Genomic DNA, 115,343 nt, shown 5'->3' with positions numbered 1-115,343 from the left:
GACACCGACGGCTCCGGCGGCTTCGACCACGAGCTTCGCACGCTCGAGCAGCACGAGCAGGGCGCGGGCGGTGTCGTCGTCGGAGACCGTGACGATGTCGTCGACAAGGTCGCGGATGATCGGGAAGTTCAGGTCGCCGGGGCGGGCGACCGCGATGCCGTCGGCGATCGTCGGTGTCGTCGTGATGGTGACGGGCTCGCCGGCGCGGATCGACGACGGGTACGCAGCAGCGTTCTCGGCCTGCACCCCGATGACCTTGATCGGTCGTCCGAGCCGCTCGGCCATGCCCTTGACCGCGAGGGCGATGCCGGAGATGACCCCGCCGCCGCCGATCGGCACGACGACGGTGTCCACGTCGGGCACCTGGTCGATGATCTCGAGGCCGAGGGTTCCCTGGCCGGCGATGACGGCGGGGTGGTCGAACGGCGGGATGAAGACCGCGCCGGTGTGTGCGGCGAAGTCCTTGGCGGCGCTCAGGGCTTCCTCCACCGAGTGGCCGCGCAGCACGACCTCGGCGCCGTAGTGGCGGGTGGCCTGCAGCTTCGGCAGCGCGACGCCGACCGGGGTGAAGATCGTCGCCGGGATGCCGAGCTCGCGGGCGGCGAGGGCGACTCCCTGGGCGTGGTTGCCGGCGCTGGCCGCGACGACGCCCTTGGCGCGCTGTTCCTCGGACAGGGTGGACAGGCGGTTGTAGGCGCCGCGGACCTTGTACGCGCCGGTGCGCTGCAGGTTCTCGCACTTCAGGTGCACCGGTGAACCGAGCACCTCGGCCAGGAACTGCGAGGTCTCCATCGGGGTGACGCGCGCGACGCCCGAGATGGTCTCCCGCGCCGTCTCGATGTCCGCGAGGGTGGGGATCGCGGCGAGCGTGTGCTGGGAGGCGCTGGTGTCGGTCACTCCCCCATCATCGTCGTTCCGGGCCCCCGCGGCGAACCCGTGACACGAGGGATCGTTCAGTGTCAGCCTGCCGTCCCCTTGACCGCGGTCGGCTGCTCGTCGGTGCCCGGCTTCGGCACGTCGCCACGGCGCTTCCGCAGCTTGAGGATCTTGCGCCGGCGCTTGGTCCGGACGTTCTCGTCGTGCGCGTCCTGCTTGGCCTCGAGCACGTGGTCGGAGTCCATCGTCTTCCACCGGCCGCTCGAGATGGTCGTGACCATGGAGTTGACGGTGGCGATGAGCGGGACGGCGAAGAACGCGCCCGCGATGCCCGCGAGACCCGACGCCGCGGTGACCCCGAGGACGACGGCGAGCGGGTGCACCTTGACGGCGCTGCCCATGACGAGCGGCTGCAGGATGTGTCCCTCGACCTGCTGCACGACCAGGATCACGCCGAGCATGATGACCGCCGCGACCGGGCCGTTGAAGACCAGGGCGACGAACACCGCCAGGAACCCGGTGACGATCGCGCCGACGACCGGGATGAACGACCCGAGGAACACGAAGACCGCGATCGGCACGACGAGGGGCAGCTGCAGGAAGAACGCACCGAGGCCGATGCCGACGGCGTCGACGAACGCGACGAAGATCTGCACCCGGATGAAGCTCGTCAACGTCGTCCAGCCGGCGACCCCGGCGCCGTCGATCGCGCTGCGGGCGTTCTTCGGGAAGAGCCGGACCGTCCAGCGCCAGACGTTCTTGCCGTCGATGAGCAGGAAGATCACCGTGAAGATGACGATGAACAGGCCCGTGAGGATGTGCGTCAGCGACGACCCCGCGCTGGCGACTCCGGACAGGATCGAGCCGGAGTTGCTCTGCAGCCAGTCGGTCGCCTGGTTGAGGTAGGAGTTCAGGTCCTTCTGGCTGATCCCGAGCCCGGAGCTGAGCACGAAGTCGCGGATGTTGTCGTACTGCGACAGGGTGCGGTCGCGGAGCGACGGGTAGGCGGCGGCGATCTGGTCGACGACGAGCCAGATGAGCGCCCCGACGGCGGCGAGCCCACCGACCAGGCTGACGATGACGGCGAGCCACTTCGGCACGTGGTGGCGCTGCATCCAGTTCGACAGCGGGACCAGGAGCGCGGCGACGACGATGCCGATGAGGAACGGGATGAGGATCTCGCTGAACAGCGTGACCAGGTAGATGACCACCGCGACGACGCCGACCACGACGAGGATCCGCCACGACCACGCACCGGCGATCCGCATGCCGGGCGGCACCGCGTCATCGACGACGACGGGATCCGTGTGCGGTGTCTTCTTTCCCCAGGCCATGGGCCGATCCTAGCGATCCAGACGTCCTCGCGTTCCAGATACGGCATACGTTCGGACGCCGCGCTGTCGGCGGGGTTCGGTAGCGTCGCCGCATGGTCAGGTCCTCGCTCTCCGCCGCCGAAGCCCGCCGCGTCGCCCTCGCCGCGCAGGGGTTCGGTCGGCCACCGGCGACGGACGTCTCGACGCGTGCGGTGAACGCTGCGTTCGCTCGGCTCGGGCTGCTGCAGATCGACTCGGTGAACGTGTTCGAGCGCAGCCACTACCTGCCGCTCTTCGCACGGCTGGGGGCGTACGACCGGTCCACGCTCGACCGACTGACCCTCGGTCGGTCCGGGCCCTACACCGAGTACTGGGCGCACGAGGCAGCCCTCATCCCGCGCGACGACCTGCGGCTGTTCCGCTGGCGGATGGACGCCCTGCGGGAGCGCGACGCCGGCCCGACCAGGATCGACGGCGTCACCCGCACCGCCGGGGTCCGACGCGAGCTGCACGCGCTCCTGCGTGCCGAGGGGCCGATGCGGGCCAGCGCGGTCGAGCACGAGTCGAACGTGCGCCGTGGGCCGTGGTGGGGCTGGAGCGACGTGAAACTCGGGCTCGAGCAGATGTTCCGCTGGGGCGAGGCCGTGAGCGCCGGACGGTCGGGCTTCGAGCGCGTCTACGCCCTGCCCGAGCAGGTCCTGCCGGCCGGGTTCCTCGAGACGGCCCCGCCGCGCGCTGCCGCAGTGCTCGAACTCGTCCGGCACGCCACCCGCGCCCTCGGCGTCGGCACCCGAGCGGACATCGCCGACTACTACCGACTGCGGTCGGACGACACCGCCGGCGCCATCGCGGAGCTCACCGCTGCCGGCGAGCTCCTGCCCGTGCGGGTCGAAGGCTGGGGTGAGCGGGCCTGGCTCCACCGCGATGCCCGGGTGCCCCGGCAGCTGACCGCCGACGCGGTGCTCAGCCCGTTCGACCCGGTCGTGTGGTTCCGCCGACGGGCCGAGCGGATGTACGGGTTCCACTACCGGATCGAGATCTACACACCGGCGCCGAAGCGGGTGTTCGGGTACTACGTGCTGCCCGTGCTGCAGGACGACCGCATCGTCGGCCGGGTCGACCTGAAGAGCGACCGGCAGCGTGGCGTGCTGCGGGTCCGGACCGCGTGGCAGGAGCCCGGCGAGCACCTCGATGCCGAGCGGCTGGCCGAGACCCTCCGACGCACCGCCGCCTGGCAGGGACTCGACGAGGTCGAGGTCACGGATCGGGGCACGGCTGCGGCCGCGGTCGCCGGGGCGCTCGGCCTCCCGCTGGTCCCGCACGAAGCCGTCGACGACGCCGATGCCCCCGAACCCACGGAGCATCTCGACGCCGTCGAGGCCTGACCGGGCTCAGAAGCGGTCGGCGTTCGCCCGCAGGCGTGCGATGCGGTCCGGCAGCGGCGGGTGCGTCGAGAACAGCCGGTCCATCACGCCGGGGCGCATCGGGTCGGCGATCCACAGGTGGGCCATCGACGAGTTCTGCGTCTGCATCGGTCGGCCGTACGCGCCGAGCTTCTCGAGCGCCCGGGCGAGGCCCTCGGGGTGACGGGTCGTCATCGCACCGGTGGCGTCGGCGAGGTACTCGCGCTGCCGGGACACCGCGGCCTGCACGCCCGCCGCGGCGATCGGCGCCACGACGACGGCCACGATGCCGGCGATGAGCAGCACCGGGTTCGCGCCACCGCCGTTGTCCGAGTTGCGGTTCCGGCCGCCGGACAGGCCGCTGAAGATCGAGATGCGCAGGAGCACGTCGGCGATCAGGCCGACGGCGACCACCAGCCCGAACACCATCGTCGAGACCCGGATGTCGTAGTTGCGGACGTGCCCGAGTTCGTGGGCCATCACACCCTGGAGCTCCTGGTCGTCCATGATCTGCAGCAGCCCGGTCGTCGCCGCGACCACGGCGTGCTCCGGGTCGCGCCCGGTGGCGAAGGCGTTCGGCGACGGGTCCTGGATGACGTAGACCCGGGGCATCGGCATGCCGGTCGAGATCGCGAGGTTCTCGACCGTCCGCCAGAGCCGCGGTTCGGAGGTGCGGTCGATCTCGATGCCGCCGGCGATGGCGGTCGCCTGCCGAGCAGCGAAGAAGTACTGCAGCACCGCGTAGCCCAGGGCGACGGCGAGCACGATGACGCCGATCGAGACGTTCCCCGCCAGGTAGCCGCCCAGGAACCCGAGCGCGCCGATGATCAGCAGGAAGACCAGGACGATGACGACGGTGTTGCGCTTGTTCCGCGCGATGGCGCTGTACACGGCAGCTGCGAGGCTGGGGTCAGAACTGGACGCGCGGCGGCTCGGCGATGGCTGCCGGCTCGGCGGTCTCGAAGAACGTCGCCTCGGCGAAGCCCCGTCGCTTGGCGAACGTGGAGTTCGGGAAGACCCGGATCTTCGTGTTCAGCTCGCGCACGCCGCCGTTGTAGAAGCGCCGGGCGGACTGGATCTTGTCCTCGGTGTCGACGAGCTCGGTCTGCAACTGCAGGAAGTTCTGGCTCGACTGCAGCTGCGGGTACCCCTCGGCGACCGCGAACACGCTCTTCAGCGCCTTCTGCATGTGTCCCTCGGCCGCGGAGGCCGTGCCGGCGTCACCGGCCGTCAGGGTCTCGGAGCGCGCCTTGGTGACGTCGTCGAAGACGGCCTTCTCGTGGGTGGCGTACCCCTTGACCGTGTCGACGATGGTCGGGATGAGGTCGGCGCGCCGCTTGAGCTGCACCGAGATGTCGCTCCAGGCCTCGTCCACACGGACCTTGAGCGTGACGAGCGAGTTGTACGTCACCCAGAGGTAGATCCCGATGATGACCAGGATCACCACCACCACTCCGACGACGATCAGCGTCGTGACGAGTCCGGTGTCCATGCGTGGGTGCTCCTTCTCGCGTTCGGATCCGCGGTGCTGCGTGGCCTGAACGGCCGTCGTGAAGTCTACCGACGCGTCCGCAGTGCTCGCGTCGACCGCCAGGGTTCACGGGCGATTCCCGAGTCACGCACACCGGGCGTTCGGGCTGCGGGGCGAACACGACCGGATGCGGGACATCATCCGCGAGGTGTATTGACCCAGCGGCCCGGATCACGTGGGATGGAGCCGGTGAGCACGCGAGGGGACAACGTGGACGACCGGGCCGTCGGGGGCGACGGCCCTCGTCGTCGTACCCGGTTCGTCGCGCTCGCCTCGGCCACGGCCGTCCTCGCCGCGGCGCTGTTGGCGGCGGCGGCCGCCCCCGCGTTCGCCGGCACGGCGGCCCACGAACAGGCGACCACCGAACGCGTCAGCGCCGCGAGCACCGCTACCCCCGCACCGGGCGAACTCGTGGGCCCGCCGAGCAGCGGTCGCCCCGGCACCCCCACGCCCCCGCCCGCGTCCACCGGACGACCGCCCGTCGCACCGACCATCGCCGACCCGGGGGACGTGACGAGCAGCACCGCACGGTTCCACGGCACCGGGACCCCGGCGCACGTCGTCCGCGTCGCGGGCCCCGCGTCGACCGGTTCGGCCGGTTGCTCGGCCCAGGTGCAGGCGAACGGTTCGTGGTCGTGCCTCGGCACGGTGCGGTCGGGTCCGCAACAGGTCTTCACGGTGCGGGACGTCACCGCGCCGAGCCAGCCGCCCGCGAGCGCCCCGGCCTCCGACGTCATCGTGCCGCCGACCATCGCGTCCGACCACCCGACCAGCGGCGCGCTCTCCGGCACGGGCTTCCCCGGTTCCACCGTGGTGCTGTCGGTCTCCGGATCGTCGACGCAGCAGACCGCCCCGGTCGGCCCGGACGGTCGGTGGGTGACCTCGCTCGCGCTGCGGTCCGACGCGACCGTCACCGTGACCGCCTCGCAGACCGCCAGCACGGCGCGCGGTTACCGCTCCGACCTGCGCAGTGCGTCTTCGGCCCCGGTGCGGATCACGGTCGACCGCACAGCACCGGCAGCCCCGCGGATCACCGCACCCGACGACGGCGACCGCGTCGGTTCGCGTGCCACGGTCGTCCGCGGCACCGGCGAGCCCGGCGCCGACGTGACCGTCTACGTCGACCGCGCGCCCGTCTGCCGCGCCGAGGTCGCTGCGAACGGTTCGTGGTCCTGCTCCACCGCTGGGTCGCAACTGCGGGCCGGCGGACACGACCTCACCGCGACGCAGCACGACGCCGCCGGCAACTACTCGCGGTCGTCCGCTGCCGTGCAGGTCACCGTGTGGTCGACCTCGGGCGCCCCGAACGGCACCCCCGGCACCTCCGGAACCGGCGGGGACGCACCGACCAACGGCACCGGCTCCGGCTCCGGCTCCGGCTCCGGCACCGACTCCACCGGCACCACGACCGCGCCGGGTGACGGCCAGACCCCCGGCGACACGGGGACCCCGGCCGGCACCGGAACCGGGAACGCAGGCGGCACCGGCGACGACGGCCCCGGATCAGCGGCAGCGCCCGGTGACGGCACCGACCCGACCGGCACGAGCACCCCCGGGGCCGCAGGCTCCGGCGGCCACACCGACTGGTCGGGCCCCGCGGGCGACTGGACCGCCGCCACCGCCTACGACCGCACCGTGCCGACGATCCAGGCCGCGTTCTCGTGGCGGACCGTCCTGATCGCCACAGCCGTCGCCGCGGGGTTCCTCCTGCTCATCGCCGCACCCCTCGCGCTCGTCGCCGCCGCTGCCCGCGGGCGCATCCGCTCGCCCTTCGCCGGACTGCTCGGGCGGAACCGCTCGCGCTCGGACCGCTCCGGGTCCGATGACGTGCTGCCGACCTGGGTGTCGATCACGGTCGCGGTGGCCGTCGCCGCGCTGTGCACGCTGCTCGGCGTGGGCGTCTCGCTCGAGGCCCGCTACGTCCGCCTCGCCATCGCCGTGCTGCTCGGCACCGCGGTGCTCACGGCAGCCGTGGTGCTCGTGACCCGGTGGGCGGCCGGGCCCGACCACCGTGCGGTGGGCTTCCGGGTGTCCCCGTGGCTGGTGCTCGCGGCGCTCGTGGCGTGCGGGATCACGCGGGCCGCGGACCTCTCCCCCGCCCTGATCGTCGGGATGGTGCTCGTGCCGTCGGGACGCCCCGACCTGGACACCGCCGCTCTGCGCCTGGGCTCCGGGATCGCCGCCGGTGCCCGGAGCGCGACCTGGCGGACGGTCGCGCTGCTCGGGCTCGCGACCGCGGGGTGGGTGCTCCACAGCCTGACCGCGGGCGGGGGCTTCTGGTCCGCGTTGACGTCGGAGTTCGCCATCACCCTGTGCGTCGGCGGGGTCGGTGCCGTCCTCGCGACGCTGCTGCCGTTCGCGGGTTCCGCCGGCAGTGCGGTCCTGATGGCCTCGCGTGCCCGGTACGTGGCACTCGCGGTCGTCGCGGTCGCGCTCACCGCCGCGGTCTACTCGGGTCCCGCGGGGACCCACGCGTCGCCGGTGCTGCTCGGCGCGGTCGGCGCGACCTGCGTGGCGGGCGCCATCGGGGCCTGGTTCTGGGCGCGCACCGCGCGACCGGACGCGGCCGCCTGACCCGCACCGGGCCTCCCGTCCGCCGTCCCCGCGCGGCGGATACAGTGACGATCGGTGCGTGACGCGCCGTTCGACCGCCCCAGGGAGCGATGATGACCGAGACCCGATCCGACTACGACCCGACGCGGTTCCGCGAGGTGTTCGAGGGCAGCTACACGTACGCGAACGGCTTCGCGCGGAACACCCACCGCTTCGCGGACCGGCCCGCGCTGCGCGACCCGGACACGGGTCGGTCGTGGACCTACGCGGAACTCGGGGACGTCGTCGACCACATCGGCGGGTGGCTCGTCCGGCACGGAGTCGGTCGCGGTTCGGTCGTGATGGTCGAGCTGTTCAACTCGCCCGAGGTCGCGATGCTCTACCTGGCGTGCCACCGCATCGGCGCAGTGTTCTCGCCGACGAACTTCCGGCTCGCGCCCGACGAGGTCGCCTTCATCATCGAGGACTCCGCGCCCGTGGTGCTGGTGCACGACGCGGTACGCGGCGACGACATCGCCCGAGCGCTCGAGACCGCGCCGCACCGTCCGGACCACATCGTCGTCGTCAGTGGCGACGACCACGCAGCGCACCACGACCACGCAGCGCACGACGACCACGCCGCACACGACGCGCGGGTCGCGTTCACCGCCCTCCTCGCCGCCGACCCCGTCACCCCCGCCGAGCTCGCCGCGACCGAGCCCCGCAGCACCTACGACGAGACCACCCGCCTCTACACCTCCGGCACCACCGGGCGACCGAAGCCGGTGCCCCTGCCGAGCCTGGTCGAGGTGCTCAGCGCCCACGACGTCGTGATGCACTTCCCGCTCAGCCCCTTCGACAAGACGCTCAACATGTCGCCGCTGTTCCACCGTGGCGGCCTGTACTCGGGCGGCCCGAACCCGGTGTTCTACGTCGGCGCCGAGCTCACCACCCTGCGGCACTTCGACGCCGAGCGGGTGCTCGACCTGGTCGAGTCCGAGCGGCTGACGTTCCTGATCGGTGCGCCGCCGAACCTGGTGCAGCTCGCGAACGCGCAAGAGGCCCGTCCCCGCGACCTGTCGTCCCTGCACGGCATCGTCACGATGGGTGCACCGCTCGACCGCGCCGCCGCACTCCGCTACCAGGAGCTGCTGTCCCCGCGGATCTTCAACGGCTACGGGACGACCGAGACCTTCTGGAACACGTTCCTGCGTCCTGAGGACTTCCCCGACGGCGCCGGCTCCACCGGACGAGCATCGACGGACGACGACGTCGCCGTGGTGCGCGTCTACGAGGACCGCCTGGCCGACCCGAGCGACACCGTGCCGAAGGACGGCTCCGAGATCGGCGAGTTCGCGGTCCGGACCGTGAAGTCCGGCTACTCGTACCGCAACCCGGGGCTCGAGGCGGAGAAGTTCGCGAACGGCTGGTTCTACCCCGGCGACCTCGCCACGTGGGACGAGCACGAGCGGGTGACGATCGTCGGCCGCAAGGACGACATGATCATCTCCGGCGGCGAGAACGTCCACCCCGTCCAGGTCGAGGCCGCACTGCAGGAGCACCCGGGCGTCGCCGACTCGATCGTCGTCGGGATCCCGGACGAGCGCTGGGGCGAGGTCGTCACGGCGTACGTGGTCCGTGCAGCGGGACGGCTACCGGACGACGACGTCGCGGCCGCCGCCGAGCTCGAGGAGTGGACGGGCTCGCACCCCGGGCTCGCCCGCTACAAGCGGCCGCGGCGGTACCGCTTCGTCGACGAGCTGCCCTACAACGCGACGGGCAAGAAGGTGCACTACCTCGCCAAGGCGACGGCAGCGGAGGACCAGGCGGCGGGCCGACTGCTCGAGCCGTAGCGGGTTCTGCACGTGCGCGGCGCCGGACGGGAGGCCCGTGGCGGCCCCGCCCCGCGCCTCCCGTCCGTCAGCCGGTCGCGTCCACGGCCATGCCTGCGTGCGTTCCTTCCCATGCCGCGTGCGGTGCTTTGCCGGATCGGGCGTACCTGGTCGAAACTTCCGACCAGGTACGCCCGATTCGGCCAGGTACGCCCACGTACCCCCGGGCCGGCGCTACGTGTGGCTCGGCGCGTTCCGGGCGAACAGACCCGGCAGCAACCCACCGATCTTCGTCCCGATGCACAGGCTGACGAAGGTCGCCAGGGGCGTCGCGAGGGACTCGGGGTCGAACGTGGCCACCGCCACCAGCCCGACGGTCCCGGGGACGAGCAGCAGGAACGCCGGGAAGAACGACACCGTCGCCGGGATCGCCGGCACGAGCCGCTCGAGCAACCGCGTCGCGACGAACAACAGGGCCGCCGTCGCCCCGGTCGCGACGACGCTCCCCCACACCGGCGTCGTCCCGCTCACCAGCGCGTAGGCGGTGACCATGACGGCCACCGACACGAGCGTCAGCCGCCAGCCCGAGCGGAACACCAGGCCGAGGCCGACCGCCAGGACCACCACTGCGACCCACGACACCCAGTAGGACGGCACGGACTCCCACCCGGCCAGGTCCGTGCCGACGCCGGCGACCTCGCCGACGAGTGCCGCCGAGGACGGGTCGACGTGCAACCCGGTCAGCGCACTGCCCGAGGCGATGCCGGCCGCCATGAAGCCGAGCATGATGAGCCCCTGGACCAGCCGCGAGGACCCGGTCACGATGTCCGCGGCGGTCAGTTCGAGCAGGGCGTTGGTGATGAGGGCACCGGGGACGAACACCGCCACCGGGGCGCACACGGCGAACAGCGGGACCTGCTCGAACCCGGCACCCGCGGCGACGAGTCCGACGATGGCCGTCGACACGAAGGCCGCCAGGAACGGGATGATCGCGACGGCCTCGCGGAAGCGCCGGAGCAGCAGTCCGATGACCCCGACGAGCGCACCGACCAGGAGCGCGAGCAGGATCGCCCACCACGGGCACCGGAACACGACGGCGAGCCCGGCGGAGGTCAGCGCGTTGCCGAGGATCCACGGCAGTGCGGGCGGCGGGACGGTGCCGGCACGGATGGCCCGGACCCGCGCGGGGATCTCGGCGAGGGCGATCGACCCGCTCTCCAACCCGAGCACGACCCGGTTCGCCCGTGCAGCCTGTCGCGATGACAGCTCGACGCCCTCGGCGTTCACGATCGTCGCCGCACCGGTCGAGACCTCGCTCACCATCACGAGCGCCGGCAGCACCCCGATCGCCAGGGTCGGACCGACCCCGGCGGCGTCGCGGGCCTTCTCGAGCGCCGAGCGGACGTCGGTGACGGAGCTGCCCGCGTCGAGCAGCAGTGCACCGAGCGTGCCGAGGAGCATGCCGACGGGGACGGTCTCGCCGTCGACGACCTCGACGTGGGCCTCGGGCCGACGGAGGGCGTTCTGCAGGTTCGCGAGTGCGCTTCCGAGTCCGACCACGCAGGCGATGTTAGCGATCGAGCGTGGCCTCGATGACCACGTTGTCGACCGACGGGGAGCCGTCCGGCCGCTGCAGGCACGTGATGAGCAGGAGCCGGCCGGGCTCGTCCGCCCAGACGTCGGCATCGGCGGCCACGGTCGCCTTCGTGATCCGCTCGGAACCGGTCACCGTCCACCGCGCGTCGCCGATCCGGACGCTGCTGCCGACCACGACCTCGGAGCGTTGCCCGTCGACGTCGATGAGCAGGTTGCCCGGGCCGATCGCACCGTTCCGCAGCGAGTGCATGACGACGAACACGGTGCCGTCCGCGCGGTCCGTCAGCGGGACCCCCAGGTTGCGGACCCGGTAGGCCTCACTGAACCCCGGCGGCGTGATCTGACCGTCGACGGCGTCCAGTTCGCCGAGCGGCACCTCGAGCCCGACCGACGGCACCACGAGCTGGACGCCGGTGTCGGCGACCGCGTTCGAGGCAGACGCCGCCGTCCCCGACTCGCCCGGGTCGAGCGTGACCTGCTTGCCGTCGAGCGACGTGCCGGTGATCGCCGTCGGCGAGGCCGCTCCGGTGGTCGCGGTGACCACACCGACCACGCCGACGACGAGGGTCGCCGCGGCGAGCACGGCGATCGTCCAGAGCAGCGCGGTGCGCGGTCGGGTGCGTGGGGCGGTCATCTTCCGTTTCCGGGGTGGTGACGGACGTGTCGGACGGGAGGCGCGCCTCCCCTCCGACACCTGGGTGCCGGGATCCGCGTGGCGGGGTCGACCGCCCCGCGGATCCCGGTGCGTCAGTCCTGCTGGGTGACGCGGCGGCGGTACGCGATGAACGCGACCGAGCCGAGAGCGACGACGCCGGCGGCCGACAGCCCGATCCACGGCAGGGCCGAGGTGCCCGAGACGGTGCCTCCGGTGTTCACGGCAGCGCCGGTGGTGACGGCCGTGGTGGTGTCGATCGGGTCGACGACGACGGTGCCGTCAGCGGTGACCGTGATGGCGAGCGAGACCACGGCGGTGCCGTCCGAGGACTCCACCGCGATGGTGTGCGCGCCGGCCGGGGTTCCCGTGGGGATCACGACCGAGGTCGCGAAGGCCCCGTCGGCGTCCGTGGTCACGGTGCCGAGGACGACGGGGTCGCTGTGCAGGACGATCGAGTACTCCGTCGCTGCCGGCAGGCCCTCGGCGCGCAGCGGCACCGAGTCGCCGACCGTGAAGGTGGTGGTGCCACCGGTGCTGATCGACGGGGCCGGGGTGGTCGGCCCGGTGGTGGGCTCCGTGGTCGGGCCGGTCGTCGGGCCGGTCGTCGGCTCCGGGGTGCCCGGCTCGCTCGGCTCGGTCGTCGGCTCCGGCGTGCCGGGCTCGCTCGGCTCGGTCGTGGGCTCCGGGGTGCCCGGCTCGCCCGGCCCGGTCGTCGGCTCCGGCGTGCCCGGCTCGCTCGGCTCGGTCGGCTCGGGCGTGGGTGCCTCGGCTGCCGTGTAGGCGATCGAGATCGGCTGCGGCTTCTTGGCCGCGGCGTCGTTCGCGCCGGACGTGTACCAGTACGAGCTCTGACCGGTCTCGTTCTGGAAGTCGACGAAGTCCGCCGGCCACGAACCCCAGTCGGCGTTCGTCTTGTTCAGGCTCGTCGCCGACGCGGGCTCGACACCCTGCCAGTCCGGGCTCACGGTGATGCCCGAGCTCGTGACGTCGACGTCGGTGAGGGTCGCGAGGTGCACGGTGCGCGGCGTCAGCGGCGCCCAGCTGCCCCCGTCGCGCGAGGCCGCGTAGCCCGAGACCGTCGCCGTGAGCTCACCCGTGCCGTCCGCTGCGACGTGCAGTTCCGGGTCCTCGGCGGACCAGTAGGTCAGGCCGCCGTAGAACGCGACCGTGAAGCCGCCGTCCCACGCGATGTCCGCGGTGCCGGCTGCGGCGTCCACGGTGCCCGTACCCGCGGCGAGCGTCAGGACGCCGGCGGTCGTGGTGCCCGGGCGGACCGTGGTCCCGTCGCCGGTCTGGCACTTCGTGGCGAAGGTCGGGGTCGAGGTGCCGCCCGCGGCCTTCGGGTAGGCGATCGAGACGTTGCCAGCCGACGCGGCGTAGCCGGGCGACGGGTTGGTCGCGGTCCACGGAGCCGAGGCTCCCGAGTTGCCGGCGACCCCGGCGGACAGGAAGTTGCAGCCGCCGAAGTAGGCGCCGGCGTTGGCCTCGTTGCTGAGGCTCCAGGACAGCGACGCATCGGTGACGTCGGCGGAGGCGGCGTTCGCGGGGGCGGCGCCGAGCGCGGCGGCAGCGGCGATCGTCGCGCCGAGGGCGACGGCGGTCGCGCCGGCGGCCAGACGCCGGGCGCGAGGAGAGGACAGGTGCATTCGGGTGGTCTCCAAGTTTGGGTAGCCTTACCTAACTCCCTGAGCATAGGGACAGGGTTTAGGTTAGGCAAGCCTAAGTTGGATTCGGCCGGACGAGTTCGTGCGCGGACCTGGTTCGCGCACGTCAAAGCGACAGTTGTCCGCACGGACGCGCCGTCCTGCCCGCGAAAGCGACAGTGTGCCGCGAACGGTTGGCGGCACGACGTCGCTTTCGCGGGACGCACGCGTGTGACGGACGGGAGGCGCGGTGCGGGCGCACCACGGGCCTCCCGGCCGGGCTGGGGCCGGTTCACACCCGCCGAAGCGACAGATGCACCCGCGGTCGCGCCGTCTTGCCCGCCAGGGCGACAGTGTGCCGCGAACGGTTGGCGGCACGACGTCGCTTTCGCGGGACGCGCACTGGTACCCCCGGTGGGACTCGAACCCACAACTCGGCGATTTTAAGTCGCATGCCTCTACCGATTGGGCCACGGGGGCGGGCCGCAACAGCCTACCGATGCGCGAGAGGCGGCCACCCCGAAGGGTGACCGCCTCTCGTGGACTGCTGCTGGGACTACTTGGCGTCGGCCGGGGCCTTCACGGGCTCGGCCTCGTTCGAGACGTCCTTGGCGGGCTCGCCGTACGCCGGGCCGGCGGCGCCAGCGGGCTTGCCCTCTTCGGGAGCCGGAGCGGCGGCCGGAGCTGCCGGGGCCTCGGCCGCGGGCTTCGGACGGGACGCGAAGGCCTCGAACGCAGCGCGCGGAGTCTCACGGTCGTCGAGCGACGCGATGTCGCGGCCCAGGAAGAAGCCACCGACCCAGTCGCCGATGACGCGCCACTTGCGCTCCCACGACGGCATCGCCATGCCGTGGTAGCCGCGGTGCGCGCCCCACGCCAGGAAGCCCTTCATGGCGAACTTGCCAGACTGGAACACGCCGATGCCGAGACCGAGGCCCGCGACGGCGCCGAGGTTCTCGTGCTTGTAGTCGGTCGTCGCCTCGCCACGGATGGTCGCGACCAGGTTCTTCGCGAGCTGCTTCGCCTGACGGACGGCGTGCTGGGCGTTCGGCACGCAGAAGCCGCCGACGCCACCACCGGTGAGGTCCGGCACGGCTGCGACGTCGCCACAGGCCCATGCGTCCGCGATCACGCCGTTGTCGTCGACGACGCGCAGGTCGGGCTGCACGCGGATGCGACCGCGCTGCTCGAGCGGGAAGTCGGTGCCCTTGACCATCGGGTTCGCCATGACACCGGCGGTCCAGATGATGAGGTCGGACTCGATCTTCTCGATCGCGCCGTCGCTCGTCTTGAGCTCGCAGACGCCACCGACGGCCGAGGCCAGCTGGGTCTCGAGGTGCACGTTCGCACCGCGCTGCGCGAGGTTCTTGAGCACCCAGTGCGAGGTCTCGAGCGAGACCTCGGGCATGATGCGGCCCATCGCCTCGACCAGGTGGAAGCGCGTCTCGTCGAAGGAGAGCTGCGGGTAGCTCTTCAGCAGGTCGGTGACGAAGGAGCGGAGCTCGGCGAAGACCTCGATGCCGGCGAAGCCACCACCGACGACGACGACGGTCAGCAGGCGGTCACGCTCGGGACCGGCCGGCAGGTTCGCCGCCTTGTGGAAGTTCGTGAGGATCTTGTCGCGGATCGCCGCGGCTTCCTCGATCGTCTTGAGGCCGATGGCCTCGTCCGCGACACCCGGGATCGGGAACGTGCGAGACACCGCGCCGGCGGTCATGACGATCTGGTCGTAGGACTCCTCCCACGCCTCGCCCTCGGTCGGCGTGATCGTGGCGGTCTTCGTCGCGTGGTCGACCTTGGTGACCTTCGCGGTGACGACGCGGGTGTTCTTGAGGTGGCGGCGGTGCGAGACGACCGCGTGACGCGGCTCGATCGAACCGGCAGCGACCTCGGGCAGGAACGGCTGGTACGTCATGTACGGCAGCGGGTCCACCATGACGACCTCGGCTTCGCCCTGGCGAAGGTGCTTCTCGAGCTTCCATGCGGTGTAGAAACCGGCGTAACCGCCGCCGACGACGAGGATCTTGGGCACGGGGGATGATCTCCTTGGATGGGGGTTTCGGAGTCGAGTCAGACTTCGCCGCCACCCGCCCCGACTCCAGCGTCTGCACCGTCATCATACGCCCGGCACTCACACCGGGAGGGCGACCAGTCCGCGCGCTCGAGCGCGAGGTCACCGATGGGGTTGACGCCGGGTCCGGCGGCGAGGGCGTGACCGACGAGGGCGTGCAGGCACTTCACACGGGTGGGCATGCCACCGGCGCTGATGCCGACGATCTCGTCGACGTGCTCGATCGACTCGCGATCGGCCAGGTAGGACTCGTGGGCCGCGAGGTACGCGGCCGCGGTGGTGTCGTCCTCGAGCAGTGCTGCCAGCTCCGGCATCACCTGGTTGGCCTCGAGGGTGCTGACCGCGGCGGTGGCCGCGGGGTGGCACAGGTAGTAGAACGTCGGGAACGGGGTGCCGTTCGACAGTCGGGGCTTCGTGGAGACGACCGTGGGGTTGCCACAGACGCACCGTGCCGCGATCCCGATGACGTCGCGTGCCGGTCGGCCGAGCTGCGCCGACACGACCTGGACGTCGCGGTCGGAGGGCGGGTCGAAGGGAGGGGTCGTCACGGGAACGTGAGCCTACCGGAGACCCGGTACCCCGCGCACCGTCGCGCCGGACGGGTCCGGTTCGGTGCTACTTGCTCTCGCCGGTGCCCGAGACGTCCGGGGCCACGAGGTCGGCAGCGGTCTCGTCGGTGAGCCCGGACTGCAGCACCGAGGACAGCATCGCCTGCACCCAGTCCACCTTCGGCGTCTGGACCTTCGTGCTGACGGGCGTGCCGGAGTCCGTCGTCGGCGTGGTCTCGGCCTTGCGGTCCTCGGCCCCCATCACGAGGTAGCTCTCCTCGCCCGGGTACACGTAGAGCAGGCGGTCGCGCGCCTGCGCCTCGATGTACGCGGGGTCGTCCCAGCGGGCGACGTCCTTCTTCTTCTGCGTGACGTCGGCCTTCTGGCTCGCGACCTCACGCTGCTGCTGGGCGATCTGCTCCTGCTGCTGGATGAGCGTGCGGAGCGACGGGGCGAGCACCACGACGAAGAGCACGATGATCGCGAGCATCAGCAGGCTGAACCCGGAGAAGTGGATCGAGCGGTACCAGGGCTGCGCCGACGTGCTGCCGTCGGGCATCGCCACGGGGACGCGGCGGACGCGGGGCTTCTGGCTGGGCACGTCCCGACGATAACCCGACCGACGCGGTGGGAGCGCCCGGCACGCGGCCGTTCGGTGGCCTCTCAGCGACTCGCGTCGTCCGATCGCTCCGCCGGGAGGCGCGGGTCCGGCCCGCCAACCCGTCCCGCGCAGGGAGCGGTCACGACCCATCGCCCGGCGCGCGTCCGGCGGTCACGTCCCGTCGGAGGAGTCCGAGCTGGCCGACGTCTCCCGACCGCTCGACGCAGCGCGCGCGGCAGGTACTGACCCCGGCACGGAGGGACGCGATCGAGGTCCGCACACGACGAGACGCCGCCCTCTCGGAAGAGGACGGCGTCTCGGTGGTGCCGGTGCTGCTGGCCGAGCTGCTTACAGTGACTTGGCGCGCGGGAAGGCCGAGCGACCGGCGTACACCGCGGCGTCGCCGAGCTCTTCCTCGATGCGGAGCAGCTGGTTGTACTTCGCGACGCGGTCCGAACGGGCCGGTGCACCGGTCTTGATCTGACCACCGTCGACCGCGACCGCGATGTCCGCGATCGTGGTGTCCTCGGTCTCGCCGGAGCGGTGCGACAGGATCGAGGTGAGGCCGTGACGGTGCGCGAGCGAGACCGCGTCGAGGGTCTCGGTGAGCGTGCCGATCTGGTTGACCTTCACCAGGATCGAGTTCGCGGCCTTCTCGTCGATGCCCCGCTGCAGACGCTTCGGGTTGGTGACGAACAGGTCGTCGCCGACGATCTGGACCTTGTCGCCGAGCTCGGCGGTCAGGTGCGACCAGCCTTCCCAGTCGTCCTCGGCCAGCGGGTCCTCGATCGTGACGAGCGGGTAGTTCGCGACGAGGTCGGCGAAGTACGCGGTGAACTCCTGGCTCGAGAGCTGCTTGCCCTCGAACGAGTACTTGCCGTCGTGGAAGAACTCGGTGGACGCGACGTCGAGGCCGACGGCGATGTCCTTGCCCGGGGTGAAGCCGGCCTTCTCGATCGCGGTCAGCAGGAAGTCGAGCGCCGCACGGTTCGACGCGAGCTCCGGCGCGAAGCCGCCCTCGTCGCCGAGGCCGGTCGCGAGGCCCTGCTTCTTCAGCTCGCCCTTGAGGGCGTGGTAGGTCTCGACGCCCCAACGGAGCGCCTCGGAGAACGACTCGGCGCCGTACGGCACGAGGAAGAACTCCTGGATGTCGACGTTGGTGTCCGCGTGGGCACCGCCGTTGACGACGTTCATCAGCGGAACGGGCAGCGTGTGCGCGTTCGGGCCGCCGAGGTAGCGGAACAGCGGCAGGTCAGCCGAGTCGGCAGCGGCACGGGCCACGGCGAGCGAGGCACCGAGGATCGAGTTCGCGCCGAGGCGGGACTTGTTCTCGGTTCCGTCGAGCTCGATGAGCGCGGCGTCGACGAGGCGCTGGTCGGTGGCGTCGAAGCCCTCGAGCGCCGGGCCGATCTCGTCGAGGACGGCGTCGACGGCCTTGAGCACGCCCTTGCCGCCGTAGCGCGAGGCATCGCCGTCGCGGAGTTCGTACGCCTCGAACGCGCCGGTGGAGGCACCGGAGGGGACGAGCGCGCGGGACACGACGCCGTCGTCGAGGAGGACCTCGACCTCGACCGTCGGGTTGCCTCGGGAATCGAGGACTTCGCGTGCGCCTACGGCATCGATCAGGGCCACGGGGTACTCCCTACACATTGGTTGTGGTGTTTGCGGGACCGATCCTAGCGAGCCGAGGTGAACACGACGTCGACCGTGACGCCCGGTGTGGACAACTCAGTCGAGCGGGCGGAACTCCACACCCTCGAGCGACGTCGTGTCGGCGCCGACGGTCGCGAAGGCGGAGAACCCCTGCGCGGCCAGACCGGCGAGCAGGTTCTTCGTGTTCTTGGTGCGCCGTTCGAGCCGCACGCGCCGGTGCGATGCGAGCGCCTCGGTCTTGAGGGCCGCGAGCCGGACCGGGTCGACGTCCTTGTCGTAGACGAGCACAACGGCGTCCGACTCGGCGGACTCCGGGAGTGTCACGAGGTCGACCAGGCGCTCGAAGCCCAGCGAGAAGCCGACCGCGGGGACGTCCTGCCCGAGGAACCGACCGATCATGCCGTCGTACCGACCGCCGCCGCCCAGGCTGTAGCCGAAGTCGGGGTGCGCGACCTCGAAGATCGTGCCGGTGTAGTAGCCCATGCCGCGCACGAGCGTCGGGTCGAAGCGCAGGTCGACGCCGGGCAGCGCTTCCCGCAGGCGCAGCAGGTCGGCGAACGCCTCGGCGTCGAGCCACGCAGCCCCCTCGACCGAGGTCCAGTCCGCGGCCTCGAGCGCACGGATGGTGTCCTCGAGCCCCGGCAGCTCCTGTCCGACGGTGCTGCGGAGCTCGGCGGCGACGCCGTCCGGGCCGATCTTGTCGAGCTTGTCGACCGTGATGAGTGCGCGGTCGGCGGCAGCGGGGTCCGCGATGCCCCACGACGCCAGCAGGGTCAGCAGGATCCGCCGGTCGTTGATGCGGATCGTGGTGCCGGTCACCCCGAGCGCATCGAGCGCGGCGGTCGTGGCGCGGATGAGCTCGATCTCGGCCAGCTGCCCGGGCTCCCCCAGGATGTCGATGTCGCACTGCACGAACTGGCGGTAGCGCCCCTTCTGTGGACGCTCGGCGCGCCAGACCGGCGCGATCTGCACCGATCGGAACACCGAGGGCAGCTCGGCGCGGTGCGAGGCGTAGAACCGGGCGAGCGGCACGGTCAGGTCGAACCGGAGCCCGAGGTCAGCGAGGTCGAGCGGCGCCTGGGCAGCCTGCAGGTCCTCGGTGCTGAGCCCGCGCTTCATGACCGCGAACGCCAGCTTCTCGTTGTCGCCGCCGAGCCCGGAGTGCAGCCGCGCGGCGTCCTCGACCACGGGGGTCTCGATCTCGTCGAACCCGTGCCGCGAGTAGACGTCACGGACGACACCGAGCACGTGCTCGCGTCGGGCCTTGTCCGCCGGGAGGAAGTCGCGCATGCCACGGGGTGCCGTCACGGTCGTCGCCATGGCGTCAAGTCTGGCAGATGCACCCTGCCGGCTTGCGCGGCATGCGTTGCACTGGCATACTGGATGCAGAACCTCGGTTCGGAGCGTGCCTGATCCACTCTCCGGACCGATCGCGTGGGCACCGTGCTGCAGTGTGCCCCGCGACCCGAGCGGGTTCTGCGTGCACACCTCTCCCTGGGGGTGTGCCCACCCGCTCACGGGCGCCCTCCTTTTTCGGGTTAGGAGGGCGCCCTTCTCTTTCCCCGCACACACAAGCTGCGGCTCCCCGCGCACACACGCTGCGGCTCCCCGCGCACTCACTCCGCGGCGCGGCCGGCTTCCTCGAGCGCAGCGACCGCCACGCGGAGACTCGCGACCGGGTCGATCCCGTCCCGCACCGCTCCGGCGACCTCTTCCAGCATCGCGATCCCCCACGCCGGGTCCACCGCCCCCGCACCGTCGGCCGCTGCCGGAGACCCGACCGATGCCCGAGCGGTCCCCGCTCCGGTTGCCGTAGCAGGCGTGGCGGACGTGCCACGGGCCTCCCGGTCAGCAGCCGAGCCGGACGCGACGGGCACGGCGGCCACGACCGACGCGACGGCCGTGTCGGCAGCACCGTGCTCCTCCAGGCGCTCCAGCAACTTGACGGCCCGCTCCAGTGGCGGCATCGCGCGCGGGACGCCGTCGAGGGCGCTCGTCCGGGCCGACTTCTCCGCCGCCTTCGCCGCGCGCCACACCCGGACCACGTCCTCGACGGTGTCCGCGGTCTCGTCGCCGAACACGTGCGGGTGTCGACGGACCATCTTGTTACTGACCCCGGCGGCGACGTCCTCCAGGGTGAACTCCCCCGCGCGTTCGGCGATCCCGGCGTGCAGGACGACTTGGTACAGGACGTCGCCGAGCTCCTCGCGGACGTCGTCCGGGTCGCCGTCGTCGATGGCGTCGACGAGTTCGTAGGACTCCTCGACCGCGTAGCGCGCGAGCGTGGCGTGGGTCTGCGCCCGGTTCCAGACGCAGCCCCCGTCCTTGGCGAGCAGGCGGTCGACGACGGTCACGAGGTCCGGTACGGCGGTCATCGCGCCATCGTCTCACCCACGTATGCTGGTCGTGGTGTGTCGGGAAGTCTGGTCGACGGACTACCACCCGACCCCTCGAGACGGAGATCCATGTCGTCCCTCGTCCGCTCCCCCCGCTTCAGCGCCATCGCGCTCCTGACCGCCGCCGTGCTCGGCCTGGTCGTCGCGAACTCTCCGGTCGGCCCTGGCCTCGAACGTCTGCTCGACGCGCACCTGCCGCTCGGTGCCGTCGGCCTCGACCTGTCGATCGCGCACTGGATCAGCGACGGCCTGCTGGCGGTGTTCTTCCTGCTCGTCGCGATCGAGCTGAAGCAGGAGCTCGTCGACGGTGAGCTGTCGAACCCCAAGACCGCGATCATCCCCGCCATCGCGGCGGTCGGCGGCGTGCTCGTGCCGGCGGGCATCTTCCTGCTCGTCACCGCGGGCACGCAGTACACGCACGGCTGGCCGATCCCGACGGCGACCGACATCGCGTTCGCCCTCGGTGTCCTGGCGATGTTCGGTCGCGGACTGCCGAGCGGCATCCGGGTGTTCCTGCTGGCACTCGCCGTGCTCGACGACCTCATCGCGATCATCATCATCGCCGTCGTGTTCGCGCACGACACCGACTTCCTGGCCCTCGCCGGTGCCGTCGTCACGCTCGCGGTGTTCTGGCTGCTCGGCCGGATGCTCCGTCCGGGGCGCAACGGGCAGACGCTGCTCATCGTGGCGATGGTCGTGGTCGGGCTCCTGACGTGGTGGCTCGTCTACCACTCCGGCGTGCACGCCACGATCGCCGGCGTCGCGCTCGGCCTCGTGCTCCCCCGGCGTCCGGGCCACACCCTGCACGAGAACGTCGAGCCGTGGTCCAACGCGATCGTGCTGCCGGTGTTCGCGTTCGCGTCGGCCGCGGTGGTCATCCCCGCCGTCGGCATCGGCGAGCTCTCCCCCACGTTCTGGGCGGTCGTCATTGCGCTGCCGGTCGGCAAGGTCATCGGGATCACGCTGTTCGGCGTCGTCGCCACACGCCTCTTCCGCTCACCGGGGCGGTCGTCGTTGTCGTTCTTCTCGATCATCACCGTCGGGGTGCTCGGCGGGATCGGCTTCACGGTCTCGCTGCTCATGAACGAGCTCGCGTTCGCCCGGAACGAGGAGATCCTCGACGAGGGCGTGCTCGCCGTGCTCGTCGGCTCGGGCATCGCCATCGTCGCGTCGGCGGTCGTGGTCACGCTGCGGGCCCGGGCGTACCGCGGGCGGCGCGAGCTGTCCGAGGCCGAGGCGACCGAGTAGCGGGGCGCGGTTCCGGGCGCGCACCAGCTTTGCGACCATCCACGCGTCGATCAACGCGTGGATCGTCGCGGACAGCGTGCGCGCGGTGGACGCGCCCACGAGCGGACGGGAGGCACGGTGCCAGCCCGCACCGTGCCTCCTGTCCGTCGCCGCTCGCGACCACTGCACCCCTTACGCGGCCGGCGCCTCCGCCGGCGTCGTCGCGCCGTACACGGCGGTGAGGATGCTCTCGACCCACTGGATCAGGGCGTCGTCCGGCAGCGCCTGGTCGTGCGGACGCGGCATCGGGATGCTCGCCGCGTTCTGCTGCGGGAACCACTTCGCGCCCGGGAACATCCGCTTGAGCCGCACCTGCGACGAGTCGGCGAGCTCCTTGCCCGCCACGCGCAGGTTCGAGCCCATGACCACGACGTCGGACAGGCCGACCTGCTGCGCCATCCGACGCAGGCGGGAGACCTCGACCAGCGTCTGCACGGCCTGCGGCGGCTGCCCGTAGCGGTCGGTGAGCTCGTCGAGCACCATGTCGATGGCGTCCTGCTGGGCCGTCGGGGCCGAGGCCGCTGACAGCTTCTGGTACGCCTCGAGCCGGAGCCGCTCGGACTCGACGTAGTCCTCGGGGATGTGCGCGTCCACCGGGATCTCGAGTCGGAGCTCGGTCTGCCCCTCGGCCACGTCACCGCGGAACTGCGAGACGGCCTCGCCGATCATCCGGAGGTACAGGTCGAACCCGACGCCCGCGATGTGCCCGGACTGCTCGCCGCCGAGCAGGTTGCCGGCGCCGCGGATCTCGAGGTCCTTCATGGCGACCTGCATGCCCGCGCCGAGCTCGTTGTTCGCCGCGATGGTCTCGAGGCGGTCCTGTGCGGTCTCGGACAGGGGCTTCTCGGAGTCGTACAGGAAGTACGCGTACCCGCGCTCGCGCCCTCGGCCGACACGACCACGCAGCTGGTGGAGCTGCGACAGCCCGTACTTGTCGGCCTTGTCGATGATCAGCGTGTTCGCGTTCGCGATGTCGAGGCCGGTCTCGATGATCGTCGTCGACACGAGGACGTCGAACCGGCGCTCCCAGAAGTCGACCATGACCTGCTCGAGGGTGCTCTCGGACATCTGCCCGTGTGCCACGGCGATGCGGGCGTCCGGCACGATCTCGGCGAGGTGCGCGGCGACGCCCTGGATGTCCCGCACGCGGTTGTGCACGTAGAACACCTGGCCCTCGCGCAGGAGCTCGCGGCGGATCGCGGCGGCCACCTGCAGGTCGGACTGCGGCCCGACGAAGGTCAGGATGGGGTGGCGGTCCTCGGGTGGGGTCGCGAGGGTCGACATCTCGCGGATCCCGGTGACCGCCATCTCGAGCGAGCGTGGGATCGGGGTCGCCGACATCGCCAGGACGTCGACGTTCGTCTTGAACTTCTTCAGCTGGTCCTTGTGCTCGACGCCGAACCGCTGCTCCTCGTCGATGATGACGAGCCCGACGTCCTTGAAGGTGATGCCCTGCGACAGGATTCGGTGGGTCGCGATGACGATGTCGACGGTGCCGTCGGCGAGCCCGGCGATGGTCTCCTTCGACTCCTTCTCGGACTGGAACCGGCTCAGGGCGCGCAGGTGCACGGGGAACCCGGCGAAGCGCTCCTGGAACGTCTCCATGTGCTGGCGGACGAGCAACGTCGTCGGCACGAGCATGACGACCTGCTTGCCGTCCTGCACCGCCTTGAACGCGGCGCGGATCGCGACCTCGGTCTTGCCGTAGCCGACGTCACCGGAGAGCAGGCGGTCCATCGGGATGGGCCGCTCCATGTCGCGCTTGATCTCGTCGATGGTGGTGAGCTGGTCGGCGGTCTCGGCGAACGGGAACGCCTCTTCCAGCTCGCGCTGCCACGGGGTGTCCGGGCCGAACGCGTGCCCCTTCGACGCCATCCGCGCCGAGTACAGCTTCACCAGGTCGACGGCGATGTCGCGGACGGCCTTGCGGGCCTTCGACTTGGCGGCGGACCAGTCCGAACCGCCCATCTTCGACAGGGTCGGGGACTCGCCACCGACGTACCGCGAGAGCTGGTCGAGCTGGTCGGTCGGGACGAAGAGCTTGTCGCCGGGGTAGTTCCGCTTCGACGGCGCGTACTCGAGCACGAGGTACTCGCGCTGCGTCTTCACCGCGTTGCGGCCGCCGGAGCTGACCTCGCGGCTCACCAGTTCCACGAACTTGCCGATGCCGTGCGTCGCGTGCACGACGACGTCGCCCGGCTTGAGCTGCAGCGGGTCGACCACGTTCTTGCGACGGCTCGCGAGCTTCTTGACGGTGCGCGCGCCCTGCTGGACGCTCCGGCCGTAGAACTCCGCTTCGCTGAGGACGACGATGCGCGGATCCGGGATGGCGAAGCCGTGCTCGACGGTGGCCGTCGTGACGATGGCGACACCCGGTTCGGGAGGCGTGGGCAGGGCTTCGGCACGGGCTGCGACCCCGGCGTCGGCGAGGACCTGCACCGCCCGCTCGACCAGACCCTGGCCCTGGGCGGTCACCACGACCGCCCACCCGTCATCGGTGAGCGCCTTGACGTGCGCGATCGCGCCGTCGGCACTGCCCGCGAAGCTCGGTACTGCCTCGGCTCGGACGCGGATGTACTCCCCCGCCTCGGCTGCTGCCTCGGCGTCGGTGAGCACGCGCGCGGTGTCGCCTTCGTCGAGACCGGAGTCGAACGGCGACACCGTCCACCAGGTGCGCTGGCCGCGGGTGTTCTTGAGCTGCTGCACCGTCAGGAAGTTGCCGGCGTCGAGGTCGATCGGCGCCTGGGCCCCGGCGACCGCGGCGCTCCACGCGGCCTGCAGGAACTCGGTGTTCGTCTCGGCCAGGCTGTTCGCGCGACCGTTCACCCGCTCGGGCGAGAACACCGCGATGGTGGCGTCCTCGGGCAGGTACGACGTCATCGGGACGAGGTCCTGCACGAGCGCGGGGGCGAGGGACTCCATGCCCTCGACCGGGATCCCCTCGGCGATCTTCGCGAGCATCTGGGACAGGTTCGGGAACTCGTGGAGCATCTCGCGCGCCCGCTGCCGGACGTCGTCACTGAGCAGGAGTTCGCGCGAGGCCGTGAGTTCGACCGAGCCGAGGTCGTCCTCGGTCGTGCGCTGGTCGGCGACCGAGAACGCCTTGACGGCCTCGATCTCGTCGCCGAAGAAGTCGACGCGGACGGGGTGGTCGGCGGTGGGCGGGAAGACGTCGAGGATGCCGCCGCGCACCGCGAACTCACCGCGCCGCGTGACGAGGTCGACGCGGGCGTAGGCCATGTCGACGAGCTTCGCGGCGATGGCGGCCAGGTCGTTGCCGCGCGAGTCGGTGCGCAGCACGACGGGCGCGAGCGAGGTCAGGTTGGCGGCGATCGGCTGCAGCGCTGCGCGGACGCTCGCCACGACGATGGTGGTGCGGCGATCGGTGGCGTCGGCGGCGGACCACGACGCGAGCCTGCGGAGCGTCGCGATGCGGGTGCCGACGGTCTGGGCACTCGGGCTGAGCCGTTCGTGCGGCAGGGTCTCCCACGCCGGGAACTCGAGGACGTCGGCGTCGGGGACGTAGCTGCCGAGGGCGTCGCGGACCGCTTCGGCTTCACGCCCCGTCGCCGTGATGACGAGCACGCACTGCGGCCCGTTCCGCTCGGCGAGCAGCGCCCCGAGCAGTGGGACCCGCAGGCCGTCGACGACCGAGAAGTCGGCGTCACGAGGCGCGGCGCGGAGCACGCGATCGAACGCGGAGGCGCGCGAGAGCGCAGGGATGATGCCCGAGATCGTCACTCAGGAGATGGTACCGGCCCCCACCGACACCGCCCGCGTGGTGCGCGACGGGCGAACACGGGCGGGATCGACCAGCGCGGTCAGGACGGTGCGTGCACCCGCTGCTGCGCGGCGACGAGTCCGACCTCGGCGATCGCCTCGACCGCGTCCGCGGCGTCGGCCAGCAGGATGGGCAGCGACTTCTTCTCGGCTGCCGAGAAGTCACGCAGCACGTAGTCGGCGGGGTCCTGACGACCGGGGGGACGACCGATGCCGACGCGCACGCGCATGAACTCGTTCGTGCCGGTGGCCTTGATGATGTCGCGCAGCCCGTTGTGCCCGCCGTGACCCCCGCTGCCCTTGAGGCGGACGGTGTCGAACGGCAGGTCCAGCTCGTCGTGCACGACGACGAGGTCAGCTGGGGTGGCGCTGTAGAACCCGAGGACCGACGAGACCGGTCCGCCCGAGGTGTTCATGAACGAGCCGGGCTTCGCGAGCACCAGGCGCGGTCCGCCGGGCACCAGGCGCCCTTCGGCGACCTGGTTCGGCGTCTTGTGCTTCTTGAACCGCGCACCCATGCGGGACGCGAGTTCGTCGAGGACCATCTGGCCGACGTTGTGACGGTTGCCGGCGTAGTCGGGCCCGGGGTTCCCGAGTCCGACCACGACCAGCGTTCGATCCGCCACAGCGTCGACCAGATGCCTTCGAAGGGGGTGTTACTCGGAGTCGACCGGCTCGGAGCCGCCCTCGGCACCGGCTTCGGCACCGGCCTCGGCCGAGGCCTCGTCCGCAGCGTCGTCGTCAGCGGTGCCACGCGGGGTGACGATCTGCACGACGAGCGCCTCGCCGTCGGTCTCGAGCTCGGCGCCCTCGGGGAGGGTGAGCTCGGCGGCCGTGATCTGCTTGCCGTCCTCGAGGCCCTCGACGTCGACGACGACGTGCTCCGGGATGTCGGTCGCGAGGACCAGCAGGGAGACGGTGTTCAGGTCCTGCACGTGGATCGTGCCGGAGAAGGACTCGCCCTCGATGACGACGGGCACGTCGACCGTGACCTTCTCGCCGCGGCGCAGGACCACGAGGTCGATGTGCTCGATGATCTGGCGCACCGGGTCACGCTGGACGTCCTTGACGAGGGCGAGCTGGGCAGCACCCTCGATGTCGAGGTCGACGACCGCGTTGGCGGTACGGACGAGCAGCATGGTCTCGTGACCGGGCAGCGAGATGTGCTTCGGCTCGGTGCCGTGGCCGTAGACCACTGCCGGGATCTTGTCGGCGGCGCGGAGCTTGCGCGCTGCACCCTTGCCGAACTTGGTGCGGACGTCCGCTGCGAGCTTCGTGTAGTCGGCCATGGTGCCTCCTGGTCTCGGGGGTCGACACCGGCGGTCCGGCATCGTGGGGGTCTGTGGTGTTGCAACTCGAACGCGTGCACGCGTGAGGAACGTTCCCTGGGCTGGGCCGGGTCTCCCACCGCGTCGATCACGGCCGCTGTCGCGGCCCTCGCCGAAGTCAATCACCGACTCTACCAGCACCCGCCGGGCGTGTCGTGCCTCAGTGCCCCGCGGCCACCGCTTCCTTCGGCACCTTGAGGAACGACAGCACCACGAAGGCGAGGACGTAGAGGCCGACGAACGTCCAGACAACGCCACCGGGGCCACCCCACGGCAGGACGGCGCTGACCACGGCGTTGCCGAGGAAGGTCGCACCACCGGCCGCCGTGGCGTACATCGCCATCGCGGCACCGCGACGCTCCTCGCCGGCGAAGGCGGGGACGATCGCGCCCATGGGTGTGAACCCGGCGAGCATGATGCCGAACACCGTCCCCGCGGCGGTGGCGAGCCAGAAGCCCCACTCGGAACCGGCCGGCACCAGGTGCGGGACGTACCACCAGGCCAGCAGCCCGATCGCCGAGGCGCCGATGCCGAACCACTTGACGGTGCGGATCCAGCCGATGCGGTCGCCGAGGGCGCCGAAGAAGGCGTTGAACAGGATGTTGCCGGCGTAGACGATCACCGTCATCGTGAGCCACTTCGACTGGCCCCACCCGAGCTCGGTACCGATGATCGCCGGCATGATCACGAACATGCCGAACTCGGGCGCCGTGTTGACGAGCCGGATCAGGACGGCGAGCAGGACCTTGGGGCGCGTGATGCAGACCTCGATGCCGCTGGCGATGACCCGTGCGGCGGAGTGCGAGCGCGGGGCGATGCGGCCGAGCCCGGTCCGCTCGTGCACGCCGAACCGGATGATCACCCAGCCGGCCACGACCAGGACGAGCGACAGGGCCATCGACCACGTCTCACCCGTGTGGCCGCCACCGAACGCGGGGATGCTGCCGATCGCGATGAGCGAGCCGAGCGTCGGCAGGCCACCGGTGAAGACGACGTAGAACCAGCCGACGGCCGTGGCGTTCCGGTCCCGCGCCACGGTGTGGTTCACCCAGCAGAGGAACGAGAAGGCGAACAGCGGGAAGCCGAGTCCGCGCAGGAAGTACGTCAGGGCGATCAGCCCGACCGACCCGGTGGGCAGTGCCGCGAGGAACGCGACCTGGAACACCACCCACAGGACGGCCCCGATCGTCATGACGCGGCGCGGGCCCCACAGCTCGGAGAGCACGCCGGCGAAGTAGGACGCCACGAGGACGGCGACGCCGTAGATGCCGATGACCATCGCGGCGCTGTCCGTACCGCCCGAGCCGAGGGCAGCGGCGATGTGCGGAGCGATGAAGTTCGACTCGATGCCGTCGCCCGTCATGAAGACGAGGACACCGAGGAAGCCCCAGCGCAGCGGGTGCGGGATGCCGAGGCGGGCGATGAGGCCCTCGCGCCCGGCAGACGGTGGTGCGGTGGCAGGTGGGGCGGTCGTCACGCCGTTCGGCGGGGTCATGGTCGTGGTGCGGTTGGTGCGGGGTTCCGACATGTGTCGTCTCTCCTGGAGGGGCCCCGGAGTGCTCGACCCGGCATCGCGGCATGTCTCCGGGGTGCGCCGCGCGCCACGCACCCGACCGCCCGCGCAGTGGCTGCGGGCGGTCGGGGCGTCGGCGATGATGCGAGTCCTGTACCCGGGGCGCCCCGTGCTGATGCGGAGACGGATCCCGGCGGACCATCGCCGGCCCGAAGCATGGTGTCCGACGTTAGACCGCTCCAACGCTGCTCGTCAAGAACGACAACTGTTGTGTAACGATCGGCGGTCGTGCCGCGCGGAGGCGGTCGTTCCGGGCGTAGTGGGTCGTTCCGGGCGTAGGTGGTCGTTCCTTTTGGCCGAGTACGCCCGATTCGACCTTCCATCGCGCGCGTGATGGGAAGGAACGCTCCGCGAGGCTCAGCGACCGAGGCTGCGCCGGTACTCCTGCGCGGCCGCCAGCAGCTCGCGGGCGTCGTTGCTCGCGGCCTCGGCGGCGTCGCGAGCACGTTCGAGGGCCTCGATCTCCGCGGTCGCCCGATCGAGCTCGCGCTGCAGGTCGGCCCGACGCTCCTCGGCCTGCTCGAGGTCCGCCTCCGCGGCGTCGAGTGCGGCATCGGCGTCGCGCGACTCGCTCCGGGCGGCGGTCTCCGCCTGGCGTGCGGCCTTCCGCTCAGCGGCCGGGTCACGCTTCGGCTCGGGCTGGGCGTCCGGCTCCGGTCCGTCCTGGGGTTCCGCCTCCGTCGACCGGGAGGCACGGCTCGCCTTCCGCGCGCCCCTCGCCTGGGTGATCGGGATGGGTGGGGCATCGCTGCCGGACCAGGCGTCGGGCACCGCGTCCGGATCCGCGAGCGCCCCGTCCAGGTCGACCGCGTCGAACCCCACGCTCTCCAGCGGCGTCACGAGCAGCCCCGACCGCACGGCGGCTCCGGCGTGCGGGTCGGCCATCGCCGCCGCGATCGTCGCGCGCACCTGGTCGAGCACGGCCGACGTCGCGGGGTGTCCGGCGTCCGAGGCGAGGTCGGCCCCGGCCTGCGCCAGCGCCTCGATCACCTCGGAGCGTTGCTGTCGGAGTGTCCGGATCTCGCCGGGGTCGGCGTCGGCCTGGGCCTTGCGGAGGGCTGGCCCGAGGTCGACCGCGTCGTCGAGGGCGCCGTCGTGCGCGAGCAGGTCCACGACCCACGCTGCCGGTGCCGGCTTCCGGAGCTTCCCGATCGCCGCCGCCAGGGACCGGTCGTCCTTCCGGACCGCGCGTTGGCGAGCCGTGCGCTCGGCGACGAAGTCCCCCGGCGCGACGAGCAGCAGCTCCCGGGCGACCTCTGCGAACTCCACACCCACAGCTTGCCGCTACCAGTCGTGCACCGTTCCGTCGGCCAGGCGGTTGAACGGCAGGTAGGCCTGTTCGTACGGGTACTTGCCGGCCTCGTCGACGTCGAGGCTGACCCCGAGGCCGGGCTCGTCACCGGGGTGCAGGTAGCCGTCGGTGAAAGTGAAGGTCTGCTGGAACACCTGGTTCGTCTGCGGGCCGTGCTGCATGTACTCCTGGATGCCGAAGTTGTGGATCGCCATCCCGAGGTGCATCTGGGCGGCCAGGCCGACGGGCGAGATGTCGGTCGGCCCGTGGAACCCGGACTTGATCTGGTACATCGCGGCGTAGTCCATCGTCTTCTTGAGCGGGGAGATGCCACCCATGTGCGTGACGGCTCCGCGGACGTAGTCGATGAGCTGGTCGCGGATGATGTCCTTGAAGTCCCAGATCGTGTTGAAGACCTCGCCGATCGCGAGCGGCGTGGTGGTGTGCTGCCGGACGAGCTTGAGTGCCTCTTGGTTCTCGGCGGGGGTGCAGTCCTCGAGCCAGAACAGGTCGTACGGCTCGAGGGACTTGCCGAGCTTCGCGGCCTGCAGCGGGGTCATCCGGTGGTGCCCGTCGTGCAGGAGCGGCAGTTCGGGTCCGAACTCGTTCCGGACGGCCTCGAACACGGTGGGCACGTGGCGCAGGTAGGCGCGGGTGTCCCAGTCCTCCATGGCGGGGAAGGCTCCGCGCTGGGCCGGCTCGAAGTCGTACCGGACGCCCTCGTTGCCCTCGGTGGTCTTGTTCGACGCGATGCCGTAGATGCTCTCGAGGCCGGGGACGCCGGTCTGCACGCGGATCGAGCGGTAGCCCTCCTCCTGGTGCTCGCGGATCGAGTCGAACAGCTCGGGGAGCTCCTTGCCCGAGGCGTGCCCGTACGCCATCAGCCCGGTGCGCGAGGCACCACCGAGCAGCTGGTACAGCGGCATGCCGGCGACCTTGGCCTTGATGTCCCAGAGCGCCATGTCGACGGACGCGATCGCCGCCATCGTGACCGGGCCGCGGCGCCAGTACGACGAGCGGTACAGGAACTGCCAGGCGTCCTCGATGCGGCTGGCGTCGCGGCCGATCAGCAGCGGCACGACATGCTCGGACAGGTACGCGGCGACACCGAGCTCGCGGCCGTTCAGCGTCGCGTCACCGAGGCCCGTGACACCGTCGGCGGTCGTGATCTTCAGCGTGACGAAGTTCCGGTTCGGGCTGGTGACGATGACCTCGGCACGCTCGACGAGCTGGCCGCGGTCGGCCGACGCCCACGTGTCCGGACGCCCGGAGGTGTGCCCGGTCGCCGCGCCGGTGTCGGCGGCGCCCGGCACCGGGGCCGCGGGGTTCGTGGTGGTGTCGGTCATGCGTGGACTCCTTCGTCGGTGCTCGTTCGGGCGGTGCTGGTCGTGGTGCGTGCGGCGGTGCCCGCCGCTCGGATGTCGTCGGCCGCTGCGGTGATCGCGTCGACCACGTCGGTGGTGTCGAGGTCGGGGGCGATGACGCGCAGCACGTCGCGCACGTCCGAGTCTGCCCCGGGGGCTCCGTGGTCGTCCACGAGGTCGGGCTGCGTCGTGACGTGGAGCCACCACGCGGCGATCGCGGTCGCGGCGCCGGGCCCGATGCCGGCGGACGGCTCACGCTCGAGGCGGTGCCGCACGACGTCGACGACCCGGACGGGCAGCTTCTGCGATCCACCGGAGGCGATCTGCCGCAGGGTGTGCCGGATGCGCGGGTTCGCGAACCGGTCCTCCAGGGCAGTGCGGGCGGCGGCGACCTCGTCGGACGGCAGCGGCAGTTCGCGGGCGGCCTCGTCCCACAGCTGCTCGACGGCGGCACGGCACACCGGGTCGTCCATGGCCGCGGCGACGGTCTCGTGCCCGCGCTGGAGCCCGAGGTACGCGAGCAGCGAGTGCGAGCCGTTCAGCAGCCAGAGCTTCCGCTGCTCGTACGGGGTGACGTCGTCGACGATGCGCACGCCGGCGGTCTCCCACGCGGGGCGGTCGATCCCGTCGAAGGCGTCCTCGAGCACCCACTCCGCGAACGGCTCGGTGACGACGGGCACCCGGTCGCCGGCGAGCGCTCCCGGCAGGACGGCGAGGCCCTCGACGTCGGCGTCGGTGGTCGCGGGGGTGATCCGGTCCACCATCGACGACGGGAACGAGACGTTCGCCTCGATCCACGCGCGCAGTCCGGGGTCGGTGGCGGCGCCCAGCACGGCCTCGCGCAGCACCGCGCCGTTGTGCGTCAGGTTGTCGAGGCTGACCAGCGCGATGCGCCCGCCGCCGGCCGTCCGCCGGGCGTCGAGCCCCGCGACCAACCGGGCCGGGACGTCTGAACCGGACCGGTAGCCCTGCTCGGTGACCGTCAGCGTGACGATGGTGGTCTCCGGGGACGCGACCACGTGCCTCCAGGCCGTGTCGTCGCTGCCCGGGTGGGCGGCCACGATCGTGTCGACCACCTCGGCGTCGTCGCCGGACGCAGCACGCGTGACCAGCGTGTACCGGCAGTCCTGCGCGGTGAGGGCGTCCGCCGCCGCGGGCGAGCGGCCGGTGAAGGCGGTGATGCCCCACGGCTCCCCAGTGGTGTGGGCGGTGTACCAGGCGAGGTGGGCGCGCGCGAACGCACCCACCCCCAGGTGGACGATGCCCGGTCGGCGATCGGTCATGCCGACACCGGGACGAGGGACCGCAGGTACGCCAGGTTGTCGGCGGTGCGGGCCTCGAGGGGCAGGTCGGTGGAGAAGTCCTCGATGGTGACCCAGCCGTCGTAACCGACCTGGCGGAGGGCGTCGAGGTACTCGGAGACGGACGCCTGCCCGGTGCGCAGCGGCGCCCACTCGTTCTGCCAGATCGTGCTGCCGTCAGCGCGGGTGTCGCCGGTGTCGACCCAGCGGGCGTTCTTCACGTGGGCGTGCGCGAGGTACGGGCCGAGGAGCTCGAACGCGGCGAGGTGGTCCTCCTGCCCCTCGATGACCAGGTTGCCGAGGTCGTGGATGACGCCGATGTGCTCCGGGTCGAGGCCGTCGACGAGCCGCAGCGCCGCCGAGGCCGAGGGCGTGATCGTCATGTGGTGCAGCTCGACGAGCGCCTTGACGCCGAGCTCGGTCGCCCGGGTCACGACCCACTCGAGGTCGGCGCGGGTGCGGTCGAAGATCTGCCCGTACGTCTCGCCGGTGCGTTCCTTCTCCTGCCGGTACATCGGCATCGAGACGCGGACCTGGCGGGCGCCGAGCTCGCTCGTGACGCGGAGCATCGTCTCGACGCCCTCGTGGTCCGACGCCTGCTGGTACCCGCCGATGCCGGAGTACTCGAGGCCGGCGGCGTCGGTGATCCGCGCGATCTCGCCGACCTGGTCCTGGATGCCGGTGAACTGCCACGTGGAGTTGTTGCCGGCCCAGAACGAGCGACCGGCGGGCACGACGGCGCCGTCCGCGGGGCGGTCGTCGACGATGCGCCACTCGACGCCGTCCCAGCCCTGCTCGGCCAGCGTCGAAGCGGCCTGCGACGGGGTCCAGTCGGGGGTGGAGGCGGTGAACACGGAGAACTTCATCGGGTGGCCCCTTCGGTGGCGGTGTCGGACGCTGCTGCAGCGCCCACCACGGGCACCACGTCGTCGTACTTGCCCTCGATCACGTCGTCGATCCGGACGGGCTGCCCGAGCGTCGCGCTGACGTACAGCCCGCGGACGGTGGCGAGCGACACGAGTGCCGCGTCGACGGTCACGCCGGGCGCACGGCCCTCGCGGATCGCAGCCACGATGTCGGTGTACTGCCGACCGTGCCCTGCCGCGAAGTGGTCGGGCTCGGCAGGGCCGCCGACGACGTGCTCCGGCGGGACGACGTCGCCCTTCTGGTCGACCGCGCCCGCGACCGCCGAGGCGTTCGAGGTGGTCGACGCGGACTCGAGCGTCGCGGCGTCGGGTGCGATGTGGAAGTACGCCAGGCGGTCGTCGTCGACGATCGCCGACCCGTGCGTGCCGTACACGGCGTAGCGGGCGGAGAGGCCCGGGTACGCGGCGGTCGTGCAGTGGATGACGCCGAGCGCGCCGCCGGCGAACCGGACGGTGGCGACGGCGGTGTCCTCGACCTCGATGCGGTCGTGCGCGAGCAGCCCGGTCTGGGCCGAGATCTCAACCGGACGGCCGAGCGCCCAGACGAGCAGGTCGACGGTGTGCACGCCCTGGTTCATCACGGCGCCACCACCGTCGAGCGCCCAGGTGCCACGCCAGTCACCGGAGTCGTAGTAGCCCTGCGACCGGTACCAGGCGACGCTCGCCAGGCCGGAGGTCACGGTGCCGAATCCGCCGTCGTGGGCGGCTGCGGCGACGGCGGCCGAGGCCGGGTCGAAGCGGTGCTGGCTGATGACGCTCGTGACGAGTCCACGGTCGCGTGCCGCTGCGGCGAGCGCGGCGATCTGCCGGGCCCGGGGCATCGTGGTGTCGAGGGGCTTCTCGATGACGACGTGCTTGCCGGCGGCAAGGGCGGTCTCGGCGAGCTGGACGTGCATGCCGGAGGGCGAGCAGATCGCGACGACGTCGATGTCGGTCTGCGCGATCGCCTCCTCGATGGTGGACGTCGTGACGGGGCGGGTGACGCCCATCGCCTCGATCTCGTCGGCGGCGCTCGTGGCGGCGGCGGGGATCGCGTCGACGAGGGCGACGACCTGCAGGTCCGGGTGGTGGACGGCGACCGTGGCGTGGTGGCGTCCGATGACGCCGGCGCCGACGACTGCCAACTTCAGTGGGGTGGTCATCGCAGGGTGACTCCGATCTGGTCGGTGAGGGTGCGGAGGGCACGACCGGCACGACCGAAGGCCGCGGGGCCGGAGAACCCGCCGAGGGCGGTGAAGTCGCTGAGGTGCGGCTCGAGCGAGGCGTAGCCGGAGTACCCGGCGTCGCGCAGCGCGGTGAGGGTCTGCAGCAGTTCGCCGTCACCCTCGCCCGCGGGGACGACCGACGAGTCGGCGGCCAGTGCGTCCTTGACCTGCAGGTAGTCGACGTAGGGCGCGAGCTGCGCCCACCCGTCGGTGAACGGCTTGACGCCGCACTGCACGTAGTTCGCGTTGTCCCAGGCCAGTCGGAGCGCCGGGGACCCGACGCTCTCGACGATGTCGAGCACGCGCGAGGGGACGTCGCCGTAGATGTCCTTCTCGTTCTCGTGGAGCAGGGTCACGCCCTCGCGTGCGGCGAGGTCGGCCAGGGCGCGCATCCGGACGAGGACGTCGTCGCGGACGTCCTCCGGCTGCCGGCCCTCGAAGTAGAACGAGAAGATCCGGATGTTCGTGGTGCCGAGGGCGTGCGCGGCGGCGATCGCGCGACCGAGCCGTCCGACCTCGTGCTCGACGGGCTCGTCGACGGAGACCTTGCCGATCGGCGAGGCGATGGCGGACACGGTCTGTCCGCGCTCCTCGAGCAGGCGGTGGAGTCCGGCGAGCTGGTCCTCGTCGAGGTCGACGACGTTCACGCCCCAGGCGCTGCGGACCTCGATGGCGCTCGCGCCGAGCGCCTGCAGGACCGCGACCTGGACGACGGGGTCTGAGTCGATCTCGTCGCCGAAGCCGGAGAGTTCCCACGTGGGCTGGTCGGTCATGGTGTCCTTTCGTGTCGGACGGGAGGCGCGTGGCGGGGCCGCCACGGGCCTCCAGTCCGGTTCTGGGTTGCGGTGACTGCCGCGCTCACTTGACGGAGCCGGCCGTCAGACCGCCCACCAGGTAGCGCTGGAAGATGAGGTACAGGGCGACGACCGGCACGGCGCAGACGATCGAGGCGGCCATCATCTGGCCGTAGATCGGGACAGCACCGCCCTCTTGCGCGGTGCCGAGCACCTGCAGGACCACGGCCACCGTCCGGGTGTTCGGGGTCGTCATGATCGTGGAGAACAGGACGTCGTTCCAGCCGAGCAGGAAGGCGAAGATCGCCGAGACGACGATGCCGGGCCACGACAGCGGCAGGACGATCTTCGTCAGGATCTTCGTGCTCGAGGCGCCGTCGATGCGGGCGGCCTCCTCGAGTTCCTTGGGCAGACCACGCAGGTAGGTGACCATGACCCAGGTCGAGAACGGCAGGGCGAACGTCAGGTAGGTGACGAACAGACCCCAGCGGGTGCCGATGATCTGCACGCCCGTGGCGCTGGCGATGTTCGAGAACACCACGAACACGGGCAGCAGCAGGAGCGTGCCGGGGATCGACTGCAGCGCGAGGAGCCCACGCAGGATGGTCAGGCGGCCGAGGAACCGGAACCGGACCAGCACGTACGCGGTGGACACGGCGAGCGCCGCACTCGCGATGGCGACCGCGCCGGCGGTGAGCATCGAGTTGACCAGCCCCTCGCCGAGGGCGACCGTGGACCAGATCTCGACGTAGTTCGACAGCGTGAACTCGGACGGGAAGTACTCGCCGCGGGCGACCGCGACGTCCGAGTTCACCGAGCCGAACAGGATGTACAGGACCGGGACGGCGATGAACGCGATGATGATCGCGATCACCACGATGAGCAGCCAGCGGGGCAGGAGCCGGGTGACGTCGGTGTCGTAGGGGCGCTTGTGGCGTCGACCGGGTGCGGTGATGCTCTCGGTCAAGGTCGACGTCGGGCGGGTCCGGGTGGTGCCGGCGAAGGATGTGCTCTGGGCGCTCATGCTCGTGCTCCGTCGATGTCGGCGGCGGTCGGGGCGGCGGCGAGCGTGGCGCGGTCGGCGCGGCGCTGCTTCCGGTTGGGGCCCGCATCGTCACCGGTGTCGAGCTTGACGGCTCGCAGGTAGACGAACAGCGGGATGGCGACGATCACGAGGGAGCAGATCGCCATGGCCGCGGACAGACCGAAGCGGAACGACTGGAAGCTCGCGATGTACGTCAGGACGGGCATGACCTCGACGCTCGACGGCAGCGGGATGCCGAACAGCACGAACGGCAGGGTGAAGTTGTTGATGTTGTGCAGGATCGCGATGATCACCGCCAGGCTGAGCGGGCCGCGCAGGTACGGGAAGATGATGTAGCGCAGCTTCGCCCACCAGGTCACCCCGTCGAGCTCGGCGGCCTCGTGCACCTCGTTGTCCACGGCCTGCAGCCCGGCGAGCGACAGCAGGTAGACGAACGGCCAGCTCGTCCAGATCATCACGCCGGCCAGCGCCCAGTACGACGCGGAGCCGTTCAGCCAGAGCACGTCGGTGTGCAGGATCGAGTTCACGACGCCCTGCGGCTGCAGCATCGTGCGGAAGAACGTGCCGACGACGAACGCGGGCAGCACGTACGGGATCAGGTAGATCGACCGGACGAGGCCGCGCCCCGGGAACCGGTTCTGCGTCGAGATCGCGGCCGCGACGCCGATCGGCACGGTGACCGCGGTGACCAGGACGGACAGCGACACCGAGATCCAGATCGAGTGGAGCAGGGGCGAGTTCGTGAAGGCCTCGGTGAAGTTCGCGAAGCCGATGAAGGGGGCGCTGAACCACTGCCGCAGCGTGTACTGGTCCAGGTCGAGCATCGCGATGTAGAAGCCCACCAGGAGCGGCACCACGATGACGGCGAGCATGAGGACCCCGCCGGGGATGAGCATCCAGAGCGGACGCTCCTTCTTGTACAGCGGCGTCGTGCCGTGCGGGCGGACCGTCTGCTCCGTGCGCTGCGGCGGTCTGGTCTGGGTGCTGGTCATCACAGACCTCCGTTCTTCTGACGGTCGAGGGTGGACTGGGCGTCCTTCTGGGCGTCCTGCAGACGCTTGCGGAGCTGGTCGTCGGTGACCTCGCCGCTCTTGAGCGACGGGATCGACTGCACGACCACGTCGACCAGGGCGAGCTGGATGTCGGACCAGGCGCCGGTGAAGGCGGTGGGCTTCGACAGGCGGCCCGCGTCGATGATCGGCTTGAGCTGCGGGTTGTCGGCCGCCAGGTCAGCGGCGGCGGACGCGTTGGTCGGCAGGTTGCCGAACAGGTCGTAGTACTCGAGCTGCGCCTTCGGTGCGCTGAGCTGCTTGACGAAGTCGAAGGACAGCTGCTGCTTCGTGCCGTAGTCGGCCACCACCCAGTTGTCACCGGACAGGATGCTCGCGGCCTCGATGCCGTCGGCCGGGCGCTCGCTGGCCCCCGGCGGGACGGTGGGGAGCAGGGCGAACTCGTACTTGCCGTCGACCTTGGTGTCCTTGAACGAGTTGATCGCGGTGGTGGTCGTCATCGGGAAGAACGCGGCCTTGCCCTCGGTGAACTGGGCCAGGGCCTGCGCGTTGTTCCAGCCGATCGCGGCCTTGTCGACGACGCCGTCCTTCGTGACCCAGTCGAAGTAGGTCCGGTACGCGTTCTCGACGGCGTCGCTGTCGATCTCGGCCTTCGAGCCGTCGACGATGGTGTTGCCGGCGTTCTGCGCCATGCCCCACACGAACTTCCACGGGTCGAAGCCGTCGGCGTAGGCGATCGCCAGGCCGTGCCGTCCGTCACCGGTGGTGGCCTTCGCGTCCTCGGTCAGCTCGTCCCACGTGGTCGGCATGTCGGTGATGCCGGCCTTCGCGAGCAGGTCCTTGTTGACGGCCATCACGAACGGACGGCTGGCGAACGGGATCCCGATCTGCTTCGAGTCGCTCGGACCCGAGATGCCGAACGAGGCCGGGTCGAACTGGTCCTTGCCGCCGATGGCCTGCCACTCCTTCGATCCCATCTCGACGAAGGCACCGGTGGCGTAGGCGGTCGGGGTGAACGTGGTGCCGATGGCGTAGACGTCGGGGCCCTGGCCGGAGATGACGCTGGTCTGGATCGCGGTCAACTCCTCCTGCGCGGACGAGTAGGTCTCCCACTGGATGTCCGCACCGGTGGTGCGCTTGAACTCGGCAGCGGTGTCCTGCTGCCACTGCTTGCGCTCCTTGGGGTACGTGGTGTCCGCGCCCATCATCACGCGGAGGGTGTTCGGGTCGTCGCCGCTGCCGTTCACGACGGCGCAGCCCTGCAGGGAGAGAGCGGCGAGGGCGATCACCGCGACGGCACCGACGAGGGTGCGGGGCTTCAGCCGTGTTCTGTTCATCCGGGGGCTTCCTCCTCGAGACCTCCTCCGGGCGGCGCTGCCCGGTGGCACCACTGTTCCGCCGTTGGCAACATCCGGCAACCGGTTGCCACTTGTTGCCAGACGCGAATACGTTCGGCCTCGTGAGCGACACAGACATCGACGTCTCCGGCGCCGGCAGCGGCTTCGGTACGCGATCCGACGCGAGCGCCGACACGAGCGCCGGGGCCGGCTTCAGCGCTGCCCGACGCGTGACCATCCGGGACATCGCCGACGCGACCGGCGTGGCCCCGTCGACCGTGTCCCGCGCGCTCTCGCTGCCCGACCGCGTGAACCACACCACGCAGGAGCGCATCCAACGCGCGGCCCGCGAACTCGGCTACGTCGCCAACTCGCAGGCACGCGCTCTGACGTCCGGCCGCACCCGGGCCGTCGCCGTGCTCGTCTCCGACATCACGAACCCGTTCTACTTCGACGTCATCCGCGGCACGCAGCACCAGCTCGCCGGCGCCGGGTGGACGCAGTTGCTCGTCGACACCGAGGAGTCCGCCGACGCCGAGCTCGCCACCCTGAGCTCGATCGGCGCGAAGGCCGACGGTGTCGTCCTCACCGCCTCACGGCTGTCCGACGCGCAGATCGCCCGGTTCGCCGAGCGGATCCCCCTCGTCGTCGTCAACCGTCGCCCCGCCGGGGTGCCCTCGGTGCTCATCGACACCCCCGGCGGCGTCGAGCAGGCCGTGCAGCACCTCGTCTCCCTGGGCCACCGCGACGTGCTCTACGTCGCCGGTCCGGACAGCTCGTGGTCGAACGAACGCCGGTGGAAGGCGCTCGTGCGCGTCGCGAAGCGCCTCGGCGTCCGCGTCGCCCGCATCGGGCCGCACGCGCCGTTCGTCGACTCCGGAGCCGCAGCCGCCGACGCCGCCGTGCACGCGGGCGCCACCGCCTGCATCGCCTTCAACGACCTGATCGCGATCGGCATGCTCGCGCGGCTGCGGGAACGGGGCGTCCGCGTCCCCGAGGACATGAGCATCGTCGGCTGCGACGACATCTTCGGTGCCGACTTCTGCAACCCGCCGCTCACCACCATGACCTCGCCGATCGAACGCGCCGGCCGGGTCGCGATCCGGATGCTGCTCGGCCGGCTCGGTGCGATCCCCGCCGACGAGCTGCCCGGTGAGCACATGACCGGCGCCGTCGCACTGCCCACCCACCTGACCGTCCGGGAGTCGACGGGTCCCGCGCCCGCCTGACACCGGCGCACGCCCGCTGCACCCGCCGGCCCCGCCGCGCCTCGCCGTCCGTACCGTTCTCGAAGGAGTCGATGATGACCCAGACCAGCACCGCCACCCGTCTCGCCCCGCACCCCGACCGGCTGCTGCCCGCCGACCCCGGCGCGCGTCAGGTGGCACGGACCGTCTACGACGCCGTCAAGGACGCACCGATCATCTCCCCGCACGGCCACGTCGACGCGGCGCTCATCGCCGCCGACCAGCCGTTCAGCGACCCCGCGTCGCTGCTCATCACGCCCGACCACTACGTGCTCCGCCTGCTGCACGCGAACGGGGTGGACCTGGCCGCGCTGGGACGCGCCGACCTGTCGGGGACCAGCCCCGTGCCTCCCGGTCGCGCCATCTGGCGGAACCTGGCGGACCACTGGGACGACTTCCTCGGCACCCCCGTCCGCTACTGGTTCGAGACCGAGCTGCACGACGTCTTCGGACTGACGGAGCAGCCGTCGGCGGCGAACGCCGACGCCCAGTACGACCACATCGCCGGCCTGCTGGCGTCGCCGGCCTTCCGCCCGCGCGCCCTGTTCGACACCTTCGGCATCGAGGTCCTCGCCACCACCGACGGCCCTGCCGACGACCTCGCCGCGCACGCGCAGCTCGCCGCGGACCCCACGTTCACCGGCCGGGTGGTCCCCACGTTCCGCGCGGACGCCGTGTTCGACCCGTCGCGGCCGGACTGGAGGCCCGTGGTCGCGTCCGTCGGAGAAGCCGCCGGCATCGACACGGGTACCCACGCAGGGCTGTTGGCAGCACTCCGCGCACGTCGCCAGTACTTCATCGAGCACGGCGCGACCGCCACGGACACCGGGGTGCTCGACGCCGGATCGTCGCCGTTGTCCGCCACGTCGCGCGAGCGTATCCACGCCGAGGCGCTCCGCGACCCGTCGTCCGTCTCCGAGGCGGACGCCACCGCGTACCGGCGCGACATGCTCTACCGCTGGGCCGAGATGAGCGTCGAGGACGGCCTCGTCATGCAGCTGCACCCAGGCGTCATCCGCAACCACCACGCGCCGACGCTCGAACGCTTCGGCCCGGACACCGGCCACGACCTGCCCGCCGTCGGCTCCTTCACCACGCCGCTGCGGCCGCTCCTGGAGTCCTTCGGCACCGCGCCGGGCTTCCACCTCGTGCTGTTCACCGTCGACGAGACCGTCTTCTCGCGCGAGATCGGCCCGCTCGCCGGCTTCTACCCCGCCGTGTACGCCGGAGCACCGTGGTGGTTCATCGACACCCCGGCGGCGATCGGCCGCTACCGCTCCGCGATCACCGACTCGGCGTCGTTCACGAAGACCTCCGGGTTCATCGACGACACCCGGGCGTACTGCTCCATCCCCGCGCGGCACGACATGGCGCGGCGTGCGGACGCGGCGTACCTGGCGTCGCTCGTCGTCACGCACGAGATCTCGGAAGAGGACGCCGTCCGCACCGCACGGCGGATCGTGTCCGACATCCCGCGGGCGACGTTCAAGCTGTAGCGGTGCGGGCCGGGGCCGGGGCTGTGACGCTGCGGACGCGTTCCAGCGCGGAACGGATCTCGGCTTCGGCCGTCTCGGCGTCGGGCGCCCACCGGCACTCGAGCGAGACGGCGCCCCGGTACCCGCCGTCGTGCACGGCGGCGAGGAACTCGCGCCAGACGTCGTCGACCGTGCCGGGGGGCCGACGGTCCGGGTCACTCAGGTGGACGTGCCCGATCCGGTCGCCGTGGCGCCGCAGGACCTCGAACGACTCGCCCTCGTTCCGGATGTGGAACAGGTCGGCGACGACGCCGACACCGTCGAGGGCTGCACCGTCGAGGAACGACACCGTCGCATCGACTGTGTGCAGGACGTTCGTCTCCGCGCGGCTCAGGGGTTCCACCACGATGCGCAGGTCGTTCGCGGCGGCCACATCGCGTGCGGTCCGGACCACCTCGCCGAACCGGCGCAGGGCGTCGTCGCCCGCCATGCCGTCGGGAGCGTTCCGAGCGGTCCCCGACCCGAAGACGATCGTCGCGCCCGGTTCCGCGACCGACCGCACGATCGGCAGGACCGACTCGAAGTAGGACCGGACCGTCCCGGGCTCCGTGGTCAGCAGCGGGAGGTCGCCGGGCACCAGGATGGCGAAGGACGGGAACCGCTGGCCGGCGTAGACCTCGTTCCGCCGCCACCCCGTTCCGTCTTGGACCGCGAGGTTGCCGGCGATCGTCGGCTCCACGTGGTCGGCGCCCGCGCGGCGGACCACCTCGGTCAGTTCTGCCCCGGCCACGACGCCGAGTCCGCTGGACGACATGCGGTCCATGCAACTCGTCCGAGGTCCCGACGGCGACTGTTGCCGTCCGTTGCCACCGGCGCCGGTACGGTCGGACGATGGACCTCGACGTCACCGCTGCGTACGGCGACCGTGCGGGCGAGTACGCGGAGGTCCTCGGATCGATGTCGGCCGTCCACGACGAGGACCGGACTCAGGTCGAGGCCTGGGCGTCGGGATCCGGGGCTCGCATCCTCGACGCAGGGTGCGGGCCGGGGCACTGGGCCGCACACCTGGCGGATCGTGGGCACGCGGTGATCGGCATCGACGCGGTCGCACCCTTCGTCGAGCACGCACGACGCGCGCACGACGGCGTCGACTTCCGCCTGGGCGCGATCGAGTCCACCGGTCTCGACGACGGCAGCGTCGACGGGGTGCTCGCCTGGTACTCCGTGATCCACCACGATCCGTCCTGCGTCGGCGAGGTCTTCGCCGAGTTCCGCAGGGTGCTCCGGCCGGGCGGCGGCCTGCTGGTCGGGTTCTTCGAAGGGCCCTGGATCGAGTCCTTCGACCACGCGGTCGTCACGGCGTACCGGTGGCCGACGAGCGCGCTGGCGGAGGTCCTCGACGACCACGGGTTCGACGTGGTGGACGTCCGGGCCCGGGTCGATCAGGGACAGCGGCCGCACGCTGCCATCCGCGCGAAGCGGCGGTGAGGTGCCTCAGCCGGCGGTGCCATCCGCTGAAGCCGTCGTTCAGGCTTCAGCAACCAGCGATTGCAGCACCGCGGAGATGTCCGCAACCGCGTCCAACTCCCCCTCGGCGATGGCGATGATCAGTTCGTACGCCTCGTCGTTCGTCGCGCGCAACCGAAGCCCGTTGACCCCGAGGAACACCACCAGCAGCATCAACCCCAGGCGCTTGTTGCCGTCGACGAGTGCATGGTTCCGAACCGCGGAGTGCACGAGCGCTGCCGCCTTCTCGAGCAACGACGGATAGGCGTCGCGTCCACCGACCGAGGTCGCTGGTCGGGCCACCGCGGCCTCGAGGAGTCCAGCATCTCGGATGACGAAGTCCGGCCCCAACGTCCGCCGAGCGATGTGCAGCGCTTCGTCGATCGTCAGGTGGATCATCGTCCGAGTCGCTCGAGCGCCTCGGCGAAGTTCGGCAACTCGCGGTCGAGGACCCCGTCGATGAGGTCACGTCGGCTGTGGTGCTCGATGTACTCGCGGATCGCTTCCCGCGCGATGTCCTGCATCGATCGGGCTTCGAGGTCGGCCCGGGTTCGGAGCGCAGCCGCCTCGGCATCGTCCAGTCGAAGGGTCATGGCCATGCGCAGGACGGTATCACAGTTGATACCACGGTCATCGATCAGCAGCACCGACCGGCGTCCCTTCGCTCGAGGCGTCGACGTCGATCTCGATGGTGGGGTCGACGCGTGGCGGCTTGATGCGACCTGTCACTGGATTGTTCACTGTCATGATCCGAGTGTTGCGCGGTCGCTTCTCCGCCGGGGGAAGGCCTGGGAGAGGTTGTGGACGATCCCTTGCGAGGACTTCACTGTGGAGAAGTGAGGCTCAGCCGGAAGTGACCGACAGCGCCGCGAGGATCGTCGTCACCGTGTCGTCGACCGGCCCGTCGATGGAGACGTCGACGGCGGCCTCGTCGGCCTGCGGCCGTTCGAGCGTCGCGAACTGGGAGTCGAGCAGCGACGACGGCATGTACTCGTGGTGCCGGTGCGCCTGCCGCTCGGCGATGAGGTCGTGCGAGCCGTCCAGGAACGCGATGACGAGGCCCGGCGCCGACTGCCGGAGCCGATCGCGGTAGACGCGCTTGAGGGCGGAGTTGGCCATCACGCAGCGGCTCCCGGACGTCTCGACGGCGGCGATCCGCGCGGCGCAGGCGTCGAGCCACGGCCAGCGGTCGTCGTCGGTGAGGGGGATGCCCTGCCGCATCTTCTCCTTGTTCGCGGCCGGGTGCAGGTCGTCGGCGTCGACGAACACGGTCGGTTGGCCCTGCTCGGCGAGCGCGTCGGCGAGCGCCTGCCCGATGGTGGACTTGCCGGAACCGGAGACGCCCATGACGAGGACGGGTGGGAGGACAGCGGTGTCGGTCATCCCTCCACAGTATTGACGGGGTGAACAGTGGTCCCCAGTTGCCGTAACACCCGTGCGGTCCCAGGGCGCCGACCGTAGGTTGGTCTCACGTCCGGACAAAGGAGACGACGTGGCAGACAGCACTGGTCAGGCGAACATCGGGGTCATCGGCCTCGCCGTCATGGGGTCGAACCTCGCACGCAACCTCGCGTCGCGTGAAGGCAACACGGTCGCGGTGTACAACCGCACCTACGCCCGCACCGAAGAACTCATCAAGGAGCACGGCGACGCCGGCTTCATCGCGTCCGAGGACATCGACGGCTTCGTCGCCTCGCTCTCGAAGCCGCGCACGGCGATCATCATGGTGCAGGCCGGCAAGGGCACCGACGCCGTGATCTCGCAGCTCGCCGAGAAGTTCGAGGAAGGCGACATCATCGTCGACGGCGGCAACGCCAACTTCCACGACACGATCCGGCGTGAGCACGACCTGCGCGAGAAGGGTCTCAACTTCGTGGGCACGGGCATCTCCGGTGGTGAAGAGGGCGCGCTCAAGGGGCCGTCGATCATGCCCGGCGGCTCGAAGGAAGCCTGGGAGACCCTGGGCCCCATCCTCAAGTCGATCGCGGCGGTCGCCGAGGGCGAGCCCTGCGTGACCCACATCGGCACCGACGGCGCCGGCCACTTCGTCAAGATGGTGCACAACGGCATCGAGTACGCCGACATGCAGCTCATCGCCGAGTCCTACGACCTGCTCCGCCGCGTCGGCGGGCTCTCCGTCGAGGACCTGGTCAAGGTGTTCCAGGAGTGGAACGGCGGCGACCTCGAGTCCTACCTGATCGAGATCACGGTCGAGGTCCTGAAGCAGCGCGACGCCGACTCCGGCAAGCCCCTCGTCGACGTCATCCGCGACGAAGCGGGTTCCAAGGGCACCGGCGTGTGGACCGTGCAGAACGCGGTCGGACTCGGCATCCCGGTCTCCGGCATCGGCGAAGCGGTGTTCGCCCGCGCGGTGTCGTCGAAGCCGTCGCAGCGGGCTTCGGTGCAGCAGGCGTTCCCGGACCGGCCCGACATCGCCGAGGTCCCCGACGGCTTCGAGGACGACGTCCGCGCGGCGCTCTACGCCTCGAAGGTCGTCGCCTACGCGCAGGGCTTCGACCTGATCATCGCCGGGGCCAAGGAGTACGGCTGGGACATCAACCTCGGCAACGTGGCGAAGATCTGGCGGGGTGGCTGCATCATCCGTGCCCAGTTCCTCAACCGCATCGTCGAGGCGTACGACAAGAACCCCTCGCTCGAGAGCCTGCTGGTCGACCCGTACTTCGCGAACGCCGTGCAGGAGGGCGAAGCCGCCTGGCGCCGCATCGTCGGGATCGCCGCCGCGTCGGGGATCCCCGCGCCGGGCTTCTCGTCGGCGCTGTCCTACTTCGACTCGCTCGCCTCCGAGCGGCTGCCCGCCTCGCTCATCCAGGGGCAGCGCGACTTCTTCGGCGCGCACACCTACCAGCGCATCGACAAGGACGGCACCTTCCACACGCTGTGGTCCGACGACGACCGCCGCGAGGTCGACCAGGAACCGTCCACCCACTAGACCGCGGCACGACCGCACCCTCGAAGGGCCCTGCCGATCGGCGGGGCCCTTCCCACGTCCGACAGCAGTGCGCTCGGTCACGACGATGTGCTCGGTTCAGGCGACGATGCGCTCGCGCGCGAGGTCGGCGACGAGCCGGTCCAGCCGCTGTCCGCGGCCGAGCAGCCGACGAGAGCCGGGAGCCGTCCGCACGAAGAAGGTCGCGACCGCCGGGGTGTCGTCCGGCCGGACGTAGTGGATCGCGACCGCGCACGCCCGACGGGCATCGGCGCGGTCACCGTCGCCGTGGACGTCCTCGATCCCGACGTGCACCACCCGGCTCCACCGGACCACGAGCAACCGTGTGGCCTTGCGGTCGTCGAGTTCCCACAGGGAGGCCTCGGTCGCCCCGAACGCCCACGTCACACGGGCACCGAGGCTCACCTCCGGCCGGACCTCGGCGATCGCGTCGCGCAGTTCGGTCGTCGGAGCCGCCGGCACGAGCCAGACCGTGGGGTCGATGCGGCGGATGGCGAGCGCGAGGGCCTCGTCAGCGTGCCGGCGACGTACCGCAGCGGCACGGAAGACCGCGACCACGATGACCGTGACGCCCAGCGCGATCGCACCGAACTCGACGATCCCGAACCAGGACAGGTCCACGTCGGGCGCCGTCGCGACGACGATGATCCGCGCGGTGAGGAGCGCTGCCCAGATGCCCACGATCACCCACCGCAACGTGGACAGGCGCTGCGCCGCCGACATCGGCGTGCGGTCGGAGCGGCGGGCGCGGCCGGGGCGCGGAACTGGATCTGGACGCCTCGGCACACCCCGATCCTCGCACGGCCCGATCGGCAGGTGCTGGCCGGGGTCGGTGAACGCCCGGGGAACCGCACGCACAGCGGACGAGCGGCCGGGCGACCTACGCTCGGGCGGTGACCACCGAACGCACCACGGACGTCCCGACGCCGGACGACCCATCGACGGACGAACGCCCCGCCGGAGCCCCGCTCCGCCGGCCCGCGGTCCTCGCTGCGGCCGTCGGTCTCGTGGCCGCCGCCGCCTTCCTCGGGATCGCCGAGTTCGGGGCGCTGCTCCTCGGTGGTGCCGGCAGTCCGTTGGTGGCCGTCGGGTCCGCCGTGATCGACCTCGCACCGGCGGGGGCAAAGAACCTGATGGTCGCCCTGTTCGGCACCGGCGACAAGGTCGCACTCTTCGCGCTCATGACCGTCATCGTCGCGGCGATCAGCGCCGGGGCCGGGGTCCTCGAGCGCGCTCGGCCGCCCTTCGGGGCGCTCGTCTTCGCCGTCGGCGGCGTGCTCGCGCTCATCGCGGTGAGCACCCGTTCCGGCAGCGGCACGTTCGACGGCGCTCCCACCGTGTTCGGCGTGGCGGCCGCCGTGATCACCCTGCGGCTGCTGCTCCGCCGGCTCCGGCGCTGGGAGGCCGCAGCGGCCGTCCCGTCGGCGTCACCGCGACCGGCCTCGACCGAGCGCCGCGCGTTCCTGGTCTGGGGTGTCACGACCGCAGCGGTCGCGGTCGTGGTGGGCACGGCCTCCCGGGTGGGGTCGTCCGCGATGCAGGCGGTCGCCGCTGCCCGACGAGCCGTGCGCCTGCCCGCGGCGGCGACGCCCGCACCGGCCGTGCCGGGCGGCGCCTCGCTCGACGTCGACGGGATCACGCCGTACGTCACACCGAACGCCGACTTCTACCGGATCGACACCGCGCTGCGCGTCCCCTCCATCGATCCGGGTGACTGGAGCCTGCGCATCCACGGCGCCGTCGAGAACGAGATCACGCTGACGTGGGACGAGCTGCTGGCCCTGCCGCTGGAAGAGCACATGGCCACCCTGAGCTGCGTGTCCAACGAGGTCGGCGGCGACCTGATCGGCAACGCGCTCTGGCTCGGGTACCCGATCCGGGAGCTGCTGGCCCGCGCGAAGCCGACCGGGGACGCCGACATGGTGCTGTCCCGCAGCATCGACGGGTTCACCGCCGGGACGCCGTTGGACGTCCTGCAGGACGAGGGCACCGACGCGCTCCTCGCCATCGGCATGAACGGCGAACCGCTGCCGACCGAGCACGGATTCCCGGCGCGGATGGTCGTGCCCGGGCTGTTCGGGTACGTGTCGGCGACGAAGTGGGTGACCGAGATGGAGGTCACGCGCTTCGCCGATGCGCAGGGCTACTGGACGCCGCGAGGATGGTCGGAACGCGGGCCTGTGAAGCTCGAGTCGCGCATCGACACCCCACGGAACGGGACGACCGTGACCGTCGGCGAGCAGGTCGCCATCGCCGGGGTCGCCTGGCAGCCGCACACCGGGGTGAAGGCCGTGCAGGTCCGAGTCGGCTCGGGTGCGTGGCAGCAGGCAGAACTCGCGGACTCGGTGTCGGCGGACACCTGGCGCCAGTGGGTGCTGCGCTGGACGCCGACCGCGGGGTCGCACCGGATCGAGGTCCGCGCGGTGAGCGCCGACGGCGAGGTGCAGACGAGCGTCGAGCGGCCACCCGCGCCGAACGGGGCCTCGGGCTGGGCGTCGGTGACGGTCGACGCGAAGTAGCGCGGGCCGGCGCGGTTCGGGGGCGTCGGGTGGGGCCGTGCGGCGCGCCGTCCGCTGGTCGTCGAGGTTCCGAGATCTCGGCATGTCGAGCGTTCGAAGGGCCGTCTGTGCGACCTCGGCGGAAGTGAGCGGCGTGTCGCGACCGGCCGGCGAACCAGGCGCCGGCCGAACCCGCGCGGGTCGAGCCCGTGCGGGTCGAACTCGTGCGGGTCGAGCCCGTGCGGGTCGAACTCGTGCGGGTCGAACTCGTCGGGTCAGACGGGGAGCGTCGCGACGACGCAGGTGCCGTCGACATCGTCGTCCTGCTCGACCACGGCCGTGAACCCGGCGGACACGAACGCCGCGACCGACGCATCTGCCTGCGCCACCGACACCTCGATCACGACCGAACCACCGGGGCGCAGCCACTCCCCCGCTCCTGCGGCGATCCGCCGGTGCAGGTCGAGGCCGTCCGCGCCACCGTCGAGGGCCACGCGGTGCTCGTGCTCACGCGCTTCGACCGGCATCATCGCGATCGACGCCGTCGGGACGTACGGGGCGTTCACCGCGATGACGTCGACGGCGCCGCGGAACCGGTCCGGCAGCGGCGCGAACAGGTCGCCGGCGACGACGATCCCGCGGTCGCCGATGTTCTCGGCCGCGACGTCGACGGCATCCGGGTCGATGTCCGTCGCCACGAGGTCGAGCGCGCCGACCCGGCCGAACAACGCCACCGAGATCGCACCGGCGCCACAGCACAGGTCGACCACGCGGTCGTAGCGCTGCAACCGACGGGCAGCCTGCTCGACGACGACGGTCGTCCGGGCACGGGGGACGAACACCCCAGTGGTCACCCGGATGCGGTGTCCGTCGAAGGCGGCCCAGCCGAGGACGTACTCGAGCGGCTCACCGGCGAGGCGACGCTGGACCAGGGAACGCAGCCGGACTGGTTCACCGTCGCCTGCTTCGAGGAGCAGGTCGGCTTCGTCCTCGGCGAAGACGCTCCCCGCGGCCCGGAGCCGGGCCGCGAGGGCGTCACGCGCGGGATGGGTCACCAACGGTCCGCAGACACGTCACGTCGACGAGACGGTGAGGCGCCGCCGGCTGTGCCCATGGTTCGACGGCTCCGCTACGCTGCGCCGTCGAACATCGACGTGACGGACCCGTCGTCGAAGACCTCGTGGATGGCGCGGGCCAGGAGCGGGGCGATCGGCAGGATCTCGAGACGGTCCCAGCGCTTCTCGACGGGCACCGGCAGGGTGTCGGTGACGACGACACGGTCGATGAACTCGCTCTGCAGCAGCTCGGTGGCGGGGTCGGAGAACACGGCGTGGGTCGCGGCGACGACGACGCCGATCGCGCCGGCCGCCTTCAACGCCTCAGCTGCCTTGGCGATCGTGCGCCCGGTGTCGATCAGGTCGTCGACGAGCAGGCACCAGCGGCCGGAGACGTCGCCGACGATCTCGTGGACCGTGACCTGGTTCGGGACCAGCGGATCGCGACGCTTGTGGATGATGGCGAGGGGTGCACCGAGCTTCTCGGACCAGATGTCGGCGACGCGGACGCGCCCCATGTCGGGAGACACGACCGTCAGCATCGACGGGTCGAGGATCTCGCGGAAGTGCTCGAGCAGCACCGGCATGGCGAAGAGGTGGTCGACCGGGCCGTCGAAGAAGCCCTGGATCTGGGCGGCGTGCAGGTCGACGCTCATGATGCGGTGCGCGCCCGCGGCCTTGAACAGGTCGGCGACCAGGCGGGCCGAGATCGGCTCGCGGCCGCGGCCCTTCTTGTCCTGACGGGCGTACGGGTAGAACGGCGCGACGACGGTGATGCGCTTGGCCGAGGCCCGCTTCAGCGCGTCGACGATGATGAGCTGCTCCATGAGCCACTCGTTGATCGGCGCCGTGTGCGACTGGATGACGAACGCGTCGCACCCGCGGACCGACTCGTCGAACCGGACGTACAGCTCACCGTTCGCGAAGGTCCGGGCATCGGTGGGGACCAGGTCGACACCGAGTTCCTCTGCGATCTCGGCGGAGAGCGCCGGGTGTGCTCGCCCCGAGACGAGGACGAGTCGTTTCTGGCCGGTTGTCTTGATTCCGGACAAGTGCGGTGCTCACTCCCTGACCCGTGTGGGGTCGATGTCGACGACCGGTGGTCGCCAGGATCTATTCGCCGTTCGCGTGCCGAGCAGCCTCGGCCGCCGGTGTGCCGGGTCGGTGTTCCTCGACCCATCCGTCGGTGTTGCGCTGTGGGGCGTAGCTGATCGCGAGCGATCCGGCCGGGACGTCCTTGCGGACCGTCGTTCCGGCACCCGTGTACGCACCGTCACCAATCCTAACCGGGGCGACGAACACGTTGTGCGAGCCTGTACGAACGTGCGAGCCGACCTCGGTGCGGTGCTTGTGCACGCCGTCGTAGTTCGCGGTGATCGTGTTCGCACCGATGTTCGAGTCCTCGCCCACCTCGGCGTCGCCGATGTACGACAGGTGCGGGACCTTGCTGCCGCGCCCGATCTTCGCGTTCTTCGTCTCGACGAAGGTGCCGATCTTGCCCTGGTCGCCCAGGATCGTGCCCGGACGCAGGTACGCGAACGGCCCCACCGAGGCACCGTCACCGATGACCGCGAGGGTGGCGTCGACCCGGTTCACCGTCGCGCCGGCACCGACCTCGGTGTCGCGCAGCGTGGTGTCCGGCCCGACGACGGCACCGGCGGCGATGGCGGTCGCGCCGAGGAGCTGGGTGCCGGGCAGGACCTCGGCATCCGCTTCGATCGAGACGTCGAGGTCGATCCAGGTGGTGGCCGGGTCCTGCACGGTGACGCCGGCGAGCTGGTGTCGGCGGACGATGCGGGCGTTGAGCTCGCGGGCGGAGTCGGACAGCTGCGCGCGGTCGTTGATGCCGGCGACGAGCCACGGGTCGGTGAGCGTGACGACGTCGATGCGCCCGCCTCGCGCACTGATCAGCGCGGGGGCGTCGGTGATGTACTTCTCGCCCTGCGCGTTCGCCGTGGTGAGCGACGGCAGGACCGCCCGGAGGCGCGTCACGTCGAACGCGTAGATGCCCGCGTTCGCCTCGACGATGGCCAGCTGTTCCGCTGTCGCGTCCTTGTGCTCGACGACGCCGACGAACGCGCCGTCAGCATCCCGCACGATCCGTCCGAGGCCGGTCGGGTCCGGGGCGATCGCACTGACGAAGGTCGCACCGTTTCCCCCTCCGGCGTGGGCGTCGACGAGCAGGCGGAGCGACGCCGCGTCGAGCAACGGGACGTCGCCGGAGAGCACCACGACGGCACCGTCGAAGTCGGCGGGGAGCGCCTGGACCGCGACCTCGACCGCGCGGCCGGTGCCGGGGACGTCGTCCTGGTCGACGATGATGGCGTCGGGCGCACGCTCGGTGATCTCCGCTGCGACCAGGTCACGCTCGTGCCGCACGACCACGGCCACGTGCTCCGGCCCGAGGGACGACGCCGTCCGCAGCACGTGCGCGATGAGCGGCAGCCCGGCGAGCCGGTGCAGCACCTTGGGGGTGGACGACTTCATGCGCGTGCCCTGCCCGGCGGCGAGGACGACGACGGCGATGCGCTGGTCGGTCATGGGTCCATCCTGGCGCACCCGCGCTGCGGAGTCCGGTGGAACCGCGGCCCTGTGCAGAACCGTGCGCACAACCGCACCGGGGACGTTCCTTCCCATCGACCTCGGGATGGAAAGCGGGATCGGGCGTACCTGGACGGAACAAACGACCAGCTACGCCCGAAACGACCAGCTACACCCGAACACCTACCCGCGCACCACCCGCGGCTCGGCCTTCACGAACGCCATGAGCACCAGCCCCACGACGAGCACCACCACGATCCCGAGGATCCCGAAACGCGTCGAGCCGCCGACCGTCACCGCGACACCGAACAGCGCCGGCGCCAGGAACGACGCCGCCCGGCCGGTGGTGGCGTAGAGGCCGAAGAGCTCGCCCTCGCGGCCGGGGGTCGCCAGCCGCGCCAGGTACGCCCGCGACGACGACTGCACCGGTCCGACGAACAACGCCAGGGTCAGGCCAAGCACCCAGAACCACTCCGTCCGGCTGCCGACCGCCAGGACGCCGAGCCCGCAGGCCGCGAGGCCGATCAGCGACACCATGATGAGCGTGCGCGAGCCGAAGCGGTCGTCGAGCCGTCCGGACACGAAGGTGGCGACGCCGGCGACGACGTTCGCGGCGATGGCGAACAGGATGACCTGCGAGGCGCTGAACCCGAACACCTGCGCCGCGATGATCCCGCCGAAGGTGAACACCGCGCCGACGCCGTCGCGGAACACCGCGCTGGCGACCAGGAACGCGAGTACGTTCCGCCGTTCGCGCCAGAGCCGGGCGATGTCCCGACCCAGGTCGCGGTAGGCACCGAGCACGCCGCCGGTGTGCCGGTGGTCGGGCGCGGCCTCGGGCACGACGACGAAGAGCGGGATCGAGCTGACCGCGAGCCACACGGCGGCGATGCCGATGGCGACGCGGACGTCCCACTGCCCGGTCGCGACGGTGGCCGGCAGCTGCAGCAGTCCGCCGACGACGCCGTCGCCGCGGAAGTCCTGGATGCAGAGCACGAGCAGCAGCACGAGCAGCACGATGCCGCCGAAGTACCCGGCGGCCCACCCGATCGCGGACACCCGTCCGGTGCGCTCCCCCGACGCGACCTGCCCGATCATGGCGTTGTAGCCCACGCTCGCGATCTCGTACGCGACCGTGCCGATGCCGAGCAGCGCCGCCCCGAGCACCAGGTACGGCTGGCTCGGCGCGACGAAGACCATGCCGCCGATGGACAGCACGATGCCGATCGTGGCGATGAGCACGGACCGGCGGCGGTGCCCGGACGAGTCCGCCAGGCGTCCGATCGCCGGGGCCACGAGCGCGACGACGATGCCGGCGATCGTCAGGGCCGTGGAGACCACCGCGGCGTTGTGGGCGAGTTCGCGTTCCACCAACGCCGTGCCCGCGGCGGACGTGTCGGCCACCTTCGCCGGGTCGACGAACGCCCGGCTGGCCAGGTACGTGCTGAACACGAACGTGGTGACGACGGCGTTGAACGCCGCGGACCCCCAGTCCCACAGCGCCCAGGACACGAGCGCGCGCCGGTCGGTGCGCTGCGGCACGACGGCGGCCGGTGAAGCGGTCATGCGCGAACCGTAGCGCGTCCCGGTGACGCACCGGTGGCCCCGTTCCGGGTCACGTGCCGGACGGGAGGCGCGTGGCGGCCTGGCCACGGGCCTCCCGTCCGCACCGTGCGCGCGCCGTCACCCCGTGCGAGCTTCCGCGCACCGTGTCCGGTCGCAACCCCGCACGTGGCACGCAACGCGGCACGGGGCGGCGAACCGCGCATCGTGCGCGCTCAGGCGGGCACGCCGCCGGGGTAGACGACCGACTTGAGGGACTCCGGGTCGGTGTCGCTCTCGAGTGCCTCGCGGACCTCGTCGAGGCCGAACCGACCCGTCACGAGCGAGTCGAGGTCGATCTGTCCAGAGGCGACCAGGCCGATCGCGACGGGCCACGTGCCGGTGTAGCGGAAGATCCCGGTGACCGTGACCTCGAGGTTCTGGATGTGCTCGACGGGCAGGGTCATCTCGGAGTTGCCGAGCCCGACGAGCACCGCAGCGCCCGCCGGTCCGACCGCCTTGATGCCGTCGGACACGGCTCGGGGAGCACCACTGGCGTCGATGAACGCGTCGACCGGGGCGATGTCCGAGGCGACGGACACCACGGTCGGGTCGACGACCTCGGTGGCGCCGTACTGCAACGCACGCTCCCGGCGCTCGGGGACCAGGTCACTGATGACGATCCGGGTGGCGCCGAAGGCCCGCGCCGCCTGGGCGCAGATGATCCCGATCGGACCGGCACCGGCGATGAGCACCGAGGAGCCGGGGACGATGCCGGCCTTGCGGACCGCGGCGATGCCGACGGACAACGGTTCGAGCAGGGCACCGGCCTCGAACGAGACGGAGTCGGGCAGGACGTGGGCGAACTCGGCCTCGATCGTGACGAACTCGGCGAAGGCGCCGTCGACCGGCGGGGTCGCGTAGAAGCGCATGTGCGGGCAGAGGTTGTAGCGGCCGGCCAGGCACTGCGCACAGCGGTGGCACGGGCGCTGCGGTTCGACGGCGACGCGCTCCCCCACACGGGCGGGGTCGACGCCCGCGCCGACGGCGGTGATCGTGCCGGACAGCTCGTGGCCGAGGACGAGGGGCTCCTCGACGACGAAGTCCCCGATGCGGCCGTGGCGGTAGTAGTGCACGTCGGAGCCGCACACCCCGACGGCGGCGACCCGGACGAGCACGTCGCCCGGTTCGACCTCGGGCACGGGGCGGTCCTCGACGGTCAGGTCCTGGGTCCCGAGCAGCACGCTGGTGCGCTGGCGCTGGATGGAGGTCATGGGGTTCTCGCTTCCTCGGCCGCGGCGTCGCGGTCGGACGTGGGGGTGGTGGAGCGGTCGGGCGTGTGGGTGGTGGAGCGGTCGGGCGTGTGGGTGGTCGTGGAGTCGGCTGGAGCTGGCCTCGGGACGAGCCGGGCTGCCGTCGGGTCGCGCAGCAGGTCGCGGAACCCGAGTTCGGCGGCACCGCGGAGCAGCACGTCGGCACCGAGCGCCGCCGGAGCGATCCGCAGCCGTTCGGTCACGGCGGCCATCGACTGGGCGCGGACCTCGACCTCGATGCGGTCGCCGACGTGCTCGAGCAGCACCCCGAGGAACCCGCCGAGGACGACCACCTCGGGGTTGACGGTGTGGATCGCGTTGCGGAGCGCGGTGGCGAGCGCCGTCACCTGGCGGTCGACCACCCGCTCGACCTCGGGTCGGCGTTGCGCGAGCACCGCGGCGAGCGCGGACGGGTCGTCCGGGGCGACACCGGCCGCCGCGACGAGGGCGTCGCGCGAGGCCTCGGTCTCGAGGCACCCGACGGCCCCGCAGTGGCAGCGGACACCGTTCGCCGCGACGAACGTGTGGCCGAGCTCGCCGGCGTAGCCGTCCGCGCCGCTGAGGGGCCGGGCGGCGCTGATGACACCGCCGCCGATACCGCTCGCGCCGCCGTTGAGGTAGATCAGGTCGTCGACTCCGCGGCCGCTGCCGTACAGGCGCTCCGCCCAGGCACCGGAGTTCGCGTCGTTCGTCGCACGGACCGGCAGGCCGGTGCGCTCGGCGAGGGGACGGGCGATCGGTTCGTCGTGCCAGCCCAGGTGGGGCGCGGAGCGGACCACGCCGTCCTCGACCCGTACGGTCCCGGGCACGGCGACGCCGATGCCGGCGATCCGGGCGGGTACGGCGTTGCCGGCGACCAGGCCGTCCAGGAGTCCGGCGATGGTCTCGACTGCCTGGGCAGCGGTCGGGGCCGAGCGACTCGACGCCACCGCACGGTCGCGCACGCTGCCGTCGAGCCCGACCAACGCGACGGTGACGGCGTCCACCTCGACCGTGACGGCGACGGCGACCACCTCGGCGGCAGCACGAACGACGGGGCTCGGACGGCCGACGCCAGGGCTCGGACTGCCCGCGACACCGGCGCTCGTGCTGCCCGTCGCGGGGACGTCCTCGTGCACGAGTCCGCGCTCCACCAGTTCACCGACGAGCGTGAGCGTGGTCGACCGGTTGAGTCCGGTGCGTCGGGTGATCTCGGCGCGGGTGATGGGACCGTCCTCGTGCACCAGGCGGAGGACGCGCGCAGCGTTGCCGCGTGTCGGGGTCTGCGCGACGACGGGTGCCGCTGTCAGGCGAGCCATCGGGTCCTCTCGGTCGTGCTCCGTGGGTGCTGGCCCATCCTCGCGTGTTCGGTCCTTCCCAGAACGCCCGCGATGGGAAGCGGGATCGGGCACACCTTGTCGAAACGAACGACCAGGTACGCCCGGATCCGGCAGGTACGCCCGGAACCGCCGGTCACCGCGACTGCGAGAACGCGGCGTCGAACGAGGCCTCCGGCGGCGCGATCGTGCCGAGCTGCCGCACGAACGCCAGCGCCTCGGGTCCTCCGACGAGTCGGTCCATGCCGGCGTCCTCCCACTCGACACTGGTCGGGCCGGTGTACCCGATGTGGTTCAGCACGCGGAACACCCGCTCCCACGGCACGTCACCGTGTCCGGCGGTCACGAAGTCCCAGCCGCGGCGCGGGTCGCCCCACGGCAGGTGCGAGCCGAGCCGGCCGTTGCGCCCGTCGAGCTGCTTCACCGACTCCTTGCAGTGCACGTGGTACACCCGGTCGGCGAAGTCGAGCAGGAACGCGGCGGGGTCGAGGTCCTGCCAGACGAAGTGGGAGGGGTCGAAGTTGAACCCGAACGCCGGCCGGTCCGCGAAGAGCTCGAGCGTGCGCTTGGCGGTCCAGTAGTCGTAGGCGATCTCGGACGGGTGCACCTCGAGCGCGAAGCGGACCCCGACCTCCTCGAACACGTCGATGATCGGCAACCACCGGTCGTGGAAGTCCTGGTACCCGGCGTCGATCATGCTCGGCGGGACCGGCGGGAAGCCCGCGACGGTCTTCCAGATCGACGACCCGGAGAACCCGGTGACGGTGTCGACCCCGAGTGCCGCTGCCGCGCGTGCGGTCCACTGCAGTTCCTCGGCGGCACGCTGCCGGACGCCTTCGGCCTCGCCGTCGCCCCAGACGTGCGGCGGCAGGATGTCCTCGTGCCGCTGGTCGATGGGGTCGTCGCACACGGCCTGGCCGACCAGGTGGTTCGCGATGGTCCAGACCCGCAGCCCGTTGCGTTCCAGGATCGCCTGCCGCTCGGCGACGTACGCCGGGTCCGTCGCGGCGCGCCGGACGTCCAGGTGGTCGCCCCAGCAGGCGATCTCGAGTCCGTCGTACCCCCAGTCGCCGGCGAGCCGGGCGACCTCCTCGAAGGGCAGGTCGGCCCACTGTCCGGTGAACAGCGTGACCGGCCGGGAGGCCCGGGTCGGCTCCGCCTGGTCGCTCGCGTCCGTCGTCGTCATCGTCGTCGTCCTTCCGTGCGGTGGTCGGGGTCCGTGCTGTGTTCGAGGTGCGTGCGGTGGTCGGGGTCCGTCACCACGATCCGGGGTCGGACCCGGCGGGGACGGTGGCGGGGCGGTCGACGCGCGAGTGCACGTCGACGACCGCATGGTCGCGGGCCGCGGCCGAGACGGCCTCCATGACCTCGAGCACGTGGAACGCGAGGTCGCCGGAGGCCCGGTGCGGACGGTCCGTGGCGATCGCGTGCGCCAGGTCGGCGAGCCCGTAGCCGCGACCGGCGTCGGCGTACCCGGCGGAGACCGGCAGCTCGCGCCACTCGCGGTCGTCCACCGTGGCGATCGACACCGGGTCCGAGAACCGGTTCGGGTCCGGCACACCGAGGGTGCCGGCCGTGCCGTACACCTCGAAGAGCGGTGCGCGGGTCGCCCACACCTCGAACGAGACCGTGACGGTCGAGACGACACCGTTCTCGTGTTCGAGGATCGCGACCACGTGGGTGTCGATGTCGACCGGGACCGACGTGCCGGCGTTCGGTCCGGTCGCGATGGTCCGCTCGCGGGTGGAGCGGGTGGCGCTGCCGCTCACCCGGACGACCGGTCCGAAGAACGTGACGAGGCTGGTCAGGTAGTAGGGGCCCATGTCGAGCAGCGGGCCGCCACCGGGCTGGTAGTAGAACGCGGGTGCCGGGTGCCAGAGCTCGTGGCCGGGGGCGCTCCAGGCGACGGCCGCGCCGACCGGGGTGCCGATCAGGCCGTCGTCGAGGGCGGCCCGCGCGGTCTGGATGCCGGTGCCGAGCACGGTGTCCGGGGCGCTGCCGACCCGCAGGCCCGCGGCTCGGGCGGCCTCGAGCACCGGTTCGGCCTCGGCCGTGGACATCGCCAGGGGCTTCTCGCCGTAGACGTGCTTGCCCGCGGCGAGCGCCCGGGTCGCGACGTCGGCGTGGGCGGCGGGGATCGTCAGGTTGAGCACCACGTCGACGTCGTCGGCCGCGAGCAGCTCGTCGACGCTCGTGCCGCGCACGCCCTGCGCGGCACCGACCGCCTGCGCCCGGTCGACGTCGAGGTCGGCGACCGCGACGAGCGACAGTCCGGGCAGGGACGGGAAGTGTTCGAAGTACTGCTGGCTGATCACGCCGACGCCCACCACCCCGACGCGGAGGACGGGTTCGTTCATCGTGCTGCCCACAGGAGGCCCCTCTCGATGACGGTGCGGAGTGGCTGCGACTCGACGACCTCGAGGCGGTGCCCGGGCGCGGAGACGAACACGCGGCCCTCGCCCCAATGCCGTGTCCAGATCGCCGGTGCGGTGACCGGTCGGTTCCAGGCGTCGAAGTCGCGCGCTTCCTGCGTGGTGGTCGCGAGGACGTCGTTGTACTCGTCGGACAGCACCCAGTACTGCTCGGTGACGAGGTCGAAGTCCTCGATGCCCTGCGTGATCGGGTGCGATCGTCCGAGGTCGGTGAGGTGCACCGTGTACGGGATGTAGTTGTCGGACTGCTCCCCGACGCGCTCGTCGGGGTGCTTGCCGGCGTGGTGGGCGAACTGGCCGCCGACCATGTGCAGGTAGTCGGCGGTGTTCCGGAACGCGTCCGCGATGCCTCCGTGCCAGCCGGCCAGTCCGGCGCCGTTCAGCACCGCGCGCTGCAGCCCGGCGAACTCGTCGTCGGCGATGGTCGACATGGTGACGACCTGCACGATCAGGTCGACCTCGGCCATGACGGACTCGTCGGCGTAGACGGCCGTCGAGTCCGACACCCGGACCGCGAACCCGTTGTCGCGCAGGAACGGGACGAACAGGTCGGTGGTCTCGACGGGCTGGTGGCCGTCCCAGCCCCCGCGGACGACGAGCGCCTGGCGTGTGCCGTCGGCGGCGGTCACGCGGTCACCGTCCAGCTGCTGCCGTCGGCGGCACTGCGTTCGACGGCGTCGAGCACCCGCTGCACGTGCAGGCCGTCCTCGAACGAGGGCGACGGGTCGGTGCCGGCGACGATTGATTCGACGAAGTCCTTCACCTGGTGGCTGAAGGTGTGCTCGTACCCGATGAGGTGTCCGGTGGGCCACCATGCCGCCATGTAGGGGTGCTCGGGTTCGGTGACCAGGATGCGGCGGAAGCCCTGCTCTCCCGCGGGTGCCGACGACTCGTACAGCCGCAGTTCGTTCATGGACTCGAGGTCGAACTGGATCGCGCCTTCGGACCCGCTGATCTCGAGCGTCAGGCCGTTCTTCCGGCCGGTGGCGTAGCGCGTGGCCTCGAACGTGCCGATCGCGCCGTCGGCCGCACCGCCGCCGAGTCGGGCGGTGAAGAACGCGGCATCGTCGACGGTGACCTGCCCGCGCTCGCTCGACGCCGTGCCGGAGAGTCCGACGCCGTCGGCGAGCAGGGGGCGCTCGGTCACGAAGGTCTCGAGCAGACCCGACACCCGGGTGAGCTCGGCGCCGGTGACGTGCTCGACGAGGTCGATCGCGTGCGCGCCGATGTCTCCGAGCGCCCCCGAACCGGCGAGCTCCTTGTCGAGGCGCCAGGTCATCGGGCCGTCCTCGTCGGCGAGCCAGTCCTGCAGGTAGAGCGCGCGGACCTGGCGCACGGTGCCGATCCGGCCGTCCTGCACGAGCTGTCGGGCGAAGGCGATGGCCGGCACCCGGCGGTAGCTGAAGCCGACCATGGCGCGGACCCCGTGCGCGCGGGCGGCTGCGGCAGCGGCGGTCATCGCCTCGGCCTGTTCGACGGTGTTCGCGAGCGGCTTCTCGCACAGGACGTGCTTGCCGGCCTCGAGCGCGGCGATCGCGATCTCGACGTGCGACGATCCGGGCGACACGATGTCGACGACGTCGATGTCCGGGTCGGCCACGACGGCGCGCCAGTCGGTCGACGCAGCCTGCCAGCCGTACTGCACGCGAGCGGCCTCGGTGCGTTCCGGGTCGCGCCCGACGATCACCGCCATCTCGGGTTCGACCCCGAGGTCGAAGAACCTGGGGGCGGTCCGCCACGCCTGTGAGTGTGCGGCTCCCATGAAGCCGTGCCCCACCATGGCGATCCGCAGTCGTTGCTGCGCCGTCGAAACACTTGCCATCCGCTCGCTCCTTTGCGATCACGTCCTTGCCACAGCCAACACTACCGCTTATGTTGGGCGCGGCAACATTTTGTTTCGACGACGAACGGTGACCACCATGGCAACGACGCCCACCCGTGCAGACAAGTTCTCCTTCGGTCTCTGGACCATCGGCTACAACGGCTCCGACCCCTTCGGCGGGCCGACCCGTCCGGCCCTCGACGTGGTCGAGGCGGTCGAGAAGCTCGACGAACTCGGCGCCTACGGCCTGACCTTCCACGACGACGACCTGTTCGCGTTCGGCTCGACCGACGCCGAGCGGCAGACGCAGATCGACCGCCTCAAGGGTGCGCTCGACTCCACCGGCCTCATCGTGCCGATGGTGACGACGAACCTGTTCTCCGCACCCGTGTTCAAGGACGGCGGCTTCACCTCGAACGACCGGCAGGTCCGCCGCTTCGCGCTCCGCAAGGTCCTGCGCAACATCGACCTCGCCGCCGAGCTCGGTGCGTCGACGTTCGTGATGTGGGGCGGCCGCGAAGGCTCCGAGTACGACAGCGCGAAGGACGTGCAAGCTGCACTCGAGCGCTACCGCGAGGCCGTCAACCTGCTCGCCGACTACGTCACCGACAAGGGCTACGGCATCCGCTTCGCCATCGAGCCGAAGCCGAACGAGCCCCGCGGCGACATCCTGCTGCCGACCCTCGGCCACGCGATCGCGTTCACCGAGACCCTCGAGCGCCCCGAGCTGTTCGGCATCAACCCCGAGGTCGGCCACGAGCAGATGGCGGGCCTGAACTTCACGGCCGGCATCGCCCAGGCGCTCTACCAGGGCAAGCTCTTCCACATCGACCTCAACGGTCAGCGTGGCATCAAGTACGACCAGGACCTGGTGTTCGGTCACGGCGACCTGCAGAACGCGTTCTCGCTCGTCGACCTGCTCGAGCACGGTTCGCCGCAGGGCGGCCAGGCCTACGACGGCCCGCGCCACTTCGACTACAAGCCGAGCCGCACCGAGGACATCACGGGCGTCTGGGACTCGGCGGCCGCGAACATGCGCATGTACCTGCTCCTCAAGGAGCGCGCGCAGGCCTTCCGCGCCGACCCCGAGGTGCAGGCCGCGCTCGAGGCCTCGAAGGTCGGGGAGCTCAGCACGCCGACCCTGAACGACGGCGAGTCCTACGACGCCTTCCTGTCCGACCGCTCGGCCTACGAGGACTTCGACGCCGACGCGTACTTCGGCGGCAAGGGCTTCGGCTTCGTCCGGTTGCAGCAGCTCGCCATCGAGCACCTGCTCGGCGCGCGCTGACAGGCTGCGGGGATGACACAGCTCGTCGCCGGCGTCGACTCGTCGACCCAGTCCTGCAAGGTCACGATCCGCGACGCGGCGACGGGTGCCGTCGTCCGTGAGGGACGTGCCGCCCACCCGGACGGCACGTCCGTCGATCCCCGCCACTGGTGGGACGCCCTCGGCACCGCGGTCGCGGACGCCGGCGGGCTCACCGACGTCGGCGCCGTCGCGATCGCCGGGCAGCAGCACGGCATGGTCGCGCTCGACGCCGACGGTCACGTGGTCCGCGACGCCCTGCTCTGGAACGACGTGCGCAGTGCGGATGCGGCCGCGCAGATGGTCGAGGAGATCGGACGGGAGGCCTGGGTCGCCCGGACGGGACTGGTCCCGGTGGCATCGTTCACCGGTACCAAGCTGCGGTGGCTCCGCGACGCCGAGCCGGACAACGCCGGCCGCGTCGCAGCCGTCGCGCTCCCCCACGACTGGTTGTCCTGGCGGCTGCGTGGGTACGGCCCGGCCGACGAGAGTCCGCTCGGCCCCGACCTCGACGCACTCGCCACCGACGCCTCGGACGCCAGCGGCACGGCCTACTGGGACCCGGTGCGCCGGGAGTACGACCCGGAGCTGTTCGAACTCGCGCTCGGTCGCCCGATGCGCGTCGCCGGCTCCGAGCCGACCGCGGACACGGTCGTCGTGCCACGCGTGGTCGCCCACGACGAGGCGATGGGGACGCTCGACGTCGACGTCACGCTGCCCAACGGCTCGGTCGCACCGGCCGGACTGGTCGTGGCGGCCGGACTCGGCGACAACGCCGGTGCGGCGCTCGGACTCGGGCTCGCTCCCGGGGACATCGCGGTGTCCCTGGGGACCAGCGGGACCGTCTTCGGCGTCACCGCGACCGAGGTCCTGGACCCGAGCGGGACCGTGGCGGGCTTCGCCGACGGGACCGGGTCGCGCCTCCCGATCGTCACGACGCTCAACGCAGCCCGCGTGCTCGAGGTGATCGGCGGCCTGCTCGGCGTGGACCACGACGCGCTCGGCGAGCTGGCGCTGCAGGCGCCAGCCGGGGCCGACGGCCTCGTGCTGGTGCCGTACTTCGTCGGCGAGCGCACGCCCAACCGGCCGGACGCGACCGCGTCACTGCTCGGGATGACCCCGGGCACGACCGACCGACCGCACCTGGCGCGCGCCGCGGTCGAGGGCATGCTGTGCGCCCTGGCCGACGGACTCGCCGCGGTCGAGGGCACTGGCGTGACCGTGTCGCGACTGCTGCTCATCGGCGGGGCCGCGCGGAACGAGGCCGTCCGGACCGTCGCCGCGCAGGTGTTCGGGCGCGACGTGCTCATCCCGGATCCCGGCGAGTACGTGGCCTCCGGGGCCGCGCGTCAGGCAGCCTGGGCGTTGACCGGCGCGCTGCCGTCGTGGGACATCGCGACGACGACCGTGCCGACGGACCCGCACCCCGAGGTGCTCGAGCAGTACCGCGCCGCGGCGCGCTGACCGAGGAGACCCATGGCACGCACCGACCTCCCGCTCGACGAACTCCGTCGCCACCGACCCGAGGTCCGGCGACCGGCCGACTTCGACGCGTTCTGGGCGGACACGATCACCGCGGCCCGGGCGGCCGGAGCGGAGACGGCTCCCGTCCTCGCTCCGGCCGACACCCCGGTGACCGGACTCGTCGTCGAGGACCTGACGTTCCCGGGGTTCGCCGGCGATCCGGTGCGCGCCTGGGTCTCGCGACCGCTGGCCGGTCGTGACACGGCGATGCCCGTCGTGGTCGAGTTCCTCGGCTACGGCGGCGGCCGCGGGCGCCCCGGCGAACGCGTGCACTGGGCCCTCGCCGGGTACGTGCACGTCGTCATGGACACCCGTGGCCAGGGCAGCGGGTGGGCCGGCGGCGACACCCCCGACCCGCACGGCTCCGGACCGCACGCGAGCGGGTGGATGACGAGCGGCATCGGATCCCCCGCGGACCACTACTACCGCCGGGTGTACACCGACGCCGTCCGCCTGGTGGATGCCGTGCGGACGCTGCCCGGTGTCGACCCGTCACGCATCGCCCTGACCGGCGGCAGCCAGGGCGGGGGCATCGCCATCGCCGCAGCTGCCCTCGTGGAGGCCCACGTCGGACCGATCACCGCGGTGCTGCCCGACGTCGCGTTCCTGTGCGACTGGGAGGGCGGCACCGACATCGCCGTCGGGGGCCCGTACCTGGAGCTCGCGACCTACCTGTCCGTGCACCGCGACGCAGCCGACACGGTGTGGGACACCGCGGCGTACTTCGACGGGGTGAACCACGCCGCCGGCATCACCGCCCCGGCGCTGTTCTCCGTGGCCCTGATGGACGACGTCGTGCCGCCACGCACGACCTTCGCCGCCTTCAACGCACTCGGGGCGGACGACACGCACGCTCCGGCCGACCGTGAGATCGAGGTCTACCCGTACAACGGGCACGAGGGTGGCGGCTTCCGGCACTGGGAACGGCAGGTGGCGTTCCTGCGCGCACGGGCGTGACGGCGACGGCCGCGTAGCGTGACCGACGACCACCCGGGCCGCCGCGGTCGCTCGCCGCTCACTCCCCCGAAGCGCGCTCGATCCGCTCGAGATGCTCGACGCGCTCGAGACCGCCCCGGCACCGGTCGACGTACTCGGCGTACAGGTCCGGCCGCTGCTCCCGCGCCCACCGGGTCACGTCGACGAGGTGCAGCGCGGTGAGCGACGCCAGGATCGCGTGGTCAGCCGGAGTGGCCAGCCCGGCGGCAGCGATGAACTCGTCGTACTCGGCCCGCGAGATCGTCGCGTCGACGAACGCCCACTCGAACAGCCGACGAGCGTCGGTCCACGGTGACGGACCGGTCTCGGCAGCGCCCCAGTCGATGAGCACGGGCGCACGACCCGGTCCCCGTGCGATCAGGTTCCGCGGTGCCAGGTCACCGTGTGCGAGTCCGAACGCGAAGTGCTCCGCGGCCAGCCGCTCGAAGTGCCTCCGGAGCGCGCCGGCCGAGTTGTAGGCGCCGTCCCGGCGGAGTGGATCGTCCGCGACGAGCGCTGCGCTGTTGTAGGCCAGGTGCGCCGACCACGCCCGAGCCAGGTCGGTGCCGAAGCGGGTGAACAGCGACGCCGGCGCCGCGCCCAGGTCGATCGAGGCGACGGTGCGGGCGAACGAGCCGAGCCACGTCCAGGGGTGATCGATCGGCCGCGGGTCGGGTTCGACGTACTCGGACACGATGAAGGGGACGCCGTCCTGGACACCGTGGCCGAGGGTCCGAGCGACGGCGATGCCCGCTGCGGCAGCCGCTCGCGCGGCCCACGCCTCGACGGGGAACTCGTCCGAGCGCAGGGCGTCGACGGGGAACCGCACGACGACGTCGGCACCGACCGCTCGCCGCACCCGGTACGTGTGGTTCACGGATCCGCCCAGCAGCCGTTCGGCCTGGTCGTCCGAGCTCCCGACGGCACGAAGGACCGCGTCCAGTCGGTGGCGGTGGGTGTCGTCGTCGAGCACGCACCCATCATGGCCGTCGGGGTGTCACGCCCGCCGCATCGTGTCCCGGGGGTACTCGCCGTGGCGCTCGAGGTAGGCGGCAGAGAACCGACCAGCGTGGGCGAACCCCCACTGCCGGGCGACGTCGGCGATGCTCGTCCCCGCCGGGTCGGCGTGCACGAGCTCGTCGCGCACCCGGTCGAGACGGACCCCGCGCAGGTAGCCGTTCGGGCTCACCCCGAGCTGCCGCTGGAACGCCTGCTGCAGGGCACGCAGGCTCAGGGAGGCCACCTCGGCCAGGTCGGTGCTCGTGATCGGCAGGTGGGCGTGCTCGTGCACGTACTCGACGGCCCGGCGGATGTGCGCGTTGCGCGGGAGCAGCAGTTCGTCCGGCAGCGTGGCCGAGACGACCGGGTACAGCTCGAGCAGCGCCAGCGCCCCCAGCCGGCCCATCTCCGCCTGCAGCAGCGGTGAGACCTGCCGGTCGAGCACCGTGTGCGAGATGAGCTTGACGGTGTTCCGCCACATCGTCACGGCCCGGTCGTCGGGTTGCACGGTGTGGTCGAGCTGCACGCCGCCCGACGCCGCGCCGCGCTCGCCGGCGACCTCCTCGAGCGATGCCCGGTTGATCTGCACGAGACGCTGGTCGTAGTCCTGGTACGTGAACGCGGCGCCGTCCTGCGGCCACAGCTGCGGCCGGCCCACGGCGCTCACGAGGCGGTCGTCACCCTCGCCGATGAAGCCGGTACCCCGGGTGATCCACTGCACGACGAAGTCGTCCGACGGCGTCATGACGCCGTCGAGGTGCCCGTCGAACCGGATCGCGCGCAGCGTCATCGTCGAGTCGCCGACAGCTGAGTACCGGAAGGTGAAGGGCTGCGCGGTCGTCTCGGCGCGCCACTCGGAGGCGTCGTACGCACCGACCAGGAAGTCGCGTGCTTCGTCGACGTCGGCGGACCGGACGTCGTCCTGCACGCGAGCTCGTTCGTCTGTCATCGGTTCACCGAGAGCAGTGTGACCGAACGGACGCGCGTCGTCCGTGTCGCTGTCCGAGAAGCGCTACCGACGATCGTCGGCGCGCGGACCGGATGCTCGTGGCGACGGGACGATGTCCGGATTTCGACCGCCGGGCCGCTCACGACATCCGCGATCCGTCGAGTCGTCGGTCCTGGTGCACACCGACGACCCCGCTGATCGTACGGTCGTCTCATCCGGCGGCAACGGGCCGCTCAGGAGAACACGAGGACGACATGACCGCCGCGACCGCAACCCCGGTCCACCCGATCAGCGCACCCAAGCTGGCCTTCGAAGCGACGGCGGTCACCAGCCGGCGCAACCGCCACCGGGGCTTCTTCAGCGAGCTGCGGGACGCTCAGCGACAGCGCACGCTGCAGATCGCCGCGGTGAGCACCGGCATCGTCTCGGTGAGCGTCCTCGCGTCGGCCGCCGCCGTGCTCGGACTCTCCGCGTGATCCGCGAGGGATCAGCGGTCGAGGACGTCCGCACCCAGGCCATCGACATGACCGCCCTCTTCGCAGAACAGGAACGCCACGATGCCTGAACAGCGCACGCTCGAACAGCTCCGCCGCAACCCGGTCGAATGGCGCCGACGCGGCCTGACGCCGCCCGCCGATCTCGACGAGATGGTGCAGGCCCGCCTCACCGCCCACATGGGCCACGCCGACCCGTCCTACGCCGACTTCTTCGCAGCCTGAACCCCGACCCCACTTCCCCATGACGCTCCTCACACTCACGCCCCCGGCCGTCGAGACGACCGCGCAGCGCACCGCATCCAAGGCCGCCGATGACCTCTTCACGGCGCACGGCGTGATCCCGGTGCGTTTCGAGGACGTCGCCGCGCACGCGGGCATGAGCGTGGACGAGCTGACGGCGGCCTACCCGTCCAAGCAGGCGCTCGTGGTGGCGGTCCTGCGACGCTGGCACGGCGCGTGGCGTCGGGCCCTGGACCACATCGCCACCACCTCGGCGGATCCCCGCGATGAGATCCTCGGCATCTTCAGCTACTTGGAGGAGTGCTTCGCGGACGAGGGGTGGCGCGGCTGCGCGTTCATCAACGGGCACGCCGAGCTCGGACGGCAGGACGTGGAGATCGCCGCGCTCGCAGCCGAGCACTTCCGCGACGTCGAGAGCCACCTCACGTTGCTCTGCACCCGTGCGGACATGCCGGCGCACATCGCCGAGACCCTGTCGCTGCTGGTCGAGGGTGCCCGGGTGGAGTCAGCCGTGCAGGGGTCGGCCAAGCCGGCCCGGAGCGCACGGCTCGGTGCGGCCATGATCATGTCGGTGTTCGAGGAGCGCACGACGTTCTGACCGGCGGCCGGACGTATGATCCGGGGAACCACTCGTCACCGAAGACGGAGACCGGAATGACGCGCACCGAGCCCACCACCGCCGCTCACCACGGCACCCCCAGACCGACCCGAGCCACCGCCTCGGTCGCCGCGATCCTGGCCGAGTCCGCCGCGCGGTACCCGGACGACGTCGCCGTGATCGTCGGCGACCACCGCACCACGTACGCCGAGCTGTGGTCGGAGACCCTGGCGTACGCCGGAGCGCTCCGGGCCCGCGGGGTCACCGAGGGATCGCGCGTGGCGATGCTCGTGCCGAACGTCGCGGACTTCGCCCGCGTCTACTACGCCACCCTCGCACTCGGCGCCGTCGTCGTCCCCGTCCACGCGCTGCTCAAGCGGCGCGAGATCGAGTACCTGCTGCAGGACAGCGGCGCCATGCTGCTCGTCTGCGCTGCCCCGCTGCTCACCGAGGGCGCGGCCGGTGCCGAGCTCGCCGGCGTCGACGTCATCACCGTGCTCGCACCGGCCGACCACGACGACCACGACGGCCACGACGGCCACGACGGCCCGGACCGCCTCGAGGCCCTGGCCGCGGCAGCCGAACCCCTCGACACCTACGTCCCCCGCGACCCCTTCGACACCGCGACGATCCTGTACACGAGCGGGACCACCGGCAAGCCGAAGGGTGCAGAGGGCTCGCACTTCGCCCTGCTCGAACAGGTCAACACGAACCTGATGAGCACCTTCGACATGCACCGCGGCGACGTCCTGCTCGGGGCACTCCCGCTGTTCCACACGTTCGGTCAGACCTGCACGATGAACACCGGGTTCCGCGCCGGCGCCACCATCGTGATGCTCCCAAAGTTCGACGGCGACGCAGCACTTTCGGCGATGGTCGAGCACGGCTGCGAGATCTTCATGGGGGTGCCGACGATGTACATGGCACTGCTCGACGCCGCGACCCGGAACGACGCCCGCCCGGACCTGCGCTACGCGATCTCGGGCGGGGCGTCGTTGCCGTTGGCCGTCCTCGAGCGGTTCCAGACCGTGTTCGACGCGCCGATCCACGAGGGCTACGGACTGACCGAGACGTCACCCGTGGCCACCTTCAACCACGTCGGCCGCGCACCACGACCGGGAACGATCGGGACGCCCGTGTGGGGTGTCGACGTCGAGATCGCCGACCCGGCCACGCCCGACGCGATCGTGCTGCTGCCGCACGGCGAGATCGGCGAGCTCGTCATCCGCGGGCACAACCTGATGAACGGGTACCTGGACCGGCCGGAGGACACCGACGCGGCGATTGTCGACGGCTGGTTCCGCACCGGCGACCTCGGCACGAAGGACGACGACGGGTTCCTGACGATCGTCGACCGCACGAAGGACATGATCATCCGCAACGGCTACAACGTGTACCCGCGGCAGGTCGAAGAGGTGCTGGCGACGCACCCGGACGTCACCATGGCGGCGGTCTTCGGCGTCCCGCACGAGCTGCACGGCCAGGAGATCGAGGCCGCCGTGGTGCTCCGTGCCGGTGCGACCGTCAGCCCCGACGAGCTCGTCCACTTCGTGTCCGACGAGATCGCGGCGTACAAGTTCCCGCGGGTCGTGCACGTGGTCGACGCCCTGCCCCTCGGACCGAGCGGCAAGGTCCTGAAGCGGACGCTGGTCGAGCAGTTCAGCACACCGGTCGACGCGGCGACTGCTCCGGCCTGACACACTCGGAGCGTGATCACCAGGCCGCGTTCCGTCCTCCTCGCCGCTGTCCTGACCGCGGGCCTCGTCCTGACCGGCTGCACGGGCCCCGCGAACGCCGAGTCCGGCACCCCCGACTGGTTCGACGTCACGGGCTTCCAACCAGAGGGGGCGGATCCCGCGCTGATCGACGGCAACGCACCGGCGATGGACGTCGTCGGCGTCGACGGGCTGCTGCTGAGCCGGACCGGCACGCGCGTCAGCACCCCCTCCCGCGAGGCGAGGACGCAACGCAACCGGGCGCACGCCCGCGGGCTCGAGGCGCAGCTGCTCGTCAGCAACTACGCCGACGGCGACTTCAGCGAGCCGATCGCCCGGAGGATGCTCCGGTCCCCCGCCAACCGGTCCCACGTCGTCCGCGCGCTCGCGACCGACGTGCGATCCGGCGGGTGGGACTCGGTCATGATCGACCTCGAGGCGTTGACCGCGGCCGACACGGCGGGGTTGACGGCCTTCGCGCGGGAGCTCCGTGCGGCGGTCGGCGACGACGTCCGGCTCGACATCGCCCTGTCGGCGTCGACGACCGCGGCCGGGTACGCGCGCATGGGGTACGACGTCCGGGCACTCCGCGCTCCGCTGGACCACCTCACACTGATGGCCTACGACCAGCACGGCCCGTGGGAGCCGGACGCACCGGGGCCGGTCGGGTCGTTGCCCTGGGCGTCGAAGTCCGCCAGGGCGCTCGCCACCCTCGCGCCCGCCGACCAGATCGTGCTCGGCGTCGCCGGGTACGGCTACCACTGGAAGGGGCCGCGACCGGCGGGGCAGCTGTCCGACGACCAGGCCCGTCGTCGCGTCCGGAAGGCCGGCGTCACCCCGACCTGGAACGCGACAGCGGGCGAGTGGACGGCGACCCTGCCCAGCGGCGAGGTGCTCTGGTGGTCCGACGCGCGGTCGCTGCGCGAGCGCGTGGCACTCGCCGAGCGGCTCGGCCTGACCGGGGTGGCCGTCTGGTCCCTGGACCTGTCGGACACGCTGGACACGGTGCACTGACGGCGACCGACGAACGGACGGGAGGCCCGGTGCGGGCCCGCCACGGGCCTCCCGTCCGCCGCCGCACGACGCAACTGCCGTGGCGGGCTTGACAGCGTCGGCTAATGGTATTAGCTTTTAGCTAACACACTTAGCCATGGAGGCAGTCATGCTCGAACACCTGCGCACCGACGAAGGCACCATCGCGTACGACGTCAGCGGCGACGGACCGCTCGTCGTCCTCGCACACGGCATGGGCGACAGCCGGCACGCCTACCGGTTCCTGGTCCCCGAGCTCGTCGCCGCGGGCTACCGGGTGGCGAACGTCGACATCCGCGGGTGCGGCGACTCGAGCACGGGATGGGCGTCGTACCAGCGCGCCGACATCGCTCGCGACCTGGTCGCCGTCGTCCGGCACCTCGGCGGCCCCGCGGTCATCGTCGGGCAGTCGATCAGCGGTGGGGCGGCCACCATCGCCGCCGCCGATGCCCCCGACGTCGTCGCCGGCATCGTCGAGCTCGCGCCGTTCACGCGGAAGCAGTCGTTCGACCTCGGCGGCCTGCTCCGGAACCGCCACCACCGCGCCGGCACGTTCCAGCTCGCCAAGGTGATGACGACCGGGAGCCTGGCCGGCTGGCTGGCCTACCTGGACCTCGCCGTGCCGACGAAGCCGACCGACTGGACCGAGGAACTGGGCCGCATCGAGTCGACGCTGCAGCAGCCGGAGCGGATGGCGGTGCTGCGCGCGATGACCAAGACCTCGCCCGCAGACGCCGGTGCACGGCTGACGGACGTGCGGTGCCCCGTCCTGGTGATCGAGGGCAGCGCCGACCCCGACTGGGCCGTCCCGCGGGCCGAGGGCGAGCGGGTCCTGGCCGACCTGCCCGACGGGCTCGGCGAGCTGGCCGTCATCGACGGTGCCGGCCACTACCCGCACACCGAGACCCCGACCGAGGTCCTCGCACTCGTGCTCCCCTTCCTCGGCCGCACGCTCGCGCCGGTCGGCGGCCACCGTGGCTAGGGCAGGACTCGACCCCGCCGCCGTCACCACCGCCGCGGCGGGGCTGGCCGACGAGATCGGGCTCGCACGGCTGAGCATGAGCGTCGTCGCCGAACGGCTCGGCGTGAAGTCGCCGTCGCTGTACAAGCACGTCGACGGACTCACCGACCTGACCCGCCGGATCGCGATCCTCGCCGCGAACGAACTCGGCGACGACCTGCGCGACGCGATGCAGGGGCTCGCCGGCCGCGATGCCGTCGAGGCGGCCGCGCAGACCGTCCGCCGGTACGTGCAGCGGCACCCCGGTCGGTACGAGGCGACGGTCGGGATCCGTCCCACCGGGCCGGACGACCCGTTGGCCGTCGCCCTGGAGCGCACCCTCGCCTCGTTCGCAGCGGCGCTGCGCGGCTACGGGCTCGACCCCGCCGACGAGGTGCACGCGCTCCGTCTGCTGCGCAGTGTCCTGCACGGCTTCGCGACCATCGAGACGTCCGGTGGGTTCCAGATGCGCACCGACGTCGATGCGAGCTTCGAGTGGATCATCGCGTTCCTCGACCGGGGGTTCCGCGCGACGACCGCCGCCCCCAGTCATGGTCACGATCCGGACTCCCTGAACCGGTAGGGTTGTCACGAGCCAACATTCACTGCGGAAGGTGTGCCATGCCCCTCGACGATGAAGCCCCGGGTCGCGTGCTCGCACCGGGCCAGACCTGCCGGATCCGGATCTGGCACCGAGCCGACCGCAGCGTGACGACCGTGCACGAGTCCGCCGAGCGGCTCTACGAAGCGCCGAACTGGACCACCGACGGCCGTCTCGTGCTGAACGGCGACGGGGTCCTCTGGACGATGCCGTCCGACGGTGCCGCAGCTCCGGAGCACGTCGCGATCGAGGGCGTCCCGCCCCTGAACAACGACCACGTGCTCGATCCCGACGGCGTCACCGTGCACGTCAGCGCGAACGACTTCCACATCTGGAGCGCCCCGCTCGCCGGCGGCGCAGCGACCCGGGTCACCACGGACGACGGCGGTCTGCACTTCCTGCACGGCGTCAGCCCCGACGGCTCCGAGCTCGCCTACGTCCGGCTCGACCCGTCCGGTGACGCCGTCTGGTCCTCGGGCACGATCCGGGTGATGGGCGTCGACGGCAGCTCGGACCGCGCCGTGACGACGGACCCCTCCGCGGCCGACGGCCCGGAGTGGACGCCCGACGGCGCGTGGATCCTGTTCAACACCGAGCAGTTCGAGTCCGCACCGGGGCACGCGCAGATCGCCCGGGTCCGACCGGACGGCACCGGGATCGAGCAGCTCACGGTCGACGAGCACGTCAACTGGTTCCCGCACCCCGCCCCGACCGACGACGCCGCCGTCTACCTGTCCTTCCCGCCCGGCACCGAGGGGCACCCGGCCGACGAGCGCGTGCGGTTGCGCCTCGTCACCGGTGACGGATCCGTCAGCGCCTGGGGACCCGAGGTCTGGCAGGCAGCCGAGACCATCGTCGAGCTCGACGGCGGGCAGGGCACCCTCAACGTCAACGGGTGGGCTCCCGACGGGTCCGCCTTCGCCTTCGTCGACTACCCCACCGGAGACCCCGCATGATCGTCCACACCGTCTGCTTCACGCTCGTCCACGCCGCCGGCTCCCCGCACGAGGCAGCGTTCCTCGAGACCGCCCGCGACACCCTGCCGGCGATCCCCGGCGTGCAGGACTTCACGGTGTCCCGCCAGGTGTCCACGCAGAGCGACTTCCGGTTCCAGTTCTCGATGGCGTTCGCCGACCAGGACACCTACTCGGCGTACGACGCACACCCCGCGCACCAGCGCTTCGTCGCCACCCGCTGGGCGGACGAGGTCGCATCGTTCCAGGAGTTCGACTTCGTGCCGCTGCCCGCCTGAGCGGGCGTCCGCTGGGCGCCCCAGGTTCCGAAATCCTCGCATCTCGGGGCACCCAGGGGCCGTCCACGGAACCCCGGGGAACGTGAGCGGCAAGTCGTGGAACCTCACGCCCGCGAACGCGACCGGTTGAGAGCCGGGAGGCCCGGTGCCAGCTGGAACCGGGCCTCCCGTCCGTCACGCGGTGACGACCACCGCTACTGGTTGCTGAAGGCGGCGTCGAACGCAGCCTGCGGCTGCGGCCAGAGCAGGGAGCGGACGAACGCGGCCGCCTCGGCGGCGCCGTGCAGGCGGTCCATGCCAGCGTCCTCCCACTCCACGGAGATCGGGCCGGCGTAGCCGATGTGCCGGAGCGCGCGGAACGCGTCCTCCCAGGGGATGTCCCCGTGCCCGGTCGAGACGAAGTCCCATCCGCGGCGTGGATCGCCCCACGGCAGGTGGGATCCGAGGATGCCCTGCCGGCCCGACGCGGAACGGATGCGGGTGTCCTTGCAGTCGACGTGGTGGATGCGGTCCGCGAAGTCGGTGATGAAGCCGACGGTGTCGATGCCCTGCCATGCCATGTGCGACGGGTCCCAGTTGAACCCGAAGGCCGAGCGGTGGTCGATCGCCTCGAGGGCACGCACGCTCGTCCAGTGGTCGTACGCGATCTCGGACGGGTGGACCTCGTGGGCGAACCGGACACCCTCGGCCTCGAACACGTCGAGGATCGGGCTCCACCGGTCCGCGAAGTCCTGGTAGCCGGCGTCGATGACGTCCTGCCCGACGGGCGGGAACATCGCGACGTACTGCCAGATGCTCGATCCGGTGAACCCGACGACGGTGTCGACACCCATCTTCCGGGCCACGCGGGCCGCACGCTGCATGTCGGCGGCGGCGCGCTGCCGGACGCCCTCGCCGTCACCGTCGCCCCACACGGTGTCGCGCAGGATCGCGCGGTGGCGGAAGTCGATCGGGTCGTCGCAGACGGCTTGCCCTGCGAGGTGGTTCGAGATCGCCCACACCCCGAGGCCGTGGCGGTCGAGGACCTCGAGCCGGCTCCGCAGGTAGGCGTCGTCCTCGTCCGCGCGGGCGAGGTCGAGGTGGTCGCCGGACGCTGCGATCTCGAGACCGTCGTAGCCCCACTCCGCGGCCAGGCGGGCGACCTCCTCGAAGGGCAGGTCGGCCCACTGCCCGGTGAACAGGGTGACGGGGTTGGTGGTGGTGCTCATCGTTCCTCCGTGCTGGTGCTCGTCCACCGTCCGGTCGCGGCTCCGCGCAGGACGGCGTCGACGACCTCGAGGGAGCGGACACCGTCCTCGACGGTGGGGAGTCCCTCGGGTGTCTCGCCACGGACCGCGGCGTAGGTGTCGGCGCAGAACGCCGCGAAGGCGTCCGTCCAGCCCTGCGGGTGCCCGGCCGGTGTCCGGTTGAGCCGCGCCTGGCCGGCGGAGACGGATCCTTCGGCACGGTGCACCGTCGTGGAGCCGTGCTCGCCGCCGAACCACACGGACTCGGGGTGCTCCTGGTCGAACACGGCAGACCCCTGCGAGCCGTCGACCTCGATCCACAGGCGGTTCTTCCGGCCGGCGGCGACCTGCGAGACGACGGTGTTGGCCAGGGTGCCGTCGGCGGTGGCGAAGGTCACGACGGCGGTGTCCTCGGTGCGGACCGGGACGGTGCCGGTGCCGGTTTCGGCGCTGGTGCCGGTTCCGGTTCCGGGTCCGGGTCCGGGTCCGCCGAACGATGCGCCGGCGGAGGTGGGGTCGGGGCGCTCGGCGTAGGCGATCGACGTCCGGGCGGTCAACTCCGTGAACCTCGTTCCGGTGATGAACTCGGCCAGGTCGGTCCAGTGCGTCCCGATGTCCGCGAACGCCCGCGACGGACCGCCCCGCTCCGGGTCGACCCGCCACGTCGAGGCGTCCGGCGACACCATCCAGTCCTGCAGGTACGAGCCGTGCACGGTCAGCACCCGGCCGAGCGTGCCCGCGGCGACCCGGGCACGGAGCTCCCGGACCATCGGGTGGTACCGGTACACGTACGGGACCGTGCTCACCGTGCCGGCGGCGCGCACGGCATCGGCGAGCCGTCGGCCCTCCGAGAGCGTCATCGCGACCGGCTTCTCGACGACGGTGTGCAGCCCGGCCGCCGTGGCGGCCAGGGCGTAGTCGACGTGGGTGTCGTTCGGCGTGCAGACGTGCACGACGTCCGGCCGGTCCGCGACCAGTTCGTCGACGGACGCGTACCCGGTCGGCACGCCCCACCGTTCGGCGGCCTGCCGGGATCGCGACGCCGACGAGCCGAGCACCCCGCCGACGACCGCGCCGGCGTCACGGGCCGCCCGGACGTGCGCGTCCGCGATCATGCCCGTCCCGATCACGGCGACGCGGAGTGCGGTCACCGGCGTCCCTCGAGGAACGCACGGAGCCCGGCGACGACGAGGTCGTGGTCCTCCGTCGAGGACAGGCCGGAGGCCGTCGCGGCCGCGACCACACCGGCACCGCGGACCCGGATCGGGAACGACCCTCCGGTCACGGCGTACTCGGCGCCGAGCCACCCGATCGCAGCGGGATCGACCCCGGCGGCGGACAGCCGGGCGTCGACGAGGGCACTCGACTGCTCCATCCGGAGCACGACCGCGGCCTTGCGATCGATCCAGACGTGCTGGTCCGGGGTGATGCCCGGGGTCGCCGCGCGGAACAGCCCGAGGCCGGGACGCCGGATGTCGATGCCGACGGCGTGGCCGGCGTCGTGGGCGATGCCGCGGATCAGGGAGCCCAGCTCCCAGGCGTCGTCGTGGGTGAAGGCGTCGAGCACGAGGTCGCGCTCCTGCTGTTCGAGGGTGGTGATGAGGTCGGACATCGTCGTCTCCTGCTCAGCCCGCGGCGATCTGCGCGCGGGCGGTGTCGACGGTCTCGAGGATCGAGATCGTCTCGTCGAGGGTGTGCAGCGGGGACTCCGTCCGCCCCTCGCCGACGAAGCGTGCCAGGGCGGTGGCTTCCCAGGCCAGGGCGGCGAAGCCCCGCAGTGGTGTCGGGTCCTGCCAGTGCAGGACGGGCGAACCGTGCGCTGCTGCCGAGATCGTGAAGGTCGTCGGGTTGTAGAACGGTCCGGCGAAGTCGATCGTGCCCTCGGTGCCGGCGATCGACGCGGTGGTGGGCGTGCGGGCGGCGATGGTCGTGTGCAGGACGGCCTGGGCGGCGCCGTGTTCGAGGACGAGCGAGCCGGAGGCGTCGACGCCGGACTCGGTCATCCGGCCTCGTGCCGTGACGCGGTCCGGGGTGCCGAGCACCATCGACGCGAACTGCACGGCGTAGATGCCGAGGTCGAGCAGCGCTCCCCCGCCGAGCTCCGGACGGAACAGCCGGTGGTCCGGGCCGAACGGGATCGCCTGGCCGTGGTCGGCGAGCACGCTGCGCACCGCACCGAGCGCACCGTCCGCCAGCAGGGTCCGGAGCACCGAGGCCTGCGGCAGGTAGCGGCTCCACATGCCCTCCATCGCGAGCACCCCGGCGGCGCGTGCGGCATCGGCGACGGTACGGGCCTCGGCAGCCGTGACGGTGAAGGGCTTCTCGATGAGCACGTGCTTGCCGGCGGCGATCGCTGCCAGGGCCACCGCGGCGTGCTCACTCTGCGGTGTCGCGATGTAGACCACGTCGACGTCGGGCCGGGCGACGAGGGCGTCGACACCCTCCACGGCTGCCTCGATCCCGTGCTCGGCGGCGAACGCGGATGCGCGGGGCAGTGACCGGGACGCGACGGCGACGATGCGCTGGGCGGTCGAAGCGCGCACCGCGGTGGCGAACTCGCCGGCGATCCAGCCGGGGCCGACGATCCCCCAGCCGAGGGACGGCTCACCGGACGCCGTCGTGAAGAGCTCGGGTTCGGGCAGGGCGGTGGGGATCATCGTGCTCCAGTGCTCTCGGTTCCGTGGTTCGTCGTCGGGCGGTGGCATTTGCGCTTGGCACGAGATAACATCGCCGGCGTCGTCAGGTTAGCACGAGCCAAACGCGCGTCACCGATGACCGGGTTTCCGACCGGACGACGTGCACACGACCCGAGGAGGAGTCGATGTCGACAAGGCTGCCGGCGCACCCGTTCACCACCGCCACCCCGACCAACCACGTCAGCAACTGGTACCTGACCGCCCTCGGACTGGCACAGTTCGGCATCTACGTGGCGATCTTGTCGCCGGTCTACGTCAGCATGCAACTGAAGGCCCAGGCGCTGAACCCCGACGACCCCGCCTCGGTGATCGCCGTCGCGCTGCCGCTCGGATCGCTCGGCGCGATCTTCGGCAACCCGCTGTTCGGCGCCCTGAGTGATCGAACCCGGACGCGGTGGGGGCGCCGCCGCCCGTGGCTACTCGGCGGCATCCTGGTGCTGCTCGGCGGACTCGCCATGGTGGCGTACTCGCCGAACGTCGGCATGCTCACCGTGGCGTGGATCATCTGCCAGCTCGGGTCGAACGCCGCCTACTCGGCCATGATGGCCAGCTGGGCGGACAACGTGCCCGAGCTGCAACGCGGCCGCGCCTCGAGCGTGATCGGGCTGGCGCAGAACCTGGCCGTGCTCGCCGGCACGTACGCCGCCGTCCTGCTGGTCGAGAACCTGCCGCTGCTGTTCATCTTGCCCGGCATCCTCGGCGTGCTCTGCGTGCTGGTGTACGCGTTCGTCACCCCCGACCGCATCCCCGAGGTCCGACCGAAGCCGTTCTCGTGGCTCACGATCGTGCAGACCTTCTGGACGAACCCGATCACGCACCGCGACTACGGACTGGCGTGGTGGTCGCGGTTCCTGATCATCCTCGCCACGTTCCTGTTCACGACGTTCCGGCTGTTCTACATGCAGGACCACCTCGGCATGACCGCGCAACGCGCCACCTCGGCAGTGGCGTTCGGTGTCCTCCTCTACACGATCGCACTCATGATCGGCACGGCGTTCTCGGGCTGGCTGTCCGACCGGCTGCGGCGCCGCAAGGTGTTCGTCGGCGGCTCGACCCTGCTCTTCGGCGTGGGCCTCGTCGTGCTCGTCTACGCGCAGGACGTCACCGTGTTCTACGTCGCCGAGGTGATCATGGGCTTCGCCTACGGCATCTACGTGGCCGTCGACAACGCCCTGGTGGTCGACGTCCTGCCCGACAAGGACAAGCCCGGCAAGGACCTCGGCGTCATGAACATCGCGAACTCCCTGCCGCAGTCGTTCGCGCCGGCACTCGGTGCCTTGCTGCTCGGGGTCGGCGCTGGTGACAACTACCCGGTGCTGCTCTGGGGCGCCGGCATCGTGGCACTCGTCGGCGCACTCGTCGTGATCCCGATCCGCAGCGTGCGCTGAGCGGCAGCCACCCCGACCCGGAACGACATGGTCGACGTCGCACGACGTCCACCACGTCGTTCCGGGTCAACGCTCGACGCTCAGCGCTCGGCAGGACCCGTCGACGCGCGCACCACGAACCCGGTCGGTGTCGCGACACGACGTCGCTCCCCACCGTTCCCCGAGGTCCGGTCGAGGACGGCAGCCAGCGCCGCGTCGACCGTCGCGTCGACGTCCTGGTGCACCGACGTCAAGCGGTGGTAGCTGAGCGACGCGAGGTAGCTGTCGTCGAAGCCGACCACCGACACCCGTCCCGGCACGTCGACACCGTGCTGCGCGAAGACGGCGAGCAGGCCGGTGGCGCACTGGTCACCGCAGCAGACCACGGCGGTGGGCAGGGTGTCGCGGGCGACGAGCGTGCGGGCGGCCGCGGCGCCATCCTCTTCGCTGAAGCCGCTGGGGACGACGTCGGTCTCGGCTGCGAGTCCGGCGCCCTGCATCGCGGCACGGTACGCGGTCGCACGATCGAGGCCGACCAGCCCGTCCTCGCCACCGACGTAGGCGATGCGGCGGTGACCGAGACCGATCAGGTGCTCGACCGCGGCGCGGAGCCCACCGGTCTCGTCCACGTGCACGTTGTCGGCGTAGGGGGCGTCCGTCCACTCGCCGAGGAGCACGACCGGCACGAGGCGACTCGCCTCCTCGAGCGCGGTCGCGTCGGGGTCGGGGTTGAACACGACGAGGGCCTCGACGCGTTCGCCGAGCAGGTCGGCCACCACCTGGTCCGTCGAGCGCTCGGCACCGGCGGGGCCGAGGGCGACGCCGAAGCCCTGCTCGGCGGCACGGGCGAAGAGCCGTTCGACGAACCGGACCTGGAACGGGTTGCGCATGCTGAAGACCGCACCGATGAGCCGCGTGCGGCCCTCGCGGAGCAGCCGGGCCGAGGTGTGCGGGCGGTAGCCTAGCTCGGCCGCCGCCGCGAGGATCCGGTCGCGGGACTCCGCGCTGGGTCCGGGCGCGCCGCGGAGCACGAGCGAGACGAGCTGCCGGGACATCCCGACGTGCTCGGCGACGTCGCGCATCGTCGGCAGGCGGCCGCCGGTGGGGCGCCGCTCCGGCAGGTCGTCGGTCCCCGTCGTCACCCGGCCAGTCTGGCACGTGCGAAGGACGCGTAGGCTGCGATGGCACGAGCCAATCCCTGCGAGAGGACGACGATGACCCTGACGCTGCCCACCCCGGTGCTGCCCGACCCCGACGCCGTTCCGGCCCTGCGGTGGGGCGTGATCGGCACTGGCATCGCCGGCAAGTTCGTCACCGCGATCCACCGGCACACGCCGCAGCGGGTGATCGCCGTGACCGCCCGTGATGCTGCGAAGACCGCACGGTTCGCGAAGGAGCACGGTATCGACCGGACCGTGCCGAGTGTCGAGGCGCTCGTGACCGACCCCGAGGTCAACGTCGTCTACGTCGCCACCCCGCACCCGCTGCACCGCGAGCAGGCCCTCGCTGCGATCGCCGCCGGCAAGCACGTCCTGATCGAGAAGCCGATCGCGATGTCCGCTGCCGAGGCGCAGGAGATCACCGGTGCGGGACGGGCCGCCGGCGTGGTCGTCATGGAGGCGATGTGGACGCGGTACCTGCCGCAGTCGGACATCATGCGGCGACTGCTCACCGACGGCACGATCGGCACCGTCCGGCTCGTGACCGCCGACTTCGGGTTCGTGATGCCGTACGACCCGGGGCACCGCCTGTGGGCGCCGGAGCTCGGCGGCGGCGCGCTGCTGGACGCCGGCGTCTACCCGATCTCGTTCGCCGCCTCGGTGCTCGGCTCCCCGGACCGCGTGCTGGTCGAAGGGGCGAGCGGTCCGGGCGGCGTCGACGTGCGCGCCGACCTGCTGCTCTCGTACGCGGGCGGAGCCCGGTCGATGTTGTCGACGTCGCTCGAGACCGCGCTGCCCGTGCGAGCCTCGGTCGTCGGCACCGAGGGACGCATCGACGTCGGCAGCCCGTTCTTCGGGCCCTCGTCGATCACCGCGGTTCGTGGGAACTTCGCGGCGTCGGAGTCCGCGACCTGGACGGACCAGCGACTCGAGGTGCTGCATGACGGGCTCGCCTACCAGGCCACCGCACTCGCGTCCTTCGCAGCCGAGGGGCGGATCGAGTCGCCGGTGCACACGCACGACGATGTCGTCGGCGTGATGCGGGTCATCGACACGGCCCGGGCAGCGATCGCTGCGGCCCTGTGACGGTCAGGTGAGCCCGACGTTCCGCAGCCACCGGTCGACGTCGTCTCCGGCAGCGCGCTCGCGGACGTCTTCGCCGCGCACTGCGAGCCCCTCGCCGAGCGTCGCCCCGGTGTCGAGGTCGCGGTAGAAGGACTCGGTGGAGCCCAGACCGCTCACCGCGTACGTGACGACCGGCAGCAGCCGCTTGCCGGACAGGTCGACGGCCTCGACGAAGGTCGCCATGATCATCGGCGGCTGGACGTTCCAGATCGGGCTCCCGAGCAGCACCGTGTCGTAGGCGCGCAGATCGGGCAGTTCGCTCGCGATCTCCGGACGGGCGTCGTCGTCCTGCTCCGTGCTGTTGCGCGCCACGGTGGCGTCGTAGCGGTCGGAGTAGGGGTCGGCGGCCTCGATGCGGACGACGTCGCAGTCGATCCGGTCACCGATCAGACCGGCGAGGACCTCGGTGTTGCCCGTGTCGATGGTGCGCCGACCGCCGTTCCAGTAGTTCTCGCCGGGTCGGGAGAAGTACGCCAGCAGGACGCGGTCGTCGCGCGCGGTCGGGGACACGGTGCTCCTCGGGGTGGTGGACGGAGTGGGCGCGGTGGTGCACGCGGCCAACAGCCCACCCACGGCGACACTGAGCGTGCTCGCTGTGGCGGTCCGCAGCACCTGACGGCGGGTGGGCTGCCGGCCGGGCACGCAGATCAGGCTTCGGCGCGGCCGGTGAGCCAGCGGACCATGTCGGGGTCGACGTGGGAGAAGAACTGCGACTCACCGGCCTCGAGCTCGGCGATCGTCGCCATCTGCTCGTCGGTGAGCTCGAAGTCGACGACGTCGAGGTTCTGCTGCATGCGCTCGGGCTTGACGGACTTCGACACGACCACGACGCCGCGCTGCACGAGCCACCGGAGCACGACCTGCGCGACCGATTTGCCGTGCGCCGCACCGATCTCGGACAGGACCGGGTTGGTGAACAGATCGTTCTTGCCCTCGGCGAACGGCGCCCATGCCTCGAGCTGCACGCCCTCCGTCTGCATCAGCTCCTGGTAGTCGGCCTGCTGGTGGAACGGGTTCGTCTCCATCTGGTTCACCGCGGGCACGACGTCGGCGAACGCGATGAGGTCCACGAGTCGGTCGGCGGCGAAGTTGGACACGCCGATCGCGCGGAGCCGGCCGTCTCGGTGCGCCGTTTCGAGAGCACGCCACTCGCCGTAGTAGTCACCGAACGGCTGGTGGATCAGGTACAGGTCGAGGTAGTCCAGGCCGAGCTTCTGCAACGACGTGGTGATCGCGTCACGGGCGCCGTCCTCGCCGCGGCGCTGGATCCACAGCTTCGAGGTGATGAACAGCTCCTCGCGGGGCACACCGCTGGCGGCGATGCCCCGGCCGACGGCTTCCTCGTTGCCGTACGAGGCGGCGGTGTCGATCAGTCGGTAGCCGGACGTGATCGCATCGGTGACGGCCCGCTCGGTCTCGTCGGCGGGGATCTGGTAGACGCCGAAGCCGAGCTGCGGCATCGTCGTACCGGTGTTGAGGGTCACTGTGGGAGTCGTCTTCGCCATGACTCCCATGAGACTCCCGCGACGGCGTCCGTGGGAGGGCGGGCTCTTCCGTGTACCAGCAGTCACTCCTTCGCGACAGCGCGTCGTCGTACGGTGAGGGGCATGGACAACCAGGCCGAGGTCAGTGACTTCCTCCGCACCCGGCGTGCTCGCATCACGCCCGAGCAGGCCGGCCTCATCAGCGGCGGTCGGCGACGCGTCCCCGGGCTCCGTCGCGAGGAGGTCGCGATGCTCGCGGGGACGAGCATCGACTACTACGCAAAGATCGAGCGCGGGAACCTCTCCGGGGTGTCGACCGAGATCCTCGAGGCGATCGCCAGTGCGCTGCAACTGGACGACGCCGAGACCGAGCACCTGCACGACCTCGCCCGCGGCGCGGCTCCGGCCCCGATCCGTCGGCGGACCACCACGCCGGAGCCAGTCGTGCGTCCGAGTCTGCAACGCTTCCTCGACACGGTCACCGGGACACCGACGTGGGTGCGGAACCGGCAGATGGACATCGTCGCGACGAACCCGCTCGGCCGGGCGCTCCTGGCACCGGTCCTCGACGCCCCGGGTGCGCAGGGCAACAACGCACGCTTCACGTTCCTCGACCCCGCGGCCCGGACCTTCTACCCGGACTGGGTGGCGGGCGCGAACAGCATCGTCGCGACGCTCCGACAGACTGCCGGACAACACCCGCACGACAAGGACCTCACCGGACTCATCGGGGAGCTCGTGACCCGGTCCGACGAGTTCCGGGCCCGCTGGGCTGCCCACGACGTGCGGTTCCACCGCACCGGTGCGAAGCGGATCCACCACCCCGACGTCGGCGACCTCGAGTTCACGTACGAGGCGTTCGACCTGCCCGACAGTCCCGGGTGGACCATGTACGCCTGCACGGCGACAGCCGGGTCGCCCACCGGAGAACGCCTCACCCTGCTCGGCAGCCTGTCGGCGACCTCGGCAACGAGCTGACGTGGGTACCGTCACTCCCGTGCCCGGTCCTCGCCTCATCCACCACCTCGGGGTCTTCGCCAGCGACTTCGCCGCGAGCGAGGCGTTCTACACGGCGGCACTCGCGCCACTGGGGGTCGAGGCGGGCTACCGCACCGAGTCCGTCGCCGAGTACTGGACCACCGGCCAGGACACCCCGAGCGTCTCGCTCGAGACCGCACCCACGACGGCGGCGGTGACCCGTGGTCTGCACCTGGCGTTCGAGGCGGCGAGCCGCACCGAGGTCGATGCGTTCCACTGGGCGGCCGTCGCGTCCGGCGGGCTCTCGCGCCACGAGCCTCGGTACTGGCCCGAGTACCGCGCCTACACGGCGTTCGTGAGCGACCCCGACGGCAACAACGTCGAGGCGCTCGTCAAGGAGCACTGAGCGCGGCGACGCCGCCCGTCGGTTCCCTCAGCATGCCTGCAGGCGACCGTTCGCCGACGCGGCGGCGTCGGTCATGCGTCGCAGGAACGCCAGGACGACCCGCGTCTCCTCAGGATCGGTGTCCCGCACCGTGGCGGCGATCTCGGCACCGGAGAACGCGAGGAACCGCCCGCTCTCGGCGCGCGCGGACTCGGTCGGCCGCAGGGTGACCCGCCGTCGGTCGGCGCTCTCGCGGTGCCGGGTGACGTGCCCGGCCCCTTCGAGGCGGTCGAGCAGTACCGACGTGGCGCCCGACGTCATGCCGATCCGCCGGGCCAACTGCGCCGGGGAGAGTGGCTCGCCGGCCTGGTCCGCCCACACGATCTGCCCGAGGGCGTTCGCGTCGGAACCGGGCAGACCGATCCACGACGACAGGTGGCGCTGGAGTTCGTCGAAGGTGACGGCCCAGTCGCGCAGCGCGTGCATGACGGCCACCTCGTCGTCGGACCACACCGTGGTGAGGGGGTCGATGTCGGGCATCCAGGTTCCTTTACTGTGCAGTTGCTTTACTGTAAAGCATGACCTCACAGCACGCAGTGATCTCCGGAGCCAGCATCGCAGGCCTGTCCGCCGCCTGGTGGTTGCGCCACGTCGGGTGGCAGGTGACGGTGATCGAACGTGCGCCGTCCTTCCGCGACGGCGGGCAGAACGTCGACGTCCGCGGGGTCGCTCGCGAGGTGCTCGAGCGCATGGGCCTGGTCGACGCCGTCCGCGCACGCAACACGACCGAGACCGGGACGGTGATCGTCGATCGTGACGGCAAGGTCCGGTCCGAGCTGCCCTCCGACGGCCCGGACGGTGCCACCGCAGAACTCGAGGTCCTGCGCGGCGACTTCGCCCGGGTGATCCTCGACGACCTGCCCGACGGCGTCAGCATCGTCTACGGCGAGACGATCCAGGACGTCGACGACCAGGCCGGCGGACGCCGGGCGACCGTGACCACCGACGCCGGACGGGTGCTCGACGCCGACCTCGTGGTCATCGCCGAGGGCGTCCGCTCCCGGACCCGCGACCGGCTCTTCGCCGCGGAGGGCGAGGTCGACGAGCGGGACCTCGGGGTGACCATGGTCTTCGGGACGATCCCGCGCACGCCGTCCGACGACGACCGCTGGCGCTGGTACAACGCTGTCGGCGGGCGTCAGGTCCACCTGCGCCCGGACCCGTACGGCACGACGCGGGCGATCCTGGCCTACGCCGGCGGCGACGACCTGGTCGGCCGCTCGCGGTCGGAGGCCCTGGCGACACTGCGGACCCGCTACGCCGACGCCGGCTGGCAGACCGAGCGCGTGCTCGACGGGTTCGACGGCTCGGACGACGTCTACCTGGACGAGCTGACCCAGATCCGGATGCCGCGCTGGCACCGCGGCCGCGTGTGCGTGATCGGCGATGCGGCCTGGTGCGTGACACCGATGGGTGGCGGTGGCGCTTCGCTCGCCCTGACGAGCGGGTACGTGCTGGCGGCATCGGTCACGGCGGACGAGGACCTCGACCGCGCGCTCGACGCCTTCGACACGTGGATGCGCCCCCTGGTCGACAAGATCCAGGGCATCCCGAAGGGCATCGTGCACTTCGCGTACCCGCAGACCCGGCTCGGGCTCGCCGCCCGGGGTGTGGCGGACAAGGTGCTGCTGTCGGCGCTCTTCCGACCACTGGCAGCACGGCTGACCCGGGTCGCCGACAGCGATCGCCCCCTGCCGCCACTGCCCGAGACCCTGCAGCAGGGTTCGCGGTAGCGCTGCCGGGGCGGGCCGTGCGTCCTGATCCGTCCGCACGGCCCGCCCCGTCGGCGCAGCCCCGGTTCAGGCCACCGTCCACTCGACGACCCGCGGGTCGTCCAGCGTCACCTCGTGCACCGGCCCCGTCACGTCGACCGTGGCGCGCTCCGTCGCGGAGCCGGGGACGGGGTGTCGGACCGGCCCGTCGCCGGACGCGACGATCCCGCCTGCCGGCACCGGGCCTCCCGGTCGTGACGCCGCCGCGTGGGACGCGACCCAGACCTGCACGGCACCGGGTTCGACGACCCGGCGCATGCGACGGTCGGTGAACGCGAACCGCTGGACGGGGACGCGGAAGCGGACCCGGGTGGACTCCCCCGCGGCGAGCGCGACGCGCGCGTAGCCGAGCAGCTGGACCTCGGGTCGGGTGACGCTGCCGTGCACGTCGTGGCCGTAGAGCTGGACGACGTCCTCGCCCGCGTGTGCGCCCGTGTTGCGGACGGTCACGGATGCCTCGAACACGGCGTCGGAGCGGACGGACGCGTCGACGACCAGGTCGTCGTACGTGAACGTCGTGTAGCCGAGGCCGAAGCCGAACGGGCGGACCGGCGTCGAGTCGGCGGCGGTGACGTCCGAGGGCCCCCCGAGCCGCGGGTGCAGGTACGTGTACGGCTGGGCGCCGGCGGCACGGGGCAGCGAGACGGGCAGGCGACCGGACGGCGATGCGGCGCCGGTGAGCAGGTCGGCGATGGCGGTGCCGCCCTCCTCGCCGGGGAAGAAGGCCTGCACGACGGCGGCCGGACGTCCCGCGCCGGCCGGGCCGGCGGCGACGACGCCGTCGCCGCCGCCGTCGAGCGCCCACCCGATGGCGTACGGCCGCCCTGTGAGCAGCACCACCACGGTCGGCGTGCCGGTGGCGACGACCGCCTCGACGAGCGAGCGTTGCACACCCGGCAGGTCGAGCGACTCGGTGTCGTTCCCCTCGCCGACGGTGCCGCGGCCGAACAGGCCGGCCTGGTCGCCGACGACGACGACCGCGACGTCGGAGGCAGCGGCCACGGCGACGGCGTCTGCGAAACCGGCACGGTCGGAGCCGGTGACGGCGCACCCCGCGGCGAAGCGCACGGCGTCGTCGCCGAGGGCGTCGACCATCGCCTCGCGCACGGTCGGGATGGCGAAGCCGAGCGGCAGGTCGGGGTGCGACGCGAGCACGTGGTTGGCGAACGAGTAGCAGCCCTGCAGGGCCTCGGCGCGGTCGGCGTTCGGGCCGATGACGGCGACGGACGCCCCGGCGCGCAGCGGCAGCACGGGCGCGGCGGCCGGCACGCCAACGCCAACGCCCGCACCAGCACCAGCGCCAGCGCCAGCGCCAGCGCCAGCGCCAGCGCCAGCGACCACATCGTCGTTCGACAGCAGCACCAGCGACCGCGCCGCCAACTGCTTCGCCAACGAGCGGTGCAGCGGGGTGTCCAGGTCGATCCCGGTCGGCGGTTCGTCCTCGAACGCCTGCGGGTCGAGCAGCCCCAGTCGCTCCTTCTGCCGCAGCACCCGCAGGACGGCGCGGTCGACGAGGGCCTCGTCGAGCAGACCGGCCCGCACCCGCTCGACGAGCGGCGCGAGGTACGCGTCCCCGGTGGGCAGCTCGACGTCGATGCCCGCCTCGAGCGCGAGCGCCGCGGCTTCGCCACGATCCGCGGCGATGCCGTGCATGACCTCGAGGAACGCGACCGAGAAGTAGTCCGCGACGACGGTGCCGTCGAAGTCGAGCTCGTCACGCAGCAGTCCGGTCAGCAGTTCACCGTTCGCCGCGACGGGCACGCCGTCGATCTCGGCGTACGAGTTCATGACGCTCCGGGCGCCACCGTCGCGCAGGGCCATCACGAACGGCGGCAGGTACACGTCGGCGACCTCGCGCGGTCCGGCGTGCACGGGTGCGTGGTTCCGCCCCGCCTGCGAGGCCGAGTACCCGAGGAAGTGCTTGAGCGTCGCGTCGACGCCGGCCGCCTGCAGGCCGCGCACGTAGGCGGTCCCCACGGTGCCGACCAGGTACGGGTCCTCGCCTATGCACTCGTCGACCCGCCCCCATCGCGGGTCGCGGATCACGTCGAGGACCGGTGCCAGGCCCTGGTGCACGCCGAGCTGCCGCATCGACGCACCGATGGCGGCGCCGACCTGCTCGACCAGCTCCGGGTCGAAGGCCGCACCCCACGCCAGCGGGGTGGGGAACGTCGCGGCCTTCCACGCTGCGAGCCCGGTCAGGCACTCCTCGTGCACGAGCGCAGGGATCCCGAGCCGGGTCTCGCGCTTGAGTCGCCGCTGTTCCGCCCACAGCCACGCCGCGCGGTCGTCGGGTTCGACCGGTCGGGTGCCGTAGACGCGGGTGAACTGGCCGATGCCGTCGCGGGTGATGTCCGCCAGGGTGCGGCCGTCGGCGGCCGCCGCCATCTCACCCTGCATGGGCGCGACGACGCCGGTCTGGTCGAGCCAGTAGCCGACGAGCTGCGCCGCCTTCTCGTCGAGCGTCATGGCGGCGAGCAGGGCGGTGGCGCGGTCGGGTCCGGTCGCGTCGGGTGCGTCGTGGTCGTCCTGGAGGCGCGGCTGGCGTCCGGTGTCCCGGGTCGCGTCCGTCGTCGTCACCCCTTCACCGCCCCGGTCAGGCCGCCGACGATGCGGCGCTGGAAGATAGTGAAGAACACCAGTGCCGGGATCATCGACATCGACGTGAACGCCAGGACCTTGGCCGTGTCGACCGAGTACTGCGACGAGAACGCCTGCACGCCGAGCGGCAGTGTGTAGCTGCCCTCGTTGTTCAGGATGAACAGCGGCAGGATGTAGCTGTTCCAGCTCGCGATGAACGCCAGGATGCCGACCGTGACGACGCCCGGCAGCGACAGCGGCACGACCATGCGGAAGAAGAACCCGAGGCGGCTGGCGCCGTCGATCGACGCTGCCTCTTCGAGCTCGTCCGGGATCGCCCGCAGGAACGGCACCAGGATGATGACCGTGGTCGGCAGGGCGAAGGCGATCTGCGGCAGGATCACGCCCGCCAGGCTGTTCGTCAGCCCGAGGTCCTTCACGAGCAGGTACAGCGGCGTGATGGCGACGGTGATCGGGAACATCAGACCGGCGGCGAACAGCGCGTACAGCGCACCGTGGCCGGCGAACCGGTAGCGGGCGAGCACGAAGCTCACCATCAGGCCGAGCATGACGACGCCCGCGGTGGTGGTCACGGCGCTGATCGTCGAGTTCGCGAGCTGCTGCCAGAAGATGCCGCTGGACAGCACGGATCCGTAGTTGCCGAGTTCGAACGGCGCTGGCAGCCCGGCCGGGCTCGTGGTGATCTGCGAGTTCGTCCGGAAGCCGCCCAGCACGATGTACAGCACCGGGGCGAGGTTCGCGGCGACGAACAGGATCGCCACCAGGTAGGTGAGCGGGTTCGCGCGACCGATGGCCGCGCTGGACCGCCGCTCCCGCGTGGCCCGCCGCCCGGGGGCGACGATGCTCGTGGTGGCCATCAGTTCTTCCTCTCGGTGAGTGCACCCGCGGTGTCGCGGCGGAGCACGAAGCGCTGGTAGATCAGGGCGACGGCGAGCGAGATCACGAACATGACCACGGCGACGGCGCTGCCGAAACCGAAGTTGCCGGACGTGCGACCGTTGGCGACCATGTACGTCGCCATCGTCGAGGTGCCGGCGGTCGACGAGATGTACTGCCCCCAGATGATGTAGACGAGGTCGAACAGCTGCAGTGAGCCGATGATCGACAGGAACGCCCAGATCCGGATGGTGGGGCCGAGCAGCGGCAGGGTGATCCGCCGCTGGATCTGCCAGTAACCGGCGCCGTCGATGGCCGCCGCCTCGAACAGCTCCTCGGGGATGCTCTGCAGGCCGGCCAGGAACAGGATCACCGCGAAGCCGATGTACTTCCACGAGATGATCACGAGCAGGGTCCAGATCGCGATGTCCGGGTTGGACAGCCAGTCGGCCCGCAGCCCGCCGAGGCCCATGCCCTGGAGCAGGTCGTTCACCGCGCCGTTCGACTGGAGCATCAGGCTCCAGCCGGTGCCGACGATCACCTCGGAGATGACGTACGGCACGAACACGAGCACGCGGACGAGCCCGCGGCCGTGCATCTTCTGGTTGAGCAGCAGCGCGAGCACGATGGCGATCGGCCCCTGCAGCACGAGCGACAGCACGACGATGAAGCCGTTGTGCATCAGGACCGCGTGGAACGCCTTGTCCTGGAAGATGATCAGGTAGTTCTGCAGCCCCACGAAGTCGGTGGGCGGCCCGTAGCCCTGCCACTTGAAGAACCCGTAGTAGGCGGCCAGCACCACGGGCAGGATCACGAAGGTGACGAAGACGATGACCGCGGGGCCGGCGAGCACCGCGATCTCGACGCGCTTCCGCCAGTCCGCGATGCGGCGCGTGGACCGCCGTCCGGCGGGGAGCGGCGTACCGCTCCCCGCCGGGGACGTCCCCGCGGCCGTGTCCGACCCGGTGGCCGGGGTCGTGCCGAGCGAGGTGTCGAGGGTCATCGTCAGCCCTTGGCCGCAGCCTGGTTGGTGGTGTCCACGATGTCCTTCGCGCTGCCCTTGCCGGCGAGCAGGTCGACGACGCTGGTGTTCAGCGCGTTGCCGACGTTCTGGCCGTACAGGGTGTCCAGGTACTGCGAGACGAACGGCGCGTCCTGGTAGGCGGCGAGCGCCGACTTCAGGTAGTCCGCGTCGACGACCGACTGGGCCTCCTGGTTGACCGGGATGGCCTGGAACGCCGTGTAGTAGGCCTCCTGGTTGTCCTTCTGCACGATGAAGTTGAGGAAGTCCGTGCAGGCCTTCTTCGGGGCCTTCGCCGAGCAGGAGTTGCCGTCGACGCCGCCCATCATCGACTTCGGGTCACCCTTGCCACCGTCGATGGTCGGGAACGGGAACCAGCCGAGGTCGGCCAGCGGCTTGCCGTCCGGGGTGAGCGAGCTGATCACGCCCGGGTCCCACGCCCCCATGAGCTCCATGGCGGCCTTGTGGTTGGCCAGCAGACCGGCGGAGCTGCCGGCACCCTGCTGGGCAGCGGTCGTCAGGAAGCCGTTGTTGAACGGCTTCGTCGCGGTGAAGTCCTCGAGCTGCTCGCCGGCCTTCGTCCAGCAGGCGTTGTCGAACTTGAGCGACTTCGCCGCGCCCTCGAGCGTCTTCTGGCTGCACTCGCGCAGCGCGAAGTTGTAGTACCAGTGGGCGGCGGGCCAGGCGTCCTTCGCACCGACGGCGACGGGGTCGATGTCGGCGGCCTTGAGCTTCGCGATGTCGTCGTTCAGCTCGTCCATCGTCGTCGGGGTGCCGTCGATGCGGGCCTTCTGGAACAGGTCCTTGGAGTACCAGATGCCCTCGGGAAGCACGGCACCGGGCATGGCGTAGGTGGCGCCGTCCTTCTCGTAGCCCGCGAACGTCCCGGCGCTGATCGACTTCTTCGCGTCGGCGCTGATGGAGCCGGAGATGTCCATGAGCTGCCCGGCGGCGATCATCGCGTCCATCTTGCCGCCGCCGCGCTGCAGGAAGACGTCCGGCCCGTCGCCCGAGTTGAGCGCGGTCTGCAGCTTGCCGTCCAGGTCCTCGTTCTGGATCGCCTGGGTCTTGATGGTGACGTTCGGGTACTTCGCCTCGAACGCCTTGACCGTCGAGGCCCAGTAGGCCTTGCCGGGTCCGGTGGTGGAGTTGTGCCAGAAGGTCATCGTGACCTTCCCGTTGCCGTCGTCGGCCGCGTTGCCGCCTGCCGAGCAGCCCGTGGCCACCAGTGCTGTCGCCCCGATCAGCGCGATGGCTGCCGCGGCACGGATCTTCCTCGTCATCGTGGAACTCCTCGTGTCGTCGTTGACATGCAGCGACATCCACTGCCGCTGCGGAGAGCGTGCCAGGTGCTCCTGCCGCTTGTCAATCGATATCGATAACGTTTTCTACGCCGTTTCGACACGCCATCAGCGGTACGGTGAGCACATGGACTCGGCACTCGGCGCGCGTCCCGGTGCCGGCCGGGTGACGATCGGCGACGTCGCACGGGTCGCGGGGGTCTCGATCCCCACCGTGTCGAAGGTCATCAACCAGCGCGACGGCGTCGCCGCGGCCACGATGATCCGCGTGCAGCAGGTCGTCGCGGACCTCGGCTACGAGACGTCCTTGGTCGCCCGCAGCCTGCGGAGCTCCCGCACCGGGGTCGTCGGGATCCTGGTGCCCGAGTTCGAGCCGTTCTCGACCGAGCTCCTGCGCGGCATCTCGAGCGCGACGACCGGTACCGGCTACGAGCTGCTCGCCTACGCCGGCCTGATGACCGGCGCCGACCGCCCGGGCTGGGAACGCCGGTCGCTGTCACGCCTGTCCGGCACCCTCATCGACGGCGCCATCGTCGTCACGCCGACCACGGCCCTGTCGAGCTCGTCGATCCCGGTCGTCGCGATCGACCCGCACACCGGACCCGAGGGGCACGCGACGGTGGATGCCGACAACGAGGGCGGGGCCGTCCAGGCCGTCGAGCACCTGCTCGCGCTCGGGCACACGCGGATCGCGCACCTGCGGGGCCGCGTCGACCTGGCGTCCGCCCAGCTGCGCGAAGCCGGGTACCGCTCCGCGCTGACCGCCGCCGGACTCACGATCGACGAGCGGCTCGTCCGTGACGGCGACTACCAAGAGGAGCAGTCCGCGGCTGTCGCGCGGGACCTGCTCACGATGGACGACCGGCCGACCGCGGTGTTCGCCGCGAACGACTCGTCGGCCGTCGGTGTGCTGCGAGCCGCGGCGGAGCTCGGCCTGCGGGTGCCGGAGGACCTGTCCGTCGTCGGGTTCGACGACGTCCCCCAGGCGTCGATCACCACCCCGCCGCTCACCACCGTGTCGCAGCCGCTGGCCGAACTCGGGTCCCGTGCGGTCGAGATGCTGCTGACGATGCTCCGTGGTGAAGCCGCGTCGGACCACGTCCGTCTGTCGACCACGCTGCGGGTGCGTTCCAGCACCGGCCCCGCGCCGCGGGCCTGACCCCCGGCTAGCGGCGCAGGGTCTGCTTCGGGTACTCGCCGAACCTGGCTGCGTACGACGCCGAGAACCGGCCGAGGTGCGCGAACCCCCAGCGTCGGGCGACGTCGCCGATCGCTCCGACCTGCGGGTCGAGTGCGAGGAGTTCGCTGCGCACGCGGTCCAGACGGACGTCCCGCAGGTAGGTGAGCGGCGACACGTCGAACACCCGACGGAACGACTCCTGCACCGACCGCACGCTCAGGCCGGCCACCGCGGCGAGGTCGGCGATGGTCACGGTCTCGGACGCGTGCGCGTGGACGTACTCGACGGCGGCGCGCAGCCGGGCGTTCCGCGGCAGGGCCAGTTCGGCCGGCAGGTCGTCGAGCTGCGGCGGGAAGGTCTCGAGGAACGCGGCGATCGCGAGCGACTTCGCCGCGACCCAGGTGTCGGAGTCCGGACCGCCGACACGGAGCGCGCGGGACAGCGCGGCGAGGGCACCCTGCCACCGGCCGTACATCGCGTTGTCCGGTTCGCGCGTGTGGTCGAAGCGCAGCGGGCGGTCGCCCAGGTCGAGCTGTTCGCCGGCGACCCGGTGCACGAGCTCCCGGTCGAGGTGCACCAGACGCTGGTCGTGGTCCTCGGCCGCGAAGACGAACGCGGTGTCGCAGGGCAGCAGCGTCGGCACGTTCCGGTGCAGGTCCACCCGCTGCCCGCCGACGTCGAGGTGGGCGCTGCCGCTCGTCATCCACGCGACGATGTAGTCGGTGCTGATCGGCATCGCACCGCGCAGGACGCCGCGCATCTGGGACCGACGGATGCTGATCTCGGTGTCGCCGACCGCGGTGTAGCGGTAGAGGAACTCGCTGCCGGTCTGCTGGGCGGCCCACTGCTCGGCGCCGTGCACCGCGGCCAGGTCACGCGCCGCCGACTCCGGATCGGTGCCGGACACCTCGAAGCGCACCGACTCGCTCGCGCGTCCGCCGGCACGTGGGGCATCGTACGTGTCAGTCACGGTGCATCGCCCCCGTGCCGGACACCCGAACCTGACCGTGCGACTCGTTATGTGGATACGCTGACCCGGTGAGCACGGCGTACGGTGGCGCGGACCCGATCGGTCCGAAGGGGGCGCGCTCGTGAGCGATCTCGACCTCGTGGCGGCGCTCACCCGTCTCGAAGCAGCAGTGTCCGCGCTGCGGGCGCGGCTGCGCGACCAGCTCGACGTCTCGGGCAGCGACCTGACCGTGCTGCAGTTCGTGTCCCGCGCCGAAGCGGCCGACCGGACCGTCCGCGTGAAGGACCTCGCGAAGCACCTCGGCCTGACCGGACCGGCTGTGACCGGCATGGTGGACCGACTCGAGCAGAGCGGACACCTCAGCCGTGTGCCGAACCCGGCCGACGGACGGAGTCGCCACATCGAGCTGACCGAGACCGCCAGACGCGACTACTCGATCGCCATGGACGGCACGAACAAGCACCTGCACGAGCTCTTGGCCTCCTTCTCGGAACGGGACAGGGTCCGGTTCGTCCGGATCGTCGACCGCATCATCGCGGCCGTCGACCTCGGCGCCCCGAGCCCCTGACGGCAGGGTACGGGCGGTCAGCATGCGGCTCCGGTGATTGTCCACCATGCGCAGCTAGGTAACGATGCTACCTATCTCGGGGGCGGGCCGTTCCGACGAGCGACACCGAGTTCGGCCCCACCACGGCGCTGGCCAGGTCGACGCGGGCCAGTCCCCCGGGCACCAGGGCGTCCGCGATCGACAGGCGGAGTGCGGTCTGCGTGTACTGCCCGGTCGTCGCACGGCCGGCCGGTGTCGGGGCGGCCGCGAGGTCCCGCTGCACGTTCACCCGGAGCGAGAGCACCCCGGGCAGCCGCGCGAGGACCGTCCCGAGCGCGCGGACGACCGGGCCGCCGATCGTCGTCGTCAGCGTCGTGCCGAGCGTCCCGACGAGTGCGAACAACCGGGTCGTGAGCGTCCCCACCACCGCCTGGGTCAACGGGTTCACGAGCGACGTCGCGAGGCCGGTCACGACGCCGAGCAGGCCACCCAGGTCGAGTCCGAGCAGCGCGACCCCGACCGACAGCTTCGTCTGCCCCGCCATGAGCGCCGCGACCCCGGTGTCGACGCCGATCGACAGCGTGGCGATCTTCACGCGGATGCCGAGCACCAGGGGTGCGCTGAGGTCGGCGGCGAGCGCGATCCGGACGTGCAGGGACCCGAGCGCGGTCGTCAGGGCGGTCGTGATCTTCCCCGCCCAGGCGTCCACCACCTGCCCGAGCCGGTCGGCCAGCGCACCGAGGGTGACGGCGTCGAGCACCACCTCGTGGTTCGGCGGCAGGTCGTTGAGCCCGTGCGCGTCGTCGCCGAGCAGGTGCGCGAGGTCGACCCGGACGGATCCGGCCGACAGGTCGAGCGACAACGTTCCGCCGGCGTCCTGCACGGGTTCGGCGAGCAGCGGCGCGACCGCGCCCGCCAGGTCCGGCCCGGTGATCTCGACGGTGCCCCCGATGGTGCCGAGCCCGAGGCTGCCGGTGAGCCCGCCGAGCACCCCGAGCACGCCCTGGTTGATCGTCCGTGCGAGCGCCCCGTCCGTGCCACCGAGTGCGTCGACCGTGGCGTCGAGCTGCACCACGGTGTCGTTCACGGCCGTGACCAGCGCACCGACGAGCGGGCTGTCCACACGGAGGTCGAGGCTCGCGATGCCGTAGTCGCGCTCGAGCCCGGCGGGCCCGCTGTCGGCAGCGACCTGTTGCACCGCGGCCCGCAGGTTCGTCGCGAGCGTGCGCTGGACGACCCCGCCCCACACGTCGTCGCTGATCGCGTCGCACCCGGCCAGCTGCGCACTCGCACCGACGGCACCGACGTCGAGCCCCACGTCGGTGACGTCCGCGATGCCCGGCAGTGCGCGGCCGAGCGTGATCGACGCCGGGTCGGGCAGGTCCCCGGACGGGGTCGTCGGCGTGACGAGCACGCCACCGGAGTCCGCGACGAGCCCGGATGCCGCCACCGCGTCACCGGTGCCCGACGCCGTCGCGACCTGGTTCACCGCGCCCGCCGAACCGGCCGGCAGTCCGAGGCCGAGACCGGTGAGGTCGATGCCCGCCACGTCGCCGAGCAGCCCGACGTCGAGCGGGTTGCCGAACGCCTGCGTGAACGGGCGGCCGCCGGTGCCGAGCTCGGGCGCGGTGGCCGGCTCGACCGATGCCGGTGCGGCTCCGGTCTTCGCGACGTCGACCCCGCGCACCGTCGCGACGTCGTCGAGGTCGATGCCGGCGATGCTCCCGCCCAGGAACCGGCTCGAGGCCGTCGACGTGTAGTCCGCGTCGGTGCCGCAGTCGAACGACGACGTCCCCACGGCCCCGTGCGCCCACTCGCGGTCCGACCACGACGCGGTGCTCGGGACGGCGGTGGGCGTGAACAGGGCTGCTGCGACGACGATGCCGGTGACGACCGCGATCCGGCCACGGCGCAGGTGCAGCGGACGCCGGCTCACGACCGGCTCCCGGGGCGTCGGAATCGGAGGGCGACGCCGGCGAGCACGGCCGCGACCGCGACGAGCACCGGCCCCGCGAACCCGCCGCCCGTCATCGCGAGGACGACCGGACCGACGTCGTCGCCCCCGCCGTCGCCACTGCCGTCGCCGTCGCCGTGCGTCGGGCGTCCGGGCACGACGGGGTCCCCGCCGCGCGCGGTCACGCCGACGCCGACCTCGGCGGTCCGGGGCACCGTGGTCGCGGCGTCACCGAGGGACAACCGGACGAGCAGGTACGCCGAGCCGTCGCCGTCCGGGTCGGGCACACGGACCGACGGCGCGGTCGTCGCCCAGTCGACGAGGGGGACGGCGTCGACGAGGGCGGCGGTCTGTCCGCCGCACGTGGGGGCTCCGGACGGGTCCCCCCACGGTTGCTCGCAGGTCGCGACCGACACGAGCACGCCGTCGGTCCCGCCCGGCAGGCCGCCCCGCCCCGTGAGCTGCAGGTCGAGGGTGACCGGGCCGGGCTCGTCGACGCTCGTCCGCACCTGCCACGTGACGTCCGCGTCGTTCCCCGCCCCGGGCAGCACGAGGGGCTCCGGACCGGTGTGCAGTACCAGCCGGCCGGGCGTGCCGGTCTCGGCCACGGGCCTCCAGTCCGTCGCGGCGACCGCCACCGCCGTCGTGCCGATCCCGGTCGCACCGACGAGCACCGCAGCGACCGCCGCGGAGGTGGCGAGGACGCGGGTCACGAGTCCTCCCGCCGGGCCGGCCAGAACGCCCACGCGACGAGCACGCCGACGAGCGCGACCGCCAGCCCACGGGCCGGGGCACTCGTGACCACGACGAGCACCGAGCCCAGGCCGGGGGCGTGCGCCAGCACGAGTCCGGCGTGCCGGACGACGTACGGGTCGCGGTCGTCGGAGGCGTTGTCGTCGCCCCGCAGGATGAGAGACCGCGCGGCGGTGTCCCCCGGGACCCGGTCCACCGCGACCACCCGGTGGGTGACGGGCAGGGCCGACCCCGCGCGTGGGACCGTGACGACGTCCCCGTCGGTGATCTCGGCCGCGGGGACGCGGTGCGTGATGGCGAGCCCGCCCGCGGGGATCGTCGGGGCCATCGACCCGGTGGTGACGACGACGAACGACAGCCCGGTGAACGCCACGGCGGCCCAGGCGAGCAGGCACGTGAGCCCGATCGCGCCGGCGACCGTCAGGACGACGGTGCGGATGCGGTCGGCAGGACGACGGGGCGGCGCCGCGCCCTCGTCGGAGGACGTCGGCGCGGTGGAGCCGCGCACGGCCGCGCTCAGTCGGACTCGGCGGCGAACTGCCACGCGGGCGCGGCCGTCCGCCCCTGGAGCGCGTCGACCGACGTGCCGGCGGGCAGGGTCGGCGACGCGGGCAGCGAGACCTCGAAGCAGTACACCTGCGTCGAGCCGCCGGCCGCGGCGAGGGGCCGCGCGATCGTCGCGGCAGCCGTGCCGAGCGGCCCGGACGCGACGCTCGTCCACGGCACGTCGAACGCGGTGGCGTCGCACACTGCGGTGGTGTCCGTGATCGCGGCGACCCGGACCTGCAGGGCGTTCCACAGCACGTCGTCGGCGTCGGAGACCGTGACCCCGGACGCCGGGACCGCTGCCCGGAGCACCAGGTCGCCGGCGATCGAGTCGGCGGTGGTGCGGAGCGCGACGGGGGCGTAGGTCGCGGTGCCCGGCGACAGGGCGAGCGCGTCGACGGTGAACCGGAGCGCCTGCCCCGGGTTCGTCTCGTCCGAGGTGAAGCCCGCCGCGGCGAACGGCGCCGTGACGTTCTGCTCGACCTCGAACCCGGAGGTGCCGACGCCCGGCCCACCCGAGCCGTTGCCGCCGAACACCCACTCGGTGTCCGTCCACGACGCGAGCGTGTAGCCCGCGCCACCGATGACGAGGACCCCGCCGGCAGCGAGCGCGAACACCCGGTTGCGACGCCGGGAGCGGCGGGCGGTGTCGTCCGCGGCGCGACGGCCGCGGTTCCGGGCGCGCGGGGGCGCAGTGCTGTCAGCCATGACGTGTCTCCTGATCCGTGACGCCGATCGGTGGCGGCGACGGCCGGGGTGGTTGGTCCTGGCCGTCGCCGTCGGCGTCTGCTCCGATCCTGGCGGACTATCCCTCAGGAATCAATGGACGCGTCACCCCTTGACGGCACCGGAGGTGAGCCCCGACACGATCGAGCGGCGGAACACGAGCACCAGGATCACGATCGGCACCGTCGCCGCGACGCTCGCCGCGAAGATCTGCGCGAACGGCACCGTGAACTGCGTGCCGAACAGCGCGATGCCGACCGGGATCGTCCGGAACGAGTTCTCGCTGTTGAACGTCAGCGCCATCAGGAACTCGCTCCACGACGCCGTGAACGTGAAGACGCCGACCGTGAACAGGCCCGGCTTCGCCATCGGCAGGATCACGCTGAGCACGGTGCGCCAAGCTCCCGCCCCGTCGATCTCGGACGCTTCCTCGATCGTCGAGGGGATCCCGACGAGGTAGTTCCGCATGATCCAGATGGCGAACGGCAGGTTGAACGCGACGTACGGCACGATCAGGCCCGGGTACGAGTTGAGCAGCCCGAGGTTGCGCTCGAGCAGGTACAGCGGCGTGAGCACCGCGATCGCCGGGAACACCGACAGCATGAGCAGCGACGTCATGATCGCCGTGCGGCCCTTGATCCACCGGCCGGCGAGCGCGTAGCCGGCGAGGAACGCCAGCGCGAGCACGATCACCGTCGTCGACACCGACACGATGACGCTGTTCACCATGTACTGCCCGAGCGCGTTGTCGCGGAAGGCCACCACGAAGTTGTCGAGGGTGAACGACTGCGGGAACGCGGTGGGCGGCGACTGCCCGATCTCGGACGCCGGCTTGAGCGACGTCGACACCAGCCAGTACAGCGGCAGCGCCGTGAGCACCGCGATGACGACACCGCTGACGTTGACGGTGTTGACCCACTTGCGCCAGCCCTTGCGCACACGTTGACGGGGCATCAGGCATCCCCTCCCTTCGCCTGGTTCCGGAAGGCCCGGAGGAACAGCAGACACCCGGCCGCGACGATGATCGCGGTGGACGTCGCGATCGCCGCGCCCGGGCCGATGTTGATGTCCTGGAACAGGACCTTGTAGCCCATGATCGCGAGCGACTGGGTGGCGGTGCCCGGTCCGCCGTTCGTCAGCACGAACGGCAGGTCGAAGACGCCGAACGCCTGCAGGATGCGGAACAGCACCGCGATCGTCAGCGTCGGGGTGAGCTGCGGCAGCACCACGCGCCAGAACGTCTGCCAGGTACTCGCGCCGTCGAGCTCGGCGGCCTCGTAGTGGTCCTCGGAGATCTGCACGAGCCCGGCGAGCAGGATGATCGCCACGAACGGCGTCGTCTTCCAGATGTCAGAGACCATCAGGCCCGTGATCGCGGGCACCGGTTCGCCGAGGATCACCGGGGCGTCCCCGAACAGGCCGAAGAACCAGGTCGCGACGCCGTAGGTGCTGTCGTAGATGTACTTCCACAGCTGCGCGTTGACGATGGTGACGAGCGACCACGGGATGAGCATGAGCGCGAGCATCCAGCCGCGCGTGGCCCCGAGCCGCTCGAGCACGAGGGCGACGAGCATGCCGAGCACGAGTTCCACCGAGACGGTCACGACCGTGTACAGCACCGTGAAGCCGAGGGCTCGGTACCAGTCCGCGCTCTGCAGCAGGGCCGCGTAGTTGCCCAGCCCGAACGACTGGATCGTGAACCCCTCGTAGCCGACCTCGACGTCCGCGAAGCTCAGGACGATCGAGTAGACCACCGGGAAGATCGTCACCGCCGCGACGACCAGGAGCGCCGGGGCCGCGAAGCCCCACGCGCCCCGCGCGCGGATGCGGTCGAGACGCGACCGCCCGCTCAGGCGGGGCGGCGGGTCTTGGCGACCCGTGCCTCCCGGCCTGGTGCCCGACCGTGTGGCCGTGCCGGCGCTCACAGCGCCTCCCCCTGCAGGGCGAGCGCGATGGCCGAGGCCATCGTGCGCGTGCCGCCGTCGACGGACGCCTGTCCGCCGAGGATGCTGTTGCCGTTCTGGTACACGCCCTGCGAGACCTTCGGGTAGTACGCCGTCGACGTCGGACGGGGCACGAGCGTGATGCCGGCAGCGGTGTCGTACGTCGGGCGCTTCTGCTGCTTCGCGTCCTCGCTGACGAGCGACGCGCTGCGGGCAGGCAGGACGCCGCCCTCGCGGGTCAGGAACTGCTGCGCCGTCTCGCTCGACATCCAGCGTGCGAACGTCAGTGCCGCCGCGGGCTGCTGCGTGTGCGGGTTGATGTAGTTCCCCCACCCGCCGATGGTCGAGTGGTGCTCGTCCTGCCCGTCGAAGGTGGGACGGGCGGCGAGCCCGACCTTGCCCGCGACCTGGCTGTCCGGCCCGTTCGCGATGCCCCACGCGTACGACCAGTTGCGCAGGAACGCCGCCCGGCCGCCCGAGAAGGCGTCGTTCGTGTCCTGCTCCTGGTACGTCAGGGTGGCCCGGGGGCTCGCGCCGTCCGTGATCAGGGACCGCATGAACTCGAAGGCGCGCTTCGTCTCCGAGCTCGTCGTCTCGGGCTTCGTCAGGTCGTCGTTGAGCAGCGAGCCGCCGGCGTCCGCGACGAACTCGGTGACGTTGCAGGTGAGGCCCTCGTACACGTCGCCCTGGAACGCGAACCCGTAGCTGACGTCACCGGTGTCGACGAGCTTCGCGGCCGTCTCGCGCACTTCCTCCCACGACCCCGGCACCTGCAGGGAGTGCTTCGCGAGCAGGTCCTTCCGGTACAGGAAGAACGACTCGTCGATGTAGAGCGGGAACATGTAGTACGTCCCGTCGACGCTCGCCGCCTGCCGCAGGCCCTCGGGGAACTGGTCGAAGAAGTCCTCGCCCACGAGCTGGTTCACGGGGGTGGCGAGCTTGTTCTTCGCGAACTGCCCGGGCCACGCGACGTCGCCGAGGTAGACGTCCGGCGTGCTGCTGCCGGCAGCGATCTGCGTCGTCAGGCTCGTCCGGTTCGTGTCCGTGTCGCTCGGGGCGGACACGATCCGCACCCGGATGTTCGGGTGCTCCTTCTGGAACTCGGCGATGAGCCGGCGCCGCAGGTCACCGCCGTCCTTCGAGGCGACCTGCCCCGCCCACCAGCTGATCGTCGCCTCGCCCTCCGGCGGGTCGGTGGGCCAGTCCTGGACCAGCGTGCGCTCGGGGCGCGTGGAGCAACCCGCGAGGAGCAGCACCCCCGCTCCCCCGAGCAGGAACATCCTGCGGTCGATGGCCATCCGTCCTCCTCGACGTGTGGTGCTGCGAACCTGTGCGTCCACACAACCAACGGACCCTGAGCGCCCGGTGGGCGCGCGCGGCGGCGGCCGCACGGTGTCACTGGCGGCTCGGTCACTGTCGCGAAAGCGACACCCTGCCGCGGAACGTTCGCAGGGATCTGTCGCTTTCGCGGGTGGGGACGTGGGGCCGCGGGGCGGCGGCCTGGAGGCCCGTGGCGGGGACGACCCGCGCCTCCAGTCCGGCAGGTGGTCGCGAAAGCGACAGAACGCGCGCAGGTGCCCCCGTCAGTGCTGCGAAAGCGACAGTGTGCCGCGAACCGTTCGCGGAGATCTGTCGCTTTCGCGGGCGGGGTTGGCAGGTGGTCAGGCGGGGGCGGGGGCCGTGGACTCCGCCGTGCGGAGCGTGCACGGCAGCAGGAAGTGCGGCAGGTCGTCGGACGTGCCGTCGAGCTGCTCGATGAGGGCGTCGGCGGCCCGGATCCCGAGCTCCTGACCCGGCGCGACCATGGTCGACAGCCGCGGGTAGTGCTGGTCAGCGTTGGCCTCGGACGACGCGATGCTGAGCACGGAGACGTCCTCGGGGACCCGCCGCCCGGCGGTGTAGAGGCCGACGAGGACACCGGCGGACGAGTCGTCCTTCATCACGAGCAGCGCCGTGACGTCGGGGTCCGCCGCGAGCAGGTCGCTCGTGGCCTGCCGTCCGCCGTCGCTGCCCGGCCCGGCGGTGACGACCGTCCCGGCCAGCCCGCGCTCGGCGATCGCGCGCCGGAAGGTCGCCTCGACGCGCAGGTGCGGGGCGTAGCCGGCCATCGGGGTGCCCTCGAGGTCCTCGAGCACGAGTCCGAACCGGCGGTGCCCGAGCGTCTCGAGGTGGTCGAGGCTGTCCTCGATGGTCGTCTCGAAGTCGATGTCGACGAAGGGCAGACCGCTGCTGTCGCGGGTCCGGCCGATCAGGGTGAACGGAACGCCGAGGTCGGTGAGGACGGCGACGCGGGGGTCGTCCATCCGCACCTCCATCAGGATGACGCCGTCCACGAGCCCACCCGAGACGAGGTCGTCGAGGTCGTCTCCAGCGGGGTCCACCGGCCAGAGCACGAGGTGGTAGCCCCGCTCGGACGCCCGTTCCGCCGCACTCATGAAGAACTGCGAGGTCGTCGGGCTGAAGCGGTTGCCGGTGGTCGGGAACAGCAGCGCGATGATCCGGGTCCGCCGGCTCGCCAGGGCCCGGGCGACGACGTTGCCGCGGAACTTCAGCTCGCGCATCGCGGTCTTCACCCGCGCGGTCGTGCCGGGGGTCACGTACTTCGTCCCGTTCACCACGAAGGACACGGTGGCGATCGAGACCCCCGCCCGATCGGCGACCTGCTGCATCGTGGCCATGGCGCTGATCCTAGCGCGCGGGAAGTCAGAAAAGCGCTTTACAGGTGAAGCGCTTATCTGTTAGCTTCTCGCCCCAGGAGCACAGCGACGATGACGTCAGCGGCCTCGTCGATGCGTGCCTGCCCCAGCACCCGTCAAGAGAAGAGCTCTGCAATGAAGCAAAGATTCCCCTCCATGTCCCGCCGGACGCGCGCCCTCGTCGGCGCTGTCGCCGTCGTCGCCACGATCCCCCTGGTCCTGTCCGGCTGCTCCGGCTCCGGATCGGCCTCGTCGGGCGGCAGCAAGGCCCTGACGATCGAGGACTACTACGACGCGAACTACAACCCGGTCTACAAGACCTGCGCGAAGGAGGTCGGCGCGACGGTCACGATCAACCACGTCGCCGGCGCCGGTCTGATCGCGAAGGTGCTGCAGCAGGCATCGTCGAAGACGCTGCCCGACGTCCTCATGCTCGACAACCCCGACGTCCAGCAGATCGCCTCCTCCGGTGCCCTGTCCGACCTGTCCGACTACGGTCTCGACGCCGACGGCGACGTCCCCGGCGTGAAGGCGGCGAGCACCTACAAGGGCAAGCTCTACGGCCTGCAGTCGAACACGAACTCCATCGCGCTCTACTACAACAAGAAGCTCCTGGCGGACGCCGGCGTCCAGCCGCCCAAGACGTGGGACGAGCTCAAGGCCGCGGCGAAGAAGCTCACCAAGGGCTCGACCTACGGCTTCGCGATGAGCAACATCAACACGTACGAGGGCACCTGGCAGTTCCTGCCGTTCTTCTGGTCGAACGGCGGTGACGAGAAGGACATCGCCACCGCGGACGCCACCCAGGCGCTGCAGCTCGTCGAGGACCTGCAGGACGACGGCTCGATGTCGAAGAGCTCGATCAACTGGGCCCAGGCGGACGTCAACAACCAGTTCCTGGCCGGCAAGGCCGCGATGATGATCAACGGTCCCTGGCAGCTGCCGGCGCTCAACGAGAAGAAGAGCCTCGAGTTCGACAGCGTCCCGATCCCGACGCGCACCGGCGAGGCCACGGTCGCACCGCTCGGCGGCGAGGCGTTCACCGTCCCGCAGACCGGCGACAAGGACAAGATGCAGCTCGCCGGCAAGTTCGTCGGCTGCCTCCACTCGCAGAAGATGCAGAAGACCCTGTCCGAGGTGAGCGGCAACGTGCCGACCAACCTCGAGGCCGGCGCCGCCTGGGCGAAGGACCACCCGCAGGTCGCGTCCTTCGTCACCACGGTGCAGACCGCCCGCGCCCGCACCGGTGAGCTCGGACCCGACTGGCCCAAGGCCGCCACGAAGATCTACACCGCCGTCCAGCTCGCCCTCACCGGCAAGGCCAGCCCCGAGGCAGCGCTCAAGCAGGCGCAGTCGCAAGAGCAGTAGTCCACGGGGAGCCGGCCGACCGGTCGGCTCCCTCCGGCGTGCAGGAAAGGACCCCGGCGTGAGCGCCTCGACACAGACACGACCACGGACGATCCCGCCCGTGACGACACCCCGACCCGGGCAACGACGAGCCCGGTTCCGATCCGGCGTGACCCGATGGCTCTTCGTGGTGCCAGCGGCGGTCTTCGTGGCCGTCTTCTTCGGCTACCCCGTGGTGAAGAACATCATCATGTCCTTCCAGGACTACACGACGGCGACCTTCTTCACCGGCGAAGCCCCCTGGGTGGGACTCGGCAACTACATCTCCGTGTTCCAGAGCTCGGTCTTCACGACGAGCCTCGTGAACACCGCCCTGTTCACGGCCGGCTCGATCATCCTGCAGTTCGTCATCGGGCTGAGCCTCGCGCTGTTCTTCCGTCGGCACTTCCCGCTGTCGGGCTTCCTGCGGGGGCTCCTGCTCCTGCCGTGGCTGCTGCCGCTCATTGCCTCGAGCGCGGTGTGGAAGTGGCTGCTCGACCAGGACAGCGGGGCACTCAACCAGCTCCTTGGCCTGGTGGGCATCGCCCCGGTCCCGTGGCTGGTCAGCCCGAGCCTCGCGCTCATCGCCGTCATCGGCGTCAACGTGTGGCTCGGCATCCCGTTCAACACGACGATCCTCTACAGCGGCCTGCAGTCCGTGCCGCCGGAGCTCTACGAGGCCGGGTCGCTCGACGGCGCCACCGGGTTCAAGGCGTTCTGGTACATCACGTGGCCGAGCATCCGGTCGGTGGTCAGCGTCGTGGTCGTGCTCGGGGTCGTCTACACGTTGAAGGTCGTGGACATCATCCTCGGCCTGACCGGCGGCGGGCCGGCGAACTCGACCCAGACCCTCGCCACGAACGCGTACCACCAGTCGTTCATCAACTTCCAGTTCGGCATCGGAGCCGCGGTGAGCAACGTGCTCATCGTCGTCTCGTTCGTCTTCGCGATGGTCTACATCGCGATCTCCCGGAAGGCGGTCGACGAATGAGCGTCGGACTCGCGAACCAGACCGTCACCGCCACCCGCGCGATCACGACGAAGCGGACCACCCGGGCACCCCGCCCGCGCGGTTCCGCCAAGGGCATCCCGTTCACGATCCTCGGGTGCGTGTTCCTCGCGATCATGGTGTTCCCCGTCTACTGGATGGTGAACACCAGTCTGCAGGCGACGTCCGGGGCCGCCACGGCGACGTGGTTCCCCTTCTCCCCCACCTTCGCCGGGTACGAGGCCGCGTTCGCCCAGCAGGGACAGAACTTCCTGTCGAGCATGATCATCGGCCTCGGAACCGTCCTGCTGACGCTGGCCATCGCGACGCCGGCCGCCTACGGGCTGGCCCGGTTCCGGATGCGCGGCGGCCGGGTGTTCCTGCTCGTGCTGCTGATCACCCAGATGATCCCGGCGATCGTCATCGCGAACGCGCTGTACACGCTGTTCAACAACATCGGGCTGCTCAACAGCTACGTCGGGCTGATCCTGGCCGACAGCGCGGTCCAGGTGCCGTTCGCCATCCTGCTCATGCGGGCGTTCATGGAGTCGATCCCGCCGAGCCTGGTCGAGGCGGCACTGGTCGACGGCGCCAGCGACTTCCGGGCGTTCGTGTCGATCGTCGTGCCGATCAGCCGGAACGCCATCGTCACCGCGGCGCTCTTCACGTTCCTCGGCGCGTGGGGTGACTTCCTCATCGCACTGACCCTGACGTCGACGACCGCAGTGCGACCGATCACGCTCGGCATCTACAACTACATCGGCTCGAACGTCACCGACTGGGGACCCGTCATGGCGACCTCGGTGCTGGCGTCCCTGCCCGCTGCCGTCCTGCTGATCTTCGCGCAGAAGTACATCTCCGCTGGTGCCCTCGGCGGTGCCGTCAAGTGACGGCCCCGGACCGACGCCACCACGCAACCCAGCCAGAAAGGCACACCATGACCACCACCCCGCTGCGCATCACCGTCTGGGGCGAGAACGTCCACGAGCAGGTCGAGCAGCACGTCGCCGAGCGGTACCCCGACGGCATGCACGGCGCGATCGCCGACGGCATCCGCGAGAACCTGCCCGACGCCGTCGTCCGGACCGCCACCATGCAGGAACCCGAGCACGGCCTGACCGACGAGGTCCTGGCCGCGACGGACGTCCTGACGTGGTGGGGGCACGCCGCGCACCAGGACGTCGACGACGCCGTGGTCGACCGGGTGCACAAGCACGTCCTGTCCGGCATGGGCCTGGTCGTCCTGCACTCCGGCCACTGGTCGAAGATCTTCGGCAAGCTGATGGGCACCACGTGCACCCTGCGCTGGCGGAGCGAGCACGACCAGGAACTCGTCTGGACCGTCAACCCGCAGCACCCGATCACGCGCGGCGTCCCGAACCCGATCGTCATCCCCGAGCAGGAGATGTACGGCGAGTACTTCGACGTGCCGACCCCCGACGAGCTCGTGTTCATCTCGGGCTTCACCGGCGGCGAGGTGTTCCGGAGCGGCATGACGTACCGCCGCGGTCTGGGGAAGATCTTCTACTTCTCGCCCGGCGACCAGGACTTCCCCGTGTACCACCACAAGGACGTCCGCCGCGTGATCGCGAACGCCACCGAGTGGGCCCGGCCGGAGCGCGAGCGCGAGATCCCGACGCTCCGCCGCTACGACCTGGGCGAGTACTTCGAGGGCCAGCACTACCGCGGCCCGTTCGACGACGCGCCCGTCGACGACGCTCCGGTCGACGACGCCCCCGTCGACGACCACGCCGGGGCGCAGGCGTGACCGCGCTCCGCGTCCTGCAGGTCGGTGCCGGGGGCATGGGTCGGGCCTGGCTCGGCACCGTCGCCGCCGACCCCGACGTCGAGCTGGTCGGCATCGTCGACCTCGACCTCGACGCCGCCCGGGCCGGTGCCGAACACGCCGGCGACCCGAGCATCCCCGTCGGCACCGACCTGACCGTGCTCGCCGCCGAGACCGGTGCACAGGCGGTGCTCGACATCACCGTCCCGGTCGCGCACCACCCCGTCACGCTGCAGGCCCTGCACGCCGGACTCCCCGTGCTCGGCGAGAAGCCGGCAGCGCAGACCGTCGCCGAGGCACTGTCGCTCGCCGCGGCCGCCGAGGCCACCGGCAAGCTGTTCATGGTGTCGCAGTCGCGGCGCTACAACGACCAGCTCGTCGCGTTCCGCCAGCACGTGCGCGGCCTGGGCGCGATCGGCGGCCTGGGCACCCGGTTCGCCAAGGCCCCGCACTTCGGCGGCTTCCGCGAGCAGATGGACGACGTCCTGCTGCTCGACATGGCGATCCACGCGTTCGACTCCGCCCGTTACGTGCTCGAACGGGACCCGGTGTCGGTGTACTGCGAGTCGTGGAACCCGTCGTGGTCCTGGTACCGCGGCGACGCGGCGGCGGCAGCGGTCTTCGCCTTCGAGGACGACATCCGGTACGTGTACGACGGCTCGTGGTGCGCACCGGGGGCCGAGACCTCGTGGAACGGCGACTGGCGGGCCTCGGGCGCGGCTGGCACGGCGCTGTGGGACGGCGACCACGACCCGTCCAGCGACCTCGACGGCACAGCCGGTGCGCCGTCGCCCGCCGCCAGCGTCGGGCACGAGATCGCCGGGGCATTGACGTCCTTCGTGCACGCCGTGCGTTCCGGCGAGACCCCGGATGGTGAGGTGCACGGCAACGTCATGAGCCTCGCGATGGTCGAGGCGGCGATCGCCTCGACCCGCACCGGGCAGCGCATCGTCATCGACGAGGTGCTCGAGCGCGCACACGTCGAGGCACTCGCCGCCGAGCGGCACGACGCGGTCCGCGACCGCCTGGCCGCCTGGGGCCCCGTGCGCGAGGCGCTGAGCACCCCCGTCCCCACGCCGTAGGCGCCCCGGCACGCGCGCGCGTGTTCCCCCGAGGTTCCGAGATCTCGGCATGTCGGCGGCCGTCAGGCTCCCGATCGGAACCTCGGCGGACGTGAGAGGCGAGTCGCGGGACCGCGACCGCTCCTGTCGGGCGCGGCGCGTGCGGTGGACGCGACCGAGGACGGACGGGAGGCCCGTGGCGACGCCGCCACGGGCCTCCCGTCCGTCCCGCGGTCACGTCAACGCGGGATGACCGAGAACAGGAACCTCTTGCGGACCATGTACCAGGCCAGCAGGATCAACGCCGAGTGCACCACGAAGCCGATCCAGAAGTCGCCCCACGGCACGCCGGGGATCGACGCGATCGCCAGCGCGAAGAACACCTGCCACACGAAGACGTAGAGGCTCGCCTGCCCGATCGGGATCCAGAGCCAGCCGATCGCCGTCGAGATCGGCTTCCAGAACACCGTCAGGATCGCGTACGAGACGATCGCGAAGAACGCGATGTCGACCAGTCGGCCCCACTGCAGGTCCACCCGCTGGTACGCCGTGTTGTACAGGTCCTCGTACATCGACGCCGGGAACGGGACCGGTGTGAACCCGGCGTGGTTCGCCGCCCAGACGTACACCAGGAACGCCGCGTAGCAGCCGACACCGATGCCGACCAGGACCTTGCCGAGCCGCCCGGTGAGCGCGCCGATGATCTGCCGACGGTAGTACCCGAGCACGAGTCCGTGGGTGAACACGACCTGCCAGGTGAGCAGGGGGAAGACCGCCTCGAACTGCGAGTTCAGCGGGCGGAACTCGGGATTGAGGGCCTGGAACACGTACAGCGCCCAGCTCACGACGAGCACCACCCACCAGAAACCGCGGCGGATCAGCCAGAGCAGCGGTGGGATGAACAGGCTCAGCACCACGAACAGGCCCATGATGTTGAACGGCCACGGGCCCATCTCGAGCAGCAGGAACTGTCGGATGGCGTACCACGGCGGCGGGTAGCCGAGCAGCTGCATCGCGTTCGGGTACAGGTCGTACACCCGACCCTCGGCGCCGACGCCCCCGGTGCCGGTCCCCCGGTCGGTGAACGTCGTGATCGCGTCGGTGTTCAGGAACGGGACGAAGCTCAGCGCGAAGACGACCGCGATCACCACGAGCGTGACGAGGTACTGCTTGCGGGCACGCTTCCACGCCCCGATCGCGGCCGCCCACTCGCCGAACTTCTTGATGGCGAACGGGTAGGTCATGCCGAGGACCATGCCGGACAGGAACACGAACATCTCGGCACCGGTGATCGCACCGACCGCGTGCAGCGTGAGGTACGAGTACGGCCCGCCGATCTCGATGTGGGTGATCACCACCGCCAGGATGATGAACCCGCGGAACAGGTCGAGACGCAGGTCACGCCCGGGTTTGCCGTCGTCGGGGTAGCGCCAGCTCGGCAGCAACCGTCCGAACAGCCCGCTCAGCAGGAACACCACCGCCAGGCCCACGGCGACCCAGACGATCCACGCCATCTGGTCGCCGCCGGTGTCGTACTGCTGGTCGGTCGCGGCGTTGCCCTGCTGCGTGGTGATGCGGTCGGTGACGGGCCCGAAGGCGAAGTGGTCGCCGCGCTCGAGGTCGGTGCGGAACGACCCGGCGATCCCGGGCACCGCTGTGTCGCGCCAGTCGGCGACACGGTTCCCGGCCTCAGGCTCGCGGCGGTTCGTCTCGAGGAAGGTCACGCCCCGGATCAACGGGCGGTCCTGGACCGAGGCGATCACCTGCCGCCACCAGCCCTGCTTGACCGGGAGCTCCGCGTCGCCCCGGCGGGTGTGGTCGTACAGCGCGCCGGTGTCGAGCAGCATCGACCGGTCACCGGCGACGGCGAACCGGTCGTAGAAGCTGTCCGCCTGCTGCTGCTCGTAGCCCCACGTCTCGTCGAACCGGGACTCGACCTCGCCACGCTCCGGCACGTCGTTGCGGGTGAGGGGGACGTCACGACCGGCGGCTTCGGTCGACTTGCCCTTGCCGAAGTAGTACATCGACAAGCCGACCCAGTCCACCGAGGCGTCGCCCGGCCAGTACGGCTCGTAGGGGTCGTCGGCCGCGGTCAGCTCGCCGTCGCCGTTGGTGTCGAGCTTCGCGACGTCGGTCGCGGAGAGGTCCGCCAGGCGTCCCGCAGACTCACCGAACGGGTACCCCGCACCGTACGACGGCGACCACACCATGCGCGCGTCGGAGTCGCCGCCGTGCACCGCGGTCGCGAGCGTCCGGAACGCCTGCACGAACTGGGTCGGCTGCTGCCCCCAGCGCACCCACGTGCCGTTCATCTGCGGCGCGAACCGCACGAGCACCTGGGTGTCGTACTGGTCGTGGATCTCCTGGAACGCGGTGTTCGCGGCGCGGGCGTCGGCGGCGTCGAGTGACCGGAGCGACTGCCCGGGCTCGAGGCTCACGACGAGGACCGCGCCCTGCGTCGCCGCGGCACGCGTCGCGCGGAGGAGCTCCCGCCGGGCCGAGCGGTCGAGCGGGTAGTCGATCTCCACCCCGTACATCGACGGCGTCGCACCGAGCCGTCCCTCGTACCCCGCCGGGGAGTCGTCGCCCCAGTCGAGGTCCGGGCCGAACCAGGTCGTCCCGCTCGCCGGCTCCGTGGCCGAGGCCGTGTGCACCGTCGCCGCGGCCGTGTGTTCCGTCACCGCGGACGCCGGCAGCGCACCGCCGAGCAGGAGCGTCGCGATCGTGACGAGGACGGCGACCACGCGGGCCGCCAGCAGCCTCACCGGTCGCACACCAGCGTCCAGACGTTGTGCCCGTGCTCGTGCCGGTGCTCCAGCCGGTCGAGGGCGGCGATCGCGAGCGCCAGACCGCGTCCGCTCTCCTGCTCGACGTCGGCCATCGTGACGGCGCTCAGGTCGATGTCCACGGGCAGACCGTTGTCGGTGAGCTCCGCGGTGAGCGCTCGGTCGGTCGACTCGAGCCGCACGGTGTAGCGCCGACCGGTCTCCTGGTCGGAACGGATCGTGTGCTCCACGATGTTCGCCGCGACCTCGGCCAGCGCGGTCTCCAGCGCGAAGCGGAGCCGGGCGTCGTCGATGCCGAGGCCGTCCCACCAGACGCCGAAGCGGTCCTGGACCTCGTCGAGCGACACGGGCGTCGCGGCGACGTCGAAGGTGGTCTCGGCGTTCACAGTGGTCCTCCGGCGGTGCTCGACTCGTGCTCTGACTGGACTCCCGTGCCCGGGCCGCGGTAGAGCACGGCCCGGGTCACGATGCTGAAGATGAACAGGTCGAAGACGACCCATGCGGTGTTGACGAGCGGCGCGATGCCCGACGCCTGCCCGGTCAGGTAGCGGATGCCGATCAGGATCAGTGCCGCGACCAGCGCCCCCATCGCGATGAGCTGCGGCTTGACGAGGTCCCACCGGGGCTTCTGCTCGGTCTCGTCGCGCACCTTCGGCGTGACCCGGAACCCGAGCGGCTTGCCGCGGAACACGTTCTCGAACGCGCTCGTCACCGCCTCGATCCACACCGGGAACAGCGCGAGCGAGTACTGCTGCCCGCGCCACGTCGGTCTGCCGGCGGCCACCACCCAGAACAGCAGCTGGTTGAGCACGAGGAACGGGATCAGCCGGGCGAAGAAGTCGACGCTGTAGGCCTGCACCGGGACGACGCCGAACGACAGGCAGAGCACCGGGGCCGCGATGTAGACGATCGCGGCGAACCCGGACAGGTAGCTCCACATCGTCGAGAAGTACATCAGGCGCTGCCCCCAGGACAGGCCCTTCTGCACCAGCGGGTTCTCGCGGAAGAACACCTGCATGGTGCCCTGCGCCCAACGGAGCCGCTGCACGAGCATGGTCGGCATGTCCTCCGGCGCCAGGCCCTTCGCCAGGATCTCGTCGTGGTACGCCGACTTCCAGCCGAGCCCGTGCAGCCGCATGGCGGTCGCCATGTCCTCGGTCACCGAGATCGTCGCCAGCGGCATGATCGGCTGCGCCTCGTCGTCGCGGTTGACGTCGAGTGCCCGTGCGAGGACCGCGATCGACTCGATGGCCGCCACGGGCGATGCGTCCCGCCGCCCGAGCACGTCGAGCGCGGCGTCGTCGAGCCCGGCGAAGGTGTTCGCGTCGGTCGACATCGCGGCGAGTTCCTGCAGGTCGTTCCGCACCGACTCGAGGTCGGCGGCGGCGAACCGGAAGGCGATCGTGTCGATCCCCCGCTGGAACGCGTAGGTGACGTCGCCGAGCGGTTCGCCGGACCGGACCTGGTCGCGAGCGCGGTCGACGACGGCTTCGGCCTCGTCCAGGGCGCCGAGCACCCGCGGGTCCGTCTCGGTCTCACGCGCACGGGCCAGCAGCTTCCGCGACGTCGTGATCGTGCGCTGCACCGAGGCCTCGACCTCGACCACGTAGCGGGAGATGCCGAGCTGCATCAGTGCCTCGCGCCGCAGGATCGCGTTCGACCCGCAGAAGAAGGCGGCGTTCCAGCCGTCCTTCGACTGCTGGATCGGCCCGTAGAACAGCGGCGCCTGACTGCCGAGCAGGTCCGCCTCGGGGACGTTCTCGAACCACTGCGGCGTCTGCACGAGCGCCATCCGCGGGTCCTTGAAGTAGCCGAGCGTGCGGTCGAGGATGCCGGGCTCTGGTACCTGGTCGGCGTCGAGGATGAGCAGGAACTCTCCCTGGGTCGCGAGCAGGGCGTTGTTGAGGTTGCCGGCCTTGGCGTGCCGGGGACGATCGATCCAGTCGGCACCGCGGGTGATGACACCGACGCCGAGCGAGTCGGCGGCCGCACGCATCTCGGGGCGGTTGCCGTCGTCGAGGATCCACGTCGTGTGCGGGTGTGATCGCCTGCGCCGCACGGGCCGTGCGCACGACCATCTCGACGGGTTCGTTGTAGGTGGTGATGAAGACGTCGACCGTGACGTCGGAGGACGGCTTCGTCGGGGGCTCACCGCGCTCGCGCAACCGCCATGCCCCGAACGCGAACAGGAGCGAGTCGATCACGCTGTAGGTCTCGGCCAGGATGAGCGGCACGGCGATCCACCAGGAGTGCCAGTTCACCGAGGCGGCCCAGCGCCAGACGACGTAGTTCACACCGGCGATCGACGCCAGGAGCGCGACCGTGCGCACCGTGACGAGTCGTCGGCGGGCCGTGCCGGTGGTCAGCCGGCGGCGGTCCTGGCGGCTGACGTCGAGCGCCGTCACCGGGTCGCTCCGTCTGCGGGGTCGCCGGCCGAGCTGCGTCGCAAGGGTGCCTCCTGATCCGCGCGGACCCCGGCCGCAGCGCACGCCCGGGTGTGGTGCCGTCCGGTCGCTGCCCAGGGGACACCGTGCCGGCCGTCCGCTCCGGTCGTCGGGCACGACCTCGGCGTAGGGACCTGTCTACCGCAGTGACCGGAACTCTGTCAGGCCCCGAGTGCGAGTCGTGGACAACGGCCCGGGGCGACCGCACGACCGGGTCAGAACGCGGCGGCGAACCCGAGGTCGTGGGCGAGCCGCGCGACCACCTGGTCGAAGTAGGCGGCGCCGTCGGACACGGAGCCGACGAAGTGGCCGAAGAGCTCGAACGAGATCGTCCCGAACACCGTCGACCAGGCCATCAGGGTGCGGACCAGGACCTCGTCGGGCAGTGCGATGCCGAACGACCGCAGGGTGGTCACTGCGTCTGCGACGGCGGGACCGGCCACCCCGGGAGCCGCCGTGGGCGCGGCGGGTGATCCGGGCCTCCCGTCCGCTCCCGACGCCGACGTGACGTCCCCGCCGGGCGCGACCGCGTCGGCCACCACCCGCACCAGCGCGAGCGTCGTCCGCGCGGCGGGCACGACCGTCTCGCGCGGTGCGGCGTAGCCCGGCACGGGCGATCCGAACAGCAGCGCGAAGTCGCCCGGGTGCGCGACGGACCACGATCGGATCGCGCGGCACGCGGCGACCCAGCGCGCACCCGGTTCCGGGCCGGCCGCAGCGTCAGCAGCCTCGACCGCTGCGCCGAGTTCGTCGTAGTCGACGATGAGCAGCGCGGTGAGCAGGTCGTCGCGACTCGGGAAGTACCGGTACACCGCGGACGACACCATGCCGACGTCGCGGGCGACGGCTCGGAGGCTGAGCGCTGCGGGCCCCTCGTCGGTGAGGCGGGTGCGCGCGGCGGCCAGGATGTCCGCCCGGATCGTCTGCCGGGCGAGCTCGCGTGCTGTCGGTGCCATCTGGTCACCATGCCACAAGAGAGCACTGCACACAAATGAGAGCAGTGCTCTTGCTCTTTCGTCGCCGGACGCGCATCCTGGTTGCGAGAGCACCGCTCTCACAACCAGAACGGAAGCAGGGACCATGTCGCACCACCACCTCGTCATCGGCGCCGGCCCGGTGGGCCGCCACGTCGCCGCGCTGCTCGCCGAGCGCGGCGAGCACGTCACCGTCGCCACCCGCTCGGGTCGGGACACCGGCCTGTCAGGGGTCGATCACCTCGCGCTCGACGCCTCCGACGCCGAGGCCCTCACCCGGGCAGCCGACGGCGCCGCCGTGCTGTACAACTGCGCGAACCCCGGCGACTACACCCAGTGGGAGCGCACCTGGCCACCGCTCGCGGCGTCGATGCTGACCGCTGCCGAGCGGACCGGAGCCGTCTACGCCATCACTGGGAACCTGTACCCGTACGGCCCGGTCGACGGCCCGATGCGCCCCGACACACCGGACGCGGCGACCGACCACAAGGGGATCCTCCGCGCACGGCTGTGGGCCGATGCCCTGGCCGCGCACCGTGCCGGACGCATCCGCACGGTCGAGGTCCGCGCTTCGGACTACGTCGGGCCGGGCATCGGGGCGAACGGACACGTCACGCGGGTGCTGCCGGCCGCACTGCAGGGGAAGGCCGTGACGATGATCGGCAGGACCGACCTGCCGCACACCTTCACCGACGTGCTCGACGTCGCCAGGACCCTGGTGGCGGCAGCCTCGGACGAGCGCACGCACGGCCGCACGTGGATGGTGCCGAGCAACGCTCCTCGCACCCAGCGGCAGGCACTGACCGAGGTGCTGGCAGCGGCGGGCAAGGCACCCGTGGGCGTCCACCGGATGCCCGCGGGGGTGATCCGTGCGCTCGGGCTCGTGTCGCCGATGATGCGGGAGCTCGCCGAGATGAGCTACCAGTGGACCGCACCGTACGTGGTCGACGATGCCGAGAGCCGCGCGGTGTTCGGCATCGAGCCGACCCCGTGGGATGAGGTGTGTCGCCGGACCGTGGCGGGGGTGGCGTGAGGCGGGCTGGGTGGCGGGCTGCGCCGCCGCCGAGGTTCCACAACATGCCGCCGGTGTGCCGCCGAGGTTCCACGGAGTGACCGAGAGAGCGCCGACACTCCAAGATTTCGGAACCTCGGGCCCCGCCGCGCGGGGGGGGGGGGGGGGGGGGGGGGGGGGGGGGGGGGGGGGGGGGGGGGGGGGGGGGGGGGGGGGGGGGGGGGGGGGGGGGGGGGGGGGGGGGG

Annotated in this window: 101 protein-coding genes, 1 tRNA gene and 1 pseudogene (1 of these 103 running past the window's edge); 34 read left to right on the top strand and 69 right to left on the bottom strand. The window is 71.4% G+C overall.

What is annotated here, in order from left to right:
* Together ilvA and EDF48_RS03715 are read right to left on the bottom strand one after the other, a co-directional pair.
* On the bottom strand, positions 1-897 hold the 5' portion of the coding sequence (gene ilvA, locus EDF48_RS03720) for a threonine ammonia-lyase (RefSeq protein WP_123340649.1). 363 nt of this gene lie to the left of the window's left edge; 897 of the gene's 1,260 nt are visible here — the first part of the coding sequence; the start codon lies at positions 895-897; its stop codon lies off the left edge, out of view.
* A 62-nt stretch (positions 898-959) separates the two neighbouring features.
* Complete coding sequence (locus tag EDF48_RS03715; RefSeq protein ID WP_131878233.1) at positions 960-2,210, bottom strand: AI-2E family transporter; 1,251 nt, start codon at positions 2,208-2,210, stop codon at positions 960-962.
* Between the two features lie 92 nt (positions 2,211-2,302).
* Between EDF48_RS03715 and EDF48_RS03710 the strand changes: the two genes are divergently transcribed.
* Positions 2,303-3,574, top strand: a complete 1,272-nt coding sequence (locus EDF48_RS03710) for a crosslink repair DNA glycosylase YcaQ family protein (RefSeq protein WP_131878230.1) — start codon at positions 2,303-2,305, stop codon at positions 3,572-3,574.
* Positions 3,575-3,580: 6 nt separating this feature from the next.
* Here the strand turns inward: EDF48_RS03710 and EDF48_RS03705 are convergent, their stop codons facing one another.
* Positions 3,581-4,483: a M48 family metalloprotease gene (locus EDF48_RS03705; protein WP_111084819.1), complete on the bottom strand. Its 903-nt coding sequence runs from the start codon at positions 4,481-4,483 to the stop codon at positions 3,581-3,583.
* A 19-nt stretch (positions 4,484-4,502) separates the two neighbouring features.
* On the bottom strand, positions 4,503-5,084 hold the full coding sequence (locus EDF48_RS03700) for a LemA family protein (protein WP_111084820.1): 582 nt from the start codon (positions 5,082-5,084) through the stop codon (positions 4,503-4,505).
* A gap of 228 nt (positions 5,085-5,312) precedes the next feature.
* Here EDF48_RS03700 and EDF48_RS03695 point away from each other — a divergent pair, with 228 nt between their 5' ends.
* Together EDF48_RS03695 and EDF48_RS03690 are read left to right on the top strand one after the other, a co-directional pair.
* Entirely contained in the window at positions 5,313-7,697 is a 2,385-nt protein-coding gene (locus tag EDF48_RS03695; protein ID WP_131878228.1) for an Ig-like domain-containing protein, read from the top strand.
* Positions 7,698-7,789: 92 nt separating this feature from the next.
* Positions 7,790-9,508, top strand: a complete 1,719-nt coding sequence (locus EDF48_RS03690) for an AMP-binding protein (protein WP_131878226.1) — start codon at positions 7,790-7,792, stop codon at positions 9,506-9,508.
* Between the two features lie 213 nt (positions 9,509-9,721).
* Here the strand turns inward: EDF48_RS03690 and EDF48_RS03685 are convergent, their stop codons facing one another.
* The 10 genes from EDF48_RS03685 to EDF48_RS03640 all read right to left on the bottom strand — a co-directional run bounded on the left by EDF48_RS03685 (position 9,722) and on the right by EDF48_RS03640 (position 20,629).
* Positions 9,722-11,047 carry a threonine/serine exporter family protein gene (locus EDF48_RS03685; protein ID WP_123294738.1) on the bottom strand — a complete coding sequence of 442 codons (1,326 nt, stop codon included), beginning with the start codon at positions 11,045-11,047 and terminating at the stop codon, positions 9,722-9,724.
* A 10-nt stretch (positions 11,048-11,057) separates the two neighbouring features.
* The gene (locus EDF48_RS03680) at positions 11,058-11,717 is read right to left on the bottom strand and encodes a class F sortase (protein ID WP_131878224.1); all 660 of its coding nucleotides are present in this window, start codon (positions 11,715-11,717) and stop codon (positions 11,058-11,060) included.
* 113 nt (positions 11,718-11,830) lie between these two features.
* The gene (locus tag EDF48_RS03675) at positions 11,831-13,399 is read right to left on the bottom strand and encodes a hypothetical protein (RefSeq protein WP_131878222.1); all 1,569 of its coding nucleotides are present in this window, start codon (positions 13,397-13,399) and stop codon (positions 11,831-11,833) included.
* A 385-nt stretch (positions 13,400-13,784) separates the two neighbouring features.
* Positions 13,785-13,861 (bottom strand) — tRNA-Leu (locus EDF48_RS03670).
* A 76-nt stretch (positions 13,862-13,937) separates the two neighbouring features.
* Positions 13,938-15,413, bottom strand: coding sequence for an FAD-dependent oxidoreductase (locus EDF48_RS03665; RefSeq protein WP_123294735.1), 1,476 nt, complete (start codon positions 15,411-15,413; stop codon positions 13,938-13,940).
* Between the two features lie 38 nt (positions 15,414-15,451).
* Complete coding sequence (locus EDF48_RS03660) at positions 15,452-16,000, bottom strand: DUF501 domain-containing protein (protein ID WP_111084823.1); 549 nt, start codon at positions 15,998-16,000, stop codon at positions 15,452-15,454.
* Positions 16,001-16,067: 67 nt separating this feature from the next.
* Positions 16,068-16,601: a septum formation initiator family protein gene (locus tag EDF48_RS03655; protein WP_111084824.1), complete on the bottom strand. Its 534-nt coding sequence runs from the start codon at positions 16,599-16,601 to the stop codon at positions 16,068-16,070.
* Between the two features lie 348 nt (positions 16,602-16,949).
* Positions 16,950-18,233, bottom strand: a complete 1,284-nt coding sequence (gene eno / locus EDF48_RS03650) for a phosphopyruvate hydratase (RefSeq protein ID WP_123294734.1) — start codon at positions 18,231-18,233, stop codon at positions 16,950-16,952.
* A 96-nt stretch (positions 18,234-18,329) separates the two neighbouring features.
* Positions 18,330-19,574 (bottom strand): histidine--tRNA ligase, encoded by a 1,245-nt coding sequence (gene hisS, locus EDF48_RS03645; RefSeq protein ID WP_123294733.1) that lies wholly within the window; start codon positions 19,572-19,574, stop codon positions 18,330-18,332.
* 296 nt (positions 19,575-19,870) lie between these two features.
* The gene (locus EDF48_RS03640) at positions 19,871-20,629 is read right to left on the bottom strand and encodes a MazG family protein (RefSeq protein WP_131878220.1); all 759 of its coding nucleotides are present in this window, start codon (positions 20,627-20,629) and stop codon (positions 19,871-19,873) included.
* Between the two features lie 90 nt (positions 20,630-20,719).
* Here EDF48_RS03640 and nhaA point away from each other — a divergent pair, with 90 nt between their 5' ends.
* Positions 20,720-21,898 (top strand): Na+/H+ antiporter NhaA, encoded by a 1,179-nt coding sequence (gene nhaA / locus EDF48_RS03635; RefSeq protein ID WP_123939046.1) that lies wholly within the window; start codon positions 20,720-20,722, stop codon positions 21,896-21,898.
* A 171-nt stretch (positions 21,899-22,069) separates the two neighbouring features.
* On the opposite strand, the gene mfd is transcribed toward nhaA, so the two are convergent.
* The 13 genes from mfd to EDF48_RS03570 all read right to left on the bottom strand — a co-directional run bounded on the left by mfd (position 22,070) and on the right by EDF48_RS03570 (position 38,891).
* Entirely contained in the window at positions 22,070-25,678 is a 3,609-nt protein-coding gene (gene mfd, locus EDF48_RS03630) for a transcription-repair coupling factor (RefSeq protein WP_131878218.1), read from the bottom strand.
* A gap of 80 nt (positions 25,679-25,758) precedes the next feature.
* Positions 25,759-26,343: an aminoacyl-tRNA hydrolase gene (pth, locus tag EDF48_RS03625; RefSeq protein ID WP_123294729.1), complete on the bottom strand. Its 585-nt coding sequence runs from the start codon at positions 26,341-26,343 to the stop codon at positions 25,759-25,761.
* A gap of 30 nt (positions 26,344-26,373) precedes the next feature.
* Positions 26,374-27,006 carry a 50S ribosomal protein L25/general stress protein Ctc gene (locus tag EDF48_RS03620; RefSeq protein ID WP_123294728.1) on the bottom strand — a complete coding sequence of 211 codons (633 nt, stop codon included), beginning with the start codon at positions 27,004-27,006 and terminating at the stop codon, positions 26,374-26,376.
* A gap of 199 nt (positions 27,007-27,205) precedes the next feature.
* Positions 27,206-28,573, bottom strand: a complete 1,368-nt coding sequence (locus EDF48_RS03615) for an RbtT/DalT/CsbX family MFS transporter (protein WP_243698025.1) — start codon at positions 28,571-28,573, stop codon at positions 27,206-27,208.
* A 402-nt stretch (positions 28,574-28,975) separates the two neighbouring features.
* Positions 28,976-29,887 carry a hypothetical protein gene (locus EDF48_RS03610; protein WP_131878216.1) on the bottom strand — a complete coding sequence of 304 codons (912 nt, stop codon included), beginning with the start codon at positions 29,885-29,887 and terminating at the stop codon, positions 28,976-28,978.
* Positions 29,888-29,902: 15 nt separating this feature from the next.
* Positions 29,903-31,255, bottom strand: coding sequence for a D-mannonate dehydratase ManD (gene manD / locus EDF48_RS03605; RefSeq protein WP_131878214.1), 1,353 nt, complete (start codon positions 31,253-31,255; stop codon positions 29,903-29,905).
* Positions 31,252-32,556, bottom strand: a complete 1,305-nt coding sequence (locus tag EDF48_RS03600; RefSeq protein WP_131878212.1) for a mannitol dehydrogenase family protein — start codon at positions 32,554-32,556, stop codon at positions 31,252-31,254. Before EDF48_RS03600 ends, manD begins: the two co-directional genes overlap by 4 nt.
* A complete protein-coding gene (locus EDF48_RS03595) occupies positions 32,553-33,440 on the bottom strand; it encodes a sugar phosphate isomerase/epimerase (protein WP_131878210.1) in 888 nt (295 codons plus the stop codon). The genes EDF48_RS03600 and EDF48_RS03595 overlap by 4 nt, the downstream gene beginning before the upstream one ends.
* The gene (locus tag EDF48_RS03590; RefSeq protein ID WP_131878208.1) at positions 33,437-34,642 is read right to left on the bottom strand and encodes a Gfo/Idh/MocA family oxidoreductase; all 1,206 of its coding nucleotides are present in this window, start codon (positions 34,640-34,642) and stop codon (positions 33,437-33,439) included. The genes EDF48_RS03595 and EDF48_RS03590 overlap by 4 nt, the downstream gene beginning before the upstream one ends.
* Positions 34,639-35,478, bottom strand: a complete 840-nt coding sequence (locus EDF48_RS03585; RefSeq protein ID WP_131878206.1) for a sugar phosphate isomerase/epimerase family protein — start codon at positions 35,476-35,478, stop codon at positions 34,639-34,641. The genes EDF48_RS03590 and EDF48_RS03585 overlap by 4 nt, the downstream gene beginning before the upstream one ends.
* Before the next feature lie 85 nt (positions 35,479-35,563).
* The gene (locus EDF48_RS03580; protein WP_165901164.1) at positions 35,564-36,523 is read right to left on the bottom strand and encodes a carbohydrate ABC transporter permease; all 960 of its coding nucleotides are present in this window, start codon (positions 36,521-36,523) and stop codon (positions 35,564-35,566) included.
* Entirely contained in the window at positions 36,520-37,536 is a 1,017-nt protein-coding gene (locus EDF48_RS03575) for a sugar ABC transporter permease (RefSeq protein ID WP_131878204.1), read from the bottom strand. Before EDF48_RS03575 ends, EDF48_RS03580 begins: the two co-directional genes overlap by 4 nt.
* Entirely contained in the window at positions 37,536-38,891 is a 1,356-nt protein-coding gene (locus EDF48_RS03570) for an extracellular solute-binding protein (RefSeq protein ID WP_131878202.1), read from the bottom strand. Before EDF48_RS03570 ends, EDF48_RS03575 begins: the two co-directional genes overlap by 1 nt.
* A 230-nt stretch (positions 38,892-39,121) precedes the next feature.
* Here EDF48_RS03570 and EDF48_RS03565 point away from each other — a divergent pair, with 230 nt between their 5' ends.
* Both EDF48_RS03565 and uxaC read left to right on the top strand, forming a co-directional pair.
* Entirely contained in the window at positions 39,122-40,120 is a 999-nt protein-coding gene (locus EDF48_RS03565) for a LacI family DNA-binding transcriptional regulator (protein WP_111084911.1), read from the top strand.
* Between the two features lie 74 nt (positions 40,121-40,194).
* Positions 40,195-41,634 (top strand): glucuronate isomerase, encoded by a 1,440-nt coding sequence (gene uxaC / locus EDF48_RS03560; protein WP_131878200.1) that lies wholly within the window; start codon positions 40,195-40,197, stop codon positions 41,632-41,634.
* Here the strand turns inward: uxaC and EDF48_RS03555 are convergent.
* A complete protein-coding gene (locus tag EDF48_RS03555; protein WP_165932309.1) occupies positions 41,624-42,427 on the bottom strand; it encodes a sugar phosphate isomerase/epimerase family protein in 804 nt (267 codons plus the stop codon). The genes uxaC and EDF48_RS03555 overlap by 11 nt on opposite strands.
* A 77-nt stretch (positions 42,428-42,504) precedes the next feature.
* Here EDF48_RS03555 and EDF48_RS03550 point away from each other — a divergent pair, with 77 nt between their 5' ends.
* Positions 42,505-43,101: a class I SAM-dependent methyltransferase gene (locus tag EDF48_RS03550; RefSeq protein WP_131878196.1), complete on the top strand. Its 597-nt coding sequence runs from the start codon at positions 42,505-42,507 to the stop codon at positions 43,099-43,101.
* 39 nt (positions 43,102-43,140) lie between these two features.
* Here the strand turns inward: EDF48_RS03550 and EDF48_RS03545 are convergent, their stop codons facing one another.
* The 3 genes from EDF48_RS03545 to EDF48_RS03535 all read right to left on the bottom strand — a co-directional run bounded on the left by EDF48_RS03545 (position 43,141) and on the right by EDF48_RS03535 (position 44,502).
* On the bottom strand, positions 43,141-43,518 hold the full coding sequence (locus EDF48_RS03545; protein WP_123340626.1) for a type II toxin-antitoxin system death-on-curing family toxin: 378 nt from the start codon (positions 43,516-43,518) through the stop codon (positions 43,141-43,143).
* Positions 43,515-43,718, bottom strand: a complete 204-nt coding sequence (locus EDF48_RS03540; protein WP_185002705.1) for a ribbon-helix-helix protein, CopG family — start codon at positions 43,716-43,718, stop codon at positions 43,515-43,517. The genes EDF48_RS03545 and EDF48_RS03540 overlap by 4 nt, the downstream gene beginning before the upstream one ends.
* A gap of 244 nt (positions 43,719-43,962) precedes the next feature.
* A complete protein-coding gene (locus EDF48_RS03535; RefSeq protein WP_131878194.1) occupies positions 43,963-44,502 on the bottom strand; it encodes a gluconokinase in 540 nt (179 codons plus the stop codon).
* Positions 44,503-44,611: 109 nt separating this feature from the next.
* On the opposite strand from EDF48_RS03535, the gene gndA reads away from it, so the two are divergent.
* Entirely contained in the window at positions 44,612-46,069 is a 1,458-nt protein-coding gene (gene gndA / locus EDF48_RS03530; protein ID WP_131878192.1) for an NADP-dependent phosphogluconate dehydrogenase, read from the top strand.
* Between the two features lie 96 nt (positions 46,070-46,165).
* Here the strand turns inward: gndA and EDF48_RS03525 are convergent, their stop codons facing one another.
* Entirely contained in the window at positions 46,166-46,873 is a 708-nt protein-coding gene (locus EDF48_RS03525) for a hypothetical protein (RefSeq protein ID WP_131878190.1), read from the bottom strand.
* Between the two features lie 107 nt (positions 46,874-46,980).
* Here EDF48_RS03525 and EDF48_RS03520 point away from each other — a divergent pair, with 107 nt between their 5' ends.
* The gene (locus EDF48_RS03520; protein ID WP_131878188.1) at positions 46,981-48,606 is read left to right on the top strand and encodes a molybdopterin-dependent oxidoreductase; all 1,626 of its coding nucleotides are present in this window, start codon (positions 46,981-46,983) and stop codon (positions 48,604-48,606) included.
* Between the two features lie 254 nt (positions 48,607-48,860).
* Here EDF48_RS03520 and EDF48_RS03510 read toward each other — a convergent pair whose 3' ends face one another.
* The 10 genes from EDF48_RS03510 to EDF48_RS03465 form a co-directional block, all read right to left on the bottom strand.
* On the bottom strand, positions 48,861-49,640 hold the full coding sequence (locus tag EDF48_RS03510; protein WP_243698024.1) for a putative protein N(5)-glutamine methyltransferase: 780 nt from the start codon (positions 49,638-49,640) through the stop codon (positions 48,861-48,863).
* 74 nt (positions 49,641-49,714) lie between these two features.
* The gene (locus EDF48_RS03505; RefSeq protein ID WP_123294708.1) at positions 49,715-50,692 is read right to left on the bottom strand and encodes a ribose-phosphate diphosphokinase; all 978 of its coding nucleotides are present in this window, start codon (positions 50,690-50,692) and stop codon (positions 49,715-49,717) included.
* Positions 50,693-50,753: 61 nt separating this feature from the next.
* Positions 50,754-52,181: a bifunctional UDP-N-acetylglucosamine diphosphorylase/glucosamine-1-phosphate N-acetyltransferase GlmU gene (gene glmU, locus EDF48_RS03500; RefSeq protein WP_131878183.1), complete on the bottom strand. Its 1,428-nt coding sequence runs from the start codon at positions 52,179-52,181 to the stop codon at positions 50,754-50,756.
* 183 nt (positions 52,182-52,364) lie between these two features.
* Entirely contained in the window at positions 52,365-53,747 is a 1,383-nt protein-coding gene (locus EDF48_RS03495; RefSeq protein ID WP_131878182.1) for an MFS transporter, read from the bottom strand.
* Between the two features lie 212 nt (positions 53,748-53,959).
* A complete protein-coding gene (locus EDF48_RS03490) occupies positions 53,960-54,997 on the bottom strand; it encodes an NAD(P)-dependent alcohol dehydrogenase (RefSeq protein WP_123294705.1) in 1,038 nt (345 codons plus the stop codon).
* On the bottom strand, positions 54,994-56,334 hold the full coding sequence (locus EDF48_RS03485) for an ROK family transcriptional regulator (RefSeq protein ID WP_123294704.1): 1,341 nt from the start codon (positions 56,332-56,334) through the stop codon (positions 54,994-54,996). Before EDF48_RS03485 ends, EDF48_RS03490 begins: the two co-directional genes overlap by 4 nt.
* A gap of 154 nt (positions 56,335-56,488) precedes the next feature.
* Complete coding sequence (locus EDF48_RS03480) at positions 56,489-57,538, bottom strand: sugar phosphate isomerase/epimerase family protein (RefSeq protein ID WP_131878180.1); 1,050 nt, start codon at positions 57,536-57,538, stop codon at positions 56,489-56,491.
* Between the two features lie 70 nt (positions 57,539-57,608).
* Positions 57,609-58,709, bottom strand: coding sequence for a Gfo/Idh/MocA family oxidoreductase (locus tag EDF48_RS03475; protein WP_131878178.1), 1,101 nt, complete (start codon positions 58,707-58,709; stop codon positions 57,609-57,611).
* Entirely contained in the window at positions 58,706-59,413 is a 708-nt protein-coding gene (locus tag EDF48_RS03470) for a ThuA domain-containing protein (protein WP_131878176.1), read from the bottom strand. The genes EDF48_RS03475 and EDF48_RS03470 overlap by 4 nt, the downstream gene beginning before the upstream one ends.
* Positions 59,410-60,606, bottom strand: a complete 1,197-nt coding sequence (locus EDF48_RS03465; RefSeq protein WP_243698023.1) for a Gfo/Idh/MocA family oxidoreductase — start codon at positions 60,604-60,606, stop codon at positions 59,410-59,412. The genes EDF48_RS03470 and EDF48_RS03465 overlap by 4 nt, the downstream gene beginning before the upstream one ends.
* 97 nt (positions 60,607-60,703) lie before the next feature.
* Here EDF48_RS03465 and xylA point away from each other — a divergent pair, with 97 nt between their 5' ends.
* Genes xylA through EDF48_RS03450 form a run of 3 tightly spaced genes read left to right on the top strand, consistent with a single transcriptional unit; the run spans position 60,704 to position 64,393 of the window.
* Positions 60,704-61,894, top strand: a complete 1,191-nt coding sequence (gene xylA, locus EDF48_RS03460) for a xylose isomerase (RefSeq protein ID WP_111084913.1) — start codon at positions 60,704-60,706, stop codon at positions 61,892-61,894.
* A 12-nt stretch (positions 61,895-61,906) separates the two neighbouring features.
* Positions 61,907-63,376 carry an FGGY family carbohydrate kinase gene (locus EDF48_RS03455; RefSeq protein WP_131878174.1) on the top strand — a complete coding sequence of 490 codons (1,470 nt, stop codon included), beginning with the start codon at positions 61,907-61,909 and terminating at the stop codon, positions 63,374-63,376.
* Between the two features lie 12 nt (positions 63,377-63,388).
* A complete protein-coding gene (locus EDF48_RS03450; RefSeq protein WP_131878172.1) occupies positions 63,389-64,393 on the top strand; it encodes an acetylxylan esterase in 1,005 nt (334 codons plus the stop codon).
* A gap of 58 nt (positions 64,394-64,451) precedes the next feature.
* On the opposite strand, the gene EDF48_RS03445 is transcribed toward EDF48_RS03450, so the two are convergent.
* Together EDF48_RS03445 and EDF48_RS03440 are read right to left on the bottom strand one after the other, a co-directional pair.
* Positions 64,452-65,384 (bottom strand): phosphotransferase, encoded by a 933-nt coding sequence (locus EDF48_RS03445; protein ID WP_131878170.1) that lies wholly within the window; start codon positions 65,382-65,384, stop codon positions 64,452-64,454.
* A 24-nt stretch (positions 65,385-65,408) separates the two neighbouring features.
* On the bottom strand, positions 65,409-66,359 hold the full coding sequence (locus EDF48_RS03440) for a helix-turn-helix domain-containing protein (protein ID WP_111084859.1): 951 nt from the start codon (positions 66,357-66,359) through the stop codon (positions 65,409-65,411).
* 254 nt (positions 66,360-66,613) lie between these two features.
* Between EDF48_RS03440 and EDF48_RS03435 the strand changes: the two genes are divergently transcribed.
* The 9 genes from EDF48_RS03435 to EDF48_RS03400 all read left to right on the top strand — a co-directional run bounded on the left by EDF48_RS03435 (position 66,614) and on the right by EDF48_RS03400 (position 73,294).
* Complete coding sequence (locus EDF48_RS03435; RefSeq protein ID WP_131845250.1) at positions 66,614-66,835, top strand: hypothetical protein; 222 nt, start codon at positions 66,614-66,616, stop codon at positions 66,833-66,835.
* A gap of 81 nt (positions 66,836-66,916) precedes the next feature.
* Entirely contained in the window at positions 66,917-67,078 is a 162-nt protein-coding gene (locus tag EDF48_RS18995; protein ID WP_165901319.1) for a hypothetical protein, read from the top strand.
* Positions 67,079-67,097: 19 nt separating this feature from the next.
* Positions 67,098-67,694 carry a TetR family transcriptional regulator gene (locus EDF48_RS03430; RefSeq protein WP_131845249.1) on the top strand — a complete coding sequence of 199 codons (597 nt, stop codon included), beginning with the start codon at positions 67,098-67,100 and terminating at the stop codon, positions 67,692-67,694.
* Between the two features lie 56 nt (positions 67,695-67,750).
* Positions 67,751-69,391, top strand: a complete 1,641-nt coding sequence (locus EDF48_RS03425) for a long-chain fatty acid--CoA ligase (protein ID WP_131845248.1) — start codon at positions 67,751-67,753, stop codon at positions 69,389-69,391.
* 12 nt (positions 69,392-69,403) lie between these two features.
* Positions 69,404-70,423: a glycosyl hydrolase family 18 protein gene (locus EDF48_RS03420; protein ID WP_131878168.1), complete on the top strand. Its 1,020-nt coding sequence runs from the start codon at positions 69,404-69,406 to the stop codon at positions 70,421-70,423.
* A gap of 148 nt (positions 70,424-70,571) precedes the next feature.
* A complete protein-coding gene (locus EDF48_RS03415; protein ID WP_131878166.1) occupies positions 70,572-71,423 on the top strand; it encodes an alpha/beta hydrolase in 852 nt (283 codons plus the stop codon).
* The gene (locus EDF48_RS03410; RefSeq protein ID WP_131878164.1) at positions 71,416-72,024 is read left to right on the top strand and encodes a TetR/AcrR family transcriptional regulator; all 609 of its coding nucleotides are present in this window, start codon (positions 71,416-71,418) and stop codon (positions 72,022-72,024) included. The genes EDF48_RS03415 and EDF48_RS03410 overlap by 8 nt, the downstream gene beginning before the upstream one ends.
* Before the next feature lie 38 nt (positions 72,025-72,062).
* Positions 72,063-72,998: a hypothetical protein gene (locus tag EDF48_RS03405; protein ID WP_131878162.1), complete on the top strand. Its 936-nt coding sequence runs from the start codon at positions 72,063-72,065 to the stop codon at positions 72,996-72,998.
* On the top strand, positions 72,995-73,294 hold the full coding sequence (locus EDF48_RS03400) for a Dabb family protein (RefSeq protein WP_123294686.1): 300 nt from the start codon (positions 72,995-72,997) through the stop codon (positions 73,292-73,294). Before EDF48_RS03405 ends, EDF48_RS03400 begins: the two co-directional genes overlap by 4 nt.
* Before the next feature lie 194 nt (positions 73,295-73,488).
* Here the strand turns inward: EDF48_RS03400 and EDF48_RS03395 are convergent, their stop codons facing one another.
* Genes EDF48_RS03395 through EDF48_RS03380 form a run of 4 tightly spaced genes read right to left on the bottom strand, consistent with a single transcriptional unit; the run spans position 73,489 to position 77,177 of the window.
* On the bottom strand, positions 73,489-74,502 hold the full coding sequence (locus EDF48_RS03395; protein ID WP_131878160.1) for a sugar phosphate isomerase/epimerase: 1,014 nt from the start codon (positions 74,500-74,502) through the stop codon (positions 73,489-73,491).
* The gene (locus EDF48_RS03390) at positions 74,499-75,671 is read right to left on the bottom strand and encodes a Gfo/Idh/MocA family oxidoreductase (RefSeq protein WP_131878158.1); all 1,173 of its coding nucleotides are present in this window, start codon (positions 75,669-75,671) and stop codon (positions 74,499-74,501) included. The genes EDF48_RS03395 and EDF48_RS03390 overlap by 4 nt, the downstream gene beginning before the upstream one ends.
* Complete coding sequence (locus tag EDF48_RS03385; RefSeq protein ID WP_131878156.1) at positions 75,668-76,132, bottom strand: heme-degrading domain-containing protein; 465 nt, start codon at positions 76,130-76,132, stop codon at positions 75,668-75,670. The genes EDF48_RS03390 and EDF48_RS03385 overlap by 4 nt, the downstream gene beginning before the upstream one ends.
* A gap of 13 nt (positions 76,133-76,145) precedes the next feature.
* Positions 76,146-77,177, bottom strand: a complete 1,032-nt coding sequence (locus EDF48_RS03380) for a Gfo/Idh/MocA family oxidoreductase (RefSeq protein WP_123340781.1) — start codon at positions 77,175-77,177, stop codon at positions 76,146-76,148.
* A 164-nt stretch (positions 77,178-77,341) separates the two neighbouring features.
* On the opposite strand from EDF48_RS03380, the gene EDF48_RS03375 reads away from it, so the two are divergent.
* A complete protein-coding gene (locus EDF48_RS03375) occupies positions 77,342-78,604 on the top strand; it encodes an MFS transporter (RefSeq protein ID WP_123939097.1) in 1,263 nt (420 codons plus the stop codon).
* A gap of 80 nt (positions 78,605-78,684) precedes the next feature.
* Here the strand turns inward: EDF48_RS03375 and EDF48_RS03370 are convergent, their stop codons facing one another.
* The gene (locus EDF48_RS03370) at positions 78,685-79,725 is read right to left on the bottom strand and encodes a LacI family DNA-binding transcriptional regulator (protein WP_207913215.1); all 1,041 of its coding nucleotides are present in this window, start codon (positions 79,723-79,725) and stop codon (positions 78,685-78,687) included.
* Positions 79,726-79,797: 72 nt separating this feature from the next.
* Here EDF48_RS03370 and EDF48_RS03365 point away from each other — a divergent pair, with 72 nt between their 5' ends.
* Positions 79,798-80,829, top strand: a complete 1,032-nt coding sequence (locus EDF48_RS03365) for a Gfo/Idh/MocA family oxidoreductase (protein WP_131878154.1) — start codon at positions 79,798-79,800, stop codon at positions 80,827-80,829.
* 3 nt (positions 80,830-80,832) lie between these two features.
* Here EDF48_RS03365 and EDF48_RS03360 read toward each other — a convergent pair whose 3' ends face one another.
* Both EDF48_RS03360 and EDF48_RS03355 read right to left on the bottom strand, forming a co-directional pair.
* Positions 80,833-81,378 carry a flavodoxin gene (locus EDF48_RS03360; protein WP_243648959.1) on the bottom strand — a complete coding sequence of 182 codons (546 nt, stop codon included), beginning with the start codon at positions 81,376-81,378 and terminating at the stop codon, positions 80,833-80,835.
* 137 nt (positions 81,379-81,515) lie between these two features.
* Positions 81,516-82,373, bottom strand: coding sequence for an aldo/keto reductase (locus EDF48_RS03355; protein WP_131878152.1), 858 nt, complete (start codon positions 82,371-82,373; stop codon positions 81,516-81,518).
* Between the two features lie 102 nt (positions 82,374-82,475).
* Between EDF48_RS03355 and EDF48_RS03350 the strand changes: the two genes are divergently transcribed.
* Entirely contained in the window at positions 82,476-83,330 is an 855-nt protein-coding gene (locus EDF48_RS03350) for a helix-turn-helix transcriptional regulator (RefSeq protein WP_131878150.1), read from the top strand.
* Positions 83,331-83,349: 19 nt separating this feature from the next.
* Positions 83,350-83,736 carry a VOC family protein gene (locus EDF48_RS03345; protein ID WP_131878148.1) on the top strand — a complete coding sequence of 129 codons (387 nt, stop codon included), beginning with the start codon at positions 83,350-83,352 and terminating at the stop codon, positions 83,734-83,736.
* A 27-nt stretch (positions 83,737-83,763) separates the two neighbouring features.
* Here the strand turns inward: EDF48_RS03345 and EDF48_RS03340 are convergent, their stop codons facing one another.
* Positions 83,764-84,255, bottom strand: coding sequence for a MarR family transcriptional regulator (locus EDF48_RS03340; protein WP_131878146.1), 492 nt, complete (start codon positions 84,253-84,255; stop codon positions 83,764-83,766).
* 38 nt (positions 84,256-84,293) lie between these two features.
* Between EDF48_RS03340 and EDF48_RS03335 the strand changes: the two genes are divergently transcribed.
* Positions 84,294-85,508: an FAD-dependent monooxygenase gene (locus EDF48_RS03335; protein WP_123340593.1), complete on the top strand. Its 1,215-nt coding sequence runs from the start codon at positions 84,294-84,296 to the stop codon at positions 85,506-85,508.
* Between the two features lie 66 nt (positions 85,509-85,574).
* Here the strand turns inward: EDF48_RS03335 and EDF48_RS03330 are convergent, their stop codons facing one another.
* The 4 genes from EDF48_RS03330 to EDF48_RS03315 form a co-directional block, all read right to left on the bottom strand.
* On the bottom strand, positions 85,575-88,016 hold the full coding sequence (locus EDF48_RS03330) for a glycoside hydrolase family 3 N-terminal domain-containing protein (RefSeq protein WP_131878673.1): 2,442 nt from the start codon (positions 88,014-88,016) through the stop codon (positions 85,575-85,577).
* A gap of 107 nt (positions 88,017-88,123) precedes the next feature.
* Positions 88,124-89,005 (bottom strand): carbohydrate ABC transporter permease, encoded by an 882-nt coding sequence (locus EDF48_RS03325; protein WP_131878144.1) that lies wholly within the window; start codon positions 89,003-89,005, stop codon positions 88,124-88,126.
* Entirely contained in the window at positions 89,005-90,027 is a 1,023-nt protein-coding gene (locus EDF48_RS03320; RefSeq protein WP_111084878.1) for a sugar ABC transporter permease, read from the bottom strand. The genes EDF48_RS03325 and EDF48_RS03320 overlap by 1 nt, the downstream gene beginning before the upstream one ends.
* Before the next feature lie 2 nt (positions 90,028-90,029).
* Positions 90,030-91,328: an extracellular solute-binding protein gene (locus EDF48_RS03315; protein WP_131878142.1), complete on the bottom strand. Its 1,299-nt coding sequence runs from the start codon at positions 91,326-91,328 to the stop codon at positions 90,030-90,032.
* A gap of 145 nt (positions 91,329-91,473) precedes the next feature.
* On the opposite strand from EDF48_RS03315, the gene EDF48_RS03310 reads away from it, so the two are divergent.
* Complete coding sequence (locus EDF48_RS03310; RefSeq protein WP_131878140.1) at positions 91,474-92,505, top strand: LacI family DNA-binding transcriptional regulator; 1,032 nt, start codon at positions 91,474-91,476, stop codon at positions 92,503-92,505.
* 7 nt (positions 92,506-92,512) lie between these two features.
* Here the strand turns inward: EDF48_RS03310 and EDF48_RS03305 are convergent, their stop codons facing one another.
* Positions 92,513-93,496 (bottom strand): AraC family transcriptional regulator, encoded by a 984-nt coding sequence (locus EDF48_RS03305; RefSeq protein ID WP_131878138.1) that lies wholly within the window; start codon positions 93,494-93,496, stop codon positions 92,513-92,515.
* 121 nt (positions 93,497-93,617) lie between these two features.
* On the opposite strand from EDF48_RS03305, the gene EDF48_RS03300 reads away from it, so the two are divergent.
* The gene (locus tag EDF48_RS03300; protein ID WP_123294672.1) at positions 93,618-94,064 is read left to right on the top strand and encodes a MarR family transcriptional regulator; all 447 of its coding nucleotides are present in this window, start codon (positions 93,618-93,620) and stop codon (positions 94,062-94,064) included.
* Positions 94,065-94,131: 67 nt separating this feature from the next.
* Here the strand turns inward: EDF48_RS03300 and EDF48_RS03295 are convergent, their stop codons facing one another.
* From EDF48_RS03295 to EDF48_RS03260, 8 genes are all read right to left on the bottom strand, one after another.
* Positions 94,132-95,979 carry a choice-of-anchor G family protein gene (locus EDF48_RS03295; RefSeq protein ID WP_131878136.1) on the bottom strand — a complete coding sequence of 616 codons (1,848 nt, stop codon included), beginning with the start codon at positions 95,977-95,979 and terminating at the stop codon, positions 94,132-94,134.
* Entirely contained in the window at positions 95,976-96,710 is a 735-nt protein-coding gene (locus EDF48_RS03290; RefSeq protein ID WP_131878134.1) for a hypothetical protein, read from the bottom strand. The genes EDF48_RS03295 and EDF48_RS03290 overlap by 4 nt, the downstream gene beginning before the upstream one ends.
* Positions 96,707-97,258, bottom strand: a complete 552-nt coding sequence (locus tag EDF48_RS03285; RefSeq protein ID WP_165932308.1) for a signal peptidase I — start codon at positions 97,256-97,258, stop codon at positions 96,707-96,709. Before EDF48_RS03285 ends, EDF48_RS03290 begins: the two co-directional genes overlap by 4 nt.
* Before the next feature lie 8 nt (positions 97,259-97,266).
* The gene (locus EDF48_RS03280; RefSeq protein ID WP_243698022.1) at positions 97,267-98,004 is read right to left on the bottom strand and encodes an acyl-CoA dehydrogenase; all 738 of its coding nucleotides are present in this window, start codon (positions 98,002-98,004) and stop codon (positions 97,267-97,269) included.
* A 123-nt stretch (positions 98,005-98,127) separates the two neighbouring features.
* The gene (locus tag EDF48_RS03275; RefSeq protein WP_228504701.1) at positions 98,128-98,976 is read right to left on the bottom strand and encodes a carbohydrate ABC transporter permease; all 849 of its coding nucleotides are present in this window, start codon (positions 98,974-98,976) and stop codon (positions 98,128-98,130) included.
* Entirely contained in the window at positions 98,976-99,947 is a 972-nt protein-coding gene (locus EDF48_RS03270) for a sugar ABC transporter permease (protein WP_185094279.1), read from the bottom strand. Before EDF48_RS03270 ends, EDF48_RS03275 begins: the two co-directional genes overlap by 1 nt.
* Positions 99,944-101,263, bottom strand: a complete 1,320-nt coding sequence (locus EDF48_RS03265) for an ABC transporter substrate-binding protein (protein ID WP_131878130.1) — start codon at positions 101,261-101,263, stop codon at positions 99,944-99,946. The genes EDF48_RS03270 and EDF48_RS03265 overlap by 4 nt, the downstream gene beginning before the upstream one ends.
* Positions 101,264-101,626: 363 nt before the next feature.
* A complete protein-coding gene (locus tag EDF48_RS03260) occupies positions 101,627-102,643 on the bottom strand; it encodes a LacI family DNA-binding transcriptional regulator (protein WP_173170643.1) in 1,017 nt (338 codons plus the stop codon).
* 174 nt (positions 102,644-102,817) lie between these two features.
* Here EDF48_RS03260 and EDF48_RS03255 point away from each other — a divergent pair, with 174 nt between their 5' ends.
* From EDF48_RS03255 to EDF48_RS03235, 5 genes are all read left to right on the top strand, one after another.
* Positions 102,818-104,029 carry a sugar ABC transporter substrate-binding protein gene (locus tag EDF48_RS03255; protein ID WP_123294666.1) on the top strand — a complete coding sequence of 404 codons (1,212 nt, stop codon included), beginning with the start codon at positions 102,818-102,820 and terminating at the stop codon, positions 104,027-104,029.
* A gap of 148 nt (positions 104,030-104,177) precedes the next feature.
* Positions 104,178-105,038, top strand: coding sequence for a sugar ABC transporter permease (locus EDF48_RS03250; protein WP_111084886.1), 861 nt, complete (start codon positions 104,178-104,180; stop codon positions 105,036-105,038).
* Entirely contained in the window at positions 105,035-105,925 is an 891-nt protein-coding gene (locus EDF48_RS03245; RefSeq protein ID WP_111084887.1) for a carbohydrate ABC transporter permease, read from the top strand. Before EDF48_RS03250 ends, EDF48_RS03245 begins: the two co-directional genes overlap by 4 nt.
* A 47-nt stretch (positions 105,926-105,972) precedes the next feature.
* Positions 105,973-106,803, top strand: a complete 831-nt coding sequence (locus tag EDF48_RS03240) for a ThuA domain-containing protein (RefSeq protein WP_131878128.1) — start codon at positions 105,973-105,975, stop codon at positions 106,801-106,803.
* The gene (locus EDF48_RS03235) at positions 106,800-107,903 is read left to right on the top strand and encodes a Gfo/Idh/MocA family oxidoreductase (protein WP_279432376.1); all 1,104 of its coding nucleotides are present in this window, start codon (positions 106,800-106,802) and stop codon (positions 107,901-107,903) included. The genes EDF48_RS03240 and EDF48_RS03235 overlap by 4 nt, the downstream gene beginning before the upstream one ends.
* Positions 107,904-108,121: 218 nt before the next feature.
* On the opposite strand, the gene opgC is transcribed toward EDF48_RS03235, so the two are convergent.
* The 4 genes and pseudogenes from opgC to EDF48_RS03215 all read right to left on the bottom strand — a co-directional run bounded on the left by opgC (position 108,122) and on the right by EDF48_RS03215 (position 114,068).
* Positions 108,122-110,647, bottom strand: coding sequence for an OpgC domain-containing protein (gene opgC, locus EDF48_RS03230; protein WP_131878126.1), 2,526 nt, complete (start codon positions 110,645-110,647; stop codon positions 108,122-108,124).
* A complete protein-coding gene (locus EDF48_RS03225; RefSeq protein WP_165901162.1) occupies positions 110,644-111,054 on the bottom strand; it encodes an ATP-binding protein in 411 nt (136 codons plus the stop codon). Before EDF48_RS03225 ends, opgC begins: the two co-directional genes overlap by 4 nt.
* A pseudogene (locus tag EDF48_RS03220) lies at positions 111,051-113,034 on the bottom strand (glycosyltransferase). Before EDF48_RS03220 ends, EDF48_RS03225 begins: the two are co-directional and overlap by 4 nt.
* A gap of 293 nt (positions 113,035-113,327) precedes the next feature.
* Positions 113,328-114,068 (bottom strand): TetR/AcrR family transcriptional regulator, encoded by a 741-nt coding sequence (locus EDF48_RS03215; RefSeq protein WP_131878122.1) that lies wholly within the window; start codon positions 114,066-114,068, stop codon positions 113,328-113,330.
* A 124-nt stretch (positions 114,069-114,192) separates the two neighbouring features.
* On the opposite strand from EDF48_RS03215, the gene EDF48_RS03210 reads away from it, so the two are divergent.
* Positions 114,193-115,119, top strand: coding sequence for an NAD-dependent epimerase/dehydratase family protein (locus EDF48_RS03210; RefSeq protein WP_131878120.1), 927 nt, complete (start codon positions 114,193-114,195; stop codon positions 115,117-115,119).
* Positions 115,120-115,343: the final 224 nt, after the last annotated feature.

Source organism: Curtobacterium sp. PhB191 (assembly GCF_004346515.1).
GTDB lineage: Bacteria > Actinomycetota > Actinomycetes > Actinomycetales > Microbacteriaceae > Curtobacterium.
The sequence above is the reverse complement of the archived record's forward strand: the minus strand, read 5'-3'. Positions and strand labels throughout refer to the sequence as shown.

What these genes read in the sequence shown, in the direction of transcription:
- EDF48_RS03690 (WP_131878226.1), top strand. Translation starts at nt 7,790, where the DNA reads ATGACCGAGACCCGATCCGACTACGACCCGACGCGGTTCCGCGAGGTG.
- EDF48_RS03545 (WP_123340626.1), bottom strand. Translation starts at nt 43,518, where the DNA reads ATGATCCACCTGACGATCGACGAAGCGCTGCACATCGCTCGGCGGACG.
- EDF48_RS03415 (WP_131878166.1), top strand. Translation starts at nt 70,572, where the DNA reads ATGCTCGAACACCTGCGCACCGACGAAGGCACCATCGCGTACGACGTC.
- EDF48_RS03490 (WP_123294705.1), bottom strand. Translation starts at nt 54,997, where the DNA reads ATGACCTCCATCCAGCGCCAGCGCACCAGCGTGCTGCTCGGGACCCAG.
- EDF48_RS03335 (WP_123340593.1), top strand. Translation starts at nt 84,294, where the DNA reads ATGACCTCACAGCACGCAGTGATCTCCGGAGCCAGCATCGCAGGCCTG.
- EDF48_RS03330 (WP_131878673.1), bottom strand. Translation starts at nt 88,016, where the DNA reads ATGACGCTCGACGAGAAGGCGGCGCAGCTCGTCGGCTACTGGCTCGAC.
- EDF48_RS03405 (WP_131878162.1), top strand. Translation starts at nt 72,063, where the DNA reads ATGCCCCTCGACGATGAAGCCCCGGGTCGCGTGCTCGCACCGGGCCAG.
- EDF48_RS03440 (WP_111084859.1), bottom strand. Translation starts at nt 66,359, where the DNA reads ATGACAGACGAACGAGCTCGCGTGCAGGACGACGTCCGGTCCGCCGAC.
- hisS (WP_123294733.1), bottom strand. Translation starts at nt 19,574, where the DNA reads ATGGCGACGACCGTGACGGCACCCCGTGGCATGCGCGACTTCCTCCCG.
- EDF48_RS03585 (WP_131878206.1), bottom strand. Translation starts at nt 35,478, where the DNA reads ATGACCGACCAGCCCACGTGGGAACTCTCCGGCTTCGGCGACGAGATC.
- EDF48_RS03550 (WP_131878196.1), top strand. Translation starts at nt 42,505, where the DNA reads ATGGACCTCGACGTCACCGCTGCGTACGGCGACCGTGCGGGCGAGTAC.
- EDF48_RS03465 (WP_243698023.1), bottom strand. Translation starts at nt 60,606, where the DNA reads ATGGCAAGTGTTTCGACGGCGCAGCAACGACTGCGGATCGCCATGGTG.
- EDF48_RS03535 (WP_131878194.1), bottom strand. Translation starts at nt 44,502, where the DNA reads ATGACCGACACCGCTGTCCTCCCACCCGTCCTCGTCATGGGCGTCTCC.
- EDF48_RS03555 (WP_165932309.1), bottom strand. Translation starts at nt 42,427, where the DNA reads ATGTCGTCCAGCGGACTCGGCGTCGTGGCCGGGGCAGAACTGACCGAG.
- EDF48_RS03215 (WP_131878122.1), bottom strand. Translation starts at nt 114,068, where the DNA reads ATGGCACCGACAGCACGCGAGCTCGCCCGGCAGACGATCCGGGCGGAC.
- EDF48_RS03475 (WP_131878178.1), bottom strand. Translation starts at nt 58,709, where the DNA reads ATGAACGAACCCGTCCTCCGCGTCGGGGTGGTGGGCGTCGGCGTGATC.
- EDF48_RS03710 (WP_131878230.1), top strand. Translation starts at nt 2,303, where the DNA reads ATGGTCAGGTCCTCGCTCTCCGCCGCCGAAGCCCGCCGCGTCGCCCTC.
- glmU (WP_131878183.1), bottom strand. Translation starts at nt 52,181, where the DNA reads ATGACCGACCAGCGCATCGCCGTCGTCGTCCTCGCCGCCGGGCAGGGC.
- EDF48_RS03430 (WP_131845249.1), top strand. Translation starts at nt 67,098, where the DNA reads ATGACGCTCCTCACACTCACGCCCCCGGCCGTCGAGACGACCGCGCAG.
- EDF48_RS03425 (WP_131845248.1), top strand. Translation starts at nt 67,751, where the DNA reads ATGACGCGCACCGAGCCCACCACCGCCGCTCACCACGGCACCCCCAGA.
- EDF48_RS03255 (WP_123294666.1), top strand. Translation starts at nt 102,818, where the DNA reads ATGTCCCGCCGGACGCGCGCCCTCGTCGGCGCTGTCGCCGTCGTCGCC.
- EDF48_RS03570 (WP_131878202.1), bottom strand. Translation starts at nt 38,891, where the DNA reads ATGAACAGAACACGGCTGAAGCCCCGCACCCTCGTCGGTGCCGTCGCG.
- EDF48_RS03355 (WP_131878152.1), bottom strand. Translation starts at nt 82,373, where the DNA reads ATGGCGAAGACGACTCCCACAGTGACCCTCAACACCGGTACGACGATG.
- EDF48_RS03210 (WP_131878120.1), top strand. Translation starts at nt 114,193, where the DNA reads ATGTCGCACCACCACCTCGTCATCGGCGCCGGCCCGGTGGGCCGCCAC.
- EDF48_RS03485 (WP_123294704.1), bottom strand. Translation starts at nt 56,334, where the DNA reads ATGGCTCGCCTGACAGCGGCACCCGTCGTCGCGCAGACCCCGACACGC.
- EDF48_RS03580 (WP_165901164.1), bottom strand. Translation starts at nt 36,523, where the DNA reads ATGAGCGCCCAGAGCACATCCTTCGCCGGCACCACCCGGACCCGCCCG.
- EDF48_RS03680 (WP_131878224.1), bottom strand. Translation starts at nt 11,717, where the DNA reads ATGACCGCCCCACGCACCCGACCGCGCACCGCGCTGCTCTGGACGATC.
- EDF48_RS03385 (WP_131878156.1), bottom strand. Translation starts at nt 76,132, where the DNA reads ATGTCCGACCTCATCACCACCCTCGAACAGCAGGAGCGCGACCTCGTG.
- EDF48_RS03640 (WP_131878220.1), bottom strand. Translation starts at nt 20,629, where the DNA reads ATGACCGCCGTACCGGACCTCGTGACCGTCGTCGACCGCCTGCTCGCC.
- EDF48_RS03575 (WP_131878204.1), bottom strand. Translation starts at nt 37,536, where the DNA reads ATGACCAGCACCCAGACCAGACCGCCGCAGCGCACGGAGCAGACGGTC.
- EDF48_RS03260 (WP_173170643.1), bottom strand. Translation starts at nt 102,643, where the DNA reads ATGGCCACGATGCAGCAGGTCGCCGATCGGGCGGGGGTCTCGATCGCC.
- uxaC (WP_131878200.1), top strand. Translation starts at nt 40,195, where the DNA reads ATGACCCAGACCAGCACCGCCACCCGTCTCGCCCCGCACCCCGACCGG.
- EDF48_RS03455 (WP_131878174.1), top strand. Translation starts at nt 61,907, where the DNA reads ATGACACAGCTCGTCGCCGGCGTCGACTCGTCGACCCAGTCCTGCAAG.
- EDF48_RS03380 (WP_123340781.1), bottom strand. Translation starts at nt 77,177, where the DNA reads ATGATCCCCACCGCCCTGCCCGAACCCGAGCTCTTCACGACGGCGTCC.
- EDF48_RS03320 (WP_111084878.1), bottom strand. Translation starts at nt 90,027, where the DNA reads ATGACCCTCGACACCTCGCTCGGCACGACCCCGGCCACCGGGTCGGAC.
- EDF48_RS03365 (WP_131878154.1), top strand. Translation starts at nt 79,798, where the DNA reads ATGACCCTGACGCTGCCCACCCCGGTGCTGCCCGACCCCGACGCCGTT.
- manD (WP_131878214.1), bottom strand. Translation starts at nt 31,255, where the DNA reads ATGACCGACACCACCACGAACCCCGCGGCCCCGGTGCCGGGCGCCGCC.
- EDF48_RS03375 (WP_123939097.1), top strand. Translation starts at nt 77,342, where the DNA reads ATGTCGACAAGGCTGCCGGCGCACCCGTTCACCACCGCCACCCCGACC.
- EDF48_RS03495 (WP_131878182.1), bottom strand. Translation starts at nt 53,747, where the DNA reads ATGACCGCTTCACCGGCCGCCGTCGTGCCGCAGCGCACCGACCGGCGC.
- EDF48_RS03265 (WP_131878130.1), bottom strand. Translation starts at nt 101,263, where the DNA reads ATGGCCATCGACCGCAGGATGTTCCTGCTCGGGGGAGCGGGGGTGCTG.
- EDF48_RS03590 (WP_131878208.1), bottom strand. Translation starts at nt 34,642, where the DNA reads ATGACCACCCCACTGAAGTTGGCAGTCGTCGGCGCCGGCGTCATCGGA.
- nhaA (WP_123939046.1), top strand. Translation starts at nt 20,720, where the DNA reads ATGTCGTCCCTCGTCCGCTCCCCCCGCTTCAGCGCCATCGCGCTCCTG.
- EDF48_RS03620 (WP_123294728.1), bottom strand. Translation starts at nt 27,006, where the DNA reads ATGGCCGACTACACGAAGCTCGCAGCGGACGTCCGCACCAAGTTCGGC.
- EDF48_RS03715 (WP_131878233.1), bottom strand. Translation starts at nt 2,210, where the DNA reads ATGGCCTGGGGAAAGAAGACACCGCACACGGATCCCGTCGTCGTCGAT.
- EDF48_RS03615 (WP_243698025.1), bottom strand. Translation starts at nt 28,573, where the DNA reads ATGTCGGAACCCCGCACCAACCGCACCACGACCATGACCCCGCCGAAC.
- EDF48_RS03245 (WP_111084887.1), top strand. Translation starts at nt 105,035, where the DNA reads ATGAGCGTCGGACTCGCGAACCAGACCGTCACCGCCACCCGCGCGATC.
- EDF48_RS03395 (WP_131878160.1), bottom strand. Translation starts at nt 74,502, where the DNA reads ATGAGCACCACCACCAACCCCGTCACCCTGTTCACCGGGCAGTGGGCC.
- EDF48_RS18995 (WP_165901319.1), top strand. Translation starts at nt 66,917, where the DNA reads ATGCCTGAACAGCGCACGCTCGAACAGCTCCGCCGCAACCCGGTCGAA.
- EDF48_RS03240 (WP_131878128.1), top strand. Translation starts at nt 105,973, where the DNA reads ATGACCACCACCCCGCTGCGCATCACCGTCTGGGGCGAGAACGTCCAC.
- EDF48_RS03325 (WP_131878144.1), bottom strand. Translation starts at nt 89,005, where the DNA reads ATGGCCACCACGAGCATCGTCGCCCCCGGGCGGCGGGCCACGCGGGAG.
- EDF48_RS03350 (WP_131878150.1), top strand. Translation starts at nt 82,476, where the DNA reads ATGGACAACCAGGCCGAGGTCAGTGACTTCCTCCGCACCCGGCGTGCT.
- EDF48_RS03700 (WP_111084820.1), bottom strand. Translation starts at nt 5,084, where the DNA reads ATGGACACCGGACTCGTCACGACGCTGATCGTCGTCGGAGTGGTGGTG.
- EDF48_RS03400 (WP_123294686.1), top strand. Translation starts at nt 72,995, where the DNA reads ATGATCGTCCACACCGTCTGCTTCACGCTCGTCCACGCCGCCGGCTCC.
- EDF48_RS03310 (WP_131878140.1), top strand. Translation starts at nt 91,474, where the DNA reads ATGGACTCGGCACTCGGCGCGCGTCCCGGTGCCGGCCGGGTGACGATC.
- EDF48_RS03540 (WP_185002705.1), bottom strand. Translation starts at nt 43,718, where the DNA reads ATGGCCATGACCCTTCGACTGGACGATGCCGAGGCGGCTGCGCTCCGA.
- xylA (WP_111084913.1), top strand. Translation starts at nt 60,704, where the DNA reads ATGGCAACGACGCCCACCCGTGCAGACAAGTTCTCCTTCGGTCTCTGG.
- EDF48_RS03315 (WP_131878142.1), bottom strand. Translation starts at nt 91,328, where the DNA reads ATGACGAGGAAGATCCGTGCCGCGGCAGCCATCGCGCTGATCGGGGCG.
- EDF48_RS03600 (WP_131878212.1), bottom strand. Translation starts at nt 32,556, where the DNA reads ATGACCGATCGCCGACCGGGCATCGTCCACCTGGGGGTGGGTGCGTTC.
- EDF48_RS03480 (WP_131878180.1), bottom strand. Translation starts at nt 57,538, where the DNA reads ATGACGACGACGGACGCGAGCGACCAGGCGGAGCCGACCCGGGCCTCC.
- EDF48_RS03280 (WP_243698022.1), bottom strand. Translation starts at nt 98,004, where the DNA reads ATGGCTGACAGCACTGCGCCCCCGCGCGCCCGGAACCGCGGCCGTCGC.
- EDF48_RS03275 (WP_228504701.1), bottom strand. Translation starts at nt 98,976, where the DNA reads ATGCCCCGTCAACGTGTGCGCAAGGGCTGGCGCAAGTGGGTCAACACC.
- EDF48_RS03450 (WP_131878172.1), top strand. Translation starts at nt 63,389, where the DNA reads ATGGCACGCACCGACCTCCCGCTCGACGAACTCCGTCGCCACCGACCC.
- EDF48_RS03435 (WP_131845250.1), top strand. Translation starts at nt 66,614, where the DNA reads ATGACCGCCGCGACCGCAACCCCGGTCCACCCGATCAGCGCACCCAAG.
- EDF48_RS03595 (WP_131878210.1), bottom strand. Translation starts at nt 33,440, where the DNA reads ATGAAGTTCTCCGTGTTCACCGCCTCCACCCCCGACTGGACCCCGTCG.
- EDF48_RS03340 (WP_131878146.1), bottom strand. Translation starts at nt 84,255, where the DNA reads ATGCCCGACATCGACCCCCTCACCACGGTGTGGTCCGACGACGAGGTG.